This window comes from Hamadaea sp., from assembly GCF_013362815.1.
Lineage (GTDB): Bacteria > Actinomycetota > Actinomycetes > Mycobacteriales > Micromonosporaceae > Hamadaea.
Window position 1 is genome coordinate 1 of sequence record NZ_JABFVK010000065.1, and the last position, 81,094, is coordinate 81,094.

The 81,094-nt window shown below is 68.6% G+C and carries 65 protein-coding genes and 1 rRNA gene; 20 read left to right on the plus strand and 46 right to left on the minus strand.

Annotated features, from left to right (window positions below):
* Positions 1 to 162: 162 nt before the first annotated feature.
* Positions 163 to 936, minus strand: a complete 774-nt coding sequence (locus HOV77_RS26760) for an enoyl-CoA hydratase-related protein (protein WP_290866355.1) — start codon at positions 934 to 936, stop codon at positions 163 to 165.
* Between the two features lie 128 nt (positions 937 to 1,064).
* Here HOV77_RS26760 and HOV77_RS26765 point away from each other — a divergent pair, with 128 nt between their 5' ends.
* A complete protein-coding gene (locus tag HOV77_RS26765; RefSeq protein WP_290866357.1) occupies positions 1,065 to 1,565 on the plus strand; it encodes a DUF6232 family protein in 501 nt (166 codons plus the stop codon).
* Positions 1,566 to 1,578: 13 nt separating this feature from the next.
* On the opposite strand, the gene HOV77_RS26770 is transcribed toward HOV77_RS26765, so the two are convergent.
* The 17 genes from HOV77_RS26770 to HOV77_RS26850 form a co-directional block, all read right to left on the minus strand.
* On the minus strand, positions 1,579 to 2,676 hold the full coding sequence (locus HOV77_RS26770) for an acetate kinase (protein ID WP_290866359.1): 1,098 nt from the start codon (positions 2,674 to 2,676) through the stop codon (positions 1,579 to 1,581).
* A complete protein-coding gene (gene pta / locus HOV77_RS26775; protein ID WP_290866361.1) occupies positions 2,673 to 4,793 on the minus strand; it encodes a phosphate acetyltransferase in 2,121 nt (706 codons plus the stop codon). The genes HOV77_RS26770 and pta overlap by 4 nt, the downstream gene beginning before the upstream one ends.
* Complete coding sequence (locus HOV77_RS26780; protein ID WP_290866362.1) at positions 4,768 to 6,090, minus strand: DUF2786 domain-containing protein; 1,323 nt, start codon at positions 6,088 to 6,090, stop codon at positions 4,768 to 4,770. Before HOV77_RS26780 ends, pta begins: the two co-directional genes overlap by 26 nt.
* An 88-nt stretch (positions 6,091 to 6,178) precedes the next feature.
* Entirely contained in the window at positions 6,179 to 6,961 is a 783-nt protein-coding gene (locus HOV77_RS26785) for a CoA ester lyase (RefSeq protein ID WP_290866364.1), read from the minus strand.
* Positions 6,961 to 8,133 (minus strand): CoA transferase, encoded by a 1,173-nt coding sequence (locus tag HOV77_RS26790; protein WP_290866366.1) that lies wholly within the window; start codon positions 8,131 to 8,133, stop codon positions 6,961 to 6,963. Before HOV77_RS26790 ends, HOV77_RS26785 begins: the two co-directional genes overlap by 1 nt.
* Before the next feature lie 4 nt (positions 8,134 to 8,137).
* Positions 8,138 to 9,955, minus strand: coding sequence for an SUMF1/EgtB/PvdO family nonheme iron enzyme (locus HOV77_RS26795; protein ID WP_290866368.1), 1,818 nt, complete (start codon positions 9,953 to 9,955; stop codon positions 8,138 to 8,140).
* Positions 9,952 to 10,893 (minus strand): ribokinase, encoded by a 942-nt coding sequence (locus tag HOV77_RS26800; protein WP_290866370.1) that lies wholly within the window; start codon positions 10,891 to 10,893, stop codon positions 9,952 to 9,954. The genes HOV77_RS26795 and HOV77_RS26800 overlap by 4 nt, the downstream gene beginning before the upstream one ends.
* The gene (locus HOV77_RS26805; RefSeq protein WP_290866372.1) at positions 10,890 to 12,236 is read right to left on the minus strand and encodes an ADP-ribosylglycohydrolase family protein; all 1,347 of its coding nucleotides are present in this window, start codon (positions 12,234 to 12,236) and stop codon (positions 10,890 to 10,892) included. Before HOV77_RS26805 ends, HOV77_RS26800 begins: the two co-directional genes overlap by 4 nt.
* A 172-nt stretch (positions 12,237 to 12,408) precedes the next feature.
* Positions 12,409 to 13,605: an ADP-ribosylglycohydrolase family protein gene (locus tag HOV77_RS26810; protein ID WP_290866374.1), complete on the minus strand. Its 1,197-nt coding sequence runs from the start codon at positions 13,603 to 13,605 to the stop codon at positions 12,409 to 12,411.
* Positions 13,605 to 14,888, minus strand: a complete 1,284-nt coding sequence (locus HOV77_RS26815; protein WP_290866376.1) for a sugar ABC transporter substrate-binding protein — start codon at positions 14,886 to 14,888, stop codon at positions 13,605 to 13,607. Before HOV77_RS26815 ends, HOV77_RS26810 begins: the two co-directional genes overlap by 1 nt.
* 39 nt (positions 14,889 to 14,927) lie before the next feature.
* Complete coding sequence (locus HOV77_RS26820; protein WP_290866378.1) at positions 14,928 to 15,764, minus strand: carbohydrate ABC transporter permease; 837 nt, start codon at positions 15,762 to 15,764, stop codon at positions 14,928 to 14,930.
* On the minus strand, positions 15,764 to 16,684 hold the full coding sequence (locus HOV77_RS26825; protein ID WP_290866380.1) for a sugar ABC transporter permease: 921 nt from the start codon (positions 16,682 to 16,684) through the stop codon (positions 15,764 to 15,766). The genes HOV77_RS26820 and HOV77_RS26825 overlap by 1 nt, the downstream gene beginning before the upstream one ends.
* Positions 16,681 to 17,694, minus strand: coding sequence for a LacI family DNA-binding transcriptional regulator (locus tag HOV77_RS26830; protein ID WP_290866382.1), 1,014 nt, complete (start codon positions 17,692 to 17,694; stop codon positions 16,681 to 16,683). Before HOV77_RS26830 ends, HOV77_RS26825 begins: the two co-directional genes overlap by 4 nt.
* Before the next feature lie 198 nt (positions 17,695 to 17,892).
* On the minus strand, positions 17,893 to 18,270 hold the full coding sequence (locus tag HOV77_RS26835; RefSeq protein WP_290866384.1) for a YccF domain-containing protein: 378 nt from the start codon (positions 18,268 to 18,270) through the stop codon (positions 17,893 to 17,895).
* Positions 18,271 to 18,303: 33 nt separating this feature from the next.
* On the minus strand, positions 18,304 to 18,915 hold the full coding sequence (locus HOV77_RS26840; protein ID WP_290866386.1) for a DUF402 domain-containing protein: 612 nt from the start codon (positions 18,913 to 18,915) through the stop codon (positions 18,304 to 18,306).
* Positions 18,912 to 19,754: an ABC transporter ATP-binding protein gene (locus tag HOV77_RS26845; RefSeq protein WP_290866388.1), complete on the minus strand. Its 843-nt coding sequence runs from the start codon at positions 19,752 to 19,754 to the stop codon at positions 18,912 to 18,914. Before HOV77_RS26845 ends, HOV77_RS26840 begins: the two co-directional genes overlap by 4 nt.
* A gap of 272 nt (positions 19,755 to 20,026) precedes the next feature.
* Positions 20,027 to 20,731, minus strand: a complete 705-nt coding sequence (locus tag HOV77_RS26850; RefSeq protein ID WP_290866390.1) for a hypothetical protein — start codon at positions 20,729 to 20,731, stop codon at positions 20,027 to 20,029.
* Between the two features lie 78 nt (positions 20,732 to 20,809).
* On the opposite strand from HOV77_RS26850, the gene HOV77_RS26855 reads away from it, so the two are divergent.
* Complete coding sequence (locus HOV77_RS26855; protein ID WP_290866392.1) at positions 20,810 to 21,790, plus strand: ATP-binding cassette domain-containing protein; 981 nt, start codon at positions 20,810 to 20,812, stop codon at positions 21,788 to 21,790.
* Positions 21,787 to 22,752, plus strand: coding sequence for an ABC transporter permease subunit (locus HOV77_RS26860; protein ID WP_290866394.1), 966 nt, complete (start codon positions 21,787 to 21,789; stop codon positions 22,750 to 22,752). The genes HOV77_RS26855 and HOV77_RS26860 overlap by 4 nt, the downstream gene beginning before the upstream one ends.
* 92 nt (positions 22,753 to 22,844) lie before the next feature.
* Here HOV77_RS26860 and HOV77_RS26865 read toward each other — a convergent pair whose 3' ends face one another.
* Positions 22,845 to 24,023: an ROK family transcriptional regulator gene (locus HOV77_RS26865; protein WP_290866396.1), complete on the minus strand. Its 1,179-nt coding sequence runs from the start codon at positions 24,021 to 24,023 to the stop codon at positions 22,845 to 22,847.
* 190 nt (positions 24,024 to 24,213) lie between these two features.
* Between HOV77_RS26865 and HOV77_RS26870 the strand changes: the two genes are divergently transcribed.
* Positions 24,214 to 25,710, plus strand: coding sequence for a glycoside hydrolase family 3 N-terminal domain-containing protein (locus HOV77_RS26870; RefSeq protein ID WP_290866398.1), 1,497 nt, complete (start codon positions 24,214 to 24,216; stop codon positions 25,708 to 25,710).
* Positions 25,711 to 25,759: 49 nt separating this feature from the next.
* On the opposite strand, the gene HOV77_RS26875 is transcribed toward HOV77_RS26870, so the two are convergent.
* From HOV77_RS26875 to HOV77_RS26940, 14 genes are all read right to left on the minus strand, one after another.
* Positions 25,760 to 26,383: a histidine phosphatase family protein gene (locus tag HOV77_RS26875; RefSeq protein WP_290866400.1), complete on the minus strand. Its 624-nt coding sequence runs from the start codon at positions 26,381 to 26,383 to the stop codon at positions 25,760 to 25,762.
* A complete protein-coding gene (rsfS, locus tag HOV77_RS26880) occupies positions 26,380 to 26,766 on the minus strand; it encodes a ribosome silencing factor (RefSeq protein ID WP_290866402.1) in 387 nt (128 codons plus the stop codon). Before rsfS ends, HOV77_RS26875 begins: the two co-directional genes overlap by 4 nt.
* 215 nt (positions 26,767 to 26,981) lie before the next feature.
* Entirely contained in the window at positions 26,982 to 27,569 is a 588-nt protein-coding gene (gene nadD / locus HOV77_RS26885; protein ID WP_290866404.1) for a nicotinate-nucleotide adenylyltransferase, read from the minus strand.
* Positions 27,566 to 30,025: an aminopeptidase N gene (gene pepN / locus HOV77_RS26890; protein WP_290866406.1), complete on the minus strand. Its 2,460-nt coding sequence runs from the start codon at positions 30,023 to 30,025 to the stop codon at positions 27,566 to 27,568. The genes nadD and pepN overlap by 4 nt, the downstream gene beginning before the upstream one ends.
* A gap of 49 nt (positions 30,026 to 30,074) precedes the next feature.
* A complete protein-coding gene (locus HOV77_RS26895; protein WP_290866408.1) occupies positions 30,075 to 30,509 on the minus strand; it encodes a GNAT family N-acetyltransferase in 435 nt (144 codons plus the stop codon).
* A 91-nt stretch (positions 30,510 to 30,600) separates the two neighbouring features.
* Positions 30,601 to 32,052: a GTPase ObgE gene (gene obgE / locus HOV77_RS26900; RefSeq protein ID WP_290866410.1), complete on the minus strand. Its 1,452-nt coding sequence runs from the start codon at positions 32,050 to 32,052 to the stop codon at positions 30,601 to 30,603.
* An 81-nt stretch (positions 32,053 to 32,133) separates the two neighbouring features.
* Positions 32,134 to 32,391, minus strand: a complete 258-nt coding sequence (rpmA, locus tag HOV77_RS26905) for a 50S ribosomal protein L27 (RefSeq protein ID WP_290866412.1) — start codon at positions 32,389 to 32,391, stop codon at positions 32,134 to 32,136.
* A gap of 10 nt (positions 32,392 to 32,401) precedes the next feature.
* Positions 32,402 to 32,716 (minus strand): 50S ribosomal protein L21, encoded by a 315-nt coding sequence (gene rplU / locus HOV77_RS26910; RefSeq protein ID WP_253761083.1) that lies wholly within the window; start codon positions 32,714 to 32,716, stop codon positions 32,402 to 32,404.
* A gap of 265 nt (positions 32,717 to 32,981) precedes the next feature.
* Positions 32,982 to 33,488, minus strand: coding sequence for a hypothetical protein (locus HOV77_RS26915; RefSeq protein ID WP_290866415.1), 507 nt, complete (start codon positions 33,486 to 33,488; stop codon positions 32,982 to 32,984).
* A gap of 119 nt (positions 33,489 to 33,607) precedes the next feature.
* Complete coding sequence (locus tag HOV77_RS26920) at positions 33,608 to 34,111, minus strand: hypothetical protein (RefSeq protein WP_290866417.1); 504 nt, start codon at positions 34,109 to 34,111, stop codon at positions 33,608 to 33,610.
* Positions 34,112 to 34,218: 107 nt separating this feature from the next.
* Positions 34,219 to 34,755 carry a hypothetical protein gene (locus HOV77_RS26925; RefSeq protein WP_290866419.1) on the minus strand — a complete coding sequence of 179 codons (537 nt, stop codon included), beginning with the start codon at positions 34,753 to 34,755 and terminating at the stop codon, positions 34,219 to 34,221.
* 83 nt (positions 34,756 to 34,838) lie between these two features.
* On the minus strand, positions 34,839 to 37,490 hold the full coding sequence (locus HOV77_RS26930; protein ID WP_290866421.1) for an Rne/Rng family ribonuclease: 2,652 nt from the start codon (positions 37,488 to 37,490) through the stop codon (positions 34,839 to 34,841).
* Positions 37,491 to 37,588: 98 nt separating this feature from the next.
* A complete protein-coding gene (locus tag HOV77_RS26935) occupies positions 37,589 to 38,299 on the minus strand; it encodes a TIGR03936 family radical SAM-associated protein (protein WP_290866469.1) in 711 nt (236 codons plus the stop codon).
* A 46-nt stretch (positions 38,300 to 38,345) separates the two neighbouring features.
* Positions 38,346 to 39,377 (minus strand): glycosyltransferase family 2 protein, encoded by a 1,032-nt coding sequence (locus HOV77_RS26940; protein ID WP_290866470.1) that lies wholly within the window; start codon positions 39,375 to 39,377, stop codon positions 38,346 to 38,348.
* A gap of 114 nt (positions 39,378 to 39,491) precedes the next feature.
* Between HOV77_RS26940 and HOV77_RS26945 the strand changes: the two genes are divergently transcribed.
* Complete coding sequence (locus HOV77_RS26945; RefSeq protein WP_290866422.1) at positions 39,492 to 41,534, plus strand: hypothetical protein; 2,043 nt, start codon at positions 39,492 to 39,494, stop codon at positions 41,532 to 41,534.
* A gap of 15 nt (positions 41,535 to 41,549) precedes the next feature.
* On the opposite strand, the gene HOV77_RS26950 is transcribed toward HOV77_RS26945, so the two are convergent.
* From HOV77_RS26950 to ileS, 5 genes are all read right to left on the minus strand, one after another.
* Positions 41,550 to 43,310, minus strand: coding sequence for a hypothetical protein (locus tag HOV77_RS26950; protein ID WP_290866424.1), 1,761 nt, complete (start codon positions 43,308 to 43,310; stop codon positions 41,550 to 41,552).
* Between the two features lie 73 nt (positions 43,311 to 43,383).
* A complete protein-coding gene (locus tag HOV77_RS26955) occupies positions 43,384 to 45,300 on the minus strand; it encodes a hypothetical protein (protein ID WP_290866425.1) in 1,917 nt (638 codons plus the stop codon).
* Between the two features lie 121 nt (positions 45,301 to 45,421).
* Entirely contained in the window at positions 45,422 to 47,389 is a 1,968-nt protein-coding gene (locus tag HOV77_RS26960; protein WP_290866426.1) for a TIGR03960 family B12-binding radical SAM protein, read from the minus strand.
* A 28-nt stretch (positions 47,390 to 47,417) separates the two neighbouring features.
* A complete protein-coding gene (locus tag HOV77_RS26965; RefSeq protein ID WP_290866427.1) occupies positions 47,418 to 48,101 on the minus strand; it encodes a lysophospholipid acyltransferase family protein in 684 nt (227 codons plus the stop codon).
* A gap of 216 nt (positions 48,102 to 48,317) precedes the next feature.
* Positions 48,318 to 51,416: an isoleucine--tRNA ligase gene (gene ileS / locus HOV77_RS26970; protein WP_290866428.1), complete on the minus strand. Its 3,099-nt coding sequence runs from the start codon at positions 51,414 to 51,416 to the stop codon at positions 48,318 to 48,320.
* Between the two features lie 420 nt (positions 51,417 to 51,836).
* On the opposite strand from ileS, the gene HOV77_RS26975 reads away from it, so the two are divergent.
* Complete coding sequence (locus HOV77_RS26975) at positions 51,837 to 53,654, plus strand: trypsin-like peptidase domain-containing protein (protein WP_290866429.1); 1,818 nt, start codon at positions 51,837 to 51,839, stop codon at positions 53,652 to 53,654.
* Between the two features lie 6 nt (positions 53,655 to 53,660).
* Here the strand turns inward: HOV77_RS26975 and HOV77_RS26980 are convergent, their stop codons facing one another.
* On the minus strand, positions 53,661 to 54,914 hold the full coding sequence (locus tag HOV77_RS26980) for a DUF1501 domain-containing protein (RefSeq protein WP_290866431.1): 1,254 nt from the start codon (positions 54,912 to 54,914) through the stop codon (positions 53,661 to 53,663).
* On the minus strand, positions 54,914 to 56,179 hold the full coding sequence (locus tag HOV77_RS26985) for a DUF1800 family protein (protein ID WP_290866433.1): 1,266 nt from the start codon (positions 56,177 to 56,179) through the stop codon (positions 54,914 to 54,916). Before HOV77_RS26985 ends, HOV77_RS26980 begins: the two co-directional genes overlap by 1 nt.
* A gap of 406 nt (positions 56,180 to 56,585) precedes the next feature.
* On the opposite strand from HOV77_RS26985, the gene HOV77_RS26990 reads away from it, so the two are divergent.
* The 8 genes from HOV77_RS26990 (at position 56,586) to HOV77_RS27025 (ending at position 67,532) form a co-directional block, all read left to right on the plus strand.
* Entirely contained in the window at positions 56,586 to 57,896 is a 1,311-nt protein-coding gene (locus HOV77_RS26990; protein ID WP_290866435.1) for a hypothetical protein, read from the plus strand.
* On the plus strand, positions 57,896 to 59,341 hold the full coding sequence (locus tag HOV77_RS26995; RefSeq protein ID WP_290866437.1) for an oligosaccharide flippase family protein: 1,446 nt from the start codon (positions 57,896 to 57,898) through the stop codon (positions 59,339 to 59,341). The genes HOV77_RS26990 and HOV77_RS26995 overlap by 1 nt, the downstream gene beginning before the upstream one ends.
* Positions 59,338 to 60,447: a polysaccharide pyruvyl transferase family protein gene (locus HOV77_RS27000; RefSeq protein WP_290866439.1), complete on the plus strand. Its 1,110-nt coding sequence runs from the start codon at positions 59,338 to 59,340 to the stop codon at positions 60,445 to 60,447. The genes HOV77_RS26995 and HOV77_RS27000 overlap by 4 nt, the downstream gene beginning before the upstream one ends.
* The gene (locus tag HOV77_RS27005; protein WP_290866441.1) at positions 60,447 to 61,598 is read left to right on the plus strand and encodes a glycosyltransferase; all 1,152 of its coding nucleotides are present in this window, start codon (positions 60,447 to 60,449) and stop codon (positions 61,596 to 61,598) included. Before HOV77_RS27000 ends, HOV77_RS27005 begins: the two co-directional genes overlap by 1 nt.
* Positions 61,595 to 62,425: a glycosyltransferase gene (locus HOV77_RS27010; RefSeq protein ID WP_290866444.1), complete on the plus strand. Its 831-nt coding sequence runs from the start codon at positions 61,595 to 61,597 to the stop codon at positions 62,423 to 62,425. The genes HOV77_RS27005 and HOV77_RS27010 overlap by 4 nt, the downstream gene beginning before the upstream one ends.
* Positions 62,422 to 63,594, plus strand: coding sequence for a glycosyltransferase family 4 protein (locus HOV77_RS27015; protein WP_290866445.1), 1,173 nt, complete (start codon positions 62,422 to 62,424; stop codon positions 63,592 to 63,594). Before HOV77_RS27010 ends, HOV77_RS27015 begins: the two co-directional genes overlap by 4 nt.
* Before the next feature lie 151 nt (positions 63,595 to 63,745).
* A complete protein-coding gene (locus HOV77_RS27020; protein ID WP_290866447.1) occupies positions 63,746 to 65,380 on the plus strand; it encodes a sugar transferase in 1,635 nt (544 codons plus the stop codon).
* A 64-nt stretch (positions 65,381 to 65,444) separates the two neighbouring features.
* On the plus strand, positions 65,445 to 67,532 hold the full coding sequence (locus HOV77_RS27025; RefSeq protein WP_290866449.1) for an acyltransferase family protein: 2,088 nt from the start codon (positions 65,445 to 65,447) through the stop codon (positions 67,530 to 67,532).
* Here HOV77_RS27025 and HOV77_RS27030 read toward each other — a convergent pair.
* Complete coding sequence (locus HOV77_RS27030; protein WP_290866472.1) at positions 67,522 to 68,685, minus strand: LCP family protein; 1,164 nt, start codon at positions 68,683 to 68,685, stop codon at positions 67,522 to 67,524. The genes HOV77_RS27025 and HOV77_RS27030 overlap by 11 nt on opposite strands.
* A 277-nt stretch (positions 68,686 to 68,962) precedes the next feature.
* On the opposite strand from HOV77_RS27030, the gene HOV77_RS27035 reads away from it, so the two are divergent.
* Both HOV77_RS27035 and HOV77_RS27040 read left to right on the plus strand, forming a co-directional pair.
* Positions 68,963 to 70,966: an FAD-dependent oxidoreductase gene (locus HOV77_RS27035; RefSeq protein ID WP_290866451.1), complete on the plus strand. Its 2,004-nt coding sequence runs from the start codon at positions 68,963 to 68,965 to the stop codon at positions 70,964 to 70,966.
* A gap of 60 nt (positions 70,967 to 71,026) precedes the next feature.
* Positions 71,027 to 72,112: an LCP family protein gene (locus tag HOV77_RS27040; protein WP_290866452.1), complete on the plus strand. Its 1,086-nt coding sequence runs from the start codon at positions 71,027 to 71,029 to the stop codon at positions 72,110 to 72,112.
* A gap of 52 nt (positions 72,113 to 72,164) precedes the next feature.
* On the opposite strand, the gene ndk is transcribed toward HOV77_RS27040, so the two are convergent.
* The gene (gene ndk / locus HOV77_RS27045) at positions 72,165 to 72,575 is read right to left on the minus strand and encodes a nucleoside-diphosphate kinase (protein WP_290866454.1); all 411 of its coding nucleotides are present in this window, start codon (positions 72,573 to 72,575) and stop codon (positions 72,165 to 72,167) included.
* A gap of 221 nt (positions 72,576 to 72,796) precedes the next feature.
* Between ndk and HOV77_RS27050 the strand changes: the two genes are divergently transcribed.
* The gene (locus tag HOV77_RS27050; RefSeq protein WP_290866455.1) at positions 72,797 to 74,122 is read left to right on the plus strand and encodes a VOC family protein; all 1,326 of its coding nucleotides are present in this window, start codon (positions 72,797 to 72,799) and stop codon (positions 74,120 to 74,122) included.
* Positions 74,123 to 74,229: 107 nt separating this feature from the next.
* Here the strand turns inward: HOV77_RS27050 and HOV77_RS27055 are convergent, their stop codons facing one another.
* Genes HOV77_RS27055 through HOV77_RS27065 form a run of 3 tightly spaced genes read right to left on the minus strand, consistent with a single transcriptional unit; the run spans position 74,230 to position 78,564 of the window.
* The gene (locus HOV77_RS27055) at positions 74,230 to 74,571 is read right to left on the minus strand and encodes a DUF4233 domain-containing protein (RefSeq protein WP_290866457.1); all 342 of its coding nucleotides are present in this window, start codon (positions 74,569 to 74,571) and stop codon (positions 74,230 to 74,232) included.
* Positions 74,568 to 75,932 (minus strand): folylpolyglutamate synthase/dihydrofolate synthase family protein, encoded by a 1,365-nt coding sequence (locus HOV77_RS27060; protein ID WP_290866459.1) that lies wholly within the window; start codon positions 75,930 to 75,932, stop codon positions 74,568 to 74,570. Before HOV77_RS27060 ends, HOV77_RS27055 begins: the two co-directional genes overlap by 4 nt.
* A gap of 10 nt (positions 75,933 to 75,942) precedes the next feature.
* Positions 75,943 to 78,564: a valine--tRNA ligase gene (locus HOV77_RS27065; RefSeq protein WP_290866461.1), complete on the minus strand. Its 2,622-nt coding sequence runs from the start codon at positions 78,562 to 78,564 to the stop codon at positions 75,943 to 75,945.
* A gap of 103 nt (positions 78,565 to 78,667) precedes the next feature.
* Here HOV77_RS27065 and HOV77_RS27070 point away from each other — a divergent pair, with 103 nt between their 5' ends.
* From HOV77_RS27070 to HOV77_RS27080, 3 genes are all read left to right on the plus strand, one after another.
* Positions 78,668 to 79,537 carry a hypothetical protein gene (locus HOV77_RS27070; protein ID WP_290866463.1) on the plus strand — a complete coding sequence of 290 codons (870 nt, stop codon included), beginning with the start codon at positions 78,668 to 78,670 and terminating at the stop codon, positions 79,535 to 79,537.
* A 77-nt stretch (positions 79,538 to 79,614) separates the two neighbouring features.
* Positions 79,615 to 80,187 carry a hypothetical protein gene (locus tag HOV77_RS27075; RefSeq protein ID WP_290866465.1) on the plus strand — a complete coding sequence of 191 codons (573 nt, stop codon included), beginning with the start codon at positions 79,615 to 79,617 and terminating at the stop codon, positions 80,185 to 80,187.
* A 47-nt stretch (positions 80,188 to 80,234) separates the two neighbouring features.
* Positions 80,235 to 80,939, plus strand: coding sequence for a hypothetical protein (locus HOV77_RS27080; RefSeq protein WP_290866467.1), 705 nt, complete (start codon positions 80,235 to 80,237; stop codon positions 80,937 to 80,939).
* Positions 80,940 to 81,016: 77 nt separating this feature from the next.
* On the opposite strand, the gene rrf is transcribed toward HOV77_RS27080, so the two are convergent.
* Positions 81,017 to 81,094 (minus strand): 5S ribosomal RNA (gene rrf, locus HOV77_RS27085); the annotation flags it as partial.

The window sequence follows — 81,094 nt, forward strand, 5'->3', positions numbered from 1 at the left end:
TATCCCGGGATAACGTCCCCTCAACTCGCGCGGAGGCCGCGTTATCCCGGATAACGCGGCCCGCCCCCGCCTCAACGCGGCCCGCCCTCGCCTCAACGCGGCCGGCCCTCGCCTCAACGCGGCCCGCCCCCGCCCATAACGCGGCCCCGCCCGCGCGGGGCGTCAGCGCCCGGTGAACTCCGGCGGGCGCTTGCCCACGAAAGCAGCCATGCCCTCGCGCTTGTCGTCGGTGGCGAAAAGCGCCGCGAACAGCTGCGACTCCCAGGCGAGGCCGCCGGCGAGATCCCGGTCGAGGCCGCCGTCGATCGCCGCCTTCGCCGCCGCGATGGCCTGGGCCGGGCCGCCCACGTACGCGCGGACGAGGTCGATCGCTTCGTCGTAGACCTTGTCGGCGGGGACGACCCGGTCGGCCAACCCGATGGCGAGCGCTTCGGCGGCGTCCACCATGCGGCCGGTGAAGATGATGTCCTTGGCCTTGGCCGGGCCGATCAACCGGGCCAGGCGCTGCGTACCGCCGGCTCCGGGGATGATGCCCAGCTTGATCTCGGGCTGGCCGAGTTTGGCGTCCTCGGCGACGACTCGCCAGTCGCAGGCCAGCGCCAGTTCGCAGCCGCCGCCGAGGGCGTACCCGGTGATCGCGGCGACGACCGGCTTGGGGATCCGGGCGATGGCGTCGAACGCGCTGCTCAGCGCGCCTGCCCGCTTCGCCATGTCGACGTACGACATGTCGGCCATCTCCTTGATGTCCGCACCCGCCGCGAACACCTTCTCGCCGCCGTAGATCACTGCCGCCCGGATGATGTCGTCCGCCGTGATCTGCGCCGCGACCGCCCGCAGCTCCTCCTGGACCTGGATGTTCAGCGCGTTCATCGGCGGCCGCTCCAGGCGGATCGTGCCGATGCCGTCGTTGATCTCCAGGCGTACCAGCTCGCCCATTTTTCGTCACCCACTCCGTTGTAAGTCCGTTTCGAGCCGAGCATATGGGGCGCTCGCCGTCGTGGCGTGCGAGGATGGGTGAACGTTGATGGGGGTCAATCTTGATCGTTTACTATCGAGATCGGCACGTGCGGGTCACCTCGGAGGCGCTGTACGTCGGCGAATCCCGCATTCCACTGGCCCGGCTGCAATACGTCTGGCATCGCGAAGGCGTGGCCGAGCCCGCGGTACGCCTCCGGGCGACGCACCGCGGCATCATCGGATTCGCCCTGATCGTAGGTGCTTTGCTCGCCTTGATCGGCGTGCTCTACGTGTTCGCCGGGGTGATCGGCCACGCCGCCGGCGCCGGCCGAGTGCTGCTGCCGCTGGCCGGGGTCGTCGCGTTGATCGGCTTCGCCGGGCCGCTGCTGGAGATGGCGCTGCACCGGGTGGACCACAACATAGATCAGGGCCATCAAGTCCACGAGATCTGCGCGGTCGTCGACGGTGTCGAACGCCGCCTGATCCGGATCGCCGACACCCACCGGTTCGGCAAGATCTATCGAGCCCTGGAACGGGCGCTCGAAGACACCGAGGGCGACGCGGTCGAGGCCGCCGAGTTCGCCCAGGGCTCCGAGGACGGCACCTGAGCAGCGCGATTCATCAGTGCGACTCGGCGACCGCCGCCAAGGTTTGGGTGGCGATCTCCAGTTCCTCCTCGGTCGGGACGACGAGGACCGCGACTTCGGCCCCGTCGGGCGAGATGAACGTCTCCCCGGCCGCGTTGCGTACGGGGTCGATCTCGATGCCCAGCCGATGCAGGCCGGTGAGGCAGGCTGCCCGGACCAACGACGCGTTCTCCCCGACGCCAGCGGTGAAGGTAACGGCGTCGACCGTCCCGAGCTGGGCATAGTACGCCCCCACATAGGACTTGATCCGAGCGCAGTACAAGTCGAACGCCAGCTGCGCGCGCTCGTCGCCACCCTCGGCCCGGGACAGCACGTCTCGCATGTCGTTGACGCCGCTCAGCCCCTTCAAGCCGGACCGCTGATTGAGCAGCTCGTCCACCTCGTCCAGGCTCATCCCGCCGACCCGGACCAGGTAGAACACGATCGCCGGGTCGATGTCGCCGGAGCGGGTGCCCATGACCAGCCCGGGCAGCGGAGTGAATCCCATCGAGGTCGCCACGCTGCGGCCGGCCCGGACGGCGCACGCGCTCGCGCCGTTGCCCAGATGCAAAGTGATCACGTTCGCCTCGGGCTTGCCGAGCAGTTCCCCCGTACGCCGGGACACGTAGGCGTGCGAGGTGCCGTGGAATCCGTACCGGTGGATGCCGAAGTGCTCGGCGACCTCGGCATCCAGGGCGTACGTGGCGGCCTCGGGTGGCATCGTGCGGTGGAACGCGGTGTCGAACACCGCCACCTGGGGAACCTCCGGCAGCAGCCGGCGGGCGACTTCGATGCCGGTCAGGTTGGCCGGATTATGCAGGGGCGCCAACGGGATCAACTCGCGTACCACGGAGATCAGATCGTCGTCGACGAGACTGGGCGCGGAGAAACGCGTACCACCGTGAACCACGCGATGGCCGACCGCGACGAGCCCGGACAGATCGAGCTGGGCCAGGATGTCGCGCAGCGCGGCCTCGTGATCGGTGACGCGCTCCGTGATGCCTTTCGCGAGCGTCTCGCCGTCGTCGAAGAGGCGGTATTTCACCGACGACGACCCGCAGTTCAGCACAAGGACCCGCCTGCGGCTGGTCACGAGGCCGCCTGGATGGCGGTGATCGCGACGGTCGAGACGATGTCGCGGACCGTGGCGCCGCGCGACAAGTCGTTGACCGGCTTGCGCAGGCCCTGCATGACCGGGCCGATCGCGACCGCACCCGCCGAGCGTTGCACCGCTTTGTACGTGTTGTTGCCGGTGTTCAGGTCGGGGAAGATCAGCACGGTGGCGTGCCCGGCGACGTCGCTGCCCGGCATCTTCGTGGCGGCCACGCTGGGATCGACCGCGGCGTCGTACTGGATCGGGCCCACCACCGGCAGGTCGGGCCGCCGCTTGCGGACCAGCTCGGTGGCGTGCGCGACCTTGTCGACATCCGCGCCGAACCCGCTGATCCCGGTCGAGTACGAGAGCATCGCGACGCGCGGCTCGACGCCGAACCGCTCAGCCGTCTCCGCGCTGGACACCGCGATGTCGGCGAGCTCCTCCGGATTGGGGTCGGGATTGATCGCGCAGTCCCCATACACGAGGACGCGATCGGCCAGGCACATGAAGAACACGCTGGACGCGATGGAGACACCCGGCGCGGTCTTGATGATCTCGAAGGCCGGCCGGATCGTGTCGGCGGTCGGATGCACGCAGCCGGACACCATGGCGTCGGCTCGTCCGCTGTGGACCATCAAGGTGCCGAAGTAGTTCACGTCGCCGACCTGGTCCCAGGCCTTCTCCAAGGTCATGCCCTTGTGCTCGCGCAGCTTCGCGTACGTCCCGGCGAACTCGGTGCGCCACGGGCTCGCGTTCGGGTCGACGATCCGCGCGCCGCCGTCGTCGAGCCCAAGGTCCAGGCCCAGGTCACGGGCCTTGTCCCGGACGACGTCCAGCGGACCGAGCAGGGTCAGCTCGCACACGCCACGCCGCAGCAACTGCTCGGCCGCGCGCAGCACCCGCTCCTCGGTGCCCTCGGGCAGCACGATGTGCCGCAGATCCTCGCGCGCCCGCTCGATCAGCTCGAACTCGAACATCAGCGGCGTCACGCCGTCGGACCGCGTCACATCCAGCCGCGCCGTCAGCTCCGGAACGTCGACCGCCGCCTCGAACGCGCCGATCGCCGCGGTCACCTTCCGCTGATTCTGCGCAGTCAACGCGCCTTCCAGCCCGGTGAGCCGGCCGACGGTGTCGAAGCTGTCCTCGCGTACCGAGATCACCGGTACTTCGCCGCGGAATCGGCCGACCAGCGCGACCACCCGCGGATCAGGCTCGATGCCGAGCGTGAGCACCAGCCCGGAGATCGACGCGAGGCCCGCGAAATGCGCCGCCATCGCCGCGACGATCAGGTCCGACCGGTCCCCCGGCGTCACCACGAGACATCCATCGCCGACGTGGTCCAGGAAAGTCGGCACGGTCGCGCCGCCCACCACGATGTCCAGCACGTCCCGGTCCAGAGCCTGCGGCGAACTGCCGAGCAGCGGCGTCGCATTCAGCACGCGCACAACCTCCGCGACCGTCGGGGCGCTCACGGCCGCGACGCGCGGAACGGCATACACCGGTGTTCCATCAAGATCATCGGGTACGCCGGAACGCAGCTCGGGATCGACGCGATTGGCCACGATCGCGACCACTGAATGACCCGCCACGGCCTGCCGGGCGCCCCGGATCGCCGTGTCGAGGTCGGCCGCATTCCGGCCGTCGCCGTCCACCACCGGCAGCAGTGGTGCGCCCAACTCCCGGGCCAGCCGGATGTTCATGCCCAGCTCGTCGGGGAAGGTCGGCTCGCCCTCGCCACCGTCCGGCGCACCGAAGTCCGTGCCGACGATGACCACCGCGTCGCAGCCACGCTCCACCTCGTGGAACCGTTCGAGGATCAGCCCCACCATGGCGTCGAGCTGGCCCCGGGCCAGCATCAACGCCGCCTCGTCATACCGGACGCCGGTCGCGGCCGACGACGACGGCATCCCGTAGTGATCACGCAGCAGCGCCACGATCGGGTCGTCGTCGGTCCTCGTGAACGGCCGGAACACCCCGATCCGGCGTACGCGGCGAGACAGCAGCTCCGCCACCCCGAGGGCAATTGTCGACTTGCCGCCGCCCGCATCCAGGCCGGTCACATATACGCTGCGCGCCACGAGATCGACTCTACTTGGGTACGGCTCGGCGGCCATGGAGATCAGCCCGGTCGGCGGCGGCCCGGCCCTGCGTCCAGCCCTCCCGGTTCGACACCGCGATCGAGTGGGTCTGCAACTGCGGGAAGAGCTCCTGGAACTTCTCGGTCACCTCGTCGCTGCGCGCCTTCAGCACCGGGAGGAGGGCGTCTGCCCCGACATCCTCGATCGTCTCGTTGACCGCCGTCTCCGTCGCCCCCTGCAGCCGCTCGCCGATGCGTTGCGCGTACGCGGTGAGGAAGGACTGCCGGAACGACCGGGTGTTGTTGCGCCCGTAGCGATCCTGCTTCGGTCCGGACTGAGTCATGGCGGCGACCGCCTGCACGAGCAACGAGGTGAACAGCAACTCGACCGAGTCGAGATCGCCGGGGAACCCGGCGACCGTGCAGAACCCGAAGTACTGCGACCACACCGAGCGGCACCCGTTCGCCTCCGACACCGCCTGCAGCAGCAACGTCTTCGGCGCCTCATATGGCGAGTCGATCGAGATCCGCCGTACGCCGGGCTCGTCCCGGCCGCCCGTGCGCGCCATGAGCAGTGCGACGTCGATGCTGTGCCGGGCCATCAGCTCCTGCGCCTTTGCGGTGTACGCCTCGGCCTCCTCCGGGAAGGTCGTCGACTCCGCCTTGGCCAGCAGTGCGCGTACCTTGTCCAGCATCTTCTGATCGGCCGCCGCCGACGGACGCGGCGACCCCGGCCGGGCTTCGCCGGGCAGCGGCCCCGTGAACGGCAAAGGGGGCAGCCGTCGCAAGTGCCAGATCGCCTCGATCACCTGAGCGGCGACTCCGGCGGTGAGGCGTCCGGTGTACCCGCCGAGCATGTCCAGCGGCAGCTTGTCCGAGTGCCAGATGACCCGGGCACGGATCGCCTTGAGCTGCTCCTGCCAGCGATCGTCCACGGTCGCGGGCGCGTACGTCAGCATCTGGGCGGCCATCGCATAGCCGACTAGGGCGGCGTGCTCGATGGTGAGCTCCCGTTTGAGCGACCGGTGCAGCTCGCCCGGCTGCCAGCCGCGCCGCCACACCGCCACGACCTCGGATTGCAGCACATCGAAAACGACCGTCAGCGCGCTCGCACGCTCGCCCAGTGATCGGATCGATCGGTCCACCTCGGCTCGGCGACCGGCGTCGTGGGCATAGATGCCCTCCAGCAGGACGCGCTCCACGATCTCGCGCTGCGAGGGGAGGGGCTTCGTCCCGGCGAACCCGAACGGGTCACTCGCGGTCGAAGTCTGCCGGTGCGTCTGGTGTGCCGCGCGTTCGCGCGCCTTTCGCTGATCCCGCTTCTTGCTGCTCACGACCCCAACCCCCTTCGCCACGACAACCCTATCGGGCAGGTCCGACACGCCCAGCCAAGGCGTCCTGGGCCGGGCAGTCGTGTGACGGTCAACCGAAGCGGGCGGCCAATTCGACCGTACGCCGAGCCGCCGCAACCATTGCGATATCAACGAATCGACCATCTGAAAGGACTGCCGTCCCGGCATCGGGATCGAAGGCGGAAAGTAGTTCTTCCGCCTTCGCCACTTCCGATCCACTGGGCCGGAACGCCTCGACGATCACGGGAAGCTGCCGGGGGTGGATGGCGGCCCGCCCGAGCAGGCCGAGTCGCCGGCCCGCGACGCAGGAGGCGGCGAGGCCCGCCAGGTCGGAGACGTGCGGGTAGACCGACATCGCGGGCGGGCCGAGTCCGGCGGCGCGGGCGGCCACCACTACCCGTGAGCGCGGCCAGGTCAACCCGGCCTCGTCGGAGACGTGCAGGTCGGCGCTCAGGTCCGCCTCGCCGAGCCCGATGGAGCCGTCCGGGCCGCAGACGGTGGCGATCTCGAAGGCCGCCTCGACCCCGCGCGCCGACTCGATGAGGGCATGCACCGGCACTCCGGCGACGGCGGCCGCCCGGACCGCCTGTGGCGTCTCCACCTTCGGGACGCGTATGCCCGACAGCCCCGGCAATCCGGTCAGCGCGTCGAGCTGGTCGAAGGCGGCGATGCGTACCTGCACGGGCACCCCGTGGGTGGAACCGAGCAGGTCGGTGACCGCGTCGAGCGCGTACGCCTTCCGGCTGGGGGCGACGGCGTCCTCAAGGTCGACGATGACGGTGTCGGCACCGGAGCCGAGCGCCTTGGCGAAACGCTCGGGCCGGTCGCCGGGGACGTAGAGCCAGGTGAGCATCAGACCACTCCTCGTTCGCGCAGGCCGGCGATCTCCTCCTCGGTCAGCCCGAGTCCGGCCAGGATGGCGTCTGTGTCGGCGCCGTGCGGGCGACCAGCCTCCCGGATCTCGCCCGGGGTGTCGGAGAGCCGGAACGGGACGTTCTGCATGATCAGCTCGCCGCCCTCGGCCGTGGGCACGCCGACGAACGTGCCGAGCGCCGCGAGCTGCGGATCCTCGGCGAGCTCGGGGACCTCGTAGACCGGGCCGATCGCGGCGTCGGCCTCGGCGAAGGCCTTCAGCACGACCGGCCGGGTCCGGGCGGCGATCCAGTCGGCGACCGCCTTGTCGAGCAGGTCGGCGTGCTGGGCGCGGCCGGCGCCGGTGGCGAACCACGGCTCGTCGACCACCTCGGGCAGCCCCACCAACCGCATCACGCGCTCCGCCACCGAGGTCGCGCTCGTGGAGACCGCGACCCAATGCCCGTCGGAGCAGCGGTAAGCGTTCCGCGGCGCGTTGTTGGCCGACCGGTTGCCGAGCCGGGGTGAGACGTAGCCGAGCTCCTTCCACCAGGTGACCTGCGGACCCAGCATCGCCATGATCGGCTCGACCAGCGAGAGGTCGACCACCTGCCCCCGGCCGCTGACATCGCGGGCTCGCAGGGCGAGTAGGACGGCGTACGCCGCGGACAGCCCGGTCACCGAATCGGCCAGCCCGAACGGCGGCAGCGTCGGCGGCCCGCCCGGTTCCCCGGTGGCCATCGCGAACCCCGACATCGCCTCGGCCAGCGTGCCGAACCCGGCGCGGGAAGCCCACGGACCGGTCTGGCCGAACCCGCTGATCCTGGCGATGACCAGGCGCGGATTCACCTCGAGAAGCACCTCCGGGCCCAGTCCCCACCGTTCGAGGGTGCCCGGACGGAAGTTCTCCACGAGGACGTCGGCGTCGGCGAGGAGCCGCTTCAGGAGCTCCGCACCCTCCGGTGTGGACAGATTGAGAGTGCCGCAACGCTTGTTCCGCATCAGAACGCGGCCCCAGAGGCCACCCGGCCCGTGCCCACGGGCGGTGTCGGGCGCCTTCGGATGCTCGATCTTCACGACCTCCGCGCCGAAGTCACCGAGGAACGCGCCGGCGAGCGGTCCGGCGATCACGGTCGCGATCTCGACGACCTTGATCCCGTCGAGTGGCTTCATCCGATCACCGTCCCGCGTCCGTTGCGGGCAGGTCGACGGCGACTCGGAAGCCGACGGACGGCGAGCGGTCGAGCCCCAAGCCCATGAGCAGCAGTTTGCTGCTCACTTCGGGTGGCTGGGGACCGCCGTCGAAGTACCACATGGAGCCTTCGGAGCGGTGGGCGCTGCCACCTTTGAGGATCACGAAACGCGTACGACCGTCGCTGTGCTCGCTCTCGGTCAGGTTCCACACGAGCGGATCACGCCGGTCGACGACGCCCAGTTCGGCGGCCACCTGCCACTCGTCCTCGGTCGGCAGGCGCGCTCCCGCCCACGCGGCGTAAGCCCGGGCCTCGGCCAGCGTCACGCCGGTGACGGGCGCCTCGGGATCGGAGACCGGCCACGGCTCGGCGCCGACGGCGGAACGATACTCCGCGAACTCGGCCTCACTGACCTCCAGTTCACCGATGGCGAACCGGCCGAGGTCGACCCGGCGGCGCAGCGTCGCCGTGTCGTGCAGCCGCGGTGGCAATGGCTTCCACTCGTCGACGAACGGTGCTTCACCGTAGAGGCCGGTCTCCCGGCGACGGTGCCGCACGAGGAGGTCTCGCCGACCGGCCGGCACCTCGACCAGACCGACCGGCGGGCGCTCGGCCAGCACCGTCCGATGCGGTACGCGTACCGCCGCGCGAGCGGGGAACCCAGGATCGGCGGAGTTGGCGACGCCCTGCTCACCGGTGGACGTCGCCCACGCGATGGCACCGGCGGGCAGCGGTCCGGCCGCAACGACCTGACCGCCGTCGACGACCCAGGGACCGTCGTAGTCCGGCCCCCGATTGACCACCGTCCACAGTGTCTCGCCGTCGAGGTCCCAGCGGGAGGCGTACACCGACGTCCCGGCAGGGTGGCCGGCCAACGGCGTCCACTCGGCCTCCCGGAAGAAGCGGGCCCGGGTCGACCAGGTCTCGCGCATGAATCGCAGCAACGCCTTGTCGCGCTCCGACCAGCCCACCCAGACGCCGAAGACCGACTCCCACACGAGGACGCCGGTGCCGTTGAACCAAGCCGACTGGAGCTCTTCGAGATGGTCGCGATGCCAACGGCGGGTGTGGTGGAGCATGTGCCGGGGCTCGAACCACTTCGCCCGCAGTACGCCCGGAACCTCCGAGTCGGCGAACCATTGCGCCCACGACATGGTGTGGTCTTGAACCCGCTCCAGCGGCACCCGCGACTCCCCGGCGAGCACGACCGCCGGGGGCAGCGCCTCGACCAGCTCGGCCGCGGATTTCAAGGTGTCGAGGAAGACGCCGTCGACGCCCAGGTCGGCGGCCAGGGCCGCAACCTCGTCGGCCGAGCCGCCGTCCCACGGGTTGTAGTCCACGAAGACCTTCACGCCCCGCGCCTGGAAGGCCCCGACGACGTCGGCGAGGCCGGGCACGTCGCGATAGAAGGCGAACTGATCGCGGTCGTCCAGCCCGATCACCGGGTACGCGTGCCACAGCACGATCCCGTCGAACCCGCCGAACTCCTCGATCGAGGCGTCGACGAAGGCGTCGACGGTGAACTCGCCGGTGGCATGGTCGAACAGAGACTCGTCCCAGAGCCACACCAAGGCGACCGCGAAGCAATCCAGCGGCACCTGCTCATAACGGGAGCCGTCGTAGTCGAGCCGTTCGCGGGCGGACTTGCGCCACCGGGCGAGCGCGTTGCGCCAGCTCGGCCACTGAGCGGGATCATCGGGCGCCGCGAAGATCTTCGCCTCGTCCAGGACGGAGAGATCGGCATCGAGCTCCAGCGGCACTGCGGTCGGCTGGTCGATCGGCCGGGGCACATACGGGTTCACGGCTTGGCCGCCAGCTTGTCGATCTCCTCCCGGAGGGCGAGCGAGCTGGACGCGCCCAGCCGGGTCGCGCCGATCGCCCCGGCGGCGCAGGCCCAGGCCAGCGTGTCGGCGATCGGTTTGCCCTCCGTGTACGCCACGGCGAACGCGCCGACGAAGCCGTCACCGGCGGCGGTCGTGTCCACGGCGTCGATCTTCGGCGCGGGAATCTGCATCCAGGTGCCGTCGCGGTCGGCGTAGAACGCGCCGTCGGCCCCGACGGTGAGCACCACCTTCGGTGCGATCTGCCGCAACCGCTCCATCAGCGAGTACGCGTGCATGCCGCGCGCGGAGGCGCTCGGGCTACGCCGGGCCGAGCTGTCGATCTTGTCGCCGAGCACCATCTGCGCCTCGATCAGGTTCACGATGAGCACGTCGACCAGCGCGAGCAAGTCGGCCGGGAGGCTCCGCGCCGGAGCCGCGTTGAGCAGCACCGGGACGCCGGCGTCGCGGGCGACCTGAGCGGCCTCCTGCACGATCTCCAACGGGATCTCGAGCTGCATGACGAGCGCGTCGGCCGCGGCGATCGCGGCGCGGTCCGCTTCGGTGAGCTCGGTCAGCTTCGAGTTGGCGCCCGGGGCCACGACGATGAAGTTCTCACCGCTGTCGTCCACCGCGATGAGCGCCACCCCGGACGGTCCGGGAACGGTCCGCAGCAGCGTCAGATCCAGCCCCGCCTGCGCCATGTTGTCGCGCACCTGCTGGGCGAAGGCGTCTTCGCCGACCGCCCCGACGAAGGTGACGTCGGCTCCGGCATACTGCGCGGCGATCGCCTGGTTGGCGCCCTTGCCACCGGGAACGGTCGTGAAGCTGTCCCCGAGGACGGTCTCACCGGGCCGGGGCAGGACGGCGGCGGTCGCGACGAGGTCGAGGTTGACGCTGCCGACGACGACGATCTTCATGTGCTCACCTTCATTGTGCGTTCGGCCAACTCGGTGAAGGTCACCTTGTCGCTGCCGGGAATGCTGGTCCGCAGGGTGTCGCGCAGCGGCGCGGCCCAGTGGTCGGGGACGGCGCCGGCGAGCGCGGCGGTGATCGCGCCCACGGTCGCGCCATTGGAGTCGGTGTCACAGCCCGCGCTGACCACAGCGCAGATCGAGGCGGCGAAGTCGCCGCCGTGGAACGTCAAGGCGGCGGCGACGAGCGCTGCGTTCGGCAGAACGTGCACCCAGTGGCGCTTACCGTAACGGGCGTAGATCTCGTCGACCACGCCTTCCCAACTGTCGCCGCGGGTGGCGAGGTCACGGCCGTCCATGATGGCGTTGGCGAACCGGCTCACCGGCGGAACCACCGACTCCCCCGCGTCGAGCACTTCGTCGATGGTGCTAGCGGTCAACGCCGCGCTGCTCATGGCGGCGACCCACATCGCGCCGTAGATCCCCGCCCGGACATGGCTCACCGAAGCGTCCCGGTACGCACACTCCGCCGCGAGATCCGGCCGGCCCGGATGAATCCAGCCGTAGAGGTCGGTGCGGATCTGCGCCCCGATCCACTCCCGGAACGGGTTGCCCCGGAGGGCGGTCTCCGGCGGCGTGTGGCCGAGCAGCAGATTCCGGTACGCGATCCGCTCGGCGGTGAAGACCCGCCCGCCCGGCAACTCGTCGAGCCATGCCTGAGCGACGTCGTCGGCGGTGAACCCCGGCCCGCATCGCTCCACCAAGCGCAGTGCGAGCAGGGTGTAGTTGAGGTCGTCGTCCTCCGGCATTCCGTCGCTGACACCGGCCGCCAACGGCTCGGCCAGGCTCGTCGGCGCCGACCGCCGGTTCCACGGCCAGCGCTGGGTGACTTCAGCCGGCACGGGGTCGCCGGCGATGTAACCGGTCAACGGCCACTGGCCGCTCGAGCCGAGGATCTCCCGGATCCCTTCCCGGGGAATCTTCTCGACAGGCTTGCCGAGTACGCACCCGGCAGCGCGCCCGACCCACGCGGCATGCAGCCGCTCCAGGTCGTGCCGCGGCTGCTGGCGTGGAACGTTGCGCCACAACGCTTTCACGCCCTCGAAGTCGTCGGGTTCACCGGGACGGGGCGGCATCGGCTGCTCGTCGAGAGCGGCCATCAGCTTCTCCGCCAACGTATGCAGCTCGGGCGACGCGGGCGACGCTGACGCGCCGCTGCTCCCCGCCGTGAGCGATCCGCCTGCGTCCAGCCACCGCCAAGTCACCTTCGAGACGTCTTTGCCCAGGTCACGGGCGGTCACCAGCTCGTGGGAGAGCAGGTCTTCGGGCTGAACCCAGCTCAATCGCATGGGCATCAAGCTACCGCCGACCACTGACAACGAACCGAGAATCGTTGCAGTATCCGGGATAACGCGGCCTCACGACCCAGCGAGACCGCGTTATCCCGGATAACGCGCGTACCCCGTTGATCATGGAGTTTGGGACTGCGACACGCCGTCAACGGGAACCCTAGGTTCATGATCAACGCCCCGGAGCGTCGCCGAAGGCGGGAGCGCCCGCAACGCGGGGCGCGTCAGCGCCAGCGTCGAGGAGCGAGCGAGCAACCCGAGCCCGGGCGTCAGCCCGGGCGAGGTCGCGAGCGAGCACCTCGGAGGCAACGAGCGCAAGCGAGGTACCGACAGCGGTGAGGTCGAGCCGCGAAGCGGCGGAGACCGAACCCACCCACGAGGAAGGAACAAAGCCAACCCCGCAAAGGGCCCCAGCGATAGCGCCGGCCATGCTGGCGATGGAGTCGGCGTCCCGCCCGTAGTTGACGGACCCGAGGATCGTGTCGCGCACGTCCCCGCCCGAAACCACCAGCATTCCGAGCGCTATCGGCAACTCCTCGATCGAATGCAGCCGTGACGGCCTGCGCGCACCCAATCCGGGGTCCCGGTACGCCTCCCCCACCGTGTCGAACGGTGCCATCGCAGCCCGCAGCCCCTTGACTGTCGCCAAATCCAGGCCAGACCCAACGGCGTACCCGTGAGCCGCAGTGACGACGGCGGAGATGGCGGCGCGGGTGCCGTCTTGCGCGACCGCGAGCGCCGCCGCCACCACATCGTCCACAGTGGCCGACGGCGTGGCCGCAGCCGCGACGCAGGCGGCCATGACCCCCGCGGCCTCGCGCCCGTAGCTGTGCTGATGCGCGCCCGCGAGCTCGATGGCCTCCCGGTACGCCGCCACCGGATCGCCGGCGTTGACGATGCCGACGGGTGCCATGTACATGGCCGCGCCGCAGTTCACGGCATTGCCGACGCCGGCTTCGCGGGGATCGGCGTGGGCGAAGTGCAGCTGGGTGATCAGGTGCCGCTCGCCGGCCGCCAGCCGGTGCAGCGCGACCGTCTCGCGTTCCAGGTCGGGCACCCAGACGAGGTGTTCGAGCAGGTCGGGCACGAGCAGCCCGGCCATGTCGTACGCGTCCAGATGGTCCCGTTTGCGGACGTACGCCCGGACGAGCGCATGGGTGACGAGGGTGTCGTCGGTGATCCGGCCGTGTCCTTTGGAGTAGGGCGCGGTCGGCTTGTCCGCGGCCGCCCGCATGGGCCCGGCGATCCCGGTGACGGGCCCGGAGTAGAAGGCCCGGATCTCTTCCGCCGAGTGACCCTCGACGGCGCCGCCGAGGGCGTCACCCACGGCGGCGCCGGCGAGGCACCCGATGCTCTTGGCGAGGAGCACTACTTCAGGACCTGCTTTCCGCCCTCCTCCAGCGTCTTCGCCAGCTGATCGATCGAGATCTTGTTGGCGAAGTACTGCTGGAGCGCCGGGGTGGCGATCTTCGACTTCCACTCGGAGTAGCCGGCGGCCCGCTGGAACGGGGCCTGGACCAGCGTGTCGGCGCTGGCCACGGCGACGTCCCAGCCCTGCTTGCCCTGGGTGGACTGGACGAGCTGGGCGCCCGCCGCCTTGCCGGTCGGCACGAGCCAGTCGCCGTGCGCCAGCTTGGCCAGGTTGGTGGCGTTCAGGAAGTTCGCGATGAACTTCATGGCCTGCGCCTTGCCCTTGGAGTCCGCGCTGATCGAGATGGTCTGCGGGTTGGCCGCCTGGTTCTGCGAGGTGCCCTTGAGCGCCGGGAGGGTCACCCACTCGAAGTCCTTGGGGGCCTGCTCGACCATCTGCTGCCGCAGGTAGATCGACCCGGGGAGCATGGCGTACTTGCCGCCGAAGAAGCCCGGCAGCGGGTCGGTGCCGCCGAACGCCAGCGCCTCCGGCGAGCCGGACTTGTCCACGTAGATCATGTCGTGGATGCGCTGCGGCACGGCCTTCTCCGCGTCACCGACCTTGACCGTCCACTTGCCACCTTCCTCGTAGAAGAAGGCGCCGTCGTAGTTGAGCGCCAGGTTCATCACCCGGTTGGTCGGCGACTTGAGGGCCCAGGCCACGCCGTACTGACCGGGCTTGGTGAGCTTCTTGGCGTTGGCCGCGAACTCGTCCCAGGTCCATGGCGCGTTCGCGGCGGGCACGGTGATCCCGGCCGCGTCGAGCAGCTTCTTGTTCGCCAGCACGACCTGCGACTCCAGCAGGAACGGCACGCCGACGACCTTGCCGTCGACCGTGACGGTCTGCCAGACCTTGTCGGAGATCTCCGCCTTGAAGTCGGCGGGCAGGAGCGAGCCGAGATCGGCGAGGTAGCCCTGCTTGGCGAACTCGCCCAGCGCGGCCGACTCGTAGTGGATGATGTCCGCCGCGTCGCCGCCCTCGAACGAGGTCAGCAGCTGGTCGTGGACGGAGTTCCAGTCGCCCTGCACGTACTCGATCTGGATGTCGGGGTTGGCCTTGTTCCAGTCGTCGACGATCTGCTTGTTGGCGGCGAGCGACTCCTTCTGCCAGGCGAGGCTGAGGAACCGCAGCTTGACCGGGCCGGTCGTCTCCGGCTTGTCGTCGTCACCGCAGGCGGCCAGGAGCGCGGCCGACGCCACGAGGCCGGGCAGCGCCAGCAACGACCTTCTGTTGATGTTCACGGGCGATCTCTCCATTGAGGTTTTCCCATCCCTAACCGTTTAACCCTTGACCGCGCCCGCCAGGGAGCCTTCGGCGAGACGCTTCTGGAGCACGGCGAAGAAGACCAGGCTGGGCAGCGTGGCCAGCAGCGAACCCGCCGCCAGCGGCCCGAGCCGCGCGATCCCCTCCACCCCGACGAAGCGAGCCAGCGTCACCGGCAGCGTCGCCAGCTCCGGGCTCTTGAGCAGCACCAATGCGAAGAAGAACTCGTTCCAGGCGCTGATGAAGGCGAACAGTGAGGTCGCCACCAGGCCGGGCGCGAGCAGGGGGGCCACGACCCGGCGCAGCACCTGGAGCCGGGACGCGCCGTCGACCGACGCGGCCTCCTCCAGCTCACGGGGGATGCCGCGGACGAAGCCCTGGAGCATCCACAACGCGAACGGCAGCGACCAGGTGACGTACACCAGGATCAGGCCGAACCGGGTGTTCGTCAGGCCGGCTTCCCGCAGGATCAGAAACAGCGGGATGACCAGCAACACGAACGGGAAGAGCTGGCTGACCAGCACCCAGCCGAGGGTGATCGTGCTGAGCCGGGTCTTGAAGCGCACCAGCGAGTACGCCGCCGGCAGCGCCAGGAGCACGGTCAGCGCCGCCGATGCGGACGCCACGATGAGGCTGTTCAGCGCCGAGCGCGCCAGATCCTGCTCCGTGAACGCGGTGACGTAGTTCTGGAACGTCGGATGCTTCGGGATCAGGGTCGGGTGCAGCTCGACCATCTCGCGCGGCTCCTTGAAGCTGATCGACAGCAGCCAGACCAGCGGGAAGCCGAGGAAGACCAGGTAGAGGCAGAGCGTCAGGTACTGAGCGGCTCTTTTAAACGTTTTCACGCCAGCCATCAGTTTGCCTCCCGGAGCCGGCGGCGAAGGTACACCGCGAGGAGCGCGACGATGATGAGGACCATGACGTTGCCCAGCGCGGCGGCGTACCCGTAGTGGCCGTAACGGAACGCCTCTTCGTAGGCGAAGAGCATCGGCAGCATCGTCTTGCCGCCCGGCCCGCCCGCGGTCAGCACGTAGACCAGGCCGAACGAGTTGAAGTTCCAGATGAAGTCCAGGCTCGTGATCGCCACGACGACCGGCGCGAGCGCGGGCCAGGTGACCGCCCGGAAGCGGCGTACCGCGCCGGCCCCGTCCATCTGGGCCGCCTCGTGCAGCTCCCGCGGCACGCTCTGCAATCCCGCCAGCAGCACGATCGTGGTCTGCGGCAGCCCGGCCCAGATCCCGACCAGGATCACCGCGGGCAGGGCGGTGCTGAAGTCGCCCAGCCAGTTGTGCCGCAACCCGTCCAGGCCCACTCGCGAGAACGCCTCGTTCAGCATGCCCGCGTCCGGGTGATAGACGAGCTTCCACATGATGCCGACCACGACCGGCGGCATCGCCCACGGCACCAGCGCCAGCGTCCGGGCCAGCCAGCGCAGCCGCAGCGGCTGGTTGAGCAGCCCGGCCAGGCCCAGGCCCAGCCCGAACTGCAGGATCGTCACCGCGAAGGCCCAGATCAGGCCGACCTTGAACGCGTCCCAGAACTGCGTGTCGCTGAGCAACTCGCGATAGTTCTCGACACCCGTGAAATTGATGTCCACGTTGCGCCCGGCCCGTGCGTCGGTGAAACCCAGGAACACGCCGCGGAGCAACGGCGCCGCGGACAGCATCACGACCGGGAGCAGCGCCGGCAACAACAGGAGATACGCGAAACGCTTGCCCTGATCGCGCGATGGCTGACGCGTGGTCACCGGGGATTCTTCGAGAGTCGCCGTCATGCGGACTCCCGCCGGACGAGCGCGGGGGCGATGTTCTCGCGCCGGGCCGGCAGCGACGGATCGTCCAATCGGGACAGCAGCAGCTGGGCCGCCTTGCGGCCACGGGCCGCCGCGCCGAGGTCGACGCTGGTCAGCCGGGGGAACGTGAGCTCGGCGATGTCGGTGTTGTCCATGCCGACGAGCGCCACCTCCTCGGGTACGCGGATGCCGCCCTCCAGCAGCGCGTGCAGCGCTCCGGCGGCGATGAGGTCGTTGGCGGCGAACACGGCGTCCGGCCGCGTACGCCCCAGCAGCCGCCGGGTCGCCTGCAACCCGGCGTCGAAGGTGAAGTCGCCGTCCTCGACCGCCACGGGTTCGAGCCCGTGCTGGGCGAGCGACGCCCGGAATCCGGCGTCTCGATGGGCGCCCGGCACGGTGTCGGGCGCACCGTTGATCATGGCGATGCGCGTACGCCCCAAGCCGACGAGGTGGTCGACGGCGAGCGCGACGCCGCCGATGGAGTCCGCGCGTACGTTGTCGATCGGGGTCTCGTCGGGCAGCTGGCCGACGACGACCACCGGAACCGCCGTACGCCCCAGCTCGTGCAAGTGCGCGTCGGTGACCCGCAGCGGCGACATGATCAGACCGTCCACATAGCGCCGGGCCAGCCCCCGCAGCAGCTCGGTCTCGTTCGCCGTGTGCGCGTTGGTCGCCTGAATGAGCAGCTGCCGGCCGGACCCGGCGATCTCCTGCTCGATGGCGCGCATCATCTGCACGTAGACCGGGTTGCCGATGTCGGCCACGGCCAGCCCGATCAGCCCCGTACGCTGCGCCTGCAGCGAGCGGGCGATGGCGTTGGGCACGTAGCCCACGCGCTCGGCGGCCGCCTTCACCCGGGCCGACAGCTCGGGACTGCCGCCCAGTCCGTTCAGCACCCGGCTGGCGGACGCGATCGAGACCCCTGCGAGGTCGGCGACCGTTCGGACGGTGGCCGGACCCGAGGTCCCATGTTGGAAACGTTTCCGTCCCACGTGCGACGCCTCCGGGAAACTTTCGGCGAACTTTCCCGGGAGCTTTCCTCACATTGTGGCGACCGCAACATCATCCGTTCGGCCGGTTCTCCTGCCACGCCCCTTATCGCGTCTCGCCCCGTTGAGCGCTGGATCAGGGATCTCGGTCGAAATTTGGGCCAAGATTCGACCGAGATCCCTGATCCAGCGCCGCGAGCGTCAGGGGATCGCGGTGATCTCCCGGCCGAGCGGCCACAACGCGGCCGGCACGAGCTTGAAGTTCGCGATGCCGAACGGGATGCCGATGATGGTCAGGCACTGGGCGATGCCCGTCACGACGTGGGTGAGGGCCAGCCACCACCCGGCGATGATCAGCCACACCACGTTGGCGATGGTGGAGGCGACTCCGGCGCTCGGCTTCTCGGTGATCGTGTAGCCGAACGGCCACAACGCATAGCGGGCCAGCCGGAACGAGGCGACCCCGAACGGGATCGTCACGATGAAGATGAAGCACAGCACACCGGCGAAGGCGTACGCGAGAGCGAGCAGGAAGCCACTGCCGAAGATGAACCACAGGACGTTCAGGATGGTCCGCATGCTCTGATCATCTCGCGTGGACGCAAGCGACGGTCAGCGGTTCGCCCAGGGAACCGATTCCCACCCGTCGGGCAGCGTCCGAGGCGTCCAGGCCGGGTCCGGTTCCCAGGTCGCCCAGCCCTCGTCCCACCAGCGCTCCCCCGCGTCGAGCCGAGCGGCGATCCGGTCGCCTTCGGCCTGGATCTCGTCGACCCGGCCGGGATACCGCAGTTCGCCGGTGCGGGCGAACACTTCGACGTCCTTCCAGTGGTAGGTGGCAGCGCCCTCCGGCCACACGATGTCCAGCTCGTGATCGACGGTGTCGAACCCGATGGGCGTACGCCGCGGCGCGTCCTGCAGGTTGAAGTACCACCCGGTGAACCGACGCTCCGGGCCTTTCCAGAAGACGAAGATCGCGTGGTCGACTCCCGTCCAGTGCAATGACAGCAGGCCGTGCCCCTGCCAGCTGCGGTGCCCGGCGACGTCCCACGGATGCCGCCCGGCCGGGAACTCGCCGTCCGGGAACGCGAACGGGCTGCCGGTCGGCAGATAGGTCACCAGCAGGTCCCCGTCGTCCTGCACGCAGATCGACGGCGACGCGAACCACAGTTCGCCCCGGATCACCTCACGGCGTACGACGGTGTCCCCGGGCTGGACGAGCGTCAAGACGCTCGGGCGCTGAATCGCCCGTCCTCATAACTCACTTTCAAGGGGACGCCGAACGTCGTCGACAGGTTGTCGCCGGTGATCACTTCGTCCAGCAGTCCGGCCGCCACGATCTCGCCCCGACGCAGCAGCATCGCGTGGGTGAAGTTCGGTGGAATCTCCTCCACGTGGTGCGTAACCAGCACCAACGCCGGAGAATCCGGATCGGCGGCGACTCGGGCGAGCCGTCCGACGAGGTCCTCCCGGCCGCCCAGGTCGAGGCCGGCGGCGGGTTCGTCGAGCAGCAGGAGCTCCGGGTCGGTCATCAGCGCCCGGGAGATCTGCACGCGTTTGCGCTCGCCCTCGGAGAGCGTCCCGTACAGGCGGTCGGCGAGCTGCACGACGCCGAACTGGGCCATCAGCGCTTCGGCCCGGGCGAGATCAGCGGCTTCGTAGTCCTCTTTCCACCGGCCGACGACCGACCAGGCCGCCGTCACGACGACGTTGCGGACTACTTCGTCGGCCGGGATGCGCTCGGCGAGCGCCGCCGTCGACAACCCCACCCGAGTACGCAGCTCGGTCAGGTCGGTCCGGCCGATCCGCTCACCCAGGACGTGCATCGTGCCCTTGGTCGGGTGCGTACGCCCCGCGGCCAGATTGATCAGCGTGGTCTTCCCCGCGCCGTTGGGGCCGAGCACCACCCAGCGCTCGTCCAGCTCGACCCGCCAGGTCAGGTCCCGCAGCAGGTGCTGGCCGGAGCGCGTGACGTCGACGTGGTCGGCCGCGACGGCCAGATCCGGGTCGTCCGCGGCTGGAAGGTCGTTCGCGACGGGTGAGCCGGGAAGCTGATCGTGAGCCACGGGGCTATCAAATCAGCTACACCGCGAGCGAGTACGCCCGGGTCCTCTCCCTCCCGCGTCCGTCACACCTACGCCGAACGCAGTCCGCCCGCGGCCGCCGCCGCGCTGCCGCGCCCGCTGCCGTGCCGCAAGATCGTCGGCTCCCGACAATCAACGCACTAAACGGCCCACGAATGTCGGCTTCCGACGATCATGGCAGCGCGAACCGCCAAGAATGTCGGAACCCGACGATCACTGCGGCGCGAATGGCCAAGATCGTCGGCTTCCGACGATCACACAGAGGCGAGCGAGAAATCGCGACCAGGCAGGGAGTGCATCCGGGACCGATCGGCCGGGAACAGCAGGTAGTGCTGGATGAGCCAATGCAGCTCGGCGGCGGGGACGGCGTACTCCGTGGTGTCGACGCGAATCCGGCTCTGCACGGCCCGTCGGAGGCCGGGACCGTCGGCGAGCTCCAGGACCAGGTTGTCCCCGTCGAGCAGCGCCGCTTCCAGGTCGGGCCACGGGACCAGCCGACGCCCGACCGTCACCCCGGATGGCGTCACCAGGAGCCGCGACGGCCGCACGCTCTCCCGGAGGTACCAGCCCAAGCCGACCACCGCCGGCCAGAACACCATCTCGGGTGGCGGCTCGGCGTACGGCCCGCCGGCCTTGACGATGCCGCCGTAGTAGGCGGCCAGTGCCGAACCGAAGGCGACGAAGGCCAGCCAGCTCCAGAATCGCAGCGACGTCAGGCGGTGCGCTTCGAAGCCGAAGCCGCCCGATGTGTCGCGGTACGCCAGCCAGGACTCCGTCTGCTGTGCCCGTCGATGCCGCCGCAGAAGCAGGCGAGCCAGCCCGAACAGTCCGGCGACGACCCAGAGGACGAATCGGTTGGGCGCGCTCCAGGCGTACCCGATGAGGAAGAAACCACCGAGGAGCGCGATGGACGCCGCGGCCTCGGGCAGCGCGGGCGTCCGTCGAACCTGCTCGATCACGCGGGCCATGGTAGCCGCCGACGGAAATCAGCCGATCGGGCGGAAACTCCGGGCGGTACCCGCGACGTCATAGCGGGCATGACAGCGGTGATCGAGATACGCGGATTGCGGAAGAACTTCCGTGGCCTGCGCGGCGGCGGGAAAGTCGCGCTGGACGGCTTCGACATGACCGTCGAGGCGGGCCAGGTGCACGGTTTTCTGGGGCCGAACGGTTCGGGCAAGACGACGACATTGCGCACGCTGCTCGGCCTGGTCCGGGCCGACGCCGGGCAGATGACCGTGCTCGGCCGGCCGAGCAGCGAGTATGCCGCGGTGGCGCACCGGGTCGGCGCGATCGTGGAGAGCCCGGCCTTCTTCGGGAACTTCACTGCGCGCAAGACGTTGTCGCTGCTCGCGGCGGCGGGCGGGGTCGAGCCCGAGCGGGTGCGCAAGGTGCTCGAGCGGGTCGGGCTCCGGGATCGCGAGAACGAGCGGGTCAAGACCTTCTCGCTCGGCATGAAGCAGCGGCTCGCGGTGGCGTCCGCGCTGCTCAAGGGGCCTGAATTACTCATTCTCGACGAACCGGCCAACGGGCTCGACCCCGGCGGCATCCACGAGATGCGCACGCTACTGCGCGACCTGGCCGCGGAAGGCGTCACGGTCCTCGTCTCCAGCCACATCCTGAGCGAGATCGAGCAGGTCTGCGACACCGTCACGATCATCTCGCGCGGTCGCCGCGTCGTCGCCGGGCCCGTGGGCGCCGTGCTCGCCGCGCATTCCAAAAACGAGCATCTGGTACGCGTGAAGCAGCTGGACCGGGCTCGCGAAGTCCTCGAAGGGGCGGGCCTGACCGTGTCGGCGGTCGATGGCCACCTGGTGGTGGGCGGGGCGACCGACCCGGCCGTCATCAGTGAGGCGCTCGGCCGGGCCGAGGTGTGGCTGACCGAGCTGAGCCCGGTCGGCGCGGATCTGGAGAGCGTCTTCCTGGACCTGACCGCCACCCGGCCGCTGCCGGGGGCGTACCGGCAGGTGGACGACACGGTGCAGGTCGAGTCGGGTCAGCTGGAGGTCGTCGCATGAAGGGCAGTCTGCTCAAGGCGGAGCTGAACCGGCTGCTGTCCCGGCGGTTCGTGCAGATCCTGGCGGCCGTGATGATCGGGGCGTTCGCCGTGACCGTCGCCGTGACCATGGCGGGCAGCACCACGCCGTCGGCTGGCGACTGGGCCGCCGCCGTGAGCCAGGCGCGCGCCAACAACGAGGTCCACCAGCAGCTCTACGACGATTGCGTGGCCGCGCACGGACCCGAGGCGACCGCCCTGGACCGGGCGAAGTACCCCGAGCAGTGCCGGCTGGTCGTCGAGCAGCCGGAGGACTTCCTCTACGACACCTACGTCTTCCACACGTCGATCCGGCCGCTGGTCGGGTTCCTGGCGGCGTACTTGGCTTTGTTCGGGTTCCTCGTCGGCGCGACGTTCATCGGAGCCGAACTCGCCAGCGGCGGAACCACCAATCTGCTGCTGTGGCGGCCGGAGCGCGTACGCGTCCTGGGGGCGAAGCTGGCGGTGCTGCTCGGCTCGGTCGGCGTCTTCTCGCTCGTGTTCTCGGTGCTCTATGTCGCGACGTTCTACGGCATCGCCAAGGCCACCGGGTATGTCGGCGGAGTGGACGCGGACTTCTTCCGTCAGCTCGCCCTCCTCGTCGTACGCGGCCTCGGGCTGGCCCTGATGGTCACCGGGATCTCCTTCGGCATCGCCACCGTCGGCCGGCACACCGCCGCTGCGCTGGGACTGCTCACGGCGTACGCGGTCGTCTGGGAGGCCGGCGGGCGGCTGGTGATGGAGGTGCTGGACTACCGCGCACAGGAGCCCTGGTTCCTGTCGACCTACGTCGGCGCCTGGATGGTCGGCCGGCTGGAGTACTACTTCGGCTACGGCGAATACGGGCGCATCGAGTGGTGGCATGCGGCGGTCGTGTTCGGGGCGCTGGTCGCGGTGGTCCTCGCGGCCGCGTTCGGCACCTTCCGGCGGCGCGACCTCGCCTAGCGCTCTTCAGTAGGGCGCTGGATCAGGGTTCTCGGTCGAATCTTGAGCGGAGTACGACCCAGAACCCTGATCCAGCGCTGTCGCAGGAAACGTCAGTTGGTGGTGGAGCCGAAGACCTGATCGCGGACGGCGTCCAACCCGGTCAGCAGCGCGCCGCGAAGCACCGGCTCGGCGCCGACCTCGGAGACGACCACCCGCGGCGACACCACAGAGATCGCGGCGACCTCGTGCTGTACGCGATCGGCGAGCGGCGTACCGCCGGCCTGCCCGACTTCTCCGGCCAGCACGACGAGCGACGGGTCGAGGACGACGCCGATGGAGGCGACGCCGAGCGCCAGCCGCCGGGCCAGCTCGTCGAGGACCGGACCGCCCTTGGTGCCCGCCGCGATCGCGGCCCGCACCGCTTCGCCCGCCGTACGCCCCTTGAAGCCCTGTTCACGAGCGACGGCGAGAACCGCGTCGGCACCGGCGACGGCCTGGAACGCGCCCTTCGCCCCGCGCTTGCTGACGTCACGCGGCAGATCCGCGCCGGGGACGGGCAGCCAGCCGATCTCGCCTGCCGCACCGGTCGCACCCCGGTGCAGCCGCCCGCCGAGCATGACGGCCAGGCCGACGCCGCGGTCGATCCAGACGAGCAGGAAGTCGCCGACGCCCCGGGCGGCTCCTTCGTGCGCCTCGGTGACGGCCGCCAGGTTCACGTCGTTCTCGAAGAACACGTCCGGGATGAGGTCTTCCCGCAGGTTGCCGAGCAGACCGCGGTGCCAGCGCGGCAGGTCCCAGGCGAAGGCGATGTCGCCGGTCGCCGGGTCGACGAGGCCGGGCGTACCGAGGACGATCCGGCGGATGTCGGACAGTGCCGCGCCACCGAGCTCGGCCGCCTCCAGGACGGCGGAGTGCACGACGCCCACCGGGTCGTCGGTGTCCCGAGTGGAGTGCTCGACACGGCCTACTATCGAACCTGTGATGTCGGCGCACGCCGCGACCACGTGGTCCGGGCCGACGTCCACGCCGACGACATAGGCACTGGACGGTGTCACCGCGTACAGCTGCGCATTCGGACCCCGCCCGCCGGCCTGCTCGCCGACGCGCCGGACCAGGCCGCGCTCCTCCAGCCGTTCGACCAGCTGGGAAGCGGTGACCTTGGACAGGCCGGTGCGTTCGCCGAGCTGGGTACGCGTGAGGGGGCCGTGCTCCAGCAGGAGTTCGAGGGCGGCTCGATCGTTGAGAGCGCGCAGGAGACGGGGGGTTCCCGGAAGACGAGCAGATGACATGGCGACAGCCTCTGGCGTTTAGTAAAGTTTCTTATTAGATTGGCTTTGCTTTACCACTAGGGCAAGGGTACGACGTCCACCGCCAAGCGGGCGTCCCCCAAGCCGACCGACACGGCCCCGCCGCACCGGGCGCGGCCCGCCTCGCGTACGACACAGACCCCCGGAACGACGACGAACAGTGGGACAGAAGATGACGATCGACCCTGGGCTGCGGCGCCTCATCCTGCAGACCCTGCTCCCCTCCTTCGGTGGACGGACCGAATCGGGCGTGGGCATCGGCGCCGGACGGCTGGACGCCGAAGCCCTCAGCGCCCCCGGATGGGCCGTCGACCTGGTATCCGAAGGTCTGGCCGGATTCTGCCTGTTCGGGTACAACATCGAATCCCCCGAACAGCTCGCCGGCCTCACCGCGCAGCTCCGCGCGGCCCGCCCCGACGTTCTCATCAGCCTCGACGAGGAGGGTGGCGACGTCACCCGCCTCTACCACCGCATCGGCAGCCCATACCCGGGCAACGCCGCCCTCGGCTTCATCGGCGACTTCGGCCTCACCAGCCGGATCTATCAGGCCATCGGCCAGGATCTGCGGGCGGCCGGGGTGAACCTCAACCTCGCGCCGACCGTCGACGTCAACGTCGCCACCGACAACCCGGTCATCGGCACCCGTTCGTTCGGGGCGTCGACGACGCAGGTCGCCGCGCACACGGCTGCCGCCGTAGTCGGTCTGCAGTCGACCGGCGTCGCCGCCTGCGCCAAGCACTTCCCCGGGCACGGCGCGACGGTCAGCGACTCGCACCTCGGGTTGCCGACCATCGACGTCAGCGAGCAGGTGCTCCGGGATCGGGAACTGCCCCCGTTCGCGACCGCGGTCGCCGCCGGGGTCAAGTCGATCATGACCGCGCACATTCGCGTACCAGTGCTGACTGGCGATCTGCCCGCGACCTTCAGCCGGCGCGTGTTGCACGACCTGCTGCGCACCGAGTTCGGCTTCACGGGCGTGATCGTGACCGACGCGCTGGAGATGGCCGGAGCCGCGCAGGCGGCGGGCGGCATCGAGCGGGCGGCGGTGCTGTCCCTGAACGCGGGCAGCGACCTGCTGTGCATCGGCGCGGACGTGGACCTGGCGCTGGTCGAGCGGGTCGTCGCCGAGATCGCCGCAGCGGTCGAGCGCGGCGAACTGCCGGTGGCCCGGCTGACCGAGGCGGCCGAGCGCAACGCGCAGCTGGCGGCCTGGACGCAGGGCGCTTTCCCGACCGAGATCGAGCCCGACCTGGGGTACGCGGCCGCCGCCCGAGCGATCCGCGTCGAGGGTTCGCTGGACGGCGTCGAGAACCCGCTGGTCGTGCAGCTCGTCACGGGTTACGGCATCGCCGAGGGCCCGGTGCCGTGGGGCCTGGCCGCGCATCTCGCCGGAGCCGAACAGCTCACCACGGACCCGGCCGGGACGTCGGCGGGCGAGCTGGCCGCCAAGGCGGGCGATCGGCCGATCGTGATCGTGGGCCGGCACATCCACCGGACCGAACCGGCCCGCCGCCTCACCGAGGCGCTCGCGGCGGCGCATCCCACGGTGGTCGTGGAGATGGGCTGGCCGGCCGAGTGGCGACCGGCGGGCGCGCGGGCGTTCATGAACACCTTCGGGGCCAGCCGGGCCAACGGCCACGCGGCCGCGGCGGCGCTGCGACTCGCGTAAGAAGACCAGGGTGATCGGACTCTCACGGGGGGAGTCCGATCACCCTGTCTCAATTCACGTTGTACGCGTGAAGCCGCCACCGGCTCTTGGCCTCGACCCGCAGCTCCACCCAGTGACAGTTGCCGATCGAACCGAGGGTCGGCAGGAAGTCGTCGGGCAGGCCGAGGAACGCGGCGACGCCGTACTTGATCGAACCACCGTGCGTGGCCAGCACCGACAGCCCACCCGGTATGCGCTCAGCCGTCTCCCGGATCACCTCGCCGACCCGTTTGGCCAGGTCGGGCAGGGGTTCGATGCCGTCGCCGGGATCCGGGTCGCCGGACTCCCAGCGGACCCGCGACTCCGGGAAGCGCTCCTTGATCTCCGGCGTCGTGAAGGTCTCCCACGCGCCGAAGTAGCGCTCGCGCAGCCGGGCGTCGCGTTCGGGACGCAACCCGGTCAGCTCGGCCAACGCGTCCGCCGTACGCGCAGCGCGCTGCAAGTCGCTGCTGACGAGGAGGTCGGGTTTCAGCGAGACGAGTCGAGCCGCCGCCTGAGCGGCCTGCTCCCGGCCGAGATCGTTGAGGGGCACATCGGTCTGGCCCTGCACCCGGTGCTCGGCGTTCCAGTCGGTGTTGCCGTGCCGCCACAGGATGACCCGGGTGCCGGCGATCAAGCCTTCCGCGCTGGTCATGAGGCGGTGTCGGCCAGGTCCCGGTCGACGAAGTCAATCCGCGGGCAGTCCTTCCACAGTCGGTCGAGCGCGTAGAACTCGCGCTCCTCCGAATGCTGGATGTGCACCACGATGTCGACGTAGTCGAGCAGCACCCAACGGCCCGACCGCTCGCCTTCCCGCCGGACCGGCTTGGCCTTCTCCGGCAGCTCCAGCAGCTTCTCCTCGATCGCGTCGACGATGGCGAGCACCTGCCGTTCGTTCGGCGCGGAGGCGAGAACGAAGGCGTCGGTGATGATCAGCTGATCGGCCACGTCGAGCAGGACGATGTCTTCGGCCTTCTTGTCCGCCGCGGCCTGGGCCGCGGTCAACGCCATCTGGACAGCACGCTCGGATGCTGGCACCTGGTTCCTTCCGTCGGGGACGTTTCCCTGCTTTCCAGGATCTCACAGGTGGGGGCCTTCGCACCCGGGAGATATGACGCTTGTCGCCCTCCCGCTTTCACACCGGCGCCCGCGTGCGCTGCCGGGCTTCTTCGGCGCTGGATCAGGGTTCCGGGTCGAATCTTGGTCCAAGATTCGACCCGGAACCCTGATCCAGCGCCCAGCGCGTACGAGGTTTAGCGGTATAAGTGGTGTTTTGCGATGTATTGCACGACCCCGTCCGGGACGAGGTACCAGACCGGCTGCCCGGCGGCGACACGCGTACGGCAGTCGCTCGAGGAGATCGCCAGCGCGGGGACCTGCACCAGGGTCACCGCCGCCGAGGGGAGGTGGGAGCCGCTGAGGGTGAACCCCGGCCGGGTCACGCCGACGAAGTGGGCAAGGTCGAATAGCTGGTCGGCGTCCTTCCACGAGAGGATCTTCGCCAGCGCGTCCGCCCCGGTGATGAAGAACAGCTCGGCTTCCGCGCCGTACAACTCGCGGAGTTCCCGCAGCGTGTCGACGGTGTAGGTCGGGCCATCCCGGTCGAGGTCGACCCGGCTCACCGTGAACTGCGGATTGGACGCGGTCGCGATCACCGTCATGAGATACCGGTGCTCGGCCGGGGTGACCTTGCTGTCCGGCTTCTGCCAGGGCCGCCCGGTCGGCACGAAGACGACCTCGTCGAGGTCGAACCGGTCGGCCACCTCGCTCGCGGCGACGAGGTGGCCGTTGTGGATCGGGTCGAACGTCCCGCCCATGATCCCGATGCGGCGACGGCTCACGGCAGGTTCCGCTGGCGTACCGCCCGGCGCAGGTCGTCGGTGGAGTCCGCGATCGCCCGGGCGAACTGCGTGTTCAGGCCCGGCTGGGCGAGCATCCGCTCGGCGGCCTCCACAGTGGAGGCGTACGCCGCCGTCACCGGATAGCCGGCCGTGCCGAGATGTGCCAGCAGATAGCCGGAGCGCCATTCCTGCGACGCGGGCAGCTCGGCGAAATAGCGCTCGACGTACGCGTCGGTCAGCTCGGCGTGCTCGGCCCGCCAGAATCCCTGGCCGATCGCCTCCAGCATGCGGTTGGACAGTTCACGGTCGCGGACGAGCTGCTCGAACGCGGCCGCCTTGGCCGCCGCGTCGGGCCGGGCGGCGCGGCAGCGGGCCGCTTCGACCGCGCCCCGGGCGCTCCCGTCGCGGGCCTGTTCGGCGTCCAGCTCCGCCTCGCCGAGGTCGCCGAGCACGGCCAGCCGGAGCAGCAGCGTCCAGCGCACCTCGTCGTCGACGATCAGGCCCTCGGGCAGGTCCTGCCCGGCGAGCCAGGCGCGAATCGGTTCCGCCGTGGGGATGCCGCTGATCAGCGTACGGAAGGCGGCCAGTTGGAGGCTGCCACCGGGTGCCGCCTGCGCCAGGATCGCCTCGCAGGCGTCGTTCACGGCCTCGTGCCCGGCCGCTTGCGCGGCGACGGGGAGGAAGCGATTGACGGCGATGCCCCGGGCGAAGCCCAGCATGTGCTCCACCACGCCGACGTGCGTCTCCCCCGCCAACGACGTACGCACAAGGTCGACGAAGGTCATCGCGGGGATCTCGCCGTCGCGGACGGCGTCCCAGACCGCGCCCCAGACGACCGCCCGGTCGAGCGGCGAGTCCAGCCGGGTGAGCAGCCGGGCGAGGTCGGTGTCCGGGGTGAACCGCACCTTGGCGAAGGTCAGGTCCCGGTCGTTGAGCAGCACGTCTTCCATCGCCACCCCGCGCAGGGCGGGGATCTCGGTCAGCGGGCCGTCCACATCGGTCTCCAGCCGCTCCCGCAGGCCGGAGGAAGGCGACGTCCAGCTGATGCCGATGCGATGCGGCCGCACCGTCGGGTACGCCTCCGGCGCGGTCTGCGCCACCGCGAAGGAGCCTTCGGAGACGACCGGGCGAAGGGTGTTGACCTGCGGCGACCGCAGCCACTTGTCGGCCCACCCGGACAGGTCGCGCCCGGACGCCGCCGACAGCGACGCCAGCAGGTCGTCCAGGGTGGCGTTGCCCCAGGCGTGCTTGTCGAAGTGCGCCCGCAGCCCGGTGAAGAAGGCGTCGTCGCCCAGCCACGCCACCAGTTGGCGGAGCGCGGCGCAGCCCTTGGCGTACGAGATGCCGTCGAAGTTCGCGAACGCGGACTCGGTGTCGGCGACGAACACCGGGGCGACGGGGTGCGTGGACGGCCGCTGGTCGGCACCATAGCCCCAGATCTTTCGCTCGCTGGCGAAATCGGCCCAGGAGTCGGTGTAGCGGGTGGCCTCGGCGGCGACGCGGTAGCCCATGTAGGTCGCGAACGACTCGTTCAGCCAGGTGTCGTCCCACCAGCGCATCGTCACCAGGTCGCCGAACCACATGTGGGCCATCTCGTGGGCCACGATCGAGGCCCGCCGGGCGCGCTCGGTGTCGGTGACCGGACCTCGGTAGATGTACTCGTCGCGGAAGACGACCAGCCCCGGGAACTCCATCGCGCCCCAGGTGAACTCGGGGACGAAGGCCTGCTCGTACTTGCCGAACGGCATCCGGATGCCGAACAGCTCGTGATAGCGGTCCAGGCACTGCTTGGTCAGCTCGAACAGCTCGGTCGCGTTCTCCGCCAGCGCCTCGGCGTACGACTTGCGGGCGTACAGGGCGAGCGGGAAGCCGTCGTGCTCGTCGCGGACTTCGGCGTACGGGCCGGCGATGATGGTGATCAGGTAGGTCGCGACCGGCTTGGTCGGCTCGAACTCCCACCGTCCCGGTTCGCTCTGCACGCCGGTGGCGTTCGACCGTACGACCCACGCCGGATCGGCGGTCACCCGGATCGTCACGGGGGCCTTCAGATCCGGCTGGTCGAAACAGGCCATGAACTGCGGCGCTTCGGCGATCGACGGCTGCGCGTACACGTACGCCGCGCCATCGGCCGGGTCGACGAACCGGTGCAGGCCCTCGCCGACGTGCGAATAGGCGTACTCCGCGAGGACGGTCACCTCGTTCTGGGCGGCCAGCCCGGTCAGCGGCAGGCGGCCGTCGGCGTACCCGTCGATCGGTTCGCCGTTGAGCGTCGCGCTGATGAGCCTGGTCGGCCGCAGCTCGAGGAAGGTCTCGACGCCCGGCTCGTCCACACCGAAGCGGACGACGGTGGTCGTCCGGAAGGACTCGGTGCCAGTCAGGTCGAAGTCGAGCTCGTAGCTCAGGTCGCGAACGACGCCGACGCGCGCCTTCGCCTCGTCGTAGGTCAGGCTGGCCATGCCCCCATCATGCCCGCCCGCGCGATTCGCGGGGAGCACGGGGTGATCTTCAGGCCTGCTTCTTCTCGAAGCACACCGACAGCGGGTTGCCCACGTACTCACCGAACGGCGGAATCCGGTGGTAGCCGGACGCTTCGTAGAGCGCGATCGCCTCCGGTTGGCGTACCCCTGTCTCCAGAATGATCGTGTCGTGACCGTCGGCCTTCGCGCGGCGCTCGAGCCCCGCCAGCAGCCGTCGCCCCACGCCCGCGCGACGACTCGCGGGCCGCACCCACAAGCGGGTCAATTCCGCGACGCCCGGCGCGACTGTCGCCACGGCGCCGCACCCCACCGGCTCTCCCATCTGGTACGCGACCACGAAGCGGGCGAGCGGGTCGACCGGGGTGATGCGCTCATCCGGATACCGCGAGAGCAACTCCTTCTCCGCCGCGACGACGAGAAGCGTGACGTCTGGGTGCGTGACTTCGCGGTTCTGGATCAACACTCGCGAGACGCTAGCCAGGGCACGTTTCCGAGCTGTTTCCGGCTCCTCACGAACGGTTCGTGAGAGTGATCACTCCCTCGTCACACCGCCGTTACTCGTCGATGTCCGCCGCGGACCATTCGCCTTCGACGTCCTGGTGGACCCGACGGGCCTTGCGCGCGGCGAGCCGCTCGGAAGCCGACGTACGCGGAGTCGACAGTGCCTCGTCGATCCGGATGTCGGTGCCCCGGTTGCCCGGCACGTACGCCTTGCCGGCGTAGACCGTGGGCTGCCAGTCGAACTCCCGCTCGCCGATGCGAACCGGCGCACCGGGCTCGGCGCCCGCCTTGGCCAGCGCGTCTTCGACGCCCAGCTTGGCGAGCCGATCGGCCAGATAGCCGATGGCCTCGTCATTGTCGAAGTTGGTCTGGCGGACCCAGCGCTCGGGCTTGACCCCGCGGACGACGTAGACGCCCTCGCCGTCCTGCTCGATGGTGAACCCGTCGTCGTCGACCGCCTTGGGCCGGATGACGATGCGGGTCGGCTCCAGCACCGGCTTGGCCGCCCGGGACTCCTCGACCAGCTCGGCCATCGCGTAGCTGAGCTCCTTGAGCCCTTCGCGGGTGGCGGTGCTGATCTCGAAGACGCGGAAGCCCCGCTCCTCCAGATCGGGCCGGACGATCTCGGCCAGGTCCCGCCCGTCCGGAACGTCGATCTTGTTCAGCGCGACCAGTCGCGGCCGGTCCTCCAGCCCGCCGTACGCCGAAAGCTCGGCCTCGATCGCGTCGATGTCCGCGAGCGGGTCCCGGCCCGGCTCCAGCGTGGCGGTGTCCACGACGTGCACCAGCACCGACGTACGCTCGATGTGCCGGAGGAACTCCAGGCCGAGCCCCTTGCCGGTGGCCGCGCCGGGGATGAGGCCCGGCACGTCGGCCACGGTGAAGGTGTGCTCGCCCGCCTGCACGACTCCGAGGTTCGGCACCAGCGTCGTGAACGGGTAGTCGGCGATCTTCGGCTTGGCCGCCGAGATGACCGAGATGAGCGAGGACTTCCCGGCGCTGGGGAAACCCACCAAGCCGACGTCGGCGACGCTCTTCAACTCCAGTACGGCGTCGAGCCGGTCACCGGGCTCGCCGAGTTCGGCGAAGCCGGGCGCCTTACGCCGGGAGTTCGCGAGAGCGGCGTTGCCGCGACCACCGCGACCGCCCCGGGCCAGCTCGAACGTGGTTCCGACGCCGACGAGGTCGGCCAGCACCTCACCGGACGGGCTGAGCACCACGGTGCCGTTGGGGACCTTGAGCACAAGATCCTCGCCGTTCGCGCCGTCGCGGTTGCCACCGGCTCCGCCCTTGCCGTTCTGCGCCTTGATCCGCGGCTTGAAGTGGAAGTCCAGCAGCGTGTGCGCGCCCGGGTCGACCGTCAGGTAGACGCTTCCGCCGTGCCCGCCGTTACCGCCGTCGGGCCCGCCGAACGGCTTGAACTTCTCCCGGAGGATCGACACGCAGCCGTGCCCACCGTCCCCGGCCTGCAGGTGCAGCACCACTCGGTCGACAAAGGTTGCCACGGTTCAATCCTCTCAAAACAGTGAGCGGGTGGAGCGCATCTCGCGCCCCACCCGCTCCTAGCTTTCGTGTGCGGCGAAGCCTCAGGCCTCGGCCGGCACGATCGACACGGTCTTGCGGCCGCGCTTGGTGCCGAACAGCACCGAGCCGTCGGCGAGCGCGAAGAGCGTGTCGTCGCCACCGCGGCCGACCAGGTCGCCCGGGTGGAACTTGGTGCCGCGCTGGCGGATGAGGATCTCGCCGGCGCTGACGACCTGACCGCCGAACCGCTTCACGCCGAGGCGCTGCGAGTTGGAGTCGCGACCGTTACGGGAGCTGGACGCACCCTTTTTGTGTGCCATTTCGGAACGCCTACTTCCCGGTGGAGATGCCGGTCACCTTCACCTGGGTCAGCGGCTGGCGGTGACCCTGGCGCTTGTGGTAGCCGGTCTTGTTCTTGAACTTGTGGATCCGGATCTTCGGGCCCTTGGTGTGGGCCACGACCTCACCGGAGACCGAAACCTTGGCAAGCTTGGCCGCGTCGGTCACGAGGTCGGCGCCGTCGACGACGAGAACAGCCTTGAGGGCAACCTCGTCACCGGGCTGGCCGGCCAGCTTCTCGACCTCGATCACGTCGCCCTCGGCGACCTTGTACTGCTTGCCGCCGGTCTTGACGATCGCGTACATGGGACGCGGACTCCCTTGCGTAGTGATCTACGCCGATCGCGAACGGCCGGCGCTGTCTGGCGGATGGGTGTGCCTGCGGCGGCTGCCGCCGCCGGCTTGCTTCAGGTGACAGCAAGCCCGCGACTGGTGCGCACGCCAGCACCCGGCACCCGAGTGGGCACCGCAGGAAAGATTACGCCATGAGCCGCCCCGACCCCAAACCGGGGAGGCCGGAGCCACCCGGGCGGTGGCCGGAGTCACCCGCGGTGACTCCGGCCATACGCCGTCAGGCGTCGAGGTCGACCCCGGCCGCCTTGCAGATGGTGGTGACCTTCTTCGAGCCCTCGAGCTGGTCGATCGCGCCGAGGCCCTTCTCGACGTCCTCCAGGCTCGTGAGGGTGCTGATGGCGGTCTGGATGTCCGACTCGGTGGCCAGGATCGCGGCCTTCAGCTCCGGGTCCTCCGCCTTGGCGGCGGTGTCCTTGATCGGCGCCACCCAGTCGGCGAGGACCTTCTTCACCGCGGTGAGGGTGGCGGCGGTGATCTCCGCCTGGGTCTTCTTGCCCTTGATCGCGTCGGCGACGGCCTTCTGGATCACCGCGCTGTCGGGCTCGGTCTCCAGCTTGGTCTTCAGCTCCGTGCACGTGGCCTTGGAGTTCGCCGTGTAGTCCGGCTTCGCGCTGGTCGCCGCGGCCGTCGGGCTGGACGAGGTGTTGGTGTCGTTCGAGGTACCGCAAGCCGCCGCGGTCAGCAGGGCCGCGCCGAGCGCGGCCACGGCAAATGCACGTCGCATTGTCGAATCGCATTCTTCGAGGGGGTGGAAATCGACGATGCCACCGGCAACTCGTCCCGGTGGCATCGTGACTGTAACGGACCGCCGCAGCGCGTCGCGTTTTGGCCCGTAATCGTCGCCTATTCGAAATTCTTCAGGGTGACGCCGGCGTCGGTGCAGATCTTCTTGACGTTGTCCGACGCGGTCTCCAGGTCACCGGATACCGCCTCGATCTGCGACGGCGACGTGACGCTCGCCACCTTCTCGTACTTCGCCCCCAAGTCGGCCAGAGCCTGCTTGACCGCCGGGTCGGCGGCCTTGTCGGCCTCCGCCTTGATCGTCGCGGCAGCCGCCGCGAGCAGCGGCTTGGCGGTGTTCCACGCCTTCAGCGCCGCCGCGCTGTCCCCGGAGGTGATCGCCATGATCGCCTTGGCCAGCTCCGGCTGGGCGGTGGTGTGCAGGTTGCCGTACAGGGTGTCGACCGCCGTGCAGGCGGCAGTGGTGTTCGCCTTCACGTCGACGCTGGCCGAGGTGGCCGGGGCCGCGGTCGGGCTGGTCGCGGTGTTCGGGTCGTCGGAGTCGCCGCAGGCGGCCGACGCGAGCAGGGCGCCGGTGAGGGCGGCCAGCACGAGTACACGTCGCATGTCACATTCTCAATCTCGTGAGGGATGACGAGCGCCGCCCCCTCCCCGGGAGGCGGCACTGCGCCGCACTCTAAGCGATCTGTCCAAACTGCTTCAAACCGGCAGACTCAGCTAGTCCAGTACGTACCGCATGCCTGCTGGATACTCTGCCCGGCCTGGGTCACCTCGGAGCTGGTCAGCAGGGAGCCGGCGGTCTGGAGGTCCTTCGGCTCGGTGATCCGGGCGGCCGCCCGGTCGAACGCGTCGGCCTCGGTGGTCAGCGCCGCCTTCAACTGCGGGTCGAGCGCGCCGGACGCCTGGCTCCGCAGATCGGCCGACCACCGGCTGAGCAGGTCCTTCACCTCTTTGACGGCCGAGTCGGCGGCCGCACCGCCGTTCTGTGCCGCGGCCACGGCGTCAGCCAGTTTGCGGCTGAACTGGGCGGCTCCGTCGGCGGCGATCGACCGGATGCGCTCGCAGACGGCCCGGGTGTTCCCGGCGAGATCGGTCGGGGTCGCCGCCACTGAGGCGCTGGGGGCGCTCGAGGTGCTCGCGGTGGCGCTGCCGGAGGCCGACGGCGTACCGGTGCCGGAGCAGGCGGTGACGGCCGCGAGAACCCCGGCGAACAGCATGATCATTCGCGTACGGGAAGGGGTGTGTCGCATGAGGATTCGTTACCCGGCGGCACTGTCGGCAAACCCGAAAGCGGTTGATCGTTGTCGATCAACCGCTTTCCGTCGGATCCTCGTCAGGGGCGCGTACGCCGTCGCGCGCCGCCGCGCCGGCCCCGGCGTCGCCCGCCTCGCTCGTCGGACTCGTGGCCGTCGGCGTCGTCGCCGTTCAGCTCCTCGGTGTCCTCGACGACCTCGGCCTCGGCAGCGAACGGATCGTCCGGCTCGGCCGGGCCCTCCTCGTCATCAGCCACCGTGTCCCGGTGGACCGAGGCGGCGACCTCCTTGACCTTCTCGCCCGCCGCCTTGTCATGGCCCTTGTCGCCCCGGCCGCTGCCGCGTTCGGCGATCGGCTCGGTGTGGATGACCACGCCCCGGCCCTTGCAGTGTTCGCAGGTCTCGCTGAAGGCCTCCAAGAGGCCCGCGCCGATCCGCTTACGAGTCATCTGCACGAGGCCGAGCGAGGTCACCTCGGTGACCTGGTGCTTGGTCCGGTCGCGGCCGAGGCACTCGGTCAGCCGCCGGAGCACCAGCTCGCGGTTGCTCTCCAGCACCATGTCGATGAAGTCGATGACCACGATGCCGCCGATGTCGCGCAACCGCAGCTGGCGCACGATCTCCTCGGCCGCCTCGAGGTTGTTCCGGGTGACGGTCTCCTCGAGATTGCCGCCCGCGCCGGTGTACTTCCCGGTGTTGACGTCGATGACCGTCATCGCTTCGGTCCGGTCGATCACCAGGTGCCCGCCGGAGGGCAGGAAGACCTTGCGGTCCAGCCCCTTGAGCAGCTGCTCGTCCACCCGGTACGCGGCGAAGACGTCCACCGTCCCGGTGTAGCGGTGCACCCGCTCGACGAGGTCGGGCGACACGTGCTTGAGGTACCCCTCCACCGTGTCGTACGCGTCGGAACCGGCGATCACGAGTTCCTTGAAGTCCTCGTTGAACAGGTCCCGGACGACGCGTACGAGCAGGTCGGGCTCGGAGTAGAGCAGCGCCGGAGCGCCGCCGGTGCCGGCCTTCGCCTGGATCTCCTCCCACTGCGCCTGCAACCGGGCGACGTCGCGGGACAGCTCCTCCTCCGAAGCGCCCTCCGCCGCCGTACGCACGATGACGCCGGCACCCTCGGGGACGAGCTTCTTCAGGATGTCCCGCAACCGCCGGCGCTCGACGTCGGACAGCTTGCGGCTGATCCCGGAGGCGGTGCCGTGCGGCACGTACACCAGGTGACGGCCGGACAGCGCGATGTGGCTCGACAACCGGGCGCCCTTGTGCCCGATCGGGTCCTTGGTGACCTGGACGAGGACGGAGTCACCGCTCTTCAGCGCCTGCTCGATCGACCGCGACCGGCCTTCCAGCCCGGCGGCGTCCCAGTTGACCTCGCCCGCGTAGAGGACGGCGTTACGGCCCCGGCCGAGGTCGACGAAGGCGGCCTCCATGCTCGGCAGCACGTTCTGAACTCGGCCCAGGTAGACGTTGCCGACCATGGTCGCGGCACTGGCCCGGGTGACGTAGTGCTCGACGAGAACGCCGTCCTCGAGGACGCCGATCTGCGTACGGTCACCCTTCTGGCGTACGACCATGACCCGGTCGACCGCCTCGCGGCGAGCCAGGAACTCGGCCTCGGACAGGATCGGGGGCCGGGTGCGACGCTGCTCACGACCGTCCCGGCGACGCTGGCGCTTCGCCTCCAGCCGGGTCGATCCGGTGACGCCTTGAACCTCGTCGGAAGGCTTCCGGCCGTCGCGGATCTTGACGATGGTCGGTACACCGTCCTCGTCGATCTCCTCGGCGTCCGAGCCGCTGGCGCCCTTGCGGCGGCGACGGCGACGGCGACGGGTCAGCGGCTCGCCGGCCTCGTCCTCCTCGCCCTCTTCCTCTTCGGCCTCCGGCTCCTCGGCGGTCTCCGCCTCGTCGGCGGAGTCCTCCGCAGTGCCCTTGCCCCGGCCACGGCCCCGGCGTCCCCGCCGACGGCGGCGGTGCTCACTGTCGGCGTCGCCCTCGGCCTCGGCGGTGTGCTCGTCGTCCTCAGCCTCGGCGTCGGTCTCGACGGCCTCCGCGACCTCGACGGGTTCGGCGGCGCCCTTCTTCCGGCGGCGACGGCGGCTCGACTCGGCCGGTGCCTGCTCGGGCTCGGTCTCCGGCGATTCCTCGCGCTCCGGCCGGCTCTCGGCCCGACCCTCAGCGCGGCTGTCGCGGTCCCAGGCGTCCCGTTCCCCCCGCACCGGGCGGGCCGGGGGTGCCACCGGCTCGGGTGCCATGAACAACACCGTGGCGGCGGGACGGCGGCGACCGCGCGGCTCCTCGGGGGCCGGCTCGGGCTCCTCCGCCGGTTCCTCGACCACCTCTTCGGCGTCTGTGTCCTCCGCCTCGGGTTCGGCCTCGGCTTCGGGCAGCGTCTCGGCGGCGACCTCGGCCAGCTCCTCCTCGCCGGGCTCGGAGTCCTCGACGAGCGGAATCGGCTCGGGCTCGGGGGAGGCCGACCGTCGACGCGTACGCGTCACTCGTCCGGTTTCGCCCGAAGCGTCGTCCTCAGCGGTCCCCCGGCGGCGGGTGCTCCGGCGGCGCGCCGGGGCCTCCTCGACCGGGACGTCATCCACCGCGGCATTGTCCCCAAGCGCCGGTGGCGTGGTGTTCTCAGCCTCGGCCGCGGAATCGTTGTCCGCAGCCTCGGCGGGCTCGTTGTCGAGCATCCGGATGATCTCCAGTTCTAGCAGGCCCCGGGCGCGACGCACGCTGCCACGCAGGGCTTGCTTCATAGTCACTCGGACGGCGTTCCCCGGGGGGATCGCCCTTCCTAAGTCTGCCGTCGGGCGCCGGACCTTTCCGGGGTCTAGCGCTCGACCGACGAAGCCTCGCGATCCACGTCCAGCGGATCAACGATCTCTCCCGCCGCGTTCAGGGACCCCTGAGCGAGCCGGGTGGCCCGCGGCGGGACCGGCTGAGCCAGATCCGCCACGACACGCAGCCCGGAGAGGACGTCGTCGGGTCGCACGGTCGGTGTCACCTGCCGTACGACAAGGTCGAGTATCGCATACGGGCCGTCCGGGACCCCGTCAGGTGGCGAGATCACCGTGATGTTCAGCACTGCCGCCCGGCAGTCGAAGCTGCGCCGGCCCTGCTTGGTGAGGCGTTCCACCAGGACTTCCGGCGCGGCGCGGAACGCCTCGACGGCGCGCTCCAGCTCGGCCGCCGACACCTCCGGCAGCTCGACACGCCACCGGGACGCCTCGATCCGGTCGGCCAGGCTTCCCGGGACGGTCGCCTCGACGACGTCGAGCACGTCGAGCCCGGGTGACAACGCCGAGTCCAGCGCGGTCCGCAGTTCCGCCGGGTCGACCCGGCTCTGCAGCCCCAGCTCGAGGTACTCCGCTTCGCTGGCCACTCCGGTCGGGGCGGCCGACGCGAAGGAGATCTTGGGATGCGGGGTGAACCCCTGCGAGTACGCGATGGGCACGTTCGCCCGGTGAATCGCGCGCTCGATGGCCCGGGCGAAGTCGCGGTGGCTGGTGAACCGCAGGGGGCCCCGTTTCGCGTACCGGATCCGCACCCGCTGGACGACCGGGGCCTGCCCGCCTTCCGGCTGCCTCTTAGCCACGCCCTTCTCCCGCCGTCGCGCGTACGCGGCCGGGGTCGGCCGCAGGAATGGTGTCGATCATGCCATCCGGCTCCTCGTCGCTCTCGGAGTCGTACCCGATGTAGTACGCCGGCCGGCCCTGGCTCATTTCGTAGATCCGGCCGACGTACTCCCCGAGCAGGCCGAGGCAGAGCAGCTGACAGGCGCCGAAGAAGATGACCACCAGGAACATCGACGTCCAGCCGGGCACGGTCGCCCCGGCGAAGTACGCCCAGAGCGTCTTGACCACCAGCGCGATCCCCAGCAGTACGCCGACCGCGCCGAGCCAGGTGGCGATGCGCAGCGGTGCGGCGGTGAAGCTCACGATGCTGTCGACGGTCAGCTTGATCATCCGCGAGAGCGGATACTTGCTGACCCCGGCGGCCCGCTTCTCCCGGGTGTACGCGACCTGTCCACTCGGGAAGCCGAGCCACGGGACCAGCAGCCGGTAGACCGGGGCCCGTTCGGGCAGCCCCCGCAACGCCTCGACCATGGCTCGGCTGAGGAGTCTGAAGTCGCCGGCGCCGTCGGGCATCTTCTTGCCGACGATGCGGCGCATCAGCCGGTAATACCAAGCGGCGGTGATCCGCTTGAACGAGGTGTCGGTGCTGCGATCGCCACGTACGCCGTAGACGATGTCCAGCTCACCCTCTTCGGCGGCCCGGAGCATCTCGGCGATCGTCTCCGGGGGATCCTGGAGGTCGGCGTCGAGGCTGACGACGTAGTCGCCGCGCGACCGGAAGAGCCCGGCACTCAGCGCCGCCTGGTGTCCGCCGTTGCGCCGCAGCTTGATCAGCCGAAGCTGCGGCCACTTGGCCCGCATCAGGTGGATGATCGCGGCCGTGTCGTCTCGACTGCCGTCGTCGACGGCGACGACCTCGTAGGTCTGTCCCAAGCCGTCCAGGACCGGCCGGAGCCGCTGGACGAGAAGAGGCAGCACCTCTTCCTCGTTGTACATCGGGATCACCACCGAGAGCCTCGGTGGTGACACCGCGTCCGGCCTCATCACGCTCCGTACTATAGATGCGGGTTCCGCCCGATGTCAGGACAGCAGACGGGTCCTGCGTCTTTCCGCCGACCATAGGCCGAGTCGTTCTCTCATTCCGTACCATCGGAACAATTGGGACAGCCAGCGGATGGCGGACGGATGGATGTGCATACGCGGGACGCCGACGTGGACGGGGCAGCGCTGACCTCTTCCGGCAGCACCGGCCGGGCAGCGTATGCGGGCTACCTTCCGGTTCTCGTCGTGACCGCCGTGGCCGTCGCGCTGCTACGGCTCTACGACGTTCCGCTGCGGACGACGGCGGTCTTCGGGGCGTACACGATCGTGGTAGTCGCCGTGCCGGGCCTACTGGTCTGGCGTGCCGTACGCGGCCGAGCCGGGCTGCTGGCCGAGGACGCCGCAGGTGGCTTCGCCGTCGGATACGCCCTGGTCATCGGTACGCAGATCGCCGCCGTGGCGGTCGGGCTCCGCTGGCTCGCCGCCGCCCCGATCGGCATACCCGTCGTGTTCGCGATCGTTCCGCGGCTTCGCCGGCACTGGCGCGGTTCCGGTCGGGCCGCTCCCCTGGGCTGGAGTTGGTCCGTCGCGGCCGGACTGATCTTTCTGCTGCTGTGGTCGGCAGCGACGTTCTACCGGACCGTCGGGCTGAGTTTTCCCGGCAACTCCTCCCCGTACCTGGATCTGCCCTATCAGATCGCGCTGATCGGCGAGCTGAAGCACCACGTGCCTCCGGTCACCCCGTACGTCGCCGGTGAGGATCTGCGCTACCACTGGTTCTTCCACGCGGCGTCGGCGTCCGCCGGCAATCTGACCGGCGTCGAGGCGCAGACCCTCGTCTATCGGCTCGGCGTGCTGCCCGCGCTGCTGACGTTCGCCGTCGCCGTCGCCGTCCTCGGCTGGAAGCTCGCCGGCCGCTGGTGGGCCGGGGCCGGCGCGCTCGCCGTCACCCTGTTCACCGTTCGGCCTGGTCAACGCGACAGTTCCGGAGTCATTCTGTTCAACCTCTGGAACAGCCCGACGCAGACCTTCGGAGCGATGATCTTCGCCGGGCTGATGCTCGTCCTCAGCGATGTCCTGCGCGGACGGCACCGCCGCGCCGACTGGTTCCTGGTCGTCTTGCTCACGGTCGCCGTCGCGGGGTCGAAGGCCACTTTCGTGCCCCTCCTGGTCTGCGGACTGCTGCTGGTGGCGGCGGTTCAGACGGTCACGCTGCGTCGTGTGACGCGGCCGGTGCTGGTCGCCGGGCTCGTCGCCGTCGGCGTACTCGTCACCGCGTCCCTCGTGCTGTTCGCCGGCTCCACGACCGGCCTGCGTCTCGTCCCGCCCGGTTCGCTCGATCCGGCCACGCTGGGCGCGCTCGCCGTCGGCTGGCTGGCGGCCTGGGCCGGGCTCGCCGGACTCGCGTTCGCCCGGGAACGCCGGGCCGATCCGCCGGTCGTGCTCTGTGTCGGCATCGGCCTGGCCGGTATCGCCGCCATGCTGCTCACCACCCAACCGGGCGGCAGCCAGGCGTACTTCCTCCAGTCCGCGCGTCCCTATCTCTCGATCGCCGCCGTCTGCGGCGTCGCCGGACTACTCGCGCTCCAGACCCGGGTCTGGCGGATCGCCGGCCTCGTCCTGGCCGCGGTCATGGCGCTCACCTTCGTCACGGTCCCCCACCGCTACCTCGATCCGGCTCGGGCCGTGCTCCAGCAGGCCGAGAATTATCCGGTACGCCCAGGGCAGGTGCCGGCGGGTGCGCTCGACGCCGGGCGCTGGCTGCGGCGGCACTCCTCGGCCGACGATCTCGTCGCCACCAACGTCCACTGCGTACGGCTGCCCGGTGGGGTCTGCGACTTCCGGAGCTTCTGGGTGTCGGCGTACGCCGAACGCCGGGTCCTCGTCGAGGGCTGGGCGTACACGCCGACCGCGTACCGGATCGCCGAGGAGACCGGGGCGAACTTCACCCGCCTGCCCTACTGGAATCAGCAGCGGCTGGCCGACAACGACGCCGTCTTCAGCTCCGGGACGGCCGCCGACGTGCACCGCCTGGCCACGGCGTACGGGGTCCGGTGGCTGTTCGCCGATCGGCGGCTGAAGCCGCGGCCGCTCGACCAGGTGGCGACGCTGCGCTATCGCAGCGGCGACTGCCTGATTTACGAGCTCCCACTTCGGTGAGCGTGACGGAAGCGGTCAGCGCCGCCAGAGCGCCCACTTCTGCTCGACGTTGCCGCCCACGTATCTGTAGCCATACTGCTCGCCGTTCCAAGTGTTTCCGGTCGGGTTCCAGAGGGCGATCATGTATTCCGCGTCGGCGGGTGGCCGCGCATCGTTGTCGATGATCGGGACGTCATCCCAGGTCACGTTGTGCGCCAGGTTCAGCATGAGGATGCGGGGAGCATTGCGGGTGGCGTACACCTGAGCACCTTCGTGTACGCCTAGCGCGGCCAAGGTCGGCGTCGGTGTCACTCGTTCCACCTGCAGCCCCACGCCCCAGCGCAACGACAGCAAGAGGACGACGTTCACCACCAGCATGACGGCCAACCCGGCCGCCCACGGCCGGACCCGGCCGGACCAGTGCGCAGGCATCCCCCGCATCAGCAGAAAGACGACCACGCCCACAGCCAGCAACAGCGCTGTGAACACCAGCGGGTCCAGCAGGCCGAACCGTTCGGTCGCCAGCAGCTCCGGCGCCGAGAACAGCCCGTGCCGCAGTTTGCGGCCGCCGGCCTCCGCCCGATCCAGCCGAAGTTGCACCGACAGGCCGGCCACCACCATGAAGCCCATCGTGACCAGCCCCCACCACCGGGCGGTGATCCGGCCCACCGTCAGCAGGCCCCCGATGCCGACAAGGGTCCACAGCGGCGCGAAGGCCTCGGCGTATCGGGCGTAGACCAGGTCGCTTGTCGCCGACGGCGTGGTGGACAACAGCAACGCGCACCCGACCACGACGCCCGCGGTGGCCGACAGTCCTGCCGCCATGGCCCATCGGAGCGGCGGCTCCTCGGTCCGGCTTCGCATGATTCGCACGGCGAACAGCCAGCCGATCATGATGAGCCCGAACGTTGCCACCGAGATGTACCAAAGCTGACTGCCGACAATGGTGATCATCGTCTTGGCCAGAGTTCCGGAGGAAAGCTCTCGAGCCGTGCTGGCAGCCACGTTGGCGTCGCCCGACAGGTAAAGCTTGTCGCCGAGGCTGCGTACGAGCAGCTGATGCGCGCCGATGAACGCGACGGCGGTGACCGCCGCGACGGCCAGCGCACGGAACTTGATCCGCCGGGCGATCGTCACCGCGAGCACCAGTGCCAGGTGGACGGCGAGAATCACCACGCCCCGGATGTGGATCATGTAATAGAAGCCGGCCACCGCAGCGGCGCCCGCCGACCACCAAAGTCCGGCCGGGCGGCGCAGCCACAGGACGATCAGGAGCACCCAGGCCACGGTGAGCGGAGCGAGTACGACGTCGGTCATGGCGAGTTCGGACCAGAAGACCGTCGACGGCATGACGGCCACCGCGAGGGCCAGCAGGAACGAGCGGCGCCACGGCAGCCGGAGCGCTGACCGGGCGAACAGGTACGCCAACGGGAAGATCGTCGAGTTGTAGATCGCGTTCAGCACGTGGACCCGGGCGTAGCTCGTCCCGAAGGAGTGGTCACCGAGGAACGCCGGGGAGATCAGCCAGGCGTAGCCGACCCGCCGGAGCAGGTTGTTCTCCGAGCTGAAGCCACCCGGACCGCCCGCGAACACCCGGGCCGTATTGAGATAACTGTCCTCGTCGGTATGCGCGACGGGCAAGCTGATCCTGTTCGACAGCCACACCCGAAGGATCACGTTGGCCAGATAGCCGCCCACAAGCAGCATGATCAGCAGTTGCCGCCGCGGTGCCCGCTCGCCCGATTCGACCGGCGCCGCGACGCTGAGCGGGCTTGGCGGGACCTGCGCGTCCAGCATGCTCGACTTCCCCCTTGTCCGCATACACGCGTTTCGACGAACGATTCGCCAGCATACGGCAGCGACCAGGCGATCAGGGTGCGGCGTCGGTGGGTCTTGGGGTGATCGGGTCGCACCGGCCGGTGCTGGTCAGGCTGGCCAGGTCAACCAGCTCGATCTGGGCGGCCCGCTCAGGCTGTGCCCGCAGCGCCTCGGTCAGAATCGCCTCCGCCTGCCTGTCGCCGACCACGATACGGACGGGCTTGCGCACCCGGCGGACGATGGCTTCGGCACGCTTCTCCGCCGAGATCGACGGCAGCGAATAGGTCGCCGCATAACCCGCGCCGGCTTGCCGCTGGAGGGCGGTCAAGAAGACCGACTCGCCGTAGCCGTACCGCAGGCCGGGAGCGCTATAGAAGAGCACCGTAGGCCGGTGCGGATCGATCGGGCAGGCGCGATAGATCTGCATGACAGTCTGGGCCGAGGCAGGCTGTGCGGTCTTTCCGGAGGCCTGCTGAGTCAGCCACGGGACGCCGGTCAGCGACGGCGCGCCGACGATGACCTGCCCGGCTGCGGCGACGGCCAGCACCGCGACCGCGACAGTCGCGCGTACGCCGAACCGGCCTGACAGGCGGCGTGACACAGGACCGGCCACCGCACCGATCGCGGCCACACCGAGGATCAGCACGAGGACAGTGACGTGCAGCATCTTGCCGAAGTAGTAGCCCGGCTGGCTGCCCGAGAGGCGCTGGTAGAGATAGATCATCCCAGTGGCGGCCAACGCCGTGGCCAGCGGGATCGAGTATCTCCGCCAGCCGGGCCGCCGCCGCCCGAGGATCACGCCGGCGATGATCAGCAGGGCGAGCACACCGATCTCGATCGGCCTGACGTCGCCCAGTACGCCCAAGGCGAGCTGACTCTCCCGGCCGCCCAGCAGGACGGCCGCAGCCGCCTGCGTGGCGGCGAGCCCGGCTACGAGCACCCCGGCGGCGACCGAGATCGGGACACGTCTCATCCGGCGGCGGTCCATGATCATGCCGCCGAGGGCGATCACGACGGCGATCGGCAAGAACAGGTAGTAGCTGAACCCGACGCCGATGGTCAGGGCGGCGACCAGCGTGATCTGATCGCGCACCTTGACCGCCGGGCGGGTGACGGCGACCACCAGCCCGCCGAGGAAGGCCAGACCGGCCATTTCCGCGGGATAGGTGTACACGATCGTGCGGACCAGTTCAGACCAGGCGGCGAGCCAGCCGGCAACCATGACGACCAGGCAGTACGCGCCCAAGCCGAGCTTCGGACCGGCCACCCGGCCGGCGCCCCACGTGACGACCAGCATCAACGCGAAGAAGGTCGCCAGCATCATGATCACGAGCAGGACGACCCCCTTCTCGTCGGAGCCAAGGTGAGTCGTGGCGGCCAGCAGGTTCTCCAGGATCGCCGTGACCAGGTGCCATCCTTGGGGGTAATCGGCCATACCGGGATTCAGGACGTCGCTGGTCGTCCGGGGGTGGATGAACGTGTACGCCCCCGCCACACGGATGTGATCGACCAGGCTGGCGTGGCGGGACGAGTCCTCTCCGCCCATCATCGCGGCGAGGACTCCGGTGAAGTCGGCCGCCCGGAGATAGGGCATCGCCACCAGGATGGTTATCACCAGTGCGGCTCCGACGGGAGCGGCGTCGTGCAGGCTCGGACGCGGCAGCCGGATCCGACGGCCGGAGAGCACGGCGGTGAGCACGATGGCGGTGAGTGCCACTCCGGCCACTGGCGCAGGGTCCAGCCCCCACGGCCACACCGAGAAACCCAGTCCGGCCGCCATCGTGCAGCCCGCGGTTACGAAGGCGCCCGCGACCAGCCGATCCAGTAACCGCTCCCCGACGCGCACCAGCCCGGCGACACCCAGCCAGACGAATGGGATCAGTAGCCACGCCAGCTGGAGCGCGACGAAGGCGAACGCCGCGGCCCAGACGATGACGAGCAGAGTGCAGATCTTGACCCACCGAGGCATGGCTTTCCGTTTCCGAGGCGAGGGGAACGCAAAGTAACGGCGGCATACCCTACCGGACGGTGCGCGGAGGTCAGGTTACCAGCCCGGACCCTGCTCACCCGGCCCTCGCCAGGCACCGGCGTCAGTGCGCATGCGCCTGCCGCAGGCCCCCCACGGGAGTCAGCGGAAGCAGCTTCCGGCCGGTCGGGCCGATCTGGATCTCGGTGTCCATCGCCGGGCACACGCCGCAGTCGAAGCACGGCGTCCACCGGCAGTCGTCCTGCTCGTACTCCCGCAGCGAGTCCTGCCAGTCCTGCCACAGCCAGTCCTTGTCCAGCCCGGAGTCCAGGTGGTCCCAGGGCAGGACCTCCAGCTCGTCGCGCTCCCGGGTGGTGAACCAGTCCAGGTCGACCCCGTACGCCGGCAGCACCTCCGCAGCGGAGTCCACCCAGCGCCGGTAGTCGAAGTGCTCGCTCCAGCCGTCGAAGCGGCCGCCGGACTCCCACACGCGCCGGATGACCGCGCCGACGCGGCGGTCGCCCCGGGCGAGCAGCCCTTCGATCAGGGACGGCTCGCCGTCGTGATACCGCAGGCCGATCGCCCGGCCGACCGACTTGTCGGCGTTGACCGCCTGCTTCAGCTGGCGCAGCCGGTCGTCGATCACCTCGGGGCGCTCCATGGGAGCCCACTGGAACGGAGTGTGCGGCTTCGGCACGAATCCGCCGATGGACACGGTGCACCGGATGTCCCGGGTCCCGGTGGCGGCCCGGCCGGCCTTGATCACCTCGTGCGCGAGCCGGGCGATCTGGAGCACGTCCTCGTCGGTCTCGGTGGGCAGCCCGCACATGAAGTACAGCTTCACCTGCCGCCACCCGTTGGTGTACGCGGTGACGACCGTCCGGATGAGGTCCTCTTCGGTGACCATCTTGTTGATGACCTTGCGCATCCGCTCCGAACCGCCTTCGGGAGCGAACGTCAGACCGGTACGCCGCCCGTTGCGCGACAGTTCCTTGGCCAGGTCGACGTTGAACGCGTCCACCCGGGTCGACGGCAGCGAAAGCGAGACGTTGGTGCCCTCGTACTGGTCGGCCAGGCCGGAGCAGATGTCACCGATCTCGCTGTGATCGGCGCTGGACAGCGACAGCAGGCCGACCTCGTGGAAGCCGGAGAACTCCAGGCCCTCCTTGACCATCTGCCCGACCGTGGTGATCGAACGCTCCCGGACCGGCCGGGTGATCATGCCCGCCTGGCAGAACCGGCAGCCGCGCGTACACCCGCGGAAGATCTCCACGGCGAACCGCTCGTGCACCGTTTCGGCCAACGGGACCAGCGGCTTCTTCGGGTAGGGCCAGGCGTCGAGGTCCATGGTCGTGCGCTTGTGCACCCGGAACGGCACGTCCGCCCGATTCGGCACCACCCGCTGGATCCGGCCGTCGGGCAGGTAGTCGACGTCGTAGAAGCGCGGGACGTAGACCGATTCGGTGCGGGCGAGCCGCAGCAGCAGCTCGTCGCGGCCACCCGGGGAGCCCTCGGTCTTCCACTGGCGCACGATCTGGGTGATCTCGAGGACGGCTTCCTCGCCGTCACCGAGGACGGCGGCGTCGACGAAGTCGGCGATCGGCTCCGGGTTGAACGCGGCGTGCCCACCGGCCACGACGACGGGGTGTGACTCGTCGCGGTCGGCCGCGTTCAGCGGAATCCCGGCCAGGTCCAGCATGGTGAGCATGTTCGTGTAGCCGAGCTCGGTGGCGAACGAGATGCCGAACACGTCGAACTCGCGGACCGGCCGGTGGGCGTCGACCGTGAACTGGGGCACGCCCCGCTCCCGCATGAGCTTCTCGAGGTCGGGCCAGACCGCGTACGTCCGCTCGGCGAGCACGTCAGGCTGCTCGTTCAACACCTCGTAGAGGATCTGGACGCCCTGATTGGGCAGCCCCACCTCGTACGCGTCCGGGTACGACAGCGCCCAGCGCACCGTGGCGGAGTCCCACTCCTTGACCGTCGCGCCGAGCTCGCCGCCGACGTATTGGATCGGCTTGGAGATCAGCGGGAGCAGCTGCTCGAGCTGCGGCCAGACGGTCGGTGCCGCGGTCAGACTGTTCGAACCCATAACAACTGAGATTACCCGGCCGCGCCGGTCAGCTCTCCACGCGCTTGGGTGCGTACCGCGGGACGTACTCCTGGCCGGTCAGCGCCTGGATGGCGGACATCACCGTGTCGGTGATCTCCCGGGCCGCCGACGAGGTGTTCTCCGCGTCGCGCCACTTGTCGACCACGATCGGCGTACCGAACTTGATCGTGACCTCGCCGCGCTTGAGCTTCGGCAGGACCTGACCGGTGGGCTGGATCTTGTCGGTGCCCAGGGAACCGACCGGAATGATCGGGACACCGGCCGCCAGCGCCAACCGCGCCACCCCGGTACGCCCCCGGTAGAGCCGGCCGTCCGGCGACCGGGTGCCCTCCGGGTAGACGCAGACCAGGCCGCCCTCCTGCAGCACCGGGATGGCCGAGTCGAACGCGCTGAGCGCCGCGCGCCCGCCCTCCCGGTTGACCGGGATCGCGCCGAGTCCGTTCATCAGGGTCCGGAAGAACAGGCCGCTCGGGCCCTTACCCGTGAAGTAGTCGGACTTCGCCCAGAACGAGACGCGCCGCGGGCTGACGACCGCGCCGAGCATGAACTCGTCGGCCACCGAGAGGTGATTGCCCGCGAAGATCGCCCCACCCGTCTCGGGGATGTTCTCCCGGCCCTCGATCTCGGGCGCCCAGCCGAGCTTGAGGAGTGGAGCGACCGTCCACTGACCCACCGTGTAAAGCACGGGCACCGCTTGCCTCCTGCGCGTCGTTCGCTCGTCCCCTCGAGACCGCCGCTGAACATACCGTAGTCAGCTGAAGCCGAAACCGCCGCCGGATCGCCTCCGCGCGTTTCTGGAACGCAGATCACAGCCGGTGTCACAAGATCAGCGGCGGATCAGGAACCCGGGTCGAATCTTGAGCCAAGATTCGACCGCGAACCCTGATCCGCCGCTGAAGGGGAACTGTCAGACGCGGGCGACCGAGACGGTCACCGCCTCACCGTCGCCGGCCTCACCGGTGAAACCGCCCTCGACCGGGCCGTACTCGACCGACGTGGCCAGCACCTCCCCGGTCACGAACTCCTCGTGCGCGCGTACCGCCGCTTCGACCGCGGGCGAGCCCGCCAGCCGCAGCGCGATGCGGTCGGAGACGTTCAGGTCGGCCTCGCGCCGCGCCTGCTGCACGGCCCGGACGACGTCTCGAGCCAGCCCCTCGGCCGCCAGCTCGGGCGAGACCTCGGTGTCGAGCAGGACCACGCCGCCCGGCACCGGAACCGCCGACTCCCCGGCCGCGGCGACCAGTTTGAGCTCGTACTCGCCCTCCGCCAGGGTCACCCCGGCCGCGACCGGTGCCCCGTCGACCAGCGACCACTCGCCCGCCTTCACCGCCTTGATGACCGACTGCACCGCTCCCCCGACGCGCGGCCCGAGAGCCCTGGGCACCACTGTGAGCACCTGCTCGCAGTGCGCCGAGACGTCCTCGGTCAGCTCCACGACCTTCACGTTCACCTCGTCGGCGACCAACTCGGTGAACGGCTCCAGCCGGTCGGCCCCCTCGGCCGCCACCGTCAGCTTCGTCAGCGGCAGGCGTACCCGCAGGCCTTGCGACTTGCGCAGGGACAACGCGGCGGAACAGACCTCGCGGACCTGGTCCATCGTGGCCACCAGCTCGTCGTCCGCGGGCAGCGCGGACGCGGCGGGCCAGTCGGCGAGATGGACCGAGCGCCCACCGGTGAGCCCGCGCCAGACCTCCTCGGCCGTGAGCGGCGCGAGTGGCGCGACGACCTTCGCCACCGTCTCCAGGACGGTGTAGAGGGTGTCGAACGCCTCCGCGTCGCCCGCCCAGAAGCGGTCCCGGCTGCGGCGGACGTACCAGTTGGTCAGCGCGTCCAGGTAGGTGCGGACCGCGACGCACGCCCTCGAGAGGTCGTACGCGTCCATCGCGGCGGTCACCTCGGCGACCAGGGAATGCGTCTTGGCCAGCACGTAGCGGTCGAGGACGTGCGTGCTCGCGGTGCTGAGCTTCGCCTGGTGTCCTGACGCGTTGGCGTAGAGCGTGAAGAAGTAGTACACGTTCCACAGCGGCAGGAGCACCTGGCGAACCGCGTCCCGGATGCCGGTCTCGGTGACCGGCATGTCCCCGCCCCGCAGCACCGGGGAGGAGACGAGCATCCAGCGCATCGCGTCGGCGCCGTACTTGTCGAACATCTCGTAGACGTCCGGGTAGTTGCGCAGGCTCTTCGACATCTTCCGGGTGTCGTCGCCCAGCAGGATGCCGTGCACCACACAACTGCGGAACGCCGGCCGGTCGAACAACGCCGTCGCCAAGACGTGCAGCGTGTAGAACCAGCCGCGGACCTGCCCGATGTACTCCACGATGAAGTCGCCTGGGTAGTGCGACTCGAACCACTCCTGGTTCTCGAATGGGTAGTGCACCTGGGCGAACGGCATCGAGCCGGACTCGAACCAGCAGTCCAGCACCTCCGGCACCCGCCGCATGGTGGACTTCCCGGTCGGGTCGTCCGGGTTCGGCCGGGTCAGCGAGTCGATGAACGGCCGGTGCAGGTCCTTGACCTCTACTCCGAAGTCTTCTTGGAGCTGGGCGAGCGAGCCGTAGACGTCGACCCGCGGGTACGCCGGGTCGTCCGACTTCCAGACGGGGATCGGCGAGCCCCAGAACCGGTTCCGGGAGATCGACCAGTCGCGGGCGTTGGCCAGCCACTTGCCGAACGAGCCGTCTTTGATGTGCCCCGGCGTCCAGTCGATCTGCTGGTTGAGCTCGACCATGCGGTCCTTGAACTGCGTCACCGCCACGAACCAGCTCGACACGGCCAGGTAGACCAGCGGCGTGTCACACCGCCAGCAGTGCGGGTAGGAGTGCGAGTACGTGTCGTGCCGCAGCACGAGCCCGCGCTCCTTCAGCTCCCGGATCACCGGCTTGTTCGTCTCGAAGACCTGCTGGCCCTCGAACGGCGGCACCAGCGACGTGAACCGGGTGTGCGCGTCCACCGTGACGATCGTCGGCACCCCGGCCGCGTTGCAGGCGTTCTGGTCGTCCTCACCGAACGCGGGCGCGAGGTGCACCACGCCCGTGCCGTCGGAGTCGCTGACGAAGTCGGCCGTCAGCACCTGGAACGCGTTCGGGCCGGCCTGCTCGACGAGGAAGTCGAACAACGGCGTGTACTTCCGGCCCCTCAGCTGCTCGCCGGTGAGCGTGCCGACGCGCTCGAAGCCCTCCAGCTCCTTGGCGTACGCCTCGACCCGGGTCGCACCGAGGATGACCTTCTCCCCTTGGGGATTGGCGAGCACGGCGTATTCCAGGTCCGGGCCGACCGCCAGAGCCAGGTTGGACGGCAGGGTCCACGGCGTGGTGGTCCACACCGCGACCTTCTCGCCCATCTCCAGCTGGAACAACACGTGGAGGGCCGGGTCCTGCCGGTCCTTGTAGACGTCGTCCATCCGGGTCTCGGTGTTGGACAACGGCGTCTCACAGCGCCAGCAGTACGCCAGCACGCGGAAGCCCTCGTACACCAGACCCTTGTCGTGCAACGACTTGAACGCCCACATGACCGATTCCATGTAGGGCAGGTCGAGCGTCTTGTAGTCGTCGGCGAAGTCGACCCAGCGGGCCTGCCGGGTGACGTACCGCTCCCACTCGTTGGTGTAGCGCAGCACGGACTCACGGCAGTACTCATTGAACTTGTCGACGCCGAGCGCGACGATCTCGGCCTTCGTCGTGATGCCGAGCTGCTTCTCGGCCTCCACCTCGGCCGGCATGCCGTGGGTGTCCCAGCCGAACCGGCGCTCGACCCGCTTGCCGCGCATCGTCTGATACCGCGGCACGACATCCTTGACGAAGCCGGTCAGCAGGTGACCGTAGTGCGGAAGGCCGTTGGCGAACGGCGGGCCGTCGTAGAAGACGTACTCGTCATCCTGCGGACGGGCCTCGATGCTGGCCTTGAAGGTCTTGTCGGCCGCCCAGTAGTCGAGCACGTTCCGCTCGACCGCCGGCAGGTCGGGGCTGGCGGGCACACCTTCTTCGTGGTTGTGCAGGGGGTACGCCATGAGTGGTCCTCTCTCGCGTACAGTCCGTCGGTCCTGTCCGCGAGGACGAACTGGGTTTGGGCCCAGCCCGCGGTACCACCTCGCTTGCCCCGTCCGCCTCGGTTCAGACTTCCTGGGCCGCTCGTTGTCGGCTGTGACGGGCCGTCCCGTCCGGTTCTACTGGGCCGTTCGGCCGTAAATGCGGCAGAACCGGCTTTTCTTCCGGAGGCTCACCGGTGATCGCCGGGTCTATGCCTGTACGCCTAGAATACCCGGCGGCGCATCTGCTTTTCAGTCAGCAACAGTCAGGCGATGGAATTGCCGTCTTCGCGTGAACCGATCTGGTGCCGGTCGCGGGGCCGAGCAATGACCGAAGGGTCGGACACGCGAACTAGAATCACCGGACGCGCTCCTGTCCCCTCACCACCCCCGGAGATCGAAATGTCCTTCCGCAGAGTGCTGAAGCGCCGGGCCGGTGCGCTACTACCAGCGACTCTGGCGGCACTGTGCGCCACGCTTGGCACGGCTGTCCCCGCAGGCTGGGCCGCACCCGCCTATACCTTGGAGGAGCGGGCACTCGCGATCAGTTCGCCGTCACTCGTCTTCATCGAGGAGCTCTACACCGGTTATCTCCGGGACAAGACGACCCATACGGCTGTCGTGGCCTCGCCGATCACGTACGCCCGCCGATGCAGCGGCTTCGTCGTGAACTCCGACGGTTTCGTCGTGACACCGGCTTCGTGCGTCAAGCTGAGCGACGAGGCCATCCGGACCGGTGCGCTCTACGAGGCGGCAGAGATCCAGATCAAGGCCGGAAAGCTTCAGCCCAACCAGGTAGACGGTTACGTGCAGGGGCACCGCCAGATCACGGAGTTCACCGGACTTTCCGCGGGAACCGAACCCGAAGCTCGCATCTTCGGGCAGATCAACGTGGCGACCGCCGGCCTGGCCGACAGCCCGGCGATCCCCGGGCAGCTGGTCGGTCTCCTGGAAAAGAATGACGTGGCCATCGTGAAGCTTCAGCAGGGCAACCTGCCGGCGGTGGAGCTACAGACCGGAGATCCCGCTAGCCAGGGAGCCGCCCTCCAGGCCCTGGGCTTCGCGACGACCGACGCCGACGCGCGCAGCGCCGCGTTCACGCCGACCTCGAAGTCGGTGCAGGTCACCGGGACAGGCAAGATCGGAGAGCTGCCATTCAGCAAGATCAACGGTGACCTCGGTCCCTATTCGAACGGCGGTATGGCCGTCGACAGCAGCGGCCGCGTCGTCGGAATGCTGAACTACGACTGGACGGCTCAGAATCCCGCGGTCCGCGCGATCACGCCAAGCTCCGCTATCGCCGAGGCACTGTCGAACGTGCAGCTCGCCAACACTCTGAGCGCCACCGACAAGCAGTATCGCGACGCCTTGGACGCGTACTTCCGCGGTGACTACAGTGCGGCGATCGCCCAGTTCGACAGCGTGATCGCGGCAGTGCCCGCCAACAAGACTGCCGCGGTATACCGGCAGCAGGCGATCGACCGTCAGAGCATCGAGGCGGATAGTTCGGCCATTCCCGTCTGGGTCTGGATCGCAGGTGCCGCGGTTGTCGTGATTCTGCTGGTCGGCATCATCGTCATGGCGATCCTGCTCGGTCGGCGCCGACGTCCGTCGGACGAGGCCGAGCTGCTCATTCCAGTTTCGCTTAACCCCTTCGCTCCGACCTCGAGCGCTCCGTTCTCCGCGCCACCCGGGCCTGGCCCCGCTGCGATCTACCCGGGTCCGCCCGGTGTGCCGGTGCCGATGCCCCCGTCGGTGAACCCCCAGCCGGAGTCGGCGAATCCCCAGTCGGCCCCGCCCGCGCAGCCCGTAGCCGCACCCGCGCAGCCCCTGCTGCCCGGACAGCATCCCGGAGGGCCGGCGTACCCTCCGGCCGTGCCCGTGCATCCTCCAGCGGTGGCCGTACAGCATCCCGCCGCTGCTCAGCAGGCGGCCGGACCGGTGCCGCCCGCGGTTGGACCCGTGCAGCACCAGCCTCAACCCGTGCAGCACCAGCCTCAGCCTGTGCAGCACCAGCCTCAACCCGTACAGCACCCCGCTGGGCCGGTGCCGCCGGTAGCGTCACCGCCTATGCAGCCGGTCCCGCAACCTGTTCCTCCGGTCATGCCGGATCCCGCCGTGGAGAGCGGCGCGGCGCAGGAGTTGTTCGTCTGGCCGGACGAGGAGGACAACCTCCCGAACCAGCGTTCGGACGGCTACGACGGGACCCGCCGGACTTGATCCGGATCAGGCCTTCTTGATGAGGGGTATGGGCCGTAACTTGTGCCCCTCCAAGAAGCGCTCGGGATCGGGGTGAAGCACTGACTCGATAATCGATCCGAAGACGTCCCGGAAGTCCGTCGTCATCTTCAGATCGCCATCGTCCAAGTCGGTCAGAGATGGCTGTACGCCATGAAGTCCGCCGGCGACGTGCGGGCCGAGGACGAACATCGGACCAGCCGTACCGTGATCGGTGCCAAAGGCCGAGTTCGCCCTCACTCGACGACCGAACTCGCTGTAGACCACAACAGTCACGCGGCGCCCGGCCTGCGTCGCGGACAGCCGCTGGACGAAGGGCGTCAGGGCCTGGTCGAGTTCCCTGAGGAGCATCTCCTGCCCGGCCCGCTCCTGGGCGTGCAGGTCGAAGCCGCCGAGGCTGACGGAGTACACCCGGGTTCGCACGCCGGCCTCCACACAGCTGGCGACGAGATTCAACTGCGCCGCGAGTGCGCTTTCGCCTCCCGTGCCGGTCGCCGGGATCTCCTGCCGAGTTCCCGTGGACGGGCGCTCGGCTCGCTCTGCCTCGCGGACCAGGCGGTCGATGTCGAGGAGATCTCTGATCCCAGCGGCAGCCCGCGCCCCGATCATCGGTTCGCCCGGGACGACCTGACCCAGGCGAGCGAGCATGTCACTGGTGATCCCAGCGGGGAGCTGGAGACCGGAGACTCCGACGCTCACCCCCGACCGTTCCGCTCCGACGAGCAGTGGAGGCAACACCGGCTCGAAGCTGACCGCCGTTTCCAGCGGCCCCTTGACGGCGTCGAGCCAACGGCCGACCCAACCGGACTTGATCGGGTGTGCCGGTGACGCCGTCTGCCATACGTCCATCGAGTGGAAATGGCTTCGGTCCGGTTGGGGATATCCCACCCCGAGGACGATCGCAAGCTGACCGTCGTCCCACAGCTTTTTCAGACCGACCAGGGCTGGATTGAGTCCCAAGGTGCCGTTCAGATCCAGAACCTGGCCCGAGGCGTACGCCAGCTCGGGCCGTGCCGACTGATAAGCGTCGTCACCGTGTGGGACGACGGTGGCCAGCCCGTCGTTGCCCCCGTAGAGCGTCACTACGACAAGCTTGTCCGGGTTGTCGCCGGGCTCCTCGGGGTCCTGCGCCTTCGCCCGATGGAGCAGGTCAGCCAAGCCGATGGCTGCGCCGAGACCGACGGCTCCCCCGCCGAGAACCCCGGAGGCGATCAGGAACTTGCGACGGGTGACGGCGTCCATCAGCTCACCATGTATTCGGGGCTCACCAGACCGAGGATCAGCCTGTGGCGGGGATTGGGCACGTCCTTCAACGCTTCGAATGTCCGGCTCGTCCAGGTCTCGACGGCCAGGACTTCGGCCAGGCCCTCGATGGACTGTGGAGCGCCGACCGCTTCGGCGAGTACGCCCGCCAGGCTCAACCGGATCTGAGTCGCACCGGTCGTCAGCCAAGCATTGCTATTGGGCCAGCCACCCACGCTCGGCGGGGCGAACGGCAGTTGTCCCAACGCCTCGAGACCGGCGACGACCATGTCCTGAGCCGGCTTCGGCAGATCCCAGAGCCGCAATCCCAGCTGTCGCATGGCGCCCACCAGCCACTCGACTGGTTGTTTGGCCATCGTCCCCGAGGTCGCCAAGAACGCCTCGTCTTCGAACATCGCCCACAGCATCGACGGTCCGTACGGAAATGCCGTCAGCATGCGGTCGAGCACGGACTGCGGAATCGGATCTATCGCCGAACCGTATCGGTACCACATCCGAGAGGCGATGAATCGTGGGCAGATCGGCTGCGACAGCAGGAAGTCGGTCAGCGACTGAGCATCGAAGTCACGTGTCACGCCGAGGATCGTCTTCGACCCGAAATCATGATCCTTGGCCGCGAAGTAGGAGCGCGCTCTGCCGTAGTCGACCTTCCACCCCGTCAGCGCGCGACCGGCATCCTTGACGTCCGCCTCGGTGTAGTTGCCAATGCCGAGGAGGAAGAGCTCCATCAGCTCCCGGCCCAGGTTCTCATTGGGCTTGGAACGGCTGTTGAGCTGACCGTCGAGCCAATGAATCAGGGCCGCGTCCGTCACCATCGTGCGGGCCATTTCCCTGAAGTCCTTTTTGCGTAACACCTGATGCTGGTTCAGCAGCAGCCGCGCGTCACGGACTTTCTTGACCGACGTCGCCCAGTGGCCGTGCCAGAAGAACGTCAGCTTCTCGAGTCCCTGATGATCGGCGACGACGAGGCGATCGATCCACCAGCGAGTGATGCGCTGAATCGAGTCCTCACGCACGACATCAGCGGCTGCCGCTTCCTTCGCGGTCGGCGGACGCTTGAAGTACGTGTACGGATCGACTGGCAACACCGGAAACGGCGCCCTGACAGCCCCGGCGTCGTCACCGGCGGGTGCCAGCAAATCGCGAAGTACGGCCGAATAGCCCGATCGCTTCCCATTCGCCAGATCCGTTGCGGTTGGCCCGAATCCGGCCCGTCGCAACAGCAACGCGACGCTGTCGGTCATGCCTTAAGAATGTAGGCCACGAAGCCGAAGCGGCGAAACCGGCAATACGAACATGCTCGCTCCATCGCCGGCATGACCGGGACCACACCGACGACGGCCATGCGGGGCAAGACTTGCCATACTCCGCAAACCGCCCAAGCGTTCCCACGGTCAGGTCAGGTCGGCCGATTGGCGTTCCCCCACTGGTCAGTTATGGTTACTGCCATTTGGCGCGAGCCATGTCGTGGCCACCGCATGCGGATGGGCCCGATTCACGGGTGGAAACAGGAGTGGAAGTGCGGTCCCTCACGGGTCAGCGCCGGGGCGACACCAGGCGAACTCATCGCGGTCGCCCATCTCGGCAGAGCTCCGCCCGGCTGGTCAGCGTCTATCGGTTGACCGCCTTCGTCGATCCCTCCGTCCGCCCATGACCCAGCCTGGAACACTCTTCCTAGCGAAGATCAGCTCGTGGTGGGATGGTTCGTTGCTTCGCGCCATGTTGCTTGAGCCACGGCAGCGTCTGACCACATTGCTGCTTGCGATATGCGTTGGCGCAGGTCCGATGGCGCTCGGCAACGACGACAAACGCATCTATGTCGGAATTGCACCGGATATCCCAACTGTCTACACGTACACCGTGGTGATCGCCGCCATCGCCCTCATCTACACGTTGCAGGCGCCAAGGCAGGATTGGCGTGGGCTGATCCCGTGGACTCCGTTCTTCGGCTGGATTCTGCTCATGTCTGTCTTCAGCTGGGGATTCTCGGCTCGGATGTCCTCGGGAATCCTTCACCTCACACTCGGTGCGGTCGTCTTCGCAATCGGAATCGCCGCGGCGAGACGGGATCCGGATGGGGCCGTTCTCCCGTGGGCCTTTGCCGCGGTGGCGTGGATCCAGCTGTTGGCCATCGCATTCGCAGCCGTCGGTCTGCCTCTTCGCCATATCACCGGACCGCAGGCTCCCGATCTCGTCGGCCGAGCGACCGGCTTGACCGCACACCCCGGCGAACTCGCCAAGGTGCTGTTTTTCTGCGCCATGTTCGCTCTCGTCCTCCCCCGCAGCACACGGAGCCAGCTGTGGGCATCACGGCTGACGCTCGGTGCGGCACTCCTGGGAATATCGCTCTCGCAGAGCCGCACCGGACTTGTCGGCGTACTTGTGTTGATCGTCGGATTCGCCGGACTGGAGGCAGTCGCTTCGGGCATTCGGCGTACGCATCTCATGATGCTGGGTGCGGCGGCGCTCCTCGGCCTGGTCTCGTTGCCATGGCTGATCGCGCGGTTCTCCGCCGATCCCACCGGCGGCGCACGGGGGCATCTCCTCGGGGTCGCCGCGCGCCTCATCAGAGACCACTGGTGGAGCGGTCTCGGCCCCAACAACTACGTCGCCCTCGGCGGAGCCATCGACAAGCTCACGTCGTCAGGAGTACCGGTACACAACGCGCTCCTACTGAGCACGGCTGAACTCGGAGTGCTCGGATCGATGGCACTGTGGTTGCCATTCGTGATGGTCGTGGTCCGGGCCGTCTCCGGGGTCATTTCGTCGAAGGGCCGCGATCCAGCAGCTCGCGTCATTCTCGCGTCGCTTCCGGGGCTCCTATTGATTCTGCTCACCGGATGGGGTTTGTTGCAGGCGCCCGTATACCTCATATTCGCTCTCGCCTTCGGCTATCTGGGTGCGCGAACGCAGCAGACCAGTGAAGAAGTGCCGAACCCACACCAGGGAGCCGCGTCCTGATGAGTGCCGAACACGTGGGAGGCTCAGGCGGCAAACGAGTCACCCTGCTGATGTCCTCCGGTTTGCTGGGTCTCTCGCAGTTGGTGGCCCGGGTCAGCACGCTGGCTGTGATGGCTCTGCTCGTCCGCGGTGCGGGTACGGAAAGCGTCGGCTACTACGGCCTCGCGACCCTGGCCGCGTCGTTGATCGCCATCGGACTCTCCTTCGGCATGCCCACCTATTTGACGAGGCAGGTACCCGCGGCCCAGGTCCGCCCCGACGAGGTCGTCCGCATCCATGGTCTACGGCTCGTAGTCCTCACCGGAGCCGCCGCGGTCGCGTATCCCGTGTTGTCTGCCATGACCCCGTCCGCCATCCACCTCGGCTTCTTCCTGTTCTTCGTAGCCAGCCTGCTGGATCAGTGGAACGAGACCGCGTGGGTACTGGTCCGCGGCACGCCGAAGGCATGGAAGGAGCCGGTCGCCAACTCGACTACCAGTCTTGTGCTGGTCGCAGCGTGCGCGGCAGACCTCTGGCTGCTGGACGGCTTGACCTTCCTGAACGCCGCCGTTTATGCCGCCGTGACTGCGGCCGTTCGGGCGGGGATCGCCGCGGCCTTGGTCTTCCGGGGCCGGCCACGACGGATCAGCGACCCGCTGCGAGTGAAGCTCCACCTCCGGCAGTCGGTCCCCTATCTCGCCTCTGACCTCCTCGGACTGATCTACTTCCGAGGCGACGTGCTGATCCTGACCACCTTCGTGGCCGCCGCCGAGGTCGGTGAGTACGTCTCCGCGACCGGGCTGATCAATCCAGCGGTTCAAGTGGCGGCCGCCATGAGTGTCGGCGCGTTGGCGTTCGCCGCGCCGAAAGCGTTCGCCGCGCACGCCGGGAGATCCGACCCGCGATCGATCTACCAATTCTTCCGGCTGACCGGGCTAGCGGCGTCCGGCGCCATCGGCCTCGGGCTGCCGATCGCCATCGCGATCCTGTTCGGCTCCAGCGGGATGCCGATTCTTCAGTTGTCGGTGATCCTCACGCTCTTCCTCTCGCTCCGTTTCGCCAACTTCGGTCTGTCGGCCATTCTCCTTGCGGAGGGCGGCGCCCCACGCCGCGTTCTAGTGCTACTGGCGAGCATCGCGGTCAGTGTTCTGCTCAACCTGATGCTCGTCCGGCCCTTCGGGGCCGAGGGCTCGGCCTGGGCCGCGATGCTGACGGAGTTCGTCGTGGCGGTCTCCCTCGTCTGGGCGAGCCGTCAGCGCAGCCTCGTCCGGCCGGTGGCGATGACGCTCGTGGTGACCGCCGGGATGGCGGCCATGACCTTTGTCGCATTACAGGCTCTGACACCCCGACTGGCCGCCGTGGTGGTGGGCCTCTGTTACTTGACCTCGGCAGCGTGGAGCTTCGTCAGGCAACGCGGCCGTCGGCACGCCCCTCGCATCCTGACGAACGCGGAGGAAGCAGCATGAAAACCGGCATCGTGGGCTGGTTTGGATCGGACAATCTCGGCGACGAGATCCTGCTCCATTCGCTCATGCACAACGTGAGCGCCGCCGCCGGGGGCAGCGAGTTCGTGGTGTTCTCGCCCAATCCCGACCGTGTCGCGCAGCTGCACGGCGTCCAGACCGCGCCGATGCCGACATTGCGAGGGGGTGGACTGGCCGACCGGACCAAGCAGACCATCGCCCTTCTCCGGGAATGTGATCTGCTGGTCTTCGGCCCAGGCACCGTTTTTCAGGAAAGGTCGCCGAACCTGCCTTGGCCAGGGACACTTCCGCTGTTCGCCCGCATCACCGGGATGGCGAAGTTCGCCCGGACGCCGGTCGCCGCGGTGGGTGTCGGCGTACGAGAGGGCGGCACCGCCTTCGGGCGGTCACTGCTGCGATCGTTCGGAACGGCCGCCCTGGCCGTCGGCACCCGGGATCGGCGTAGCGCGAACCACTTCGGCCCCAGAGCAGCCGTCATCGGCGACATGGCCTACGCCGTCGACCTGCCGGCCCCTGCCGCACCCGCGCTCCAGCCACGATTCGCGGTGTCGATGCGCCCCTTGGCCCCGGAAACTCAGAAATCGCTGACCGAGGCTCTACGCGGGTGTGCCGAGAGCCTGCAGGCCGATGGATGGGAGGGCGACTTCCTCGCCATGGCGTACGGGCGAGACGCGAACGGGGAGGACGACCGGGAAATCTACGCCGCCGACTTCGCTGCGGGCCTCGCCCTAGGCCGGAATCCTCTCGACAGCGATCAGCTCATACGTGAGTCGCTCGACTCCTGGCTCACTGGTCTCGGCGCGTATCGCGTCGTGCTGGGAACCCGCCTGCACGCCGCCCTCATGGCTGTCGCCATGGGTGTACCCACCGTCGCCATCGCGTACGAGCGGAAGGTACGCGACGCGTTCGTGGACCTCGGCTTGTCCGACTTCCTCGTCGGACCGAACTGTACGGCGCGAGACCTCCGCGATGTGGCGTTGCGTGCCGCCGCCGCTCCAGAGGTGTTCGCCGAAGCGCGTACGCGGGTGATCCATCAGGGATCGATCGCGCGTGATTTCATCGCCGCGATGGTGAAGAGGCTCCGCTGATGCGTACGCTGTTGCTGTCGCCGTTCGCGCCGCACCTTCACCACGACCATGCTGCGTCAGACACCATCGTGCAGCTCGTACCGCGACTCGCGAAACACGTCGAGCTGTTCGTGTACTCGCCGCAAACCGGGTCTGCGATAGACGCTCCCAACGATCTGGATTACACCTTGCTGCCCGCCGGCCCCCAGGGCGCTGCCGGTGTCGCCGCCCGGCTCGGGCCGAAGCCAGCCTGGCTACGCCAGGCGTGGCCTAAACAGGCCACCCGCGAGGTACACGACCTCATCAACCGCCTTCGTCCTGATGTTGTGCATGCCGAGTACCTGCAGTGCGCCGAGGCCATCGCGGGTGTGCCTCGCTCAGTGCTCGGCATCCACGACGTCACCGAGAACGTGATGCGGCAATCGCTGCTCGCGTCTTCCCTTCCGAAGAAGCCGTACCGGCTGGCCGAGCTCTGGCGTACGGCTGCTTTCGAGCGGGAGGCGATCCGCAACGCCGCCGCCGTGCTCACCCTCTCCGAGGCCGACCACTCGGTGGCGTCACGCTACAACCGCAGCGTCTTCCTGGCTCGGCCCGGAATCGAACTGGGTGAACTGGAGTGGCGACCCGCTGCAGTCGGCCCTTCCCCGGTTCTCGTCTTCGCCGGGGCGATGTGGCGCCGCGCGAACGCCCTGATCGCCCATTTCCTGGTCCACGAGGTAATGCCGGAGGTCTGGCGTCGTCATCCCCAGACGCAATTGCGGATCGTCGGCGCCCGGCCTCCGCACGATGTCATCGAGCTTGCTGCCGATCCCCGCGTGGTGGTCACCGGTGAGGTGCCGGACATCCGGACCGAGATGCTGAGCAGCACCGCCGTTCTGGCACCGTCGATCGTCGGCGGCGGAGTGCTGATGAAGGTGGTGCATGCCATGGCGCTGGGCTGCCCAGTCGTCACTTCGTCCGGTCCAGCCGCTTCCGTTCAAGGTGATGCGTCCGTCCTCTTCATCGCCGACGAAGCCGCAGATCTGGCGGCAGCGGTTTGCCAGGTCCTGTCGGATCCGGTAGCCGCAGCGGCTGTCGGCCGGGCCGGCCGCAGGCATGTGGGCGACCTGTTCCGCTGGGATGACACCGTTCGTGCGTACCTGGACGCGTATGAGATAGCGAGCCGTCAGTGAAGGTCGTCGGAATCCTCGTCAGCTACAACTCTGCCGCCGACCTTCCCCTGAGTCTGGGGAGCCTTGCGGCGCTGCCGGTGTCCGACATCGTCGTCGTGGACAACGCGTCGAGCGACGACAGCGCCGAGATCGCGCTCACTTATACGCCGCACGTCCTGCGCCTGCCCAACGTCGGGTTCGGCAAGGCGATCAACGCGGCGGTGGAGTATCTGCCGGGCGCTGACGCGTACCTGCTGATCAACCCGGACTGTGGCATCCATCTGGCGGACTTCCACAAGCTCACGGGCGCCCTGACGGCCGACCCCGCCCTTGGAGCCGTAGCGCCCCTGATGCGCTATCCAAACGGCGAGTTCGGGATCTCGGCGGGGCCCGAGATGAGCATCGCGAAGGAGTGGCTCGCCGCACTGCGCGTCGACCATCTGGTTCCGCGCCGGGCCCGCGCCGCGTTGTCGCGGTCGCGTCTCCTCCGCCGGCTCGTACCGATGCTCGCCTACCTGGACACCAAGCCAGCAGCCGCAATTCAGCACACGGCGTGGGTCTCCGGCTTCTGCATGCTCGTCCGCCGTGAGGCCTTCGAGCAGGTCGGCGGCTTCGACCCCGCCTTCTTCCTGTACTTCGAGGATGTCGACCTCTGCAAACGCATGCGAGCCTCGGGCTGGCGCGTCGGCTCGGTCGGCACCAGCGTCGCCCTGCATCGAGAGAGCACAAGCACGGGTGCGGTCGGCAAGAACCGTCTCTATAGAGACGGGATGGTCGTCTATTTCGACCGCCACGGCGCGCGGATTGAACGCGTACTGGCGAGAGCTTTGAGGAGATTCCCCCTATGAAGGTGCTGTTCGTCGCGCCGTGGATCCCGTCGAAGATCCGGCCGCGGAGTCTCGAGATACTCAACATGCTGGTCAAAGACCACGACGTCCGGTTCGTCGGGCTCGTCAGCTCGGAAGCGGAAGAGCGCGAGGCGACCGAACTACCGGTGACCAACCCCGTCCTGATCCGGCGTGATCGCTGGGGATCGATGGCGCGATGCGCTCGCGCCCTTCCGACCCGCACGGCGCTGCAACAGGCCTACGCTCAGGTTCCCGGACTCTCAGCGGCTGTACGCGAGCAGATCCGAGACTGGCGGCCGGACGTCGTGCACCTCAACGTTTTCCGCACCGTTCACCTGGTCGAGGAGTGCGCTCCGACGCCGGTCATCATCGACCTCGACGAGTTCCGGAGCGAGTACTACGAGCAAGTGGCTCGAACCGCGAAGTTCCCTTGGCATCTCGTGGGCCGGATCGAAGGTCCACGCATGAAGGCGCGCGAGGACCGGCTGGTCGAGATGGGCGTACCGATAATGCTTTCCGCTCCCGATGAGCCCGGTGCGGAGCGCCCGGGAACGTACGTCGTACGGAGTGCGTACGATTTCCCGCTCACACGTCACGCGGAGCCGACGGAGCCGATCGTCCTCTTCGTCGGACGACTCACATACGAGGCGAACGTGCACGGTCTCATGTGGTTCATCGAGCAGTGCTGGCCGGGCATTCGTACGCGCGTACCGAACGCGAAGTTGCGAATCGTGGGCACCGAACCGCCCCGCGAGGTGCTCGAGGCCGCCACCAACGGTGTCGAGGTCTTCGCGAACGTGCCGGATGTCGATCCATACTATCTGGAGGCATCCGCTGCGATTGTGCCGATTCATCGAGGAACCGGCGTCCAGATGAAGCTCATCCAGGCGCTCGCCGCCGGAGTGCCAACCGTCGCGACTTCCGCCGTGACTCGGCGGGCAGGCGTACGCCACGGTCACGATGTGCTCGTCTCCGATGATCCCGACGGCTGGATCGACGCGGTCACTACGCTACTGACCAACCCCGAAGCGGCACAGCGACTTGCCGCAGCCGGTCGCGAGTGGGCGGTGGGCAGCCACAGCACGGAGGCAGTTCGACGCCAATTGGCCGATGCGTACGCGGCGGTCGGACCGCCCAAGGACGATCTGTTCCCCGATTCCTCCGAATAATCCGATACATCCCGGCTATCCGGCAGATCTCAGTTCGAGGACAAGCTCGTTCCTGGCCTGATCGGCGATAGCGCGGTCAGCCAGGAGGACATAGCATTCTGCGGTCGCGGTCAGAAACATCGAGCTATTCAGATAAAAACGGGGAACTGAAATGAACGACGCCGGTCTATCATCGTTGACGGACGACGGCTACGACCCATCGATCATCCCGTCGGCGGTCTTCGCTCGGCCAGAATCGGAATACGGTGACGAGTCACCGTTCGACTACAGCTACCAGCACTCGGCGACGGATGACCCACCGGACCGGATGTATTTTGACGTGCCACAGCAGCGGAACCAGGAAAGCGTGCCGGCACCGCGGATCCCCGAAGACAGCGGGCAGGTGACGCCGCCACCCGAGCCATCTGCGGCGACGATCGTCTTGCCCTATGTCGGTTCGCGCGCGTCGCGGCGTACGCGACTCCTGCGCGCTTGGATGATCACACTTCCCGTGGATGTCCTAGCGCTGCTGACGCCACTTCTGATGACCGTGCAGTACTGGAAGGGCACGCTGTTCACGGCTCTGCTGACCGTTCTGATCTTCGCGGTAGGTGGCCTCTACCGCGGCCGGCGGCATATGAGCATTCTCGATGAGTTACCGGCGCTGGCGGGCCGGCTCCTCGCCGCGGCTGCCATTGTCGCGATCATCGCGGCGGAGCGTCACGAGTCGGTCGAGTATGTCGCGGGGTTCATGCGCGCTATCGCGATCTCCTCCGTCGCGGTCCTCATCGGCCGCGCCATCACCCGCGCCATCGTGGTGACTTCTCGTCGGCGTCGGCTGGTTGAGCACGGCGCCATCGTCCTCGGCGGTGGTCCCGTCGCAACCGAGCTTGCTCGCCTCCTGCGTCGCTATCCCGAATACGGCCTCCGGTTCTGCGGATTCATCGATGTCGCCGGAGCCCCGCACGAGACCAGGGATCTCATGCCGCTGATCGGTCATCTCGACCAGTTGGAAAAAATGATCGAGGCGACGGAGTGCGATGTACTGATCGTGGCGGACATCAACTGCCCGGAGGAGGAACTCCTGGAGGTGATCCGCCTCCCCGCCGCCATGCGCTGCGATCTCTGGGTGGTGCCCCGGCTGCGTACCTTCAACACTCACGGCGGAATCCCGGATCACATCGGCGCCATTCCGGTTTCGCACATGCGGCGGCCGGAGCTATCCGGGGCGAAGTGGGCCGTCAAGCGTACGACCGACATCATCCTGTCGGGCACCGCCCTCCTGCTCTTGAGCCCGATCCTGCTGTTGTGCGCGATTGCCACCCGAATCGAGGGCGGTCGCGGAGTCTTCTTCCGCCAGCAGCGCATCGGCCGCTACGGCGTAACGTTCGAGGTCATCAAGTTCCGATCGATGCGGCCGCGTGACGACAACGAGTCTCAGACAAACTGGTCGGTAGCCGATGATCCGCGGGTGGGCCCGGTCGGTCGCTTCATGAGACGCACTTCGCTCGACGAGCTTCCACAGCTTTGGAACATCCTGCGGGGAGACATGACCATTGTTGGCCCCCGCCCGGAGCGACCCTTCTTCGTGGAGAAGTTCTCCGCCGAGCACCCTGGCTACGATCTGCGACACCGCGTGCCGGTGGGTCTCACCGGTCTCGCTCAGGTGAGTGGTCTGCGTGGGGATACGCCGATCTCCGACCGGGCTCGATTTGACAACTACTACATCGAGAACTGGTCGCTCTGGCTGGACGTAAAGGTCGTTCTGCGGACAGTTGCGGAGGTCTTCCGGGGTGGCGGACGGTGAGTCTCGTCCGTCCAGCGGAAACGCGGCCTGCTGAGCGCTCGGCAGCTATCCGGCAGCCCGCGAAGTGAGCCGATTGGAAACGGTCGGCACGATCGACGCCGAACCATGGCTTCTCCAGAGTCGGCCGCACGGCAGGCGGCGACCTGACATACAGGGCCTCCGGATGATCGCTGTCGCCGCGGTCATCGGCGACCACCTGCTCGCTTATCCCCGCGGGGGTTTCGTGGGCGTGGACGTCTTCTTCGTGATCTCGGGCTATCTGATCACGTCCCTGCTGCTGCGCGAGTACGGCCAAACCGGACGTATCTCGCTTCGCGGGTTCTACATCAGGCGGGCCAAGCGAATCCTTCCGGCGGCGATCCTCGTTCTCGGGACGACGCTGGCTTTCGGGCGGATGCTGTTCGACGAGTCTCGATTCCGCGACATGTCCGTGGATGTCGTCGCCGCCGCCGTCTTCGGCGCGAACTGGCGCTTCGCCGCAGTCGGCGCGGACTACTTCCAGCAAGGGCTCCGACCGTCACCGGTCCAGCATTTCTGGTCCCTTGCCGTGGAGGAGCAGTTCTACCTGCTCTGGCCGGCTCTTCTGCTCGCCGTACTGACGCTATCGATCAGGTATGCGCGCCGTAACGCGGACGCCCGTCTCACCGCGGCGCTGGCCGCCGTAGGCGGCCTCACCGCCATTTCGTTCTGTTGGTCGGTCTTCGAGACCGCGACAGGACCGACTGTCGCATACTTCTCCACCTTCTCCCGCGCATGGGAACTCGGCGTCGGGGCCTGCGTCGCGCTTCTCCGCCTTCGCGGGAGAAGGTGGTCGGCACGCACCAGTACGGCGCTCGCATGGCTCGGCCTGGCCACGGTGGCGATCTCGATCTTCTCGCTCCGCGCCGACGTCGCCTTCCCCGGCCCCTGGGCGTTGGCACCAGTTGCCGGAGCGGCCCTGGTCATCGGTGCTGAGCGGAGCTCGTCCACCGCACCGAAATACCTGTGGCCCCTCACAAATCGAGTCAGCCAATACCTCGGTGACATCTCCTACTCCCTCTACCTCTGGCACTTTCCGGTCGTGATATTCCTGCCGACCCTCGTGGCCACTGAGGGCCTGCTGTACCCGGTGCTCTCGATCGGCCTGGTTTCCCTCCTCGCGGTCGTCTCCTACCATTTCGTCGAAGACCCGCTACGAAACGCCCCTTGGCCCTGGTGGTCGCCTGGCAAGATGCGGATCGGGCGACCGCAGCCGGCATTGGCGCTCGGGCTCGGTTCTCTGCTGCTTGTGAGCGGCGTCGCAGTCATTCAGGGCCCGCCGCAAGTCGTTCGCCCGCCGAGCAGTCCTACCGAGTGTTTCGGGGCTGCGGCACTGGACCCCGCGCTTGTCTGCCCGCTCAGCCAGGGGAACTACGTCCTGCCCGCTCCGGCGGATCTCGTCGATGACACAGCCGGCGCGTTCGACTGCTGGATCGCCGAGGGGGAACGGATGAAGCGGTGCGCCTACGGGGATCCATCGGCGAAGACTCGAGTGGCAATCGTCGGCGACAGTCATGCCGCCATGCTGCTACCTGGGCTGAAATCCCAGCTCAAAACGCGGGGATGGCGTCTGGACGCCTATGTCGGCTGGGGTTGCCAGTGGATGCGAACCGGCACTGGAAGCACCTGTGACGGCGCCATGCGAGACATCCAGAAGGCGCTCATGACGGGCAAGGCCTACGACGTAGTTCTAGTGACGGCGGCCCGGCAGCGAACTGCTCAGGACAAGTCGTGGGTTTCCCAGATGTACGCCGACGCATGGCGGCCGGTGGCCGAACGTGGAAGCAAGATCGTCGTCGTCGCGGACAGCCCCGCAGTCGACCAGTCCGCGCTTGACTGCGTTCTACGTATCGGATTCTCGCCTGCCAAGGACGACTGTTCGACCCCCGTGTCGCACGCCTTCAGCGAGACAGATCCGCTCCTGGGCGCGGCTCGTCTGGTCGACGGAACTGCCGTCGTCGACCTCAGATCCTTCTACTGCAAGAGTTCACGTTGTCCGGCTGTGATCGGCAACGTCATCGTCTACCGCGACACCGTCGGCCATATCACCTCGACGTTCAGCCGTACGCTCGGCCCGTACCTCGTCGATGCGGTCGCCCGTGCCGCGGGACTGGCAGTGAGTGTCAAGCCTTAGCCAGCCAGGTCGGATTCTCCGCGAGGAAGTCTTCAAGCGTGTCAGATTTGGCTGCCGCGAACATCTTCAGGCTCTTGGCGGTCAAGTACTGGCACGACGACTTGTCGGGACACTTGACCGACGCGTATTCGCCGCCGTTCGTCCGCACCATCTGGATGCCGTCCGTGCCGATTCCCTTCAGGAGGAAGATCCAGTCCGTGAGGTGAGCCGCGCCGGGGTCGAAAGTCAGTGTCTTTCCGGCTGCGGACATGACTCGGTTCAGCTTGCCGACGTCCGTCATTCCCTGGCTCATGGCTTCCTTGGCCACTGCCTTGAGGAACTGCTGCTGGTGCCGCTGGCGGTCGTAGTCACCGCCGGAGGTGTGTCGCTGACGGACATAGTCGAGCGCCTGCCACGGCTCTAGATGGCGGCAGCCCGGTTGATAAGTCATCGCCGGCACGCCCGAGGGCAGCTCGTTGCCTTTGACGTCACGGTGAATGGAGGTGACTTTCTGGTCGATGCACATGTTGACCCCGCCGAGGGCCTCTACGACTGATTGGAAGCCGGCGAAGTTCACGATCGCGCCGGCGTTGAAAGTGATGCCCGTCACCTTTGAAACCGTGTTCGCAAGCAGCTCGAACCCGCCGGTCCGGCCGCCGCCGTTGTCGCTTCCGTGCTGGAAAGCCGCGTTGATCTTCTCTTTGCGGCCACCGAACTTGGTCTTGGGGAACGCCGGAATGTCCGCGAGTGTGTCTCGCGGCACCGACAGGAAGTAGGCCTTGTCGTGAGCAGCGTTGATGTGGAAGACGATGATGGTGTCCGCACGAGTGCCCTCCGGGTCGTCACTCACCGTCCGCTCGTCCACGCCGATCAGGAGCAAATTCAGAGGGCCCTGCAGAACAGGCCCCTTCTCCGTCGGAGTGGCGACCGAGTCGCCCAGCATGCTCTCCTGGTCTACCGCGTCGTCGACCTTCCCAAGCATGACGTTCACCGTGGCGGCAACACCACCACTCGCGACCATCAGCAACGCGCCCAGAACCACGACGAGCTTGGCCCACAACGGGCTCTTGACCTTCTTGGCCACCTTGCTGGACGACAATTGATCATCCGCCAGATCCCGGCGATGGGGCTCTAAGCGCCGGCGACCGCCGGACCGGCGATCATCGGTGTTCATTCGCACGGTTTTCCGCCCATCTCATCGCCGCCCCCGGTTTGGCAGCGCCCGTCGACCTCCGGGTTCTTCGTACCGTACTAGCCCGAGGCGACAGCACGCAGCCCGGCGATGCCTGTGCAATACGCATACTTGGGCAAATCACAGCATCTATTCCCCGAGCGATTCTCGGCTGGCGTCTCCGTCAAGGTCCGGCCCACATGTTCGGAGGCGATTGGCTACAGTTCAATGCTGCTCACCTCAGGCCGGAGAGGCCGCCGAACCCGCAAAGGACGGGCTCATGTCGTTTCACCTGACGCGCCGCAGAGCGCTGCTCCTCGGCGGAACGGGCGTTCTGGTCGCGGGTGGAACGGCGGCCGGCATCGTGGCCCTCACCGGCCGGGAAGTCACGGCCGACATCGTCGTCTTCGGCGCCACGCCAGCGGGAATCATCGCTGCCGTTCAGGCTCGTCGGATGGGCCGCCGAGCGGTGATCGTCGAGCCCGGTTCGCACGTCGGCGGCATGATCACAGGCGGACTGGGCAACTCCGACCTCGGCGCCAAGGAATCGATCGGTGGGCTGGCGGCAGAGTTCTTCCGCCGCGTCTACGCCAAGTACACCTCGACGAAGCACACCGCCGACTCGCCGATGCGATACACCTTCGAACCGCATGTCGCGCGTGAGGTCATGGACGACTTGCTGGATGAAGCAGACATACCGGTCTACACCGGCCTACGCCTTCGGCGGGCGGTCCGTTCGGGGAGCCGCATCACGGCCTTGGAAGCCGACAACGGCCAGACCTTCACCGGACGGGTCTTCATCGACGCCAGCTACGAGGGCGACCTCATGGCTGAAGCTCGGGTGGACTGGCTTGTGGGGCGAGAGAGCAACGGCACCTTCGGCGAGGCGTACAACGGCGTCCATCTGAGCGTCGAACGGCAGCACACCCTCTTCGTCTCGCCGTACCGGACCGAGGGGGTCACCGCATCGGGGCTACTGCCCGGGATCATCGCGTCGATCGGCCCGAACGGCAGCGCCGACGACACGATCCAGGCGTACAACTACCGGATGTGCCTGACCAAGTCACCGGATCGCATTCCGTTCCCGAAGCCGGAAGGATATGACTCCGCGGACTACGAACTGCTTCGGCGTCTGGTCAGATCCGGTTACACCGGCGACTTCTTCCGAGCGTTCGAGGTCGGGCGTCAGAAGTTCGATGTCAACACCTCCGGCCCGTTCTCGACCGACTTCATCGGCGCCAATCACTCGTACCCCACGGCCTCGGCGGCCGAGCGCGCCGCAATCGTCGCCGAGCACCTCCGGTTCCAGCAAGGGCTGATGTGGTGCCTCGCAAACGACCCGGGCTTGCCGCCCTGGGTACGCGAACAGACACAGCAATGGGGGCTTGATCCGGGCGAGTTCACCGAGACTGGAGGCTGGCCTCCGCAACTCTACGTCCGCGAGGCACGCCGCATGCGATCGGCGTACATCATGACGGAGCACGACTGCTTCGGAACCACCAAGGCCCCTGACTCGGTGGGATTGGCCAGCTACTTCGTCGACTCACACAACTGCAATCGTGTGGTTCACACGGAGGGCGTCCTCAACGAGGGCAGCGTTGCCGTACCGGTCGCGGGTCCGTTCCCGGTCAGCTATAGATCCATCGTTCCCATCGCCTCACAGTGCACCAATCTTTTCGTTCCGGTCTGTCTGGCGGCGACTCACACCGCGTACGGATCGATCCGGATGGAGCCGGTCTTCATGATTCTGGGCCAGTCGTCCGCCACGGCCGCAGTGATGGCGATCGAGTCCGATCAGGACGTCCAGGCCGTCGACTATGGCCGCCTCACCGCACGATTGCGCGCCGATGGCCAGGTGCTGGCATGGCCGGCCGACGCCGCAGACGTCATCCTCGACAACGGCGGCCCTGGTGTGTCGCGCGTCGGCAAGTGGGCGAGCAGCAAATCCGTCGGCGGGTACTACGGCTACGACTACGAACACGACGCCAACGCACCGAAGGGTACAACGAGCATTTCCTTCGTTCCGAAGCTTCCCGCTCAAGGCATGTACACGGTTTATTTGCGCTGGACGGCGAAGGCCGATCGAGCGGGCAACGTGCCGGTCGACATCCTCCACTCGAGCGGAACGACGACGGTGACGATCGATCAGCGTTCGTCCGGCGGCGTATGGGTGTCGGTCGGATCCTTCCGCTTCGCGGCCACCGGCAAGGAGAAGGTGACCATACGCACCGACGGCACCGACGGAGTCGTCGTGGCCGACGCCGTACGATTCGCGCCAGACTGACCGGACCACCCGTGATCGGCGGTTCGGCTGGTCAGCCGCGGCGCTGTATTGTCTGGTCCCATGTCGATCCCCTCGGACCCGGAACCGGTCCTCGATTCGCGGGAGATCGCCCACGGGGGCGATGAACCGGAAAACTCAAGCCTGGCGGACGCGACGGAGCAGCCGCCGGCCAAGAAGCGGCGACGTTGGCTTCGTGTCACGCTGTGGAGCCTTGTCGTCCTGGCCGTGATCGCCGGCGGTACGCTCATCGCGCTCCGCCTCTACGTCAAGTCGGTCGAGAACAAGGTGACGCGGGTGGACGCCTTCGCCGAAGTCGTCGAGTCGGAGCGACCGACGAAGCCGGCCGAGGCTACCAAGGCCATGAACATTTTGATCCTCGGCAGCGATTCGCGGAATCCGGACGTCGACGGATCCCGGACCGACACAATCATGCTCGCCCATGTGACCGCCGATCACTCAAGCGCGCAGGTCGTCTCCATTCCCCGTGACACCTGGCTGGACATTCCGCGCAGTGCCAACGGGCACGGCGGGGTGAAGGCCAAGATCAACGCCGCGTTCGCGTGGGGTGGCATCCCGCTCATGGTTCGGACGGTGGAGCAGTACACCAAGGTTCGGATCGACCACGTAGTCGTCATCGACTTCGCCGGCTTCGCCCAGGTGGTCGACGCGTTGGGCGGCATCGAGGTCAACGTCGAGAAGGACTTCACCTCCATCCATCCGCCGTACCGGAAGTTCAAGGCGGGCATGCAGCATCTCGACGGCACCGAGGCGCTCGACTACGCGCGCCAGCGCAAGCAGTTCGCGGACGGCGACTTCGCACGAATCAAGCATCAGCAGCAGGTCATCAAGGCGATCCTCACGAAGGCCACCAGTGCCGGCATTCTGACCGATCCGGGAAAGCTGAACGACTTCCTGAAGGCGACCGCGAGCGCCATATCGGCGGACAAGAAGTTCGACCTGTTCGGCACGGCCATGGACTTGCGTGGCATCAGCAGCAGCAAGATCCGGTTCATCACGAATCCGACGACCGGCACCGGGTGGGAGGGTTCGCAGAGCGTGGTTTACGCCAATAAGTCCGTCGCCGCGACGCTCTTCGACGCGATCAACAAGGACACCGCGGCCACCTGGCAGCCGTCCAAGTCCTAGATTCGAATCGAAACGGAGGGCCGCCGGGATTTCCCGGCGGCCCTCCGGCGTCTCAGACGAGTTCGGGGAACCAGAGTTTGATCTCGCGCTCGGCGGACTCGGTCGAGTCCGAGGCGTGCACGAGGTTCTCCCGGTTGGACAGTGACAGGTCGCCTCGGATGGTGCCGGCCGCGGCCGCCCGGCCGTCGGTCGCGCCGACGAGCGTACGCACGACGGCGATCGCCTCGTCGCCGGAGATGATCGCCGCGAGCAGCGGTCCCGAGGTCATGAACTGCTTCAGCGGCGGGTAGAACGCCTTCGTGACGTGCTCGGCGTAGTGCGCGTCGGCGAGCTCGGCGTCCATCGTGCGCAGCACCAGCGCGTCGATCGAGAGCCCCTTGCGCTCGAACCGGCTGATGATCTCCCCGACCAGTCCCCGGCGTACGGCGTCCGGCTTGATCAGTACGAGCGTGCGCTCGGCCACGAGGTTCCTCCTGGGTTCGTGCTGCGCCCCTTTTGTGAGCGTGGTTCATCAGCAGACTACCGACCGAGCCGGGCAGGCCACGGCGAACCCCCGCCAGCCACACCCGATCGGCCCTTCCGCAGGCCGCGACGTCCCCCTATGTTTACTCCAAGACGCCGACTTCCCCCGCTGTGGCACGATCGGGTCGTTGGGGGACGACGGTCGCCGGGGAGGGACGAAACGTGGCAAACGGCCAGCGGAAGAAGATCGGGGCAGTACGCGCGACCGGTGCGGTGGCCCTGGGCTCGCTCGGCGTCTTCACCGCGATGGCCGGGCTCGGCCTGACGAGCTGGCCGCTCGGCGCCGTCGGGGTCGCCATGCTGATCTTGGCGGTCGCGCTCCTGCTGACCAGTTCGTTCCGAGGAGCCGACCGGGCGTTCGTCGTCGGCACCGCCCATGTCCTGGAAGCCACCGAACCGCCCGCCACGCTGACGCACGGCCGCATCGAGATGCACCTGCAGATCGAAGCGCCCGGGCATCCGCCGGCGTCCGTTCGCGTACGCGATCCCCGGGTTCCGGTGGCGAAGTGGCCCACCGTCGGCGACGTCCTGCCGATCCGGGTGGCCGTCGACGACATCCGCCGCGTACGCGTGCTCTGGGACGAGATCCTCACGCACACGCAGCGCTACCAGGACGATGCGTACTCGGAGTACGAGGGCCTCGTCGACGACGACCCGCTCTACGACGACCATGCGAGCCGCCCGGGGCAGATGCGGTTCGAGGACTACGACGAGGACGACCGCGAAGATCTCGCCGGTTACCGGGACTCCGACCTCGCCGAGGAGGTCGCCGCCGCCCGGGCCGCGCAGGGGCCGCCCGTGGACGACGAAGGGCCCGAAGGGCCGGAACTCCCCCATCGCCGCCGTCCCCGGCCCCGCCCGCGACGGGAAGATCGGCGGGAGGATCGCCGCGAGGAACCGGCCGAAGGCGGCGGGACGACGCAGGTCCTGGAAGGCCAGATCGTCGAGGGCCCGGACGCTCCGCTGCGGGTCGACATCATCGACTTCTCCGAGGCGACTCCGTCCGCGTTGGGCGATCTACCGCCGAATCCCCGCATGAGCCCGGAGGACGGCGGGTTCCTCGGCCGCACCGAGCCGCCGGTCGACCCGATCCCGGCGTACTCGGCGCACGGTGGCGGCTCGGTGAACTCCGTCGGTGTGACGCTGCTGGTCGCCGACGTGGATCGCTCGGTGGCCTTCTACCGGGACCTGCTCGGCTTCGACGAGATCGACAGCGGCTACGGCAACGCCGTCCTGTCGTCTGGCGACACCCGTCTCGTGCTGCGGCGGGCCGAGGACCTGACCGCGGGCAACCGACGCCTCACGCACCTGAACCTCGAGGTCGACGACCTGGACCGGGTGCACGCCGAACTCGTCGAGAAGGGCGTCTCCTTCACGTACGCACCACGCGTAGTCAACCGCGGCGAGCGCCTGGAGCTGTGGGCGGCTGCCTTCCGCGACCCCGACGGGCACGCGGTGAACCTGACCCAGTGGCGCTCCCGCCACTAGTCTCCGCCTCACCCGTTCACCTGCAGATCACGGTTGCGCAGGCCGTGGAAGCGCTCCCAGCCATGCATAACCGTGATCTGCAGGAAAAGAAGCAGGAAAGAAGCGAGTCAGGAGAGGATCTGGCGGCGTACGTGCAGCACGTAGAGCCAGGCGATTCCGAAGACCACCCCGACGGCCGCGATCATCCAGTGCGCGAGCCCGCCGACGATCAGCACCACCTGGAGCGCCCCACCGGCGGGCCAGGCCCAGGGTCGGCCCATCATTCCGGCCAGGGTGAAGGCCGCCACCGCGGTCACGATCAGGATGATGATCGCCGCGTTGGGGTGCCCGGTGCCGAGCATGCGGATCGGGGCGATGCCGAGCAGCAGGGTGAGCCCTTCGAGCGACAGTGCCGCCGCGCCGAGCCCGCGAACGGCCTTCTCGGGGTTGCGGAGTCCTGATTGGGTCATCGCTTCAGCAGCCTCCGGGCGTCGGCCACGGTCACGACCGAGCCGGTGATGAGTACGCCGACGCCGCTGAGCGGGCCGTCCTGATCCTCCTCGGCGAGGACGACCGCTTCCGAGATGGCGTCGGGCAGGTCGGGGACGATGTGGACGCGGTCTTCGCCGAAGATCTCGATCGCCAGCGCGCCGAGCTGGTCGGGCGCCATCGAGCGCGGCGACGAGTTGCGGCTGACGACGATCTCGTCGAGCACCGGTTCGAGTAGCTCCAGTACGCCGTGCACGTCCTTGTCGGCGAAGGCGGCCAGGACGCCGACCAGCCGATGGAAGGTGAACTCCTCGGTCAGCGCGGCGACGGTGGCGGTCATCCCGTGCGGGTTGTGCGCGGCGTCCAGCAGGATCGTCGGCGCGCTGCGTACGCGCTCCAGCCGTCCGGGCGAGCTCGCCGAGGCGAAGCCTTCCCGGATGAGTTCGATGTCGAGCTGCTTGACCTTGCCGACGCCGCCGCCCGCACCGAGGAAGGCCTCGACGGCGGCCAGCGCTACGGCGGCGTTCTGCGCCTGGTGAGCGCCGTGCAGCGAGATGAAGACGTCCTCGTACACGCCACCGAGTCCCTGGAGCGTCAGCACCTGGCCGCCGAGCGCCACGTTCCGCTGGATCACGCCGAACTCGAGGCCCTCACGGGCGATTGTCGCACCGACGTCCGCGCACCGTTCGAGGATCGGCTCCATCGCCTCCTCGGGCTGCTGCGCGCAGATCAGCGTCGATCCGGAGTGGACGATCCCGGACTTGGCCAGCGCGATGTCGTACACCGTGTCGCCCAGCCATTCGGTGTGGTCCAGGCCGATCGGCGTGATCACGGTGACGCCGGCCTGCAGGACGTTGGTCGAGTCGTCCGCGCCGCCGAGGCCGACTTCGACCACGGCCACGTCGACCGGGGCGTCGGCGAACGTCGCGAAGGCCAGCGCCGTGGTCATGTCGAAGTACGTCAGCGGCTCGCCTGCGCCGGCGACGTTACGGTCGTCGAGCAGCTTCGCGACCGGCGCGACCTCGTCATAGATCCGCGTGAAGCGCTCTTCGTCGACCGGCTCGCCGTCGAGGCTGATCCGCTCCCGCACCGTCTCCAGGTGCGGGCTCGTGTAACGCCCGGTGTGCAGGCCATAAGCCCGCAACAGGCTGTCGATCATCCGGGCCGTCGACGTCTTGCCGTTCGTCCCGGTCAGGTGAATCGACGGGTACGCACGCTGCGGACTACCGAGCACGTCGAGTAGTTCGGTGATCCGCCCGAGGTCGAAGACCATCCGGGTGAAGCCGCGAGATTCCAGCTCCCCCTCGGCGGCCCGCATCTTCTCCGAGACTTCGTCGCTCATGATGCCCTCGTCATGCGCTCGGGAGGGCGGCGAGTGCGGCGTCGATCCGGGCCAGGTCGGATTCGGCCGCCGCCAGCCGCTGCTCGATCTTGGCGACCACCTCGGCCGGAGCCTTGGCGGTGAACGCCTCGTTGCCCAGCTTGGCCCGGCACTGGGCGGCCTCCTTCTCGGCGGCCGCGCGGTCCTTGGTCAGCCGCGCCCGCTCGGCGGCGACGTCGATGCTGCCCCGGGTGTCGAGTGCGACGGTCACGCCACCGGCGACGGTCAGCGTCGCCGTCGCGGCGAACCCGTCGGCCGCGTGCTCTAGGCGTACCAGCGAGAAAATCAGATCCTCGTGGCCGGAGATGCCCACGGCCTCGAGCCCCGCGAGCGTCGCCGCCACCCGCTGACCGGGCTTGAGGCCCTGGTCGGCCCGGAACCGGCGGACCTCGGTGACCACCCGCTGGAGCGCCTCGAGCTCGGCCTCGGCCGCGTCGTCGATCAGTCCTTTGTCGACGGTCGGCCACGCGTCCGAGACGAGCGTCGGACGGCGGGTGAGCGCCGACCACAACTCGTCGGTGACGAACGGGATGACCGGGTGGAGCAGCCGCAGCAGCTGGTCGAGGACGTGCCCCAGCACCCGCCGGGTACGCTCAGCGCCCTCACCCCCGGCGGCGAGCACCGGCTTGGCGAGTTCGACGTACCAGTCGCAGACGTCGTCCCAGGCGAAGTGGAACAAGGCGTCGCAAGCCTTCGCGAACTCGAAACCCTCGAAGTACTCGTCCACCTCGGCGAGGGTGTGCTGGAGCCGGGACAGAATCCACCGGTCCACAGCGGACAGTTCAGTGGGCAGCGGCCCTTCGACGGTCGCACCGTTGAGCAGGGCGAACCGCGTGGCGTTCCACAGCTTGTTGCAGAAGTTGCGCGCGCCCTGCACCCACTCTTCGCTGACGGCGACGTCGGAGCCGGGGTTCGAGCCGCGGGCCAGGGCGAACCGGGTGGCGTCGGCGCCGAAGCGGTCCATCCAGTCCAGCGGGTCGACCACGTTGCCGAACGACTTCGACATCTTCTTGCCGTACTGGTCGCGGACCATGCCGTGCAGCGCGACCACGTCGAACGGCTGCTTGCCGTCCATCGCGTAGAGCCCGAACATCATCATCCGGGCGACCCAGAAGAAGAGGATGTCGTAGCCCGTGACCAGGACACTCGTCGGGTAGAACTTGGCCAGATCGGCCGTCGGCTCGGGCCAGCCGAGCGTGGAGAACGGCCACAACGCGCTGGAGAACCAGGTGTCGAGGACGTCCTCGTCCTGCTTCCAGCCCTCGCCGGACGGCGGCTGCTCGTCGGGGCCGACGCAGACGACCTCACCGGCCGGGCCGTACCAGACCGGGATGCGATGGCCCCACCACAGCTGTCGCGAGATGCACCAGTCGTGCATGTTGTCGACCCAGGCGAAGTAGCGTTTGGCCAGCTCGACCGGCTCGACCCGGACCCGGCCGTCGCGGACCGCGTCGCCGGCCGCCTTCGCCAGCGGCCCGGTGTTGACGAACCACTGCAACGACAGGCGAGGCTCCACAGTGGTCTTGCACCGGGAGCAGTGGCCGACGGCGTGCAGGTAGGGACGCTTCTCCGCGACGATTCGGCCCTGCTCCCGCAGCGCCGCCACGATCGCCGGGCGCGCCTCGAAGCGGTCGAGGCCCTCGAACGGGCCGTGCGCCGTGACGACGCCGCGCTCGTCCATGATGGTGAGCGAGGGCAGCGAGTGCCGCTGGCCGATCTCGAAGTCGTTGGGGTCGTGCGCCGGAGTCACCTTGACCGCGCCGGTGCCGAAGGCCGGGTCGACGTGCTCGTCGGCCACGATCGGAATCCGCCGGCCGGTGAACGGCAGCTCGACCTCGGTGCCGATCAGGTGCTGGTAGCGCTCGTCGTCGGGGTGCACCGCGACCGCGGTGTCGCCGAGCATCGTCTCCACTCGGGTGGTGGCGACCACGATCGCGTCGTCACCGTCGCCGTAGCGGATCGAAACCAGCTCGCCCTCGTCGTCCGAGTGCTCGACCTCGATGTCCGACAGCGCGGTGAGACAACGCGGGCACCAGTTGATGATGCGCTCGGCCCGGTAGATCAGGCCGTCGTCGTAAAGCCGCTTGAATATCGTCTGCACTGCCCGGGACAGGCCGTCGTCCATGGTGAACCGCTCGCGGCTCCAGTCGACCGAGTCGCCGAGCCGGCGCATCTGGCCCAGGATCGCGCCGCCGGACTCGGCCTTCCACTCCCAGACCTTCTTGACGAAGGCCTCGCGGCCGAGGTCGTGCCGGGACAGGCCCTCGGCGGCGAGCTTTCGCTCCACGACGTTCTGGGTGGCGATGCCGGCGTGGTCCATGCCCGGCAGCCAGAGCGTCTCGAAGCCCTGCATGCGCTTGCGGCGGACGATGGAGTCCTGGATCGTGTGGTCGAGGGCGTGACCGATGTGCAACGATCCGGTCACGTTCGGCGGTGGGATGACGATGGTGAACGGCGGCTTGTCGCTCGCGGCGTCCGCGCTGAAGTGCCCGTCGGCGACCCACTGCTCATATCGGCGTTGCTCCACCTCACCGGGCTGGTACGCGGCGGCGAGCTCGACGGTCGAGGGGGTGTTCTGGGCAGACTCGGTCACCAGGTCAGTCTACGGACCGGCTCGGTACGCCCGACCGCGGCGGTGGCCTCGAAGCGCTGAGACCGTTTACGATCGCCCGGCACCCCCGCAAAGGAGCCAAACCGTGACCTACCCCTCCGGCGGCTCGCAGCCGTCCTCCCGCGTTGAGCGCGACCGCGCACAACCGGGGCCCGCCGGGTACCGGCCGCAGCACGGCTACCAGCCGTCCGGCGGACACGGCGACGACCCCCACGACCCGTACGCCCGCCTCGGCGAACTCAACGACAGCTTCGCCGATCAGCACACTGCCGAATACCCCCGCCAGGTGTACCCCAGTCAGGTGCAACCAGGCACTCCGCAGCCTCCCGCAGCCGCACCACCCAGCTTCGCCGACGCCGCAGCCGCCGCGACCGCTTTCGACGACCCGCCCCGGAAGCGCGGCAAGCTCAAGATCTTCCTGGCGGTGGCGCTCGTCATCGTGCTCGCGGGTGGCGTCGCCGGCTACATCTTCGGCAAGCCGATCATGGCGGAGTACCCCGCCACCGTGTCCGCCCCGGACACCATCGCCGGCTTCCCTCGCTCGACGTCGCCGGAGCTGAAGTCGATCGGCGACCAGATGGACAGCGACCTCAAGCAGGGCGCAGGCTTCTCGACCACCGCCGCCGGGGTCTACCACAAGGAGAGCGACGCCCAGCAGAAGATCGTCATGATCTTCGCGGGCACCAAGCTCATCCTGCGCCCGCAGGCCCAGCTGAACTCGGCGTACGGCGCGATCGAGTCCGGCGGCCTGCCGATCACCGGGCGCAAGGCCGTCCCGGCCGGTTCGCTCGGCGGGCGCGCGGAGTGCGCCACCTCAGTCACCGGTGGCGTCAAGCTCGCCATCTGCGGCTGGGCCGACCACGGCTCGCTCGGCATGGTGATGTTCTTCGACCGGAGTACGACCGAGGCCGCCAAGCTGCTGCTCGACTTCCGGCAGACCATCCAGCACCGCTGACTCTCCCCACCCGCCCGCGCTTCTCACGCCCGGGCCGGTGGGGCACACAGGATCGTCGCCGCGCCATAGGATCGCGCGTGTCCCTCGCAACCGACGTCCCGATCGCCCCGGCCGAGCGCCGTCGTCCCTGGGCGTTCGCCCTGTTCTGCCTCGCGCTGCTGGGTCTCGCGATCTGCGGAACGGGGTTGTGGATCGGCGTACCGATCGCCCGCGAGTATCCGGCGACCATCACGATCCCGGATACCGTTCTCGGCCTGCCCCGGTCGACCGACAGCTTCCACTTAGACATTCCCGCTGACGCCGTCGGCCAAATCGCGATCTATGGACACCCGGACAAGCTCCCCGTCGTCGTGGTGGTCGCGGGCGCGGGCTTCACGCTTCGGCCCGACCACGATGTGCGGCGCCTGCTGGCGGAGGTCGGCGCCGCCTACGACGAGATGGGCTCGGTCACCGAGGTGCCTGCCGGAGATCTCGGCGGCGTCGCCAAGTGCGCGTACGTCAGAGACAAGGAGTGGTCCGGTCACCGCGGAGTGATGTGTGGGTGGGCCGACCACGGCAGCGTCGGAATCGTCACCTTCGTGCCCGCCGACGATCTCCAGGTCGCTGGGCGCGAGATGGTCGACGTACGGTCCGCCGTGGAGTCACGCTGACAAGGTCCGCGCTTGCTAAGCTCCGCGGGTCGCGGGAGGTCAAAATCATGACAGAACAGCACGATAAGGTACGCACAGAGCAGGTACCGGCAGCGCGATCAGCGTCCGAGCCCCAGTCGACGGTCTTGTCCCCCGAGTCGGGGGAGATCGTCACCCCGCCGAGTGTCGCCAGCCGCTGGGCCGGCTGGTCCCGCCGTCGCCGTTGGCTGGCGATGACAGGCTCCGTGGTCGGCTGTGGCGTACTGGCCGCGGGGATCACGTTGGGCCCGACGGGTTATCGGATGTGGACGCAGAAAGACGCCACGCTGACGACCCCGGCCAACGCCGCCGGCCTCACGCTCGACACGACGGACGCCGCCAAGTCGGCCGCCGACGATCTGCGTACGGTGCTGGACGCCGGCTTCTCCCTCAACGACACCGTCGCCGGGGTCTACGGCGATCCCGAGCACGCGTCGCGATCGGTGCTCTTCGTCGGCGGCAGCGCTTTCCTGGCCCGGCCGGCCAAGGAGCTCGACAGCCTCTTCGCACTGCTGGACGACCAGGCGGGCGGCGTACGCGACGTCGTGGAAGTGGACGCGGGATCGCTGGGCGGCGTGATGCGCTGCGGCACCGCCGAAGGCTCCGACGCCATGACGATCTGCGGATGGGCCGACTACGGCAGCATTGCGCTCGCCATGTTTCCCGAACGCGATAGCGAGGAATCCGCGACTGTCATGCGCGATCTGCGTACGGCGATCGAGCACCGAAAATAGTCCCGCGATTAGTTCGCCGAACGCAGTCCGGGTACGCAAATGAGCCCCCGCTTTCGCGAGGGCTCATTTGGAAGTTTGTCCGGCGGTGTCCTACTCTCCCACACCGTCCCCGGTGCAGTACCATCGGCGCTGGAGGGCTTAGCTTCCGGGTTCGG

Coding starts and splice junctions, on each gene's coding strand:
- HOV77_RS27005 (WP_290866441.1), top strand. CDS start 60,447: ATGCGTACGCTGTTGCTGTCGCCGTTCGCGCCGCACCTTCACCACGAC.
- HOV77_RS26925 (WP_290866419.1), bottom strand. CDS start 34,755: ATGCGACACACCCCTTCCCGTACGCGAATGATCATGCTGTTCGCCGGG.
- HOV77_RS26985 (WP_290866433.1), bottom strand. CDS start 56,179: ATGACCGACAGCGTCGCGTTGCTGTTGCGACGGGCCGGATTCGGGCCA.
- HOV77_RS26835 (WP_290866384.1), bottom strand. CDS start 18,270: ATGCGGACCATCCTGAACGTCCTGTGGTTCATCTTCGGCAGTGGCTTC.
- pta (WP_290866361.1), bottom strand. CDS start 4,793: ATGGCCGCCGAGCCGTACCCAAGTAGAGTCGATCTCGTGGCGCGCAGC.
- HOV77_RS26960 (WP_290866426.1), bottom strand. CDS start 47,389: ATGGGTTCGAACAGTCTGACCGCGGCACCGACCGTCTGGCCGCAGCTC.
- HOV77_RS26875 (WP_290866400.1), bottom strand. CDS start 26,383: ATGACCAGCGCGGAAGGCTTGATCGCCGGCACCCGGGTCATCCTGTGG.
- HOV77_RS26955 (WP_290866425.1), bottom strand. CDS start 45,300: ATGCCTCGGTGGGTCAAGATCTGCACTCTGCTCGTCATCGTCTGGGCC.
- pepN (WP_290866406.1), bottom strand. CDS start 30,025: ATGGCCAGCCTGACCTACGACGAGGCGAAGGCGCGCGTCGGCGTCGTT.
- HOV77_RS26860 (WP_290866394.1), top strand. CDS start 21,787: ATGAAGGGCAGTCTGCTCAAGGCGGAGCTGAACCGGCTGCTGTCCCGG.
- HOV77_RS27015 (WP_290866445.1), top strand. CDS start 62,422: ATGAAGGTGCTGTTCGTCGCGCCGTGGATCCCGTCGAAGATCCGGCCG.
- HOV77_RS26915 (WP_290866415.1), bottom strand. CDS start 33,488: ATGCGACGTGCATTTGCCGTGGCCGCGCTCGGCGCGGCCCTGCTGACC.
- HOV77_RS26855 (WP_290866392.1), top strand. CDS start 20,810: ATGACAGCGGTGATCGAGATACGCGGATTGCGGAAGAACTTCCGTGGC.
- HOV77_RS27020 (WP_290866447.1), top strand. CDS start 63,746: ATGAACGACGCCGGTCTATCATCGTTGACGGACGACGGCTACGACCCA.
- HOV77_RS26950 (WP_290866424.1), bottom strand. CDS start 43,310: ATGCTGGACGCGCAGGTCCCGCCAAGCCCGCTCAGCGTCGCGGCGCCG.
- HOV77_RS26980 (WP_290866431.1), bottom strand. CDS start 54,914: ATGGACGCCGTCACCCGTCGCAAGTTCCTGATCGCCTCCGGGGTTCTC.
- HOV77_RS26920 (WP_290866417.1), bottom strand. CDS start 34,111: ATGCGACGTGTACTCGTGCTGGCCGCCCTCACCGGCGCCCTGCTCGCG.
- rpmA (WP_290866412.1), bottom strand. CDS start 32,391: ATGGCACACAAAAAGGGTGCGTCCAGCTCCCGTAACGGTCGCGACTCC.
- HOV77_RS26865 (WP_290866396.1), bottom strand. CDS start 24,023: ATGTCATCTGCTCGTCTTCCGGGAACCCCCCGTCTCCTGCGCGCTCTC.
- HOV77_RS26800 (WP_290866370.1), bottom strand. CDS start 10,893: ATGAAGATCGTCGTCGTCGGCAGCGTCAACCTCGACCTCGTCGCGACC.
- HOV77_RS26990 (WP_290866435.1), top strand. CDS start 56,586: ATGACCCAGCCTGGAACACTCTTCCTAGCGAAGATCAGCTCGTGGTGG.
- HOV77_RS26825 (WP_290866380.1), bottom strand. CDS start 16,684: ATGACGGCGACTCTCGAAGAATCCCCGGTGACCACGCGTCAGCCATCG.
- rplU (WP_253761083.1), bottom strand. CDS start 32,716: ATGTACGCGATCGTCAAGACCGGCGGCAAGCAGTACAAGGTCGCCGAG.
- HOV77_RS26940 (WP_290866470.1), bottom strand. CDS start 39,377: ATGAGGCCGGACGCGGTGTCACCACCGAGGCTCTCGGTGGTGATCCCG.
- ileS (WP_290866428.1), bottom strand. CDS start 51,416: ATGGCGTACCCCCTGCACAACCACGAAGAAGGTGTGCCCGCCAGCCCC.
- HOV77_RS26805 (WP_290866372.1), bottom strand. CDS start 12,236: ATGCGATTGAGCTGGGTTCAGCCCGAAGACCTGCTCTCCCACGAGCTG.
- HOV77_RS26870 (WP_290866398.1), top strand. CDS start 24,214: ATGACGATCGACCCTGGGCTGCGGCGCCTCATCCTGCAGACCCTGCTC.
- HOV77_RS26820 (WP_290866378.1), bottom strand. CDS start 15,764: ATGGCTGGCGTGAAAACGTTTAAAAGAGCCGCTCAGTACCTGACGCTC.
- HOV77_RS26785 (WP_290866364.1), bottom strand. CDS start 6,961: ATGCTCACCTGGCTCTACGTCCCCGGCGACCGGCCCGAGCGTTTCGCC.
- HOV77_RS27030 (WP_290866472.1), bottom strand. CDS start 68,685: ATGAACACCGATGATCGCCGGTCCGGCGGTCGCCGGCGCTTAGAGCCC.
- HOV77_RS27000 (WP_290866439.1), top strand. CDS start 59,338: ATGAAAACCGGCATCGTGGGCTGGTTTGGATCGGACAATCTCGGCGAC.
- HOV77_RS27040 (WP_290866452.1), top strand. CDS start 71,027: ATGTCGATCCCCTCGGACCCGGAACCGGTCCTCGATTCGCGGGAGATC.
- HOV77_RS27035 (WP_290866451.1), top strand. CDS start 68,963: ATGTCGTTTCACCTGACGCGCCGCAGAGCGCTGCTCCTCGGCGGAACG.
- HOV77_RS27080 (WP_290866467.1), top strand. CDS start 80,235: ATGACAGAACAGCACGATAAGGTACGCACAGAGCAGGTACCGGCAGCG.
- HOV77_RS26995 (WP_290866437.1), top strand. CDS start 57,896: ATGAGTGCCGAACACGTGGGAGGCTCAGGCGGCAAACGAGTCACCCTG.
- HOV77_RS27055 (WP_290866457.1), bottom strand. CDS start 74,571: ATGACCCAATCAGGACTCCGCAACCCCGAGAAGGCCGTTCGCGGGCTC.
- HOV77_RS26760 (WP_290866355.1), bottom strand. CDS start 936: ATGGGCGAGCTGGTACGCCTGGAGATCAACGACGGCATCGGCACGATC.
- HOV77_RS26790 (WP_290866366.1), bottom strand. CDS start 8,133: ATGAAGCCACTCGACGGGATCAAGGTCGTCGAGATCGCGACCGTGATC.
- HOV77_RS27060 (WP_290866459.1), bottom strand. CDS start 75,932: ATGAGCGACGAAGTCTCGGAGAAGATGCGGGCCGCCGAGGGGGAGCTG.
- HOV77_RS26975 (WP_290866429.1), top strand. CDS start 51,837: ATGTCCTTCCGCAGAGTGCTGAAGCGCCGGGCCGGTGCGCTACTACCA.